This is a genomic window from Pseudoalteromonas ruthenica (assembly GCF_008808095.1).
Lineage (GTDB): Bacteria > Pseudomonadota > Gammaproteobacteria > Enterobacterales > Alteromonadaceae > Pseudoalteromonas > Pseudoalteromonas ruthenica.
Window position 1 is genome coordinate 978,610 of record NZ_CP023396.1, and the last position, 115,343, is coordinate 1,093,952.

The window sequence follows — 115,343 nt, forward strand, 5'->3', positions numbered from 1 at the left end:
ATCACTACCAAAAAATATACCTACACTTGCCATGAATAAATAACCTTTTATGTATCTATAGCCAATCGTTCTTGCAAAATGGTTTCAATCAACGCACTACGGCTAATATTCTGCGCATCTGCCATATCATTTAATGCTTGATACAGCTCTGATGAAACTTTAAATTCGACGCGTTTCAAGCCCCGCGCTTTATCGCGCTTGAGCTGGTTACGCTTATTTACTTTCAGTTGTAACTCCCGAGGGAGCGGGTTAGTTTTTGGACGACCCGGGCGTCGCTCATACTCGAATAAATCGAGCGTGGTTCTATCTAGCTCTGACTTGGCCATGGTTAACCCACACCTGCTCCTTGCCAGAAGACTTGAATAAGCCCTTTGGCGATAAAGCCGGAACAGCCTAAAAACAACACAAGCCAGACAATATAACGACCAAATTTAGGCACATCGCCTTTTTTAAGTACGTCTTGAATTGCCATGCCGATGAAAAAAAAGATGCCAGCAAGGCCAAAATATAACCCGAGGGTATCGATCTCATTGATTAATTGGTCGACCATTGACTGCTACCTATCTGTAAAACGGCGCGCATTGTAGCACAGAAAAATCCAATAATTTAGGTGATATTGAGGCTTTTAGCCTCCGTTATACTAACCCTAAATTACGCCCATACTATTGATATGGATTAACGTGTTAAAAAATCAACGATGGATTTATTTACTGCTGCCGGTTTTTCAGCGTGTAGCCAATGTCCGGTGCCTTGAATTACTTTTGCTTTGGCATTCGGGAACAGGGTCATGATCTGTTCTTTGTGCTCAGGCAAAATATAGTCTGAGTCGCCACCTTTAACGAACAGTGTATCACACAAACAAGAATCATTTACAACTGGCTGCGATAGGATATTTGCATATTGCTGTTTTAGCACTGGCAAATTAAATTGCCATTCTAGGGAGCCTTTGTCGGTTTTTTTCAAACTTTTAGCCAAAAACTGGCGTACACCCGGTGTGGCTATGTATTCACTCATTAACTCATCCGCTTGCGAACGTGAGCTAACCGATGCACTGGCAACGCCTTCAAGCGCTTGAAAAATGGCGTCATGACGGGAGTGGTAACTCACTGGAGCCACGTCAAGTACAACGAGCTTGCTGACGCGCTCGGGTGCATCTATTGCTACTTGCATAGCCACCTTGCCGCCCATGGAATGACCCACAATGTGCGCTTGCGCGATCTCCAGCTCATCCATCAGCGCAATAATGTCCTCGGCCATAGCGGGGTAGGTCATGGTCTCGCTGTGAAAAGATTGACCGTGATTGCGCACGTCCACGTTAATTACATGAAACTGCTCACTGAGGGCTCTGGCAACGACTTTAAGATTATCTAATGAGCCGAATAAACCATGAATAACAATCACTGTGGGAGCATTTTTCGGCGCCTCAGAGCTGCTTTGATAATTTAGTAACATAAACACGTTATCATCGATGAAAGTAGGTAAATTGTGCCCACTGGGCGCGCGCAATGCAACACTTGGTCAAACACTGCTCAGTTGCTAAGGGCCTACACAGGGCACGCCCCCTAGCTTATTCAGGTAACTTGGGTATAATTCTGCAAAGCATTTGTAAACTTGGCAGTAATGACAGGAATATCATGAAAAAAATAGAAATAGACGACGAGCTATACCAATATATTGCCAGCAATACCCAAAGCATTGGCGAAAGTGCCTCTGAGATTTTGCGTCGTTTATTGAATTTGCAAAGCGCAGCGCCCGTAGCTGCGCCAGCCACTGTAGAAACCGATGTAAGCGATGAGCCCGAGCAGCAGCAAGCGCAGCCCATAGCTGAAGCTGATGATAGCCAAGCCAGCGTGTTCGACATTCTTAATAAAGAAGAACTGGCGATGCAAAAGGGCGTTGTTGGCCGCTTCTTGTTTATTCTTGCAGCGCTGCACCGCACCCATAAAACCACATTCCACCGCGTACTGAATATTAAAGGCCGTGACCGTCGATACTTTGGTAAAAGTAAAGAGGAGTTGCAGGCCAGTGGTAGCAGTCTAAACCCAAAGAATATCGATGACAGTCCTTTTTGGGTAATGACCAACTCTAATACCACCCGTAAGAAAATGATGTTGCATGAAGCGGCGTTAGAGCTGGGTTACACTAAAGAGCAAGCAGAAACTATTCGCGACTATTTATAAGGAATCAGGTATGGCCCTTCACCCCAATGCCGGAAAACTCGCCAAGCAAGCCGATCTTGTTAATGTACCTAAATTAATGAGCGCTTATTATCTCAACGAGCCTGATGTGGAGCAATTTCCAGAGCACCGGGTCGCATTTGGTACTTCCGGTCATCGTGGTTGTTCTTTTAATACGCAATTTAATGAATCTCACATTTTGGCTATTACCCAGGCTATTTGTGATTACCGCAAAAAAGAGAATATTTTCGGGCCACTGTTTTTAGGCAAAGATACGCATGCGTTGTCGGAGTCGGCGTTTAATTCTGCCATTGAGGTATTGGTCGCTAACGAAGTGCAAATCATTACCCAGCAAGACGATGACTTTACGCCCACTCCGGTGATAAGCCATGCGGTAGTGAGCCACAATAAAGCGCACCCACATGAATTGGCTGACGGCATTGTGGTGACGCCCTCACATAATCCACCTCAAGATGGTGGTTTTAAATATAATCCACCCAATGGTGGGCCTGCTGATACCAACGTCACAAAATGGATTGAAGATAGAGCGAATCAGTTACTCATTGAAGATCTGGTGGAAGTGGAGCTTTTCCCCTTTGCTAAGGCCGTGCGCTCTGGTTTTATCAAATACGTGGACTTAATAACCCCATTTGTTGCTGATTTAGCCAATGTCGTTGATATGCACGCGATCGCCAAATCAGGGATCACCATAGGTATCGACCCCCTCGGTGGTTCGGGAATTCATTATTGGCCGCATATTGCCAAGCAATACGGGTTAAACCTCACGGTTGTGAACGACGCGATAGACCCTCGTTTTGCGTTTATGCCACAAGACAAAGATGGCAAAATCCGAATGGATTGCTCATCCCCTTATGCGATGACCAATTTGGTCGCACTAAAAGACCGCTTCGATATTGGCATTGGTAACGACCCAGATTATGACCGCCACGGTATTGTTACCCCAGACGGGTTGATGAATCCCAACCACTTTCTTGCCGTCGCTATTGATTACCTATTGACTCATCGCAGCGCGTGGCCGGGCGATGTGAAAGTCGGTAAAACCCTGGTTTCCAGTGCGATGATTGATAAAGTGGTACAAAGCCACGGTAAAACTTTGTTTGAAGTCCCTGTGGGCTTTAAATGGTTTGTTGACGGTTTGCACAGCAGCGAATTGTGTTTCGGCGGTGAAGAAAGTGCCGGAGCCTCGTATCTACGCTTAGACGGCTCGGTATGGAACACCGATAAAGACGGATTTGTTATGGGGTTACTTGCTGCTGAGATTCTCGCCGTTACTGGTAAAACGCCTTCGCAGTATTACCAGCAACTAGTGGCAAAATTTGGTGAGCCTGTTTACAAGCGCATTGACGCCCCTGCTAATAGTGAGCAAAAAGCGAAACTGAAAGCACTCAGTGCTGAGGCCATTACGGCCACGGAACTGGCCGGAGATGCGATCACAGCCAAGCTGACTCATGCGCCAGGCAATGATGCTCCGATTGGTGGTCTAAAAGTAGTGACTGAAAATGGCTGGTTTGCGGCCAGACCGTCGGGCACCGAAGACATTTACAAGATTTACCTTGAGTCCTTCCAAGGTGAAGAACATTTACAACAATTAGAACAAGCAGCCAAGGCGTTGGTTGATAACGCCATTGCTTAACCCGCTCATATAAGCCAGTCGTTCGACTGGCTTTTTACTGTTTATCTTGATAACGCTGCCGATAGGCGGCGAAGCTCTCACAATAAAGGTGTACTATGTATTTACAGCGTCTGAAAGAGACCGGTGACTTCCTTAGCATAACCCGTGAAAATGAATTCAATCTGCCGCCAGAGCAGTTCACGCTTGATAATGGCACAATTGTAAAGGTCCTTGACACAGGAGTCATTGAATTCACTCCAGCGCAATACGGTGATAAGGATTTTGTTTTCTCCAGTGCCGTGCATGGCAATGAAACTGCGCCTATAGAAATTTGTGATCAACTGATACAAGCCATTATCGCTGAACACATTACTTTAACTCACCGTGTGCTGTTCATTTTTGGTAATCCGAAATCAATTAATATTGGCCAGCGTTTTGTCGATGAAAACCTTAATCGTCTGTTCTGCGGCAAGCACAGCGAGGGTGGGGTAGATAACCCTGAGCGTCAGCGCGCGAAAAAGCTTGAACACTATGTAGAGCAGTTCTTTACCATGGCGGGGCAAGGGCGCTATCGTGCACATTATGACCTGCATACCGCGATTCGCGACTCCAAGAACGAGAAATTTGCGGTGTATCCGTTTTTACATGGTAAACCCCATAAACGCGAACAACTACAGTTTTTGCTTAGTTGTGGTGTACAAACGGTGTTGCTAATGTCTGAACCCGCATCCACCTTCAGTTATTTTTCTTCCCGTCATTTTGATGCAGATGCGTTCACTATTGAATTAGGGAAAGTGCGACCTTTTGGTGACAACGACATGAGCCGTTTCGCTAAAGCCAAAGCCACCCTTGAGGCATTGATCACGCAAGAAACCGTGACTTACCCTGAACTTCATGCGGATGATGTTGAGTTATTTTCGGTTTATCGCACCATTAATCGCCATCATGAAGATTTCAGCTTCACCTTTGCCGACGATGTGCCTAATTTCACTGGCTTCGCCAAAGGTGAATTATTAGGTCATGATGGTGAGCAAGAAATTCGTGCCGAGGTAGAGGGTGAGGCGATTATTTTCCCTAACGCCAAAGTCGCATTGGGGCAACGAGCTTTGCTCACAGTTGTCCCCACAAAACTCACCGATGAGTTCATCTGATCCGACCACTTTGCTCCGTAATATCCATTTATTTCAATATGTTACGGAGCGTACACGGAACTTGCCAAGGCCCCATTCTCAATGATGTGAATATTCGGCTATCATTAGTTGAATATACCTTTACGTTGACGTAAAGTGGCGGCAGCATAATTTAAACTAAGCGCGTGTAGTGGAAGATTTAGACCACTATTTACTAACTGAAAGACTAACTATTGCAAGTTAGTCTTTCAGCAAAGCAACAATAACAACATCTCAACGCTTAGCTTGGTGACAACAACAGAAGGGAAGGTTATGACTAACCCCAATAATGTTTCGTTGAATATTAATCACGAACTAGAATTTATTGATGGCCATGGCCTCGATGTGCCTACTTATCGCGTTCTTAGTGAACAAGGTAGTGTGCTTGAGGGCGCAAAAGAGCCAGAAATTGATAAGCAAACAGCGCTAAAAATATACGATACCATGCGCTTCATTCGTGCCTTAGACGAGCGTATGCAAGCAGCACAACGCCAAGGACGTGTCAGCTTTTATATGCAGTGTTTAGGTGAGGAAGCTGCGGTAACCGCCAGTGCGGCGGCGCTTGATGATAATGATATGATCATGGCGCAGTATCGTGAGCAGGCGGCGCTACGCTACCGAGGTTTTACCCTAGAGCAGTTCATGAATCAGATGTTCTCCAACGAGCAGGACTTGGGTAAAGGCCGCCAAATGCCAATCCATTATGGCTCACGTGAGCTCAACTACATGACCATTTCGTCACCGCTGGGCACGCAAATCCCACAAGCGACTGGGTATGCTTATGGGCAGAAACTGAAGCACGTCAACAAAGACTCCGGCGAGCTCGATAGCACTATTGATAATGTCACCATTTGCTATTTTGGCGAAGGGGCGGCATCAGAGGGTGATTTTCATGCCGGGTTAAATATGGCCGCTGTACATAAAGCGCCAGTGCTGTTTTTTGCTCGTAACAACGGTTATGCGATTTCCACCCCCGCCGATGAGCAGTTTGCCGGCGACGGTATTGCATCGCGTGGTGTGGGTTATGGTATTAAAGCTATCCGTGTAGATGGAGCCGATGCCTTAGCCGTTTATGCGGCGACCAAAAAGGCACGTGAAATTGCCACCGAAACCGGTGAACCTGTGCTAATTGAATCCCTCGCTTACCGTTTAGGGGCGCACTCAACTTCGGATGACCCGAGCGGCTACCGCTCTAAAGATGAAGAAGCGGGCTTTCGTGAAAACTGTCCAGTCGCACGTTTTCGCAATTGGTTGCTGAGTAAAGGCTGGCTTGATGAACAAGAAGACGAGCAAGTTAAAGAGAAAGTGCGTGAGCAAATTCTTGAAGCATTAAAGGCGGCAGAGAAAGTGGCTAAGCCACCGTTGGAAGACCTTATTAGCGACGTGTATGACACGCCCATCCCGAGTCTTGAAAAGCAATACAATGAATTAAAGACTCATATTAAGAAGTACCCCGATGCCTATCCAACAACAGCAGGGAGATTGAAATAATGAAAACAATGAACATGCTTCATGCTATCAACTCGGCGTTGGATATCACCATGGCAGAGCACGACCATGCCTGTATTTTCGGTGAGGATGTTGGCTACTTTGGCGGTGTATTTCGGGCCACGTCCGGATTACAAGAGAAATACGGGAAACACCGGGTATTCAACACGCCGCTAACCGAACAAGGGATTGCGGGATTCGCCAACGGTTTAGCTGCGTTTGGTGCGCCAGCGATTGCTGAAATTCAATTTGCGGATTACATTTTCCCTGCCTTTGACCAAATCGTTAATGAGTCAGCGAAGTTCCGTTACCGCAGCGGTAACGAGTTTAATGTCGGTAATCTTACCATCCGTACACCTTATGGTGGTGGCATTGCCGGAGGTTTATACCACTCGCAATCGCCTGAAGCGTATTTTGCTCACACCCCGGGGTTAAAGATTGTAGTACCGCGTAACCCATACCAAGCCAAAGGCTTACTGCGCGCTGCCATCAAAGATGACAACCCAGTGCTGTTCTTCGAACCAAAGCGTCTCTATCGGGCCTCTACAGGCGAAGTGCCTGAGGAAGATTACACCATTGAGCTGGGCAAAGCCGAAGTGGTGCAAGAAGGTAAAGACGTGACTGTATTGGCCTGGGGTGCACAGATGGAAATCATTGCAGCAGCGGCTGAGAAAGCTAAAGAGCAGGGGATCAGTGTGGAGCTGATAGACTTGCGCAGCATCCTTCCTTGGGACGTCGATACCGTTGCTGAGTCTGTGAAAAAGACAGGTCGACTCGTGGTGAGTCATGAAGCGCCTATTACTAACGGTTTTGGCGCCGAGATTGTGGCGACCATCCAGCAACAATGCTTCCTTTACTTGGAATCACCCATCACGCGTGTGTGTGGCTTGGATACACCGTATCCATTAGCACTAGAAAAAGAATATATTCCAGATGCGCTGAAGGTATTCGAAGCCATTAAAAACGCGGTTGAGTTTTAAGGGGATAATCATGGCAAAAGATTTTATTTTACCAGATATTGGTGAAGGCATTGTTGAATGTGAAGTGGTTGAATGGTTGGTGGCAGTCGGTGACGAAGTCAAAGAAGATCAACCCATTTGCGATGTCATGACTGACAAAGCCCTAGTGCAAATCCCAGCGGTACATGATGGCGTGATCACTGAGCTTTATTATGCCAAAGGAGATATTGCTAAAGTGCATCAACCATTGTTTGCAATGGATGTAAACGGCGAGCAAGAAGACAGCTCCAAGGCGCACAGCACCGAACAAGAGCCTGAAGTAAAGCAAGCGAGTGCAACGTCTAACAGCGCGGGTACTCAGCGCGAGGACTTTATCTTGCCTGATATTGGCGAGGGCATTGTCGAGTGTGAAATAGTTGAATGGTTGGTCAGCGAAGGCGATACCATTAAAGAAGACCAAGCGGTATGTGATGTGATGACCGATAAGGCGTTGGTACAAATCCCTGCTAAGTACGACGGTCAAGTGGTGAAGCTCTATTATCAAAAGGGTGATATTGCTAAGGTGCACAGCCCGCTATTCCAAATGGAAATTGCCGGTTCGACAAACGCCGAGCAACGTAGCGAGAGCACTGACTCGGCAGCGCAATCACAGCACAATGAAGCAGCGTCAGAGGCCAATACTGACACCTCTGTTGCCCAAGGAAAAGCATTAGCATCACCTGCTGTGCGTCGCCGTGCGCGTGAGCATGATATTGACATCAGCAAAGTTCCTGGCAGCGGTAAAAATGGCCGTGTATACAAAGAAGACATTGAACGCTTCTTGGCATCTGGTGACACAGCGCAAAGTGCTTCGCAGCAAGGGCCGAGCAACACTACATCGAGTAACGCCAATCAACAAAGTGGCGGGTCTCGTGTAGAGCCAATTAAAGGCATGAAAGCGGCCATGGCGAAGCAGATGTCGGCGTCGGTTTCCACTATTCCGCACTTTACATACAGTGACGAAATCGACCTTACGGACTTAATCGCATTGCGCGGAACGCTCAAAGAGCAGTATAAGCAGCAAGGCGTGAAGTTAACTATGATGCCATTTTTCATCAAGGCGCTATCACTGGCGATGCAAGAATTCCCGGTGCTAAACGCGCAAGTCAATGATGAGTGTACCGAGTTAACTTATTTCGATGACCACAATATTGGCATGGCCGTTGACTCTAAACTTGGATTGCTGGTACCCAATGTAAAACAAGTGCAGAGCAAATCGATTGTTGATGTCGCTAACGAAGTAACTCGCCTTACTGACAGTGCCCGAGAAGGGCGTGTAGCGCCAGCCGATTTGAAATCAGGGACTATCTCTATTTCTAACATCGGTGCTATTGGCGGCACGACGGCCACACCGATTATCAATAAGCCTGAAGTAGCCATTGTTGCCCTTGGTAAAGTACAGCAATTGCCGCGTTTTAACGAAGCCGGTGATGTTGAAGCGCGTGCAATAATGCAGGTCAGTTGGTCAGGGGATCACCGTGTAATTGATGGCGGCACCATCGCCCGCTTTAATAATCTATGGAAAGATTTCCTAGAGCAGCCAAGTAAAATGCTGATGGCAATGCGCTAACTGGTCCAATTAGCTGAACAAAAACTGAAAAAACTAGCTCCGGCTAGTTTTTTTTATAGCCATTTTCCTCTATTATTATCCTAACTTTTGCGCTGCAAAGGTGGCTTGCTCTGACGTACATCGCTCAGGACAAAGGAATTTCAAAATAACTAATAGGAAAATAGTGATGAACTATTATATTGAAGCGTTTCAACGCTTTGCTGATTTTAAAGGCCGTATCCGTCGTAAAGCTTACTGGATGTTCTTTTTATTCAACTTCATCTTTAGCATCGTTACTGCGGTGATTGATGGCGTTTTAGGCACGGCTTTTATCGGTTCAATCTACTCGTTAGTGCTACTTGTTCCAAGTTTAGCTGCGGGTGCTCGTCGCTTACACGATACTGGCCGTTCTGGTTGGTGGCAACTACTTTACCTTATTCCAATTATCGGTTTTATCGTAGTTATTATCTTCCTTGCGCAAGACAGCCAAGAAGGTGACAACGATTGGGGTGCAAACCCTAAAGAAGGTGATATCGAAGGCGCCACTGCCTAATCGATAACGAGATATAAAGAGCCGGTTTAGTACCGGCTTTTTTTATGTCCACTGGTTTATAAAATACCAGCCATAGCCTAAAACGAGCGCCGGTATCAAGGTATAGACTGTAGCAATAAATGCGGCCTTGGGTGACAGGGCGATGGCAGGGAATAAGGCATCCCCATCATTTGAGATGGCATTGGCCAACAAGGCACTGAATGGGAGCCCACCTTGAAGGTATAGGCCAGTGACAACAATCTGCGGGCCACAACCAGGAATTAAACCAATCAGCGCAGCGATTAAGGGTGTCCATAGTGCATACTGATTAAACCACACCGCTAAATCAAGCCCTGCGAGGGTGCTGACAAGTTCAAACGTAACAAACGCAGCCACCACCCATACAGTAATAAAGTGGGTATCTTGTATGGCCTTAAGAGTTGCAGATTCTGGCTCGGGCGGACAGTCTTCACAGGCAATAGATTGATAATTACCCTCATTTTTGGTGAGCGCCCACACCAGCATCGACGCCACCGCTAAAAAACTACCGCCATACAGCACCATGGTATCGGCACCTTGGAATAGGGTTGCCGGCTCGATATTAAACGCCAAAACGAGGGCAACAAGTAATAGCAATGGTAATGCCCATATCCATATTTGCTTTGTCGCCATCAATAGCGGGCTTGCAGGTTTGCCTTGCAATACATCGGGGTCTGGTTTTTTATGGTGAAACTCGATATCGGCATGTATTTTATTAACTAGCGTGCCCATTAACGTGCCCGCCACCAGGCTAATAGCAAGGACTAACAGGGCATCAAAAGGACTGGCTGCCAAGAGCAAAAAGGCAGCATCCCCCATTGTGGCGCTTAACACCGCAACAACGGCACCGAAACTGACTTGCCCCCGGGTAAATTGGGTTACGACAATAATGGCGCCACCACAGCCAGGCAATGCGCCTAAGAACGCCGCGAATAACACTTCAAATTTAGGGTAACGCTGAGAAAACTGGCCTAATTCCAGTAAAGGATAACGCTTTATCAGCAGGTAGTAGAGCAGTAGGGTAGCAGCGACAAAGACACTGACCTGAAAGAACGCATCACTGAGCGCCGTTAACGTCAGTTCGCGGGTGCTAGGTAAGGCCAACAGTAGCGCCAAACCAAGAGGGAAAAATAACCGTTTATTAATGACTTTCATCCAATTGGTTGTAAGAACACAGGGTGAGAGAGTCGATACGGGCATAATGTGTAACCTAGATCATAAACTAGGTTACACTATAGTTTAATCTAAATGATAATTAAACCTATTTAGATCTTTGGAATTCCGCGTCTGCATACCACTGCGGCCATTCGCTTTGCTGTGAGATGTCATAGCCCACTTTATAGAACAGCTGCAAATCCTGTACTGCACCGGATAAATCCCATTCATCGCGGTAGCGATCGCAAGGCTGGTGATAACAGCCGCGCAACACTAGGCCCATACGTTTACGGTACTTAGCCGTTTGCGCATCTGCAGGCTCACTGCCACCCCCGGCGTACATCGCTGGCACACCCATGTTGGCAAAGGCAAAGTGATCAGAGCGATAATACCCACCTGAGCTTGGTTTAGGGTCACCAGACACACTGCGTTGCTGCATTTTAGCGGCTTCGCTTAGCATATCATCAAGTTCAGACTTACCCATGCCCACAACGCTGATGTCTTTAACCTTACCGAGTAGGTTCAAGCTGTCCATATTGATATTGGCAACGGTTTTATCGATATCGATAACCGGGTTAGCAGCGTAGTATTTTGCCCCTAACAGACCTTGCTCTTCAGCAGTAACGGCTAAAAACGTCATCGAACGGTCTGGGTTTTTGGGCAATGTGGCAAAGGCTTCAGCGACTTCAATCATACCGCCAGTGCCGGTGGCATTATCATGTGCGCCATTATAAATCTGGTCGCCCTTACGATTCTTATCGGTTCCTAAGTGATCCCAGTGCGCGGAGTAGATAACGTGCTCATCAGGTTTCGTGCTGCCCGGTAGCGTGGCGATAAAGTTATAGGAAATCGATTTTTTGATTTCGCTGTTTACTTCAACGCTGGCAGTTAAATCGCCCATATCAACATGGTAAGCACCTTCGCTTGCGCGTTGCTTAGCTTGGTCAAAATCCAGACCGGCTTTTGCGAATAGCTCTTTGGCTACATCCACAGTCACCCAGCCTTCAACCGCTACGCGGTCCATATTGTTGTTATCTTTTTGGAAGCCAAACTGTGGGCCGCTCCACGAGTTTTCGACCACCGACCACGGGTAAGATGCAGGTGCGGTCTCGTGCACAATAATAGCACCAGCAGCGCCTTGGCGGCTTGCTTCTTCGTATTTATATGTCCAGCGGCCATAGTAGGTCATGGCATCGCCGGTGAACAACTCCGGATCTTTGGTCGCAAACCCTGGGTCGTTAACTAGCATCACCACGGTCTTGCCTTTTACATCAAGGCCTTCATAGTCGTTCCAGTCATATTCTGGGGCATTCACACCATAGCCAACAAATACCAGCTCAGAATCGTTGATGGCTTCTTTAGCACTAATACGGCTGGTCCCCATGACCATGTCTTTTTTATATTGGTAGTCTTTACCACCAATATTAAGGGTCATATTGGGGTCCGCTTCAATCGACACCAGCGGCACTTCTTGTAAGAAGCTATCACCATTGCCGGGCTTAAAGCCTAGGGCCGTAAATTGTTCGGTGAGATAAGCCAGCGTAAGCTCTTCGCCTTTGGTTGACGGAGCACGTCCGCCAAACTCATCGGAAGCCAGTGTTTTAACGTGCTGCGCGAGTTGTTCAGCGTTGATGCTGTTCCAGCCCGCCATAACGTCTTGTTCAGTAATTTGTGTGCTCGCACAGCCAGCAAGGATGCCGCCGGCAAGTAAAGTCAGTGGGAAATAGCGTTTCATATTTATTCATTTCATTGCTATAAGACGACAGCCAGTATAAGGATAGCGATGAAATTACACCAGTTTTTGCGCTAAACTAGGCAAAATTTACGGTTAAAATAAGCAGTAATGAAACGTTTTACCCCCTATCCACAGTGGCGCACTGATTGTTTACAAGGTGGTGCATTCGCCCACCTCAACGCCCTGTTTGCTTTAGAGCAATATCGCGACTGGCCGAGTTTAAGTGAGTTAAACCAACATCAATTGGTGAACGCCCAAGGTTTGGCCATAGAATTTATAGCCAATAGCGAGTTTGAACTGGATGGGCGCTATTATGAGCAGTTCATTTATGAAACTGGCAAAGTCCCCACGCGCAGCGAAAACTGGCATGATCTGTTTGGTGCCTATATATGGCGGCTATTTCCTAAAACCAAGGCCTTACTCAATCGCTTACATATTGAGGAAATGGCCCTGCAAACCTGCTCTAGGCGCAGTAAAACCCGCAATGCACTGACCTTGTTTGATGAATGTGCCGTGGTATTAGCGGTGAGTGACCCCAGTTGGATAACCGCCTTTCGCCAACACCAGTGGCAGGAGGTGTTTGTAGAGCGCAAAGAGCAGTGGCAACATAGCATTCGTGCCTATACCTTTGGCCATGCCAATTATGAAATGCTGACACAGCCGTTTATTGGCTTAACGGGGAAAGCGTTATTTATCGACGTTGACGCTGATATATTTTGTAAAGATTTAAGTGCCCAATACCGCTACCTCGATGCGCGCCTATATGAGATGATAGCCGAGCAAAATGTGTTGGCTGATAACTCGCAGCTATCCCCGCTTCCCTTGCTCGGGGTGCCGGGATGGTATGACGATAATGTCGACCCAAATTTTTATGCCAATACGGACTACTTTCGACCAAAACGAAGGAACACAAAATAATGATAAGAGTGAATGGGCTACAGAAAAAGTTCAAACTCACCAAAGACCATAAGAAAAACGTCAAAGAGTCGCAGCAAGATCCACGTGAAGACAAAGACTTTTTCCATTCGGTTCGCGATGTCAGCTTTCATTGCAATCAAGGTGAAGTACTGGGATTACTTGGGCCTAATGGCGCCGGTAAAACCACCACGCTACGAATGCTATCAACCGCATTAAAACCCGACTCAGGAAGCATTGAAGTCAATGGCGTGGACGCGGTTAAAAAGCCCTTAGCGGGGCGCAAAGCCATTGGTTTTCTCTCGGGGTCAACAGGCTTATATGGGCGCTTAACAGCGAAAGAAAATGTTGAGTACTTCGCCAAACTCCATGGTCTGAGAGGTTCGGCGCTCGCTGAGCGTTGTGAAGAGCTGTTTACCTTATTGGATATGCACAGCTTTTTAGATAAACGAGCCGATAACCTGTCTACCGGAATGAAGCAAAAAACCAATATCGCCAGAGCCGTGGTACATAAGCCCGATGTGGTGATATTGGATGAGCCCACCACAGGCTTAGATATTATGACCACGCAAACGGTGATTAACTTTATTAAAGGCCTTAAAGAGCAGGGCACACCGGTTATTTTCTCAACCCATCATCTCGATGAGGTTGCGTTATTGTGTGACCGCGTCAGTGTCATTGACTTAGGGGTCACTTGCTTTGACGGCACCTTAGCGCAGTTTAGCGAGCAAGGGCGCGCGACAGCCCTGAACGACGCGTTTATGAACATTCTTGAGGATCATCGCCATGTATGAAGTATTTTTAAAGGAAATAAAAGAGCTGTTACGCGATAGAAAAACGCTGATGTTCGTGGTTGCGCTGCCGCTGCTTATTTTTCCGATAATTTTTGCGCTTATTGGCTTTTTAGCATCGCAGGCCGCGCTTGAGGCCAAGCAGGAAGTGCACACATATGCCATCGTTAATGCCCAATATGCAGAGCCTTTCGCGAAGGAAGTCTTTTTTCATAAAAGCTTTAAAGAGCTTGAACAAAAGCATTCATACCAGAGCATTGAAGACTTAAAAGCGGCGGTGGAAGCCGGGACCATCGATGTCGGTATTTATATTCCACAGGATGCGCAAGGGTCGCTGGATAACGGTGAGCAAAGCACCTGGCAAGTTATATTTAATGATGCGCAAACCATCAACTTCTTATTTACCAACTTGAAAGAAGTGGCGGACAAATACGCGCAGCAACTACAAAGTGCCAAGCTTATTGAGCTTGGGGTCAGTGAAGATGCCCAGGCGGCGTTGCTACAGCCCATTGAGCTTGAGAAGGTCAATACCGCCGATCAGCGCGAGAATCTCGGTGAAAAAATCGGTGCCTATATCCCTTATCTGCTGCTACCTTTAGTGCTGACGGGCGCTATGTATCCAGCCATTGACTTAGGGGCCGGTGAAAAAGAACGTGGTACTCTGGAAACCCTGTTATTGACGCCTCTATCACGTACTCAAGTGGTGCTCGGTAAATTCTTAACGGTATTTTGCAGTGGCATTACCAGTGCCATGGTCACAGTGCTCAGTTTTGGCTTATGGATCACCCTAGCTGGGCAATTTATTGAGCTTGATATGCTTAAAGAAGCCTTTGGTACGGTAATGGTGACCGACTTATTATTGATTTTGTTGCTATTAATTCCGGTTGCCGCGATTTTTGGCTCTTTAGCGCTGACCATTTCTATTTATGCGCGCAGCTTTAAAGAAGCACAAAACTACATGTCGCCGCTGTCATTTTTAGTGTTCATCCCTATCATTGTCGCCATCATGCCGAATATGGAATTGACCGCTAAAACAGCACTGATCCCTATCACTAATATTTGCCTGGCTATCAAAGAGATCATTAAAGGCACAGTTGATTTGGGCTTAGTGGGACTTATCTTTGCAGCCACCGTGGTGCTTGCTGGGGCGTTACTGGCATTTTGTACCTACTGGTTTAATAAAGAGGATGTGTTGTTTCGCTAAATTAGGTAATTTGGTTAACTAATTGTTACCCGATGTAATATCTATATAAGGCGTTCCTTCTATACTCAGCACTACGCTAAATGGTATAGAAGGAACCGTCATGAATCTTACCCAACCGCTCATCTTGGCGACTAGCATCGCGCTGGTGCTTAGTGGCTGTAACAATGCGACCCCAGTGGCTGATGAAATACAAAGCGGTGATCCGCTGTTTTGCAAGGCCAGTCAGCAATGGGTTACCAACCCCAGTAACCCACCGGCAGAAATACCGGGGGATGGTGAGAACCTATGCCAGTTTTATCAATTTTCTTGGCAGTGGTTTATCAATCTAATGGCAGCGCCACAATCGACACGCAATTTCCTTGATTCCGGCCAATATCCCGTGTTTTTGGGGACTGAACAAAACTCCTGTGCAACAAACACCGTTGCGTCAAAGCTCTTTATTCGCACGCAGAAAGACAGCCACACTAGCAGCAGTGATTTCACTTTGCCTAGCGGCACCAACCAGGCGCTCAACGGCGCAGTTATTTATGACCAACAAGGTAACATCGTTCTCTACGAGGCTCGCTTTAATAAAGGCATGTGTAATGTTGCATCAACCTCGACAACGCTGCCAGCTGGCACAACGGAGATAAAGTCGTCTTGGCGCAAGATCAGCGAACAAGAGAAAAACGACTATGTGTGGATCCAATCTGATACTAACGCCAACGGCAAGCTTGAGAGTGACGAGATTTACGGTATGGTGGGTTTTCATTTAGTAAAAAGTACGGCGCTGCACCCAGAGTTTATTTGGGCTACGTTCGAGCACCGTAGCAACGCCCCCGACTGTCAAACTAAGCCACAAACGTCGCAAGGGTGGAGTTTTGCCAGTAGCCAATGCGCAAGCTCCTTACCTAACCCGAAAGCGGGCTGTGACTTCAATAAAACAGCGGATATCTCCGGCAGCACCCCCTTAACTGGCACGCCAACAGAAATTTGCCAAGTCTACGCACAAGGTACACGTGAAGGGGATAATCAAGCGACAAAAAATCGCGCTAATATCACTACCATTAATAAGCAGTTACAAAGCAGCTTTGCCGCCTTGCCTAATAGCAGTGAGCTCCAGGTACTCAGCCAGTACAAGTTAGTTGGGGCATTGTGGGTCAGTGATACCAGTCAATCCAGCAGCCTTGAGAATCAACGAGGCTCTATTCAACTTGCCAATACCACCATGGAGACCAATGCTCAGCAAGGGTTCGGTGAATTGAGTTACAGTGGTAACAGTAACCTGCAACCCGCAGCTAATTGTTTTGCTTGTCACGGCTATAGCGGACCGCAAAGTAATGCGCAAGTTAGTCATATCTTCACCCATATTCACGGTAGCGGCGAAGGAAAATAGTTAAAGGGCTTTTTCAGCCATGCGCCCTTAGCGGCGCTTTACTTGGCAGCCTAGTTTGCTAATATCGTCCATTATTCAAAGGATTGTTTTATCAATGGACGATAATCATGCGCTTATTATTGGTCTGGCTGGCGATGGCAGCCAGCTCTGCTTCAGCCCAGTCACTTACCCTCGTTTATCAAGTAGACAACCGCCACACCGATGAGCGCGGTGAAGCGGTGTTACATATATCCAATTCGGCCATTGCCAACCACTACCGCTTGCCCGATATGCAGTTATCGCAAATCACCCGGGAAGGCGAGGGCCAGTATGTGCTTATTCATAGCCACAAGCAGATCTTGTTTCGCGACTTTCAGCCTTTTTATGAAAATGCCAGTAGCCAACTTAAAGCTATGGCCGAGAGAATGGGCAAGAGTGAGCAGCAGTTATGGAAGATGATGCTCGACCCTAGCAACGACCCCAGTGCCGCCACTTTCTCTCAAATAAATACACAGCAATACCAAGGAGTACGTGATGAGGTTGTGGTATATCGTGTGCAGACTGAGCAATCGCGACTTAGTACCTCCGAGCTTGAGTGGCTCAAAACTCGTTTAGAGCAGCAGATGAGAATTCCCCAGTCAGGGCTGGGATTAATGGCCGACAACGTCGATGAGTTACTGCGTTTATTTACCTATGATCATGATGCGCTTCCAAGTCGCATTGAGGATCTTGATAGCGGCTATGTATTGACACTACAAAAGCAAAAATGGGGGGCTGTAGAGCCGTCGGCCTTTTCTTTGCCCAAAAGGTATCTTAAAAAAGACATCACTGAACAAACTCTCAACGTGATGGAATACTTGCAAAATTTAAACGAGTAGAAAAGCTCAAACCAAATCAAAGCTCGGTCATAAAAAGGAATAAAAATGAGCCAAGGATTACAAATAAAATCGTTGCGGGAGTGGATAGCGACCATTTTAGCTGGCTTCTTTTCACTGTTAGTCGTCCTAGCTATTGTTAGCGGTGATATTGAGTCTGTTGTAATAAACATGCTGTTTGCCTTGTTGCTTGCGGCTTATCAGCGGCGCTTTATACTCGATAACGACGCTCTGCTAATTCGCAGCCAACTAAAGTTATTTGGCATCGGGATAACAACCTTTAGCGTAAAGCGTATTACGCTGTCATCGCTCGATGAGCTTGTGCTCACGTGTGGGCACGCTAAAAACGAGTTAATGCTTACCTTTTCATCTGAGCATAGCACCCAAGTGGAGCGCTTCGACTTTAGAGGCCAAGATGAACTGATCAAGCGTATACTCGCGGACACAGGCATTGATTACACCCTACGTAGTAAGGGGGCAGCGAGTAAAAAGGGGCACAAAGCCGCTGTAGCCAGCAAAGACACTGTGGCTGATATTTTCTATCGCCATACTTCTCCTGGCGAGATACTCTTAAGCCATAGCGTGTCGCGCTTTGCGATGCCACTGCCAAACAGTCAACGTAAGACTGTATATATTGCGGTCGCAATTGGTTTGCTTATAACTATAGGCGTTGTGAGCTCATCCCAAAACTGGATCGCAGGGTGTGTTCTTTTAGCACTGACCTACCTGAGTTATTGGCTGGTTCGAGCCCATTTATGTAATCAGTATTACTTTATCGGCCAATCACCTCAAAGCGATATTGTGGTTGACGAGCAGTATTTACAACTCCCGGCACTGCTGTTTGCAGACAAAAAAGCGCGTAAGGTAGCAAAGGAGCAAGTCCGCTCGATAGAGGCAAGATGGAATTATTACGTAGTAGATAGCTATTCCATTGGTTGGTCTCGACGCAAAATTAAACGCCCACACGTGGTGTCATTAACCTTTATAACCGACGAAGGCCCGACTATTGCAGTGAGCAATATGGCCATCAATGGTCAAGCGCTGTTATTAGCGCTTACCCATAAGAACTACCCGGTATCGCTTGAGCGCTCAACAAAACAGGCACTGCCGATGCTGTTTCATATACGTATTGCCGTTTTATTGGGCGTTGTTGGCATTATCATCTCATCGATGATTCGTTTTCTATAAATAAGGATTGTTATGAAAAAACTAACGTTAATAGTCTTACTGGGGATTATCAGTAGCACCGCATCTTATGCTCAACAAGTGAAAACTGATAACTCACTGAAAGCCACGTTGTTTGGCAGAGGCGATAGTAATCTTGATATCCAACTGGAGAAAGCTAAACAGGGGGATGCACAAGCTATGGCTCGCTCTGGTTGGCTTTTTTCTTTAGGGTTGAAGCCAGATTATGACAAATCGCACTACTGGCTCAATAAAGCTATTGAAAACGGAAACACAACCGCGTTCTATTTTTATGCAAAATTATATGAAGAGGGAAAGTTTGGGGAAAAGAATCCTAAAAAGGCGTTCGATTATTATCAGCAGGGCGCTGACAATGGCAATTTAACCGCTATGTATTTCGTATATGAAGCCTATCGAGATGGCAAAGGTGTTGCCGTGGATGAGCAAAAAGCCGAGGAAGTACTCAATGAGTGCGCCAAAGCGGGTGGAGAACTCTGTACAATTTTAAAAGAAACGAGGGCTAACCTCAAACGTTCCAGAAAACAATCAAACTAAGCAGGGGCTGCCAATTTAGCGCTGTTCGCTCAGTTTCAATGTGCATAAAGTGCATAAGGATAAAAGAAGGAAAGATATAGATGAAAGGACAAGGATTAGGGCTGTTAGTGGGGACTGTGGGGATCTCATTACTGTCATTTGCTGCGGTGAAGCTATTCTTATTTGTTGAACCCCCTGGGTTTATCAACATAGGAATGATGGCCGTGGGCAGTGTACTGTGTTTATCGAGTCTCTTTCTCGTTACGCGTAAATCCCTAAACCTTTAAGCGTTCCGCTTTCTAGATACAGGTATAAAAGGTTTACAGGGAGTCAGCGGCAGCCGTCATGGCTGCCGCTGCAAATAACTAACCTATCAAGTTATACAGAAGTGCAGAGACCGCCAGTACACCTACAAGTAACACAAAGTACGTACTGAGCTTGCCTTTGTAACGTGCAAGGGAAGGGACTTTGTACACTGCAATCATCGGCATAATAAATAAGATCATCGCGATAATTGGACCTGAAATCGCCCCCATCATATCCAAAATACTGGGGTTATAGATGGCGCAAATCCAAATCGCCACAAACATCAAGGCAACACCTAGCTTATCCGCCCCCTGATAACTTAATTTCGAATGCTTAACCGCTAAGCCATTAAAGCTCTCCCGTGCTCCCAAGAAGTGACCAAAAAACGACGAGGTGATGGCAATAAAGGCCACCAAGGGGCCAACATAGGTCAGAAGAGGGTTGTCATAGGTATTAGCAAGATAAGAGAGCACGGAAATATTGGCTTCCTTTGCGGCTTCAAGCTGTTCAGCACTGAGCGCAAAAACACATGAAAATACAAAAAGAAGTACAAAACTTATCAGCATAATTGCAGTGTACTTGAGGATTTTGTCAGACTTTACACGTGCACTTTGGCCATAGTGACGACGTTGTGCATTGGCAAAGCTGGAGATCGCCGCAGCATGACTAAAAGAAAATACAATAACAGGTACGGCCAGCCATAAGTTCTCAATAAACTGCGGTGCTTGGGCGATATCTGTACTGGGGACCTGCCAGTGTGGAATTAAATACAGAGATAAACCAAACAGTACCGCAACTAAAGGGTAAACCAGGATGGCAAAGGCGCGCAGCATTAGCTTTTCGCCTCCGAGCATCACGGCCACCATGGCTGCCACCAATACGCCGGACAGTAGCGCACGAGGTGGCTGTGCAAAGCCCAGTTGATGCACGATAAAGTCATTCACGGTGTTGGTCAGGCCGACTCCGTAAATAAGTAAAATAGGGAAAATAGATAGAAAATACAGCAGTGAGATTAATCTGCCAGCGCCAGCACCGAAGTGTTCTTGCACCACATCAGTGAAGTCACTGTCGTCGTGTTTAGACGATAACACAAAGCGTGCTAAGCCTCGGTGCGCGAGGTAGGTCATTGGGAATGCGGCACAGGCCATAATGATGAGGGGCCAAAAGCCGCCAAGGCCGACATTAATGGGTAAGAATAAAATACCTGCACCGACTGCGGTGCCAAATAAACTTAATACCCAATGGGTATCGTGGCGAGACCACGCCGGTGCTGTGGTGGTGCCTTCACCGCCGAGCACATGTTGAGAGGAACTCATAGATACTACCTTTGAACTGCATAAAAACGTGGCAATCATACAGAATTTGGCAAGGTAATTCATACTTATGCCAAAAATTGTTATAGCAATCCAACTTTGGTCGTACTAATTAGAATAACTAGCTAAATGATGTTCTTTTTTTAGCCAAAGAGTGTGGTGTTGAAATAAAAACGGCCCTATTAAGGGCCGTTGGCAGTCGTGATTTAGTATTAAATCTTTTGTTCTGCAGGTTGTTCGCTTGGGTTCGGTTCAGGAACTTCTGGGGCATTTTGGCCCGCACGCTCCCAATACTTCGCTTTGAAGTTAAACAATACCAAGATAATACCTACACCAATACTGAACAAGGCTATTTGCATGTACAGGCCAGGGATTTCTTGAACGTTTTCTGGGTCAAAGCTACCAGCTAGTAAGCCAGAGATAATATTACCAATGGAGTAGGTAAGAACAAATACGCCCATCATTTGGCCCACATAACGTGCTGGCGACAAGCGGCTTACCGCACTGAGTGCGACTGGGCTTAGGCATAGCTCACCTACTGTATGTAGGAAGTAAGTGGTAATAAGCCAATAAGGAGCGACTTTCAGGCCATCAGCAGCATATTGCGCGGCAAAGAACATGACTAAAAAGCCAGTTGCCATAATGATAAGACCCACGGCACATTTAACGCTGTACGATGGCGTGATCATGCGTTTAGCGAGGTTAATCCACAGTGCTGCAAAAAATGGCGACAATATGATGATGAAAAATGAGTTCGCTGACTGGAACCATGCTGTCGGGATCTCAAAAGAACCCAGCATACGGTCGGTGTAATCGCGAGCGAATAAGTTCAACGATGAACCAGCCTGTTCGAACCCTGACCAAAAACACGCTGAGGCCACACAGACTAAGAATAGTGCCCACATGCGCTGCTTTTCATCGTCTGTCAGCTCACCTAAAAAGTAGATGTAGCCAAAGTAAATGAAAAAGGTGATGGTAAAGACGATGGCTACCGAGCCCGCTAAAGCGACCGGGTCAATGACCAACCAGCCATTGTGTGCCGCGTAAACAGTCAGTGCGACCATCGCAATTGATGCGCCAATGACAGTCCAAGCAAGCGATGCGCCCTTGGTCGACAATGGGTTTGCTGGCTTATCATTGATGCCGCGAATACTACCTTGAGTCAGGCGGTACTGCACTAAACCGATGGCCATGCCCACGGCTGCTGCACCAAAGGCCCAGTGCCAACCGACATTTTCCATAAAGTAGCCACATACACCGTAGCCAATCATAGAGCCGAGGTTGATGCCCATGTAATAAATCGCGTAGCCACTGTCGCGACGCTCATCTTCGGTTTTATACAGCTGACCTACCATGGCACTGATGTTTGGTTTTAATAAACCGGTGCCGGTAGCAACAAATATTAAGCCGATAAAGAACGAACTAGGGTGGGGAATTGCGAGGATAATATGGCCGATCATAATAACGATACCGCCATACCAGACAGTTCGCTGACCGCCTAACAGGCGATCTGAGATCCAACCACCGGGTAAGCCAAGGAAGTAGACTGCACCGGTATAGAGGCCGTAAATTGCCGCAGCAGACGCTACCGTGAAGGCCAAACCTTCCTCTTGCAGCGATGCGGTCATAAACAGCACTAGCATGGCGCGCATGCCGTAGTAACTCATGCGCTCCCACATTTCTGTGAAAAACAGGGTTTGTAACCCTTTGGGATGACCGAAAAAGGCGGTATCCAATTTTGAATCCCCAGCCGCCGAAGTCGGTGGCGTGGGTATCTGCTCATCAGACATAGATTCACTTCCATTATTGTCGTTATAGTGAGCAGTTATTAGTACGTGAAATAAGCTCAATATGCAACCAAATCGCGCCTTACAGAGGCTAGATGGTTAGATTTATAGCAATAGCTGTGAATAAATTAATCAACCTTGGGCGTGTCGTTGAATAATGCCTACAGCCATGTAATGAATTTATGCTGCCTTGCTATTCACTTCGCTTAATGGGTTTGAAGCCATCACATGCTGAGTGTCTGACCAGTGCAAAAGCTCAATACGGCCCTGATGATTCTCTACCAAGGCGCTACAGTTCTCTATCCAGTCGCCATCGTTACAGTAAATAATACCATCACTGACACGTAGCTTGGGTTGGTGAATATGACCACAGACAATGCCGTCATAGCCCCGGCGCTTGGCCTCGTGAATGGCCGCATCTTCAAATGCAGTAATCGCTTGTTGGGCCTTGTGTACACGAGATTTTAACCACGCTGCTAAAGACCAATAGCGGCCACCAAAAAGGCGGCGTACTCGATTATGCCAGCGATTTAAAAACAGCAAAAAGTCATAGGCGGCGTCGCCGATAATACTGATCAGTTTGCTGTAACGCGTTGCAGAATCAAAGTCATCACCGTGCAAGATAACAAAGCGCTTACCATTACCTGTGGTATGCACAAACTGCCGGTGTACTTCCACGCCCATGAGCAGCTCTTTATCATACTTACGAAAGGTCTCATCGTGATTACCTGGTACGTAAATGACCCGTGTGCCTGCTTTTACTTTCTCCTGCAGTGCTTGCAGTACATGGTAGTGACTGGAATGCCAAAAGAACCGCCTTTTCATTGACCATAAATCAATAATATCGCCCACTAAATAAAGTGTATCGCACTGAATATGGGCTAAAAAGTCGAGTAAATAGTCGGCTTTACAATCTTTGCAACCTAAATGAATATCAGAGATAAATACGGCCGGGTAATGGGTGGTGTTACGTTGTTTCATAATGGTGTGACTCGCAGCGTAATAATAGCGAGGCTAGAGCGTAGCGATGACAAAAAAAAGACTAAAAAAAGAACAATCCGTGACAACTATCGGATCTGCTTGTCTAACGGTATGAGCCTGATTATTATTGCGACCTTCAGCCAGCCTTGGTAAGCAAGTGTTGGGAGACAATGAGCCAATATGACAGCAAAGCAATGATTTGTTCGCTTTAACAGGCTTTACGCTTTGCCAAGAACCGGTCATTTTGGCAATGTTTTAGCAGTGCCTCGTCGACCATAAAACTTGGGTGTAACGAGGACAAACGCGTAAAGCGTAATAGGAGAGCAACATGAAGTATCGTTTAGCTGGGCTGTGTATCGTGTTAACAGCTGCGCTTAGCGGTTGCCAAGACGAGCCATTAACGCAACAACTGCCTGTGGATATGAGTAATCCCGCTGCAAAATTCTGTGTTGATCAGGGCGGGCAATACCTTGTTGAGCAACAGCCCCAAGGCAAGAGCAGCTTTTGTGTATTGGATAACGGATCAAAAGTTGACGCGTGGGAGTTTTTCCGCAAATACCAGTAATAAAAAAGCCAGTCTCTCGACTGGCTTTTTTCGTTTATGCTTTAGCAAGCTCGGCAACAATGGCGGCTACCGCACCATCAATATCCAGCAACTGCTTTTCACCTGTACGGCGGTTTTTAAGCTCTACTTGATCATTATCGAGGTTACGCTCACCAATCACTAAGGTCAGTGGCACACCCAGTAGCTCCATATCGTTAAACATGACCCCAGGGCGCTCTTTGCGGTCGTCAAAGAGTACATCAATGCCAGCTTGTTGCAATTCGCTGTAAAAGCGCTCAGCAATATCAGGGATACGATGTGACTTGTGCATATTCATGGGCACGATAGCCAGTTCGTACGGAGCGATATTTTTCGGCCAAATAATGCCGTATTTATCATTGTTTTGCTCGATGGCAGCGGCAACGATACGGGATACACCAATACCGTAACAGCCCATGGTCATGGTCTGGTTTTTACCACTTTCTGCCAATACTCCGGCTTTCATAGCCTCGGAATACTTGGTGCCAAGCTGGAAGATATGACCAACTTCAATCCCTCGTTTAATACTCAAAGTACCGCTACCACAAGGGCTCGGATCGCCATCAACCACGTTACGAATATCCGCAACTTGGTAGTCATTGACGTCGCGGTCCCAGTTGATGCCACTGAAGTGCACATCATCTTCGTTGGCACCGGCGACAAAATCCGCCATCACCGCCGCTGAGCGGTCAACAATAATCGCTGTATTTAAGCCAACAGGGCCTAAAGAGCCAGGACGAGCGCCTACTGCTTTTACAATGTCCGCTTCGCTCGCCATTTCCAGTGGTGCCTGCACGCCTTCAAGCTTCTCTGCTTTGAGTTCGTTGAGCTCATGATCGCCACGCAGTACTAAAGCAACCAGTGGGCGTTGCTCTTGCTCGTCTGCTTCGCCGTAAACAAATAAAGTTTTCACACCACGGTGCGGCTTAACGCCGTAATGCTCTTTAAGTTCAGCAATGGTTTTTGCTTTCGGGGTATCGAACTTTTGCAATTCTTTGCTGGGCTCAGGACGGGCTTCGCTCGGGGCTTTTGCCTCTGCCTTTTCGATATTTGCGGCATAATCACTGCCATCACTGAAGGCGATAGCATCTTCACCGGATTCGGCCAATACGTGGAATTCATGAGACAAATTACCACCAATGGAACCGGTGTCTGCAAGAACTGGGCGGTAATCTAAGCCTAAACGGTCGAAAATATTGCAATATGCTTGGTGTAGCTTTTCATACGTTTGCGCTAAACACTCGTCACTTAGGTGGAACGAGTAAGCGTCTTTCATGACGAACTCGCGCGAGCGCATGATGCCAAAACGAGGACGAATTTCATCGCGCACTTTGGTCTGTACTTGGTATAAGGTGATTGGCAGCTGTTTGTAGCTACTAATTTCTTTACGTACGCAATCAGTGATCACTTCTTCGTGGGTAGGTCCTAACGCAAAAGGGCGTTTATGACGGTCTTCAATACGCAAAAGCTCAGGACCATATTGTTCCCAGCGGCCCGACTCCTGCCACAACTCAGCAGGTTGAATGATGGGCATGAGCATCTCAATGGCGCCAGCCTTATTCATTTCCTCACGAACAATGTTTTCAACTTTTTTCAGCACCTTAACGCCGGAAGGCAGCCAAGTGTATAGGCCGGAGGCGAGTTTGCGGATCATGCCCGCACGAAGCATGAGCTGGTGGCTCACCACCTCGGCATCTGAGGGCGTCTCTTTCAGGGTCGCAAGTAAATACTGACTGGTACGCATGAATATTCCGTTTTTTATTTAATGATTAATAGGTAAGAGCGCTAGTTTAGCAGCGCTCGGGCGCAGGGCAAAGCGCTAAAGCGGGCAAATTTCGAGAACATGATTGTGCTCACCGTCTACTTGCCAGCGAATATTAAAATCATACAAGGTCATGCCGTAGTGCTGCACCCCAGCCAGACTCTTTTTATACGCTGGCCGTGGGTCTTGCTGAAGCACTTGAGTGATAAATTGCTCAAGCACTAAAGCAGGGTCGCTGTTGTCGATAACACTTTGTGCTTGTTCAGAAAAACTGACACTCATCTGGGTGTGCGGCCGGGTATCGGCAAAGCCAGCACTGGCATCCATCATGGCATCGGAATAAGGCAGATAGGGCTTGATATCAATAATCGGGGTGCCATCGAGTAAGTCGATTCCCCCTAAACGAAGACTAAGCTGCCCGTGTTGGTAATTCACACCGAGCAATTCGACTGCGCTCATGCCAATGGCGTTGGGACGGAATGTCGCTCGCGTAGCGAACACACCTTTGCGAGCGTTTCCGCCTAAGCGAGGAGGGCGAACTAACGGTGAATAGCCTTTATCAGCCGTTTCATGAAAACGAAACAACAGCCATAGGTGGCTAAACTCCTCAATACCACGCACAAACTCCTCTCTGTTAAATTCATCGGTAAAGATAAGATCAGCGCGCGCCGCGCTAACTAGGCGAGGTTGTCGCGGGATAGCAAACTTTTGTTTATACGGAGAGCGAATATGGCCAATGGCGGTGATTTGATACTGGGACGACACAATGTTTTACACAGCGAATTAAGGTGAGCGCAGTGTAGTCATGGCACCGGGTAAAAACAAGGGGCACAGGGCCCCTTGTACAAGTAGGGAAAGTGCTGGGCTAATTAGAATAGGTATTCAACCGATACAGACGCAACGTCCATTTCGGGGTCAATTTGTTCGTCTAGTTCATAACGCTCGTACTCAAGGTTGAAGCGTACTTGCTCTGTCATCGCAAACTGTACGCCGGCGCCGTAAAATACATCGCCACCATCGGCCTGCGTGGTGGCAATGGTTAGGTCATCAAGTTGCGCACGTAGGTCTGCATCCCATTCTAGCCAACCGGCGGTTGCGTAAACTTTGAAACGCTCACTAACAGGCAGAGCGAGTTTGGTTGATAGCGAAACACCATCTAGTTCTGCTTGTTGGTCGATATCAGACACTTCATCAAAATTGTGATAGCCGAGCTCGAAACTCCAATAATCATTGAGCTGTGTGCCCACGTAAGCTTCAAGCATACCGGCATCGTCATCAAATTCAGTATCTAGGTCATCATTGTCGAACTCAAATGAGTATTGGCCGTAACCGATACCGGTGTAGAAACGAGGGTTCACTTCACTGCTTGGTTCATAACTTGAAGGGGCCGCCATCGCTGTGGTTGTCGTTAAAGCCATAGCTAAAGCGCAAAGGGAAAAGCGAGCAGTTTTATTAGTGTGTTTCATCTTGATTCTCCATTTTGTTAGTTCATGCCTAACAAAGCAGAGGCCATGCCAAGAGTCTTAAAACAACTAAAATTAGGTGTTTTATTAATATATAATTCAGTTAGTTACAGAAAAGCGCAGGGTTGTTTACAAAGCCTTAAGGAGTGTAACGCGCGGCTGTTTTGTATGGACCTGAAAAAGGTGTAAAATTTTCCGGTAAATGTCAAAATTACACCCTGAATGGAACCTAACTAATTGATTAATAGTCGATTAACAGGTCTTCTGTAAAAGTGTTTCAGTTTCGATGGCTATCTCTTTCATTTTAATCGCATACGCCTCTAGGCGCTTCTGCTCTTCTGTTTTTGCCTTAAAGCATGGCACCTCTACTGGGTAGCCGGCTTGGTCCATAGCGACAAAGCTGATCACGCAGTGGTTAGTCTCGACCATGTGTTGCGTCTTGGGGTCGCCACAGCGTACTTGTATAAATATTTGCATACTGGTTTTACCGGTATGCGCAATAGAGGCGTTAACTTCAACTAATTGACCCACTAACACTGGCCGGCGAAATTTTACTCCCGCCACAGATACCGTGACACAGTAATGACCGCTCCAACCTGCGGCACAGGCATAGCCAGCTTGATCTATCCATTTCATGACGACTCCGCCGTGGACCTTACCACCGAAATTGACATCGGTAGGCTCGGCTAAAAATCGAAAAGTAACCGTATCTTGACTCATAGAGCTCCCCAAATATGCTCGACCTGTTACAGCAAGTGTAGTGTATATAAATAAAAAAGGGGCTTACGCCCCAGTTGCAACTTAGGATAAAGTACTTAATAACAACTACATATTAGGGTAGTTAGGACCACCCGCTCCCTCTGGGGTGACCCAGGTGATGTTTTGGCTAGGATCTTTGATATCACAGGTTTTACAGTGCACACAGTTTTGCGCATTGATCACAAACTTTGCCTCACCTTCACTGTCATCCACTTCGTAAACCCCAGCTGGGCAGTAGCGCTGTGCTGGTTCATCAAAGCGTGGCAAATTAACCGTAATAGGTATCGCAGCATCCTTTAATTGTAAGTGACACGGCTGAGACTCTTCGTGATTGGTATTAGACAAAAAGACCGATGAGAGTTTGTCAAAACTAAGCTCACCATCTGGCTTTGGGTAGTCAATTTTCGGTGCTTGTGAGCTGCTCAGTAGGGTCGCGTAATCAGGGGTGTTGTCTTTAAAGGTAAAAGGCAGCTTTCCTGCGAATAGGTTTTGGTCCAGCGTGTTGTACGCGCCCCCGAAGAACTTACCCAATTTATGCATCGCCGGCCCAAAATTGCGTGAGCGGTAAAGCTCATCATACACCCAAGAAGATTCAAAACGCTGCGCAAAGTCCGCCAAATCAGTGTGTTGATCACCGGCTTTTATTGCCTCAAAAATACTTTCGGCTGCCAACATACCGGATTTCATTGCGGTGTGATTGCCTTTGATTTTGGCAAAATTCAGCGTACCTGCGTCACAGCCCACGAGTAGGCCGCCTGGGAAGTGCATTTTCGGTAGCGAATGTAACCCGCCTTTGGCTATAGCACGCGCGCCGTAGGCTAAGCGTTTACCGCCTTTGAGCACATCAGCGAATACAGGATGATGTTTCATTCGCTGAAATTCATCAAAAGGACTTAAGTGCGGGTTGGTGTAGTTAAGGTCGACAATGAGGCCCACCACCACTTGATTATCCTCGCAGTGGTACATAAATGCGCCGCCATTGGTATCTCCACTAAGCGGCCACCCAGTGCCATGAACCACTTTTCCTTGTTGATGTTGCTGTGCATCTACTTGCCAGATTTCTTTAAAACCAAGACCGTAGTGTTGCACAGAGCGGTCTTTATCAAGGGCAAATTGATTGATCAATTGTTTGCCCAAGTGGCCACGGCAGCCCTCTGCGAAAATGGTGTATTTTGCTCTGAGCTCCATCCCCGGCATAAACCCAGGCTTTTCATTGCCCTCTTTATCGCGACCCATATCACCGGTAATGATGCCTTTGACGCTGTCGTCTTCAATAAGTAGTTCGTGCGCGGAAAAACCAGGGAAAATTTCGACTCCTAATTGTTCTGCTTGCTCGGCTAAAAAACGACAAACGTTGCCCATAGAGACGATATAGTTGCCATTATTATGAAATGTTTTGGGCACCATAAAGTGGGGCAGGGATTTAGCTTTTTGCTCATCACTGAACCATAAAATTTCGTCTTCGGTGACTTGGGTATGCAGTGGCGCGCCTAACTCCTGCCAATTAGGGAGTAGCTCATCGAGTGCGCGAGTTTCGAAAACGGCACCGGAGAGCACATGAGCACCTACTTCAGAGCCTTTTTCAACCACGCAAATCATCAATTCTTGTTGTTGTTCTTGTGCTAATTGCGCGAGCTTAATGGCGCTAGCAAGGCCGCTGGGCCCTGCACCGACGATGACCACGTCAAATTCCATGGTTTCGCGTTCTACCATAATGATCCCCTGCTTTATATGACGGTATAAGGTGTTACGAAATGCAAATTAATCGTTACACAAAAGGTTATTGTCCAAGGTTATTTTAGGTTGACGTTTACGTCAACAGGAAGTAGTCTGATTTCATCAAATAAATAAGTTTACGTTAACGTCAGGTGTGGGCGTGTCAGTAGTAACCGCGCAGGTTATAGCCGCTTTAGAACGTCCACTCGCGTGTCAACAGGAGCAAATATGAAAGTATTAGTGCCCATCAAACGTGTCATCGACTACAACGTCAAAGTACGCGTAAAGGCAGATAACAGCGATGTCGATTTGGCGAATGTGAAAATGGCGATGAACCCATTTTGCGAAATCGCCATAGAAGAAGCTATTCGCCTAAAAGAATCAGGTAAGGCAACGGAAGTGATTGCTGTGACTATTGGTGATAAGTCATCGCAAGAGCAGTTGCGCACTGCACTGGCACTGGGCGCCGACAGCGCCATTCACATCGAAAGTGATGAGAAGCTAGACTCACTGCATGTGGCAAAACTACTCGACAAGTTAATTGATGAGCAGCAACCCGATCTGGTTATCTTAGGGAAGCAAAGTATCGATTCGGACAATAACCAGACTGGGCAAATGCTGGCTGCGCTGCGCGGATGGGGGCAGGGTACATTTGCCTCAAAAGTGGATATTAACGATGGCAAAGTGAACGTGACGCGTGAAGTTGATGGTGGTTTACAAACTGTAGCGCTCACGCTTCCTGCGATTGTCACGACTGATTTGCGTCTCAACGAGCCCCGTTATGCATCATTGCCTAACATTATGAAAGCAAAACGCAAACCTTTAGATGTGAAAAGTGCTGCGGATATGGGCGTCGACCTTGCTGCACGAATGCAGTTGGTGAGCGTGGAAGAGCCAGCTCAGCGTCAAGGTGGTGAAATCGTTGAAGACGTTGAAACCTTAGTGAACAAGTTAAAAAATGAAGCAAAGGTGGTGTCATGAAAGCATTAGTGGTAGCTGAGCACGAGTACGGTGAACTAAAGCCTGAAACCGCGAAAACATTAAGCGCGGCGCACAAAGTAGGCGCTGATATTGATGTGTTGCTGGTTGGTGAGAACCTTAATGACGCGGCTGAACAGGCTAGTAAGCTCAGCGGTGTAAGCCGTGTGTTGGTCGCTGATAGCAGTGATTATGCACACCAACTAGCTGAAAACACCGCTGATTTAATTGTGAGCCTAGCGGGTGATTATAGCCATCTATTTGCCAGTGCGACGACCACCGGTAAAAACATTATGCCACGGGTTGCAGCGCTATTAGATAAAGCGCAAGTATCGGACATTATTGATGTTATCGACGCTGATACGTTCAAACGCCCGATTTATGCTGGTAACGCCATTGCGACGGTGAAGTCACTTGAGTCTGTGCACGTTATTACTGTGCGTGCCAGTGCCTTTGATGCAGTGAGCAGCGACGGCAGTGCTAGCATCGAAAAGATTGACAATAGCATGGCCTCAACGAACAGTGAGTTTGTCTCTAAAGAGCAAACTGAGTCTGAACGCCCTGAATTAACCGCTGCTGATGTGGTTATTTCCGGCGGCCGAGGTATGCAAAATGGTGAAAACTTCAAACTGTTAGAAGGTATTGCCGATAAGCTCGGTGCGGCTATTGGCGCATCACGCGCTGCGGTAGACGCGGGCTTTGTGCCGAACGATATGCAAGTAGGGCAAACCGGCAAAATTGTCGCTCCTGATTTGTACATAGCCGTGGGTATCAGTGGTGCCATCCAGCATTTGGCAGGTATGAAAGACTCAAAGGTTATTGTAGCTATCAACAAAGACCCAGAAGCACCGATTTTCCAAGTGGCTGACTATGGGTTAGTGGCTGATTTATTCGATGTTCTACCTGAGTTAGAAGCCAAGCTTTAAAGCGCAACTAGTTTACAAAAAGCCCGCGACTGTTTTTGTGTTGTGGGCTTTTTTGTAGGTAATGTTGTTTCAAGAGCTTAGGCGCAAATAAAAACCCGCTACGTGAGCGGGTTTTTGATGTCTATAGCGTGCGCCGTTATTAGTAAGTAGCGCTGCCTTTAGTGCGTGGGAAGGCAATCACGTCACGGACATTGCCCATACCGGTCACGTAAGCGACTAAACGTTCAAAACCTAAACCAAAGCCTGAGTGAGGCACCGTGCCGTAGCGGCGTAAGTCGCGATACCAGCTATAGTCTTCTTTGTTTAAGCCCATTTCCTCTAAACGAGCATCAAGCACATCTAAACGTTCTTCACGCTGAGAGCCACCGATGATCTCGCCAATGCCTGGGGCAACGACATCCATCGCTGCCACCGTCTTGCCGTCTTCGTTCTGGCGCATGTAGAAGGCTTTGATATCGCGCGGGTAGTTTTTGATAACTACAGGCGCTTTGAAGTGCTCTTCAGCCAGATAACGCTCATGTTCAGACTGTAAATCCACGCCCCACTCAACAGCGTATTCAAACTGCTTACCGCACGCCTTAAGAATCTCGATAGCGTCGGTGTAATCAACCTGCGCAAAGTCCTTGCTGACGAATTCTTCAAGACGACTGATGGCCGTTTTCTCGATACGTTGTGCGAAGAACTCCATGTCATCACGACGCTCTTCCAATACCGCAGCAAAGACATACTTAAGCATGTCCTCGGCAAGTTTGGCGATGTCGTTCAAATCGGCAAAAGCCACTTCCGGCTCGACCATCCAGAACTCTGCAAGGTGGCGCGAGGTGTTAGAGTTTTCAGCACGGAAGGTTGGGCCAAAGGTGTAGATCTTTGACATTGCGCTGGCATAGGTTTCACCGTTGAGCTGGCCTGATACCGTTAAAAATGCTTCTTTACCGAAAAAGTCTTCGCTGTAGTCGATATCGCCCTTATCAGTGCGTGGTAGGTTCTGCATATCCAATGTCGACACTCGGAACATTTCACCAGCACCTTCGCAGTCACTGGCGGTAATGATGGGAGTGCTGATCCACATGTAGCCACGCTCATGGAAAAAGCGGTGGATAGCCTGCGATAAGCAGTTACGAACACGGGTAACCGCGCCAATCACATTAGTGCGTGGGCGCAGGTGGGCGTGCTCACGTAGGTACTCAATACTATGGCGCTTTGCTGCCATAGGGTAAGTGTCAGGGTTTTCTACCCAGCCAATTACTTCAACGCTGTCCGCTTGAATTTCAAAGGCCTGACCTTTACCGGCTGACGCTACGAGCTTACCGGTTACGCTTACCGAGCAGCCGGCCGTTAAACGCGTTACTTCATCATAATTATTGAGCGAATTAGGCACTACAGCTTGGATAGGATCAAAACTCGAACCGTCATGAACGGCTAGAAACGAAATACCTGCTTTAGAATCGCGACGTGTGCGCACCCAACCTTTAATGTTGACCTGGGTGTCCACGGCAACGGCGCCTTTTAATAGCTCGGCGATTGCTGTATGGCTCATTTTCACTCCAATGATTACTATTGCCTACTGTGCTGCACCTTGGCAGCAGCAGTATTATGATGAAAGTTAAGAGGCCTATCTTAACCGTGATTTAGGGAGAAAAAAACTGCCAATTGCCTCAATCAGGGCAGAAATACGTAAAAGCGTAGAAAATATCACCTAAACTAATCATATATAACTTATTATCGAGACGCTTTAGCATGTTGAGGGGAGATAAACCGGGCCCTTTTCGATTAGTCGCTTGGTGTGCAGGTGTAGGCTGGGTGCTTTTTGTTGTGGTATTAGTATTGATTCACTACGCTCGCCCTGATGTAGATTACGGCATATTACGTTATTTCGACGTGCCCATTCGCGAGCATTGGCTCTTAAAACCGAAAAATAGCGCCTTAATCATGCTAATGCTGTGTGGTCTTTGCTGCGTTTGTGGCATTATAAGGGCAAGAAATATAAATAAAATGATGCATCTGGCTGCACTTTCGCTTATTGCTTTAGCGTTTTTGTGTGTCAGCTTTACCCTTGCAATCTTAAGTTAAAACGCAGTGAGTAGTTAATGAAACAAGCTTTTATCCTACGCGGCTTGCCAGGTAGTGGTAAAACCCACTATGCGCAGAGCCTTGCCGACGACCTCGTTGCCGGCGATGCTAGCCAATACTTTATTTGCAGTACCGACGATTTCTTCGTGCAAGATGGCCACTATCAATTTGATAAGCACAAGTTACCTGAATATCACAATCTTAATTTAGCCCGTTATATTAAAGCGCTCGCGGAGGGCATTCCGTTAGTGATTGTTGATAACACCAATATCAAAAAATGGGAATTTATCGCCTACATTGAAGCTGCGCATGCGCTCGGTTATCAAGTCAAAGAGGTGATCGTTGGCGAGGTAAAAGACAAAGCAATGCAACACCTTTATGCTCAGCGCAACACCCACAAAGTAGCACTGCGGACGATAGCGAAAATGGCCTATCAATTTGAGTGGTAATTGACCATATCAAGGAGCATTCATGAGTAACAAGCAAGTAGAGCATGACACCCAAAAACCTAAACTAGCGCACGAGCTCCACCAAGAACTTCCGGTTGATCATCCCGATGCGTTTTTTCGCATGCTACACAAAGTGATTCGCTTTGCTATTTGTGTTTTAGCCCTGTGTATGGTGGCAGTTATACTCTGGGGGGTCGGTGATGTTATGTACATTATCTACGAGCGATTAATGCAGCCACCTTACTTTTTACTAGATGTCAATGACATCTTTTATACCTTTGGTGGCTTTATGGCTGTGTTGATAGCGGTGGAAATATTTATCAACATTAGGATGTATCTAGGCAGCAACGTGTTTCCTGTCAAGCTTGTCGTCGCGACTGCTTTGATGGCTATCGCTCGTAAAGTGATCATCCTTGATTTTGATACCCTCACCCCGCTTTACCTGATAGGTATCGCCGCCACAACTTTAGCGCTGGGGATAACCTACTGGCTTTTGGGCAAAGCGCCCAATGATGATTATGACCATTAGATGGACATTGATAAAAAAACCGCCTCAAGGGCGGCTTTTTTTATTACATGGCGTTGTATTCGTCTTCCCAGAAGAACTTTTCTTCGCCAAATGCCGGCTTTAAGTCATTAAGCCATGTAGCATTCTCGTCATACTTGGTAAAGAAAGGACGCTGCACCCAATCTGGGTTGCGAGCTTGAATAAAGCGCAGTACGAAGACCTTTTCACCGGCAATCTCGCTGACACCAGATACTTCTACCTTTCCTGGACCTGCACTCATAGACGGGCCGCGCACGGTACGACTGACGCCGGATACCTGTTTATAAGCCTCGCGGAAGGTTTCCCAAGTTTTATACAGGGGCAATTCAAAGTAACGCTTGGCCCCGGTATCACGTTCAATAAACATGTAGTACGGGATCATCCCTAGCTGCGTTTGCTCTTTCCACATTTCCGCCCACATATTAGGGTCGGTATTAATGTTATTAAGGAGTGGTGCTTGAGTACGGATTTGCGCGCCGGTTTTACGCAATAGGGCAATCGCTTCGCGTGTGGCGGCGGTGCGCAGCTCTTGCTTATGGTTGATGTGAGCCATAATAGAAACGTGCTTGCCTGCATCCACGAGCTCTTTAATTAAGGCGAGCAAGTCTTGCGCATCAGGATCGGTTAAATAACGGAATGGCCAGAAAGTCAGTGACTTGGTGCCGATACGGATGGTGCGAATATGGTCAAATTCGGGATCTTTAAGCTTTTCAAGATAGCCACGAAGTTTAACGGTACGCATCACCATTGGGTCGCCGCCGGTTACGAGTAGATCGGTAACCTCTTTGTGCTCACGCAGATAGTTATGCAATAAGTCCGCATCGTTGTTATTGAATCGTGTCGCTTTACCAACAAACTGCGCCCAGCGGAAGCAGAAAGTACAGTAAGAGTGACAATATTGTCCTTGTGCTGGAAAGAATAACACGGTTTCTTTGTATTTGTGTTGAATGCCTTCAACGCGCTCACCATCGAGCTCGGGCACATTCTTTTCCATTTGCCCGGCAGGGTGCGGGTTCAGCTTGTTACGGATCTGTTGTGCCAGTTCCATTACCTGTTCAGCGGTTGGGTCCGTTCTATGCAGCGCAGCCATTTGCTCGTACGACTCGTCATCTAACATACCACGCTGAGGGAACGTAAGTTGGAATACCGGATCATTGGGAACTTTATCCCAATCAATCAATTCTTCAATTACAAAGTTATTTACGCGGAATGGGAATACACTGGCCACGACCTTCATCTCAAAGCGCATATGCTCTGGTAGTTGGTGTAGGGCTTCAATTTTATCAATTTGACGGTGTTGATACACGGTAAACCTAGGCGGGACAAAGGTTTCCGCTGGCTGTATTTGAACGGTTTGCTGCATATATTTTCACTTGCTAGTTGAAAAGGTTGGTACTCTAACAAAAAGGTCAAGCCAATTCCTAGTCCTAAGTGCGAATATAATTGCGCTGTAACACGCAAAGAGCGGCCTTTGGCGCGCCCAAGCAGGTATAAAATTGCTACGCAGTGAAACTAATTGTTCAGCGAAAAGTAAGTTAACTCTTTGAGCTGGTTATAAACTGTGGTGACTCCCAGCTCAAAGAGGCAACAGTCACCACCTCATTAGTAGTGACCCTGAGCAATAGCATCGTATATTGCCGTGGCTAAGCGCTGAATGTCGTTTTCGCTGCTAACAAAAGGCGGCATAAGATAAATCAATTTACCAAAGGGGCGGATCCACACTCCTTGGCTGACAAAAAACCGCTGTATCTTGGCGACATCCACAGCACTATTGAGCTCAACTACACCAATGGCGCCAAGGCGGCGTACATCAACCACGGCGGCTAATTCGCGGCAGCGCTCTAAGGCACCAAGCCAATGATGAATATCGTTTATTTGCCCTTGCCAATTATTATCGAGCAACAATTCGAGACTTTTGTTGGCCACGGCGCAGGCCAGCGGGTTACCCATAAAGGTGGGGCCATGCATCAAAACGCCTGCTTCGCCTTCGCAAATACCGCGTGCTACATGACTCGTGGTCAGTGTCGCGGCTAAGGTCATATAGCCACCGGTAAGTGCTTTCCCCACACACATAATGTCTGGAGCTATATCGGCATGTTCAACAGCGAACAAGGTACCGGTGCGGCCAAAGCCAGTGGCAATTTCGTCGCAAATAAGCAATATCTCATAGCGGTCGCACAACTGGCGCACGGTTTTTAAATAGTCGGGATGATAAAAGTTCATACCGCCGGCATTTTGGACAATCGGCTCAATGATAAAAGCCGCCACTTCATGATGATGTTTATCAAAGTATTGCTCTAGGGTGTGCGCCTCTTCAGGGTCGAAGCGTTCATTAAAACGGCTACGGGGTGGCGGCACAAAGATTTGTTCGGGTAAAAATCCGCGATACATACTGTGCATTGAGTTGACCGGGTCGCACACACTCATAGCGGCAAAGGTATCGCCGTGATAGCCCTTTTGCGGGGTCATAAGTTTATGCTTTTGTTTATGGCCTTGGCTATACCAATATTGCACTGCCATTTTTATCGCCACTTCCACACTTACTGAGCCGCCATCGGCAAGAAACACCTTGTCGAGCGCTTTGGGGGTCATCGCCACTAACTTTTTACACAGTTCAACTGCTGGCGCGTGAGTGATACCGCCAAACATAACATGGCTCATATTGTTGCTTTGGCTTTGCAGCGCTTCATTTAACTGGGGGTGATTGTAGCCGTGCAGGGCACTCCACCATGATGCCATACCATCAATTAAGGCTTCGCCACTTTGTAGATAAATGCGGGTTCCCTCAGCATGGGTAACGGGATAATTGGGAAGAGGGTTGAGCATTGATGTGTAGGGGTGCCAAATGTGCTCACGATCAAACTCAGTGTCGATATGTGTATAATTATTGCTCATAGGTAAACTTCAAATGTCATTGCAGCGTTGACAATACTAAGGCAACTCGTAGACTGATACAAAATTAAATTCTACCGTCGATAATAAAGAGAACTCTATGGAACAGGCCGAAATCCGTCATAACTGGACGCACGAACAAGTTAAAGCCCTTTTTGACATGCCATTTAATGATTTGCTGTTCAAAGCGGCAAGCATTCACCGTCAACACTTTAACCCCAACGAAGTGCAAATTTCGACTTTATTATCGATTAAAACCGGCGCCTGCCCAGAAGATTGTAAATATTGCCCTCAGTCAGGGCACTATAAAACCGACCTCGAGCGTGAGCGCTTGATGGAAGTAGAAAAAGTGGTGGAGCAGGCCAGGGCCGCCAAGTCAAAAGGTGCGACCCGTTTTTGCATGGGTGCAGCATGGTCAGACCCTAAAGACCGCGATATGCCCTACATTGAGCGCATGGTCCGAGAAGTAAAAGAGCTGGGTTTAGAAACCTGCATGACACTGGGCAAGCTTGATAACGATAAAGCCAAGCAGCTGCGCGGGGCGGGGTTAGACTACTATAACCATAACCTTGATACTTCACCTGAATACTATGAGCAGATTATCACGACGCGCACTTACCAAGACCGTTTAGACACACTGGATCATGTGCGTGATGCCGGCATGAAGGTATGCTCCGGTGGCATTATCGGTATGGGAGAGCAGGCTTCTGATCGCTACGGCCTACTGATCCAGCTGGCTAACTTGCCTAAGCAACCGGAAAGTGTGCCGATTAATATGCTGGTTAAGGTCAAGGGCACGCCTTTAGAAAACGTCGATGATTTAGACCAGTTCGAATTCATTCGCACTATTGCTGTGGCGCGTATCATGATGCCGAAAAGCTACGTGCGTTTATCAGCAGGGCGCACGGCAATGAATGAGCAGATGCAAAGCATGTGTTTCTTTGCCGGAGCAAATTCCATCTTCTATGGTGATAAACTGCTGACCACCGACAACCCTGAAGCCGATGCCGATATGAACCTTATTCGCAAACTGGGGATGCGCCCAGAGCAGGCTCAGGATTACTCAGACGAGGCCTATGAAGCGTCATTGAGCTCAGCTATCGCTGATAAGAAAACCTCAGAGCTGTTTTACGAAGCACCCTAATGGCGTTTGAATACATTGATAATGTGCTCGAGGGTGCCAAAGAGCAGCACTTACTGCGCCAGCGCGTGGTAGTCGATGACATTTGTGCGCGCACCTTGGCCGTGGATGGTCGACGCTATTTAAATTTTGCGTCCAATGACTATCTTGCTTTAGGCGATCGGCCGCTGCCGCCATTGAAAGGGCGCAGTGGCGGGCACAGTTCGCCGTTGGTTACTGGTTACAGTCGTGAGCAAGCAGAGCTGGAGCAACGTTTTTGTGCACTTTATGGCTTTGAGTCAGCGCTGCTGTTTGCCAGCGGTTTCAGTGCTAATGCCAGTGTGCTGAAAGCCTTGTTTGCTCAAGCCCGGGAAGGCTTGATTGTGCAAGACAAACTGAATCATGCCAGTTTAGTCGATGGCGGCCTTGCGGCAAACGCACAGATGCAGCGCTTTAATCACAATAATATGGCGCATCTGGATGCGCGCTTGGGTAAATCCAAAGCCCACCATAAACTGGTAGTAAGCGAGGGCGTGTTCTCGATGGATGGGGACTGCGCGCCGCTTGAACAGCTACGCAGTCAGTGTGAGAAGCACCGGGCCTGGTTAATGCTTGATGATGCCCATGGGTTTGGGGTGCTCGGTGGAGGCAAAGGCAGCGCTGCGGTGCTTAAGCCTGATATTTTAGTGCTCACCTTTGGTAAAGCGCTGGCTGCCAACGGGGCTATCGTACTAGCTAGCAACAAAGTCATCGATTTGCTGCTGCAAAGTAATCGCGATTACACCTATTCCACGGCACTGTCCGCTTTGCAATGTGAGGTGATTGACGAGCGACTGACGCAGTTGTTGGCGGCCGACGCCGAGCGCCAACATTTATCTGCACTGATTGATTACTTTAAAAGCCAATGTGCGGCGGCTCATTTAGCACTGATGCCCTCAGATACACCGATACAGCCGTTGATCGTCGGCGATAGTGAATCAGCGTTGATGATGCAAAATCAACTTCGTGAAAAAGGCATATGGCTTAGTGCCATACGACCGCCCACTGTGGCCCACAATACTGCGCGTTTGCGTATCACCTTAACGGCGGCTCATACTGAGCAAGATATCGACACCTTAGTCAGCGCCTTGGAGCAATGCCGATGAGTGCGGCATTAAAACTTACTACCCAGCGGCAATTCTCCAAAGCGGCAACGAATTATCAGCAGCATGCGCGAGTGCAAGCCGCGAGCAGTACTGTTTTGTTAGACCACATTGGCGCCAGACATTTGGGTGTATGTTTAGACTTAGGCGCGGGTCCCGGCGTGAATAGCCATGCGCTCAGTGTCAGGGCACAGCAGTTAGTGTCCCTTGATTTATCAGAATCCATGCTACAGTGTGCACGAACCTTAGGTGGCGATGACAATCAGGTAGTGTGCGCAGATATGGACATGCTACCAATACACAGTGCAGCGATAGACACTGTCTTTAGTAACTTTGCGATGCAATGGTCTGCTGATTTAGCTGCCTTACTTTGCGAGTTACACCGTATTTTAACGGCGAATGGGCGGGCATATATTGCCGTGGTGAGCGAGGGTTCCCTTGAGGAAGTGAAAGCTGCTTTTGCCATGGCAGGGGTGCCAGCCATTAACCAATTTATACGTGTTGGCGATTTGATCATAGCGGCTAAGCAAGCTGGGTTTAAGGTGCAATGGCAGCATCAAGCAAGGCTATTTGATCGCTTTGACAGTGCTAAACAGGCGTTAAAAAGTTTATCGGCTATTGGTGCCAATAGCTGTGAGCATGGCCACCGTCACTTATCGAAAAATCAGTATATGCAGATTCTCAACCATTTACAGGGATCGCAGCCGGGCGTGGAGTTAAGCTACAACGTCGCATTTTTGGAGCTCATTAAATGAAACAATTTTTTGTTACCGCAACCGATACCGATGCAGGTAAAACCCATGTCACCAGCTTGCTACTGAAACTCGCTGTACAGCATAAAAAGAAGGCGGCCGGGTTTAAGCCCATCGCCGCTGGTGCTGAGGAGGCGTTTGGCCGACTGGTCAATACCGATGCACTGACACTCATCGAAAGCGGCAACACCAATGTGCTCTATGAGCAAGTAAATCCGTTTATTTTTGCGCCACCGATTGCACCTCATATTGCCGCTGCGCAGCAAGGTGAACATATTAGCGTTAGCAAGGTACGCAGCGCGTACGACGAGTTTAAAAGTTGCGGTGCCGATATTCTCATTACCGAAGGCGCCGGAGGTTGGCTATTACCCATTAATGACACGGAGCTGTTAAGTGATTGGGTGCTTGCTGAGCAGCTGCCAGTCATTTTAGTGGTGGGTATGAAACTCGGTTGCCTCAACCATGCATTGTTAACGATGGAAGTGCTGGCGCATCAAGGTGTACACGTCGCTGGGTGGATAGCCAACCAAGTGGATCCACAGATGCAGGAATACGATGCCAATTTAGCCACCTTGAAAGCAAGGCTGCCAGCCCCATTTCTCGGAGAAAGCCCTTATACCGAGCACACACCAAAGCTAAAAATCCACCGCGCTCTTATGGAGCTATTCGAGTTAGGTTAAGGTTACAGTTGCTTACAAATCCGTTTGCCGAAATAACTTGATACCGTAAACATCTGCCTATATATATTGAGCATAACGCGTCGATAGGGTGACGCTATCCATTATGGATCACTCGATGATCCCTAATGAATAATCTTACCCGTTGGAGAAATGTAGTATGAAACGTGTTGTGCTCTTTTTATTGACCAACCTTGCCGTTATGTTAGTGCTAGGTGTGGTGTTATCTATCGTATTCTCGGTGCTGGGGATATCAAGTCGCAGTATGGGGGGGATCCTCATCATCGCCGCTGTGTTTGGTTTTGGTGGCTCCTTTATCTCATTGTTGATGTCTAAGTGGATAGCTAAACGCTCTACTGGCGCATATGTTATTGAGCAGCCGCGCTCCGGTACCGAGCAGTGGCTGGTAAACACGGTTGCCGAGCAAGCGCGTCAACGTGGTATCAACATGCCAGAGGTCGCTATTTACGACAGCCCAGAAATCAATGCTTTTGCTACTGGACCATCGAAAAACAACGCGTTAGTCGCGGTAAGCAGTGGCTTGCTTCACAACATGAGCCAAGAAGAAGCCGAAGCGGTTCTCGCTCATGAAGTCTCTCATGTGGCCAATGGCGACATGGTGACATTGACGTTGATTCAAGGAGTCGTGAATACCTTTGTTATCTTCTTTGCTAAGGTATTGGCTGGTATCGTTGATAATTTCCTCAATGGCGATGAGGAGCAAAGTGGGCCAAGCTGGACTTATTTTATCTTCGACATGGTGTTTCAGGTGTTATTTGGCATACTCGCTTCCGTGGTCGTTGCTTACTTCAGCCGCAAACGTGAATTTGCCGCAGACAGAGGCGCAGCCGAGTTAGTGGGCGCACATAAAATGCGTGCTGCACTAGAGCGCTTGAAAGGCAACCATGAGTCACAGCTAGAAGGCTCAATGATGGCCTTTGGTATCGCACCAGGGCGCTCTATTGGTGAGCTATTTGCTTCACACCCGCCATTGGATGCGCGAATTCATGCACTGTCAACACAAAGCTAACGGCTGTTGTGGAACTAAAAAAAGCGCACTTAAGAGTGCGCTTTTTTGTTTTCAGTTAAGCAATTACGCGCTTTGTTGCTGGCGTTGCTGTTGGTTGGGGATCAACTCCTCAACCACCTCTTTGGCGCTTAGGGTGTAGCGCACGCCATCAAACATCACCGAGACGAACTCCTCAATGCCAGTGATCCCTGTTAACGTCCAGCCTTCGCCGCGTTTAGGGCAGTACACCGTGGTAGTAGGAGGAACCATAATAAAATCATCAGCCATGAGTGTTTTTAACTTCTAGTGCTTGCTCTTGAGCATAGTTTAAGGCAATAATTCGCTAACTCAAGCCCGATATACTCTTACTGCTATGAATCGCTGCCCATCTCGCGGGCTTAGTTTACGTCCCATAGGCCACAAAGATGCGCCGGCAATGTTTGCTATTCTCTCGCAGCCTTTGGTTTTTCGCTTTAATGATTATTTACCACCGAAAACTAAAACTGAGGTGCGTAGTATGATTCAAGCGGACATCGAACTACTTCTAAAAGGGCAAGGCGTGCGCTTTGCTATCATTCACCAGCACCAGGTCATTGGTAGCTGCGGCTTATATAATATCGCCCAAGGTTGCGCGGAGCTCGGCTTTGAACTTCATCCTCAGCATTGGGGTAAAGGTTATATGCAAGCAGCAATAGCTTTGCTATTAGCCGAATACGGCCGCTATATTGATAAGCCGCTGACGCGTATCCAAGCACGAGTGATGGTCGAAAATCACCGCAGTATCAATACGCTTACCCGTGCAGGCTTCAAACCAAGTAGCGCGCAACTCTATAGTTTAGCGTTACCGGCCTGTGCACTCGATGTTGCCGAGCAACTCAATCAAGCAAGTTAATCCTGATTAGAGTAGGGCGAGCTTGGCACTTAAGCGACGCACCATAGCATTAGCGTTAGGGGCTGGCTGATTTAACCCCTCTATCAAAGTCATAAAGTAACAGTCCATCATGGCTGCGGCGCGCACCTCGTCATACTGGGGAGCCGATGCAAATAACAACGCTTTAAATTGCTGTATTTGTTCATCGAAAAACTGTCCTTGCCAAATCAAACTCTGTAGTAGGGTCTTACTGAATTCCACATGCTGCAAATAAAACGCATACAGGTGCGTGGCATAGTGGCGCATTTTCAGTTTTGGCTGCTGATGGTCGTCACTGCGTTGGGCATCAGCGATGACGTTATCAATCTGCGCAATCATTAACACCTTGAGCAACTCATCTTTATTCGCAAAATGGCTAAACAAGGTGCCATTTGCTATCCCTGCTGCCTTGGCAATATCACGTGTTGACGTGCTCTCAAACCCTTTGGCAATAAACAGCTCCCACGCGGTTTGGCAGATCCGTGTTCGTGTTTGCAGTTTTTTAGGCGTCAATTGGTTACTCAAAACAAACCCTTTTGCTTGATATTGAGCGCGCTCAATTATTATAATGAGCATGCTCATTTTTATAAGTTGATGGAAAACTACAATGGAATCAGTCGTTAATATAGTATCACGGATAATCGGTTATGTGTTATTTGTGCCCTTTATATGCTTTTACAGCTATGTTTTAGGACCGGTGCTAAAGGCGGTGCTCATCCCCGGAGGGGTGGTGGTTTTGGCATTGATAATAGGGCCTGCTAAGGCATGGCGAGTTTGGAAAGCAGCGAATGGATAACTTTGTTCATTGCCTCTAGCAACAAAACTTAGCCATGCTTTTTATCGGGCTTTTTAGTATAATGCGCGACAATTTTTGCGGTGAAAGAGAATCACTGCGGCGCTAACCCCCCTTGATGCTTGGTCATCATACGGCGTAATTTACATTTATATCGTTCATACTGAGGAGTGGCAATGAAAGTAGGAATTATTATGGGCTCAAAGTCAGACTGGCCCACCATGCAACATGCGGCGGACATGCTGGATAAATTCGGTGTCGAGTATGAAACCAAAGTGGTTTCTGCGCATCGCACTCCTCAACTTTTAGCTGATTATGCCAGCTCAGCTGCTGAGCGTGGTGTTAAAGTGATCATCGCCGGTGCTGGCGGGGCTGCGCATTTACCGGGTATGGCGGCCGCTTTTACCTCGCTACCGGTATTGGGCGTGCCAGTAAAATCGAAAGCGCTCAATGGTGTTGACTCGTTATTATCAATCTGCCAAATGCCAAAAGGTGTGGCGGTAGGTACTTTAGCTATTGGTGATGCCGGTGCCGCTAATGCGGGACTGTTGGCAGCGCAAATCTTGGGCTGTCAGCAACCAGAGCTACTGGCGAAAATTGACCAATTTCGTGCCGAGCAGACAGAGACTGTTTTAGCTAACCCTAACCCAGCTGAATAAGCGAGTTGTATATGCAAATGTTAGTTCTGGGCGCGGGCCAACTAGCGCGTATGATGGCGCTTGTGGCAGCGCCGCTGGATATCCATATTCGTGCTTATGACGTGGCTAGCAAACAAGTGGTGCACCCGGTAACCGGTGAGCACTATACGCAAACGTTAGAGCAAGCAATCGCCAGTAGCGACCGTATTACTGCTGAGTTTGAGCATATTCCCAGCGATGTGCTTGCGGCCTGTGAGCAAAGCGGCAAATTCTTCCCCGGTAAAAAAGCCATTGAATGCGGCGGCGATCGCGCCAAAGAGAAGGCGCTGCTCGATAATGCTGGCGTACCGAGTGCTCCGTATATTTTAGTGAATGAACGTACTCACCTTGAGCAAGCGGTGAATGAACTGGGTTTACCTTTGGTGATCAAAACTTGTCAGGCTGGGTACGACGGCAAAGGCCAATGGCGCTTAAAAAGCATCGACCAGACTGATGAAATCTGGCAAGAAATGCAGGCATTTTTAGATAAAGATGCGTCGCATCGCATTATTTGTGAAAAGATGATTGCGTTTGACCGTGAAGTTTCAGTGATAGGTGCGCGCGATGCACAGGGGAATGTAAAAGTATACCCGGTCACCGAAAATGAACACACTGACGGGGTGTTGACGCTGTCGGTAGCAGGCATCGTCAGCCAAGATATGCAATCTCAGGCGGTTGATGCCTACAGCAAAATAGCCAATGCGCTGGATTATGTTGGCGTACTTGCTATCGAGTTTTTCGATGTTGACGGTGAATTGCTAGTCAATGAGATTGCGCCGCGTGTTCACAACTCGGGTCATTGGACACAGCAAGGCGCTTATTGTTGCCAGTTCGAGAACCATGTGCGTGCTGTTGCCGGTTTGCCTTTGGGCTGTACTTATCTATTGCAGCCGAGTGCGATGATTAACGTTTTGGGTCAGCCAGCAATCCCGGCAGAGGTATTGGCCACCACTGGCGTTCGCAGTCACTGGTATGGTAAAGCGGTAAAACCAGGGCGAAAAATGGGTCATATCAATGTCAGTGCTAATACCTTGCATGAGCTTGGGGAGCGTCTCGGTGAATTGCATGAGCACCTCAGCGAGCAGGATTATCCTGGTATTGAAGCACGAGCCCATCAGTTAATTCTCAACTAGTACCTGTGGTTGCGCAGTACCGCTAGCAACCAACAAGACTATTTAAGCGAATAAACCGAGCCTTGAAGCTCGGTTTTTTCATCCCAAACGCTGACACAATGTCATTAACAGCTGCTAGTATGGCGTTTTCATTTTGCTTATATAAGAGAAAACCCTAAATGACCTTGTGCAAACGTTTTGGCCTTATTGGCTCCTTGTGTCTGCTCGTTGCGGCCTGTGCGCAACTTCATTCGTCTGTGCCAACAACGCTGCGTATCGCGACCTTTAACGTTAGTATGGATGGCTCGAACTACGTTACTAATCCCAGTGAGCTAAGTGAATCGCCTTTACCTGCCTTGCTAGCCCAAGGGCAACACCCACAAATTCACAATATCGCGCATATTATTCAACGGGTGCGTCCTGATGTGATATTACTCAATGAATTCGACTATAACGAGGATTGGCGCGAACAAGTCGATGCTTTTCAACGCCACTATCTAGGCAAGGATCATGGCAGTGTAAAAGCCATTCACTACCCCTACAGCTATAGTGCGCCCGTTAATACCGGTGTTGCCAGCGACTACGACTTTGACGGCAATGGTGAGCTCTCTGGCAATGGCGGGGATGCTTATGGCTTTGGTTTCTACCCTGGTCAATACGGCATGGTGATCTTAAGCCGCTATCCCATTGACCATGAGCGCGTGCGCACGTTTGCACAATTGAAATGGGCGCAACAACCGCAGGCGCAGATGCCCATGCTTGATGGCAATGCTTTTTATGATAACCGTACATGGCAAGCTGCGCGCTTAAGCTCTAAGTCATTCTGGGATGTGCCTATCAGCGTTGATGGTAAACGTGTGCATCTGTTGGCATCTCATCCTACACCACCGGTGTTCGATGGTCCGGAAGATAGAAACGGTCTGCGTAATAAAGCTGAGATTAAACTAATCGCCGATTATTTAGATAATCAAAGCGATTATTTGGTGGATGACCAAGGCCGCCAAGGAGGCCTCAATGACAACAGCCGATTTGTTATCTTGGGAGATTTAAACGCTGCACCGCAAGGCGATAAAGCGCGTCCTGAGGCCATTAATCAAGTGTTAGCTCATGATAAAGTGGATGCCAGTATGGTGCCCGAGAGCACCGGAGGAGCAGGAGTGGATGAGCAAGCTTATGCGCGTTATTACACCGCAAGCTGGCGTGCTAGAGCTGATTATGTGTTGCCATCAAAGTTCGGTTTTGAGCCAATCTCGGCAGGTGTATATTGGCCGACGGAGCAAGACCCGGCACAATATAAATTAATTAATGATAGAAAAGCTTCGTCAGATCATCGTCTTGTGTGGATGGACCTAAAATTAATAAAAAAACAGTGAACCATTTAGCCGCTTAGTACTCTATATATATGTGAAGCAGGTCCCGTACTTGTTTCGTTATTGCTAGCGCAGAGTTTTGGTCAGCATCCCTTGCTGACCTTTTTTTTGTCTAAGTAAACTGCCGTTGGTCTTAAAACACTGTCTTTGCTTGTAAGTTTTTGCTTAAATCAGGGCACCGTGTATTTAGTTGAAGACAATCATGTTCCATAAATCAGTACTGGCGGCGACCATTGCTTCCAGTTTTATCCTCAGCGGCTGTCAAAGCACCGCACAACAAAGCAACACGCAGGTAGAAACGAATCAAACTTCCGCCCCAAGCCAAGTGGAGACACCGGCAAAACCAGGTTCAGTGGCTATTACCTTAGAACAAGCCATGGCTGATCCGGACTGGATAGGTAACCAGCCAGAAGGCGCGTTCTGGCACAGCGATTCAAACACCGTTGTTTATCAGCAAAAACAACAAGGTAATCAACTACGCGACACCTACACACAGGCCGTTGGCGCAGACAGTGCAACCAAAGTAACGCTGGCGCAGCTACACACGTTGGGCGATGACAAGGCCGTATACAGTCAAGATAACCGCTTACAAGCCTATGTATTTAAAGGGGATGTATTTGTTCGTGATACCTCTGCCAACACCTTAGTGCAAATCACCAAAACCTCGGCATTTGAATCTGCGCCGCAGTTTTTAAATGATAACAGCCTAGTATATCGCCGTGGCAACGTGTTTATGCATGTAGACTTAGGCACCGGGCTGCACAGTGAGTTAGCCAACCTTAAGCTTGAAGATGAGCCAATCAAGGTTAATGAGCCGAAAAGCTACATTGCTAAGGAACAACATAAGCTTATTGACTATGTTGCACTGCAGCTAAAGAACCAAAAAGATGCTCTCGAGCGCGACCAGCAGTTAGCGAATGAAAATAGCGCGGTAGTCGATGCCACCATTTACCTAGGCGATAAAAAGCGTTTAGTGGATGCCCAGCTCTCTCCCGATGGCAGTAAGCTTATCGTTGCGCTAACCGATGACAGAAGCTGGCGCGCAGACACCGACATCATGCCTAATTACATTACCCAAGATGCAGGGGTAGAATCGGTACCAGCCCGTCGCCGGGTTGCGGATGCCAAGCCACAGGGCACAGAATTGGTGTATATCGACTTGCCAAGCAAAGCAAAAACGACGCTGACCTATAATACCTTGCCCGGTTGGAATGAAGATGTGCTTGCCGAGGTGAAGCGTGAAAACTATGCCCGCCAAGGCAAAGAGTATGAAAGCGAAACTAAGCGCCGTGAAATCAATTTAATGATGGATTGGGGCTGGGGTCAAAGTGCCATTCAATGGAACCGCAGTGGCTCACAAGTTGCTGTTATGCTTGAGGCTTGGGATAACAAAGACCGCTGGATAGCGACCGTTGACTTTAAAGGTAAAAAGTTAGTGAACCAACACCGTTTACATGACGATGCTTGGATTAACTACACCTTCAATGATTTCGGTTGGTTAAACACCAGCGACACTTTGTATTTCTTGTCAGAGCAGTCCGGTTATAGCCACATCTACACAAAGCCGTTAACAGGTAAAGCAACCCAGCGTACCAAGGGTCAATTTGAGGTTTCCGATCTGACCTTGAGCGAAAATGACCAATATCTGTACTACAAAGCGAATAAAAAGCACCCAGGTATTTACGAGGTGTATCGCTTAAACCTGGATAGCGGCAACAGCGAGGCGCTAACCAGCCTTGATGGCATGACTGACTATAGTTTGAGTCCTGATGAGCAAAAACTGCTGTTACAGCACTCAAAAATCATGCACCCGCCGGAGCTTTATGTCATGGATGCGGCACCGGGGGCTAAGGTTACGCAGCTAACTCACACCGTATCAGAGCAATTCAAAGCGACTAAGCTGGTGGCTCCGAAAGTGGTTGCCGTACCGTCGAGCCATGGTGAGCAACCGGTGTATGCGAAAGTGTATTATCCCAGCGATTACCAAAGCGATGAAAGCGGTAATACCCGCAAGGCGGTTATTTTCAACCACGGCGCCGGTTATTTGCAAAACTCACACTTTGGCTGGTCCGGTTACTTCCGCGAGTTTATGTTCCACTCGTTGCTTGCCAGCGAAGGCTATGTGGTTATGGATATGGACTACCGCGCCTCGAAAGGGTATGGCCGCGATTGGCGTACTGCCATTTATCGACAAATGGGAACGCCAGAGACGCAAGACTTGGTTGATGGGGTAAAATGGATGCAGGCTAACGCCAATGTTGATGTTGAGCGGGTCGGTACTTACGGCGGCTCATACGGTGGCTTTATGACCTTTATGGCGCTGTTCACCGAGCCTGAACTATTCCAAGCCGGAGCGGCACTGCGCCCTGTGAGCGATTGGGCACATTATAACGCCCCGTATACCTCTAATATTCTCAATCACCCAGATGTTGACCCTATTGCCTACGAGCGTAGCTCGCCTATCTACTTCGCTGAAGGGTTAGAGAAGCCGCTATTGATCAATGCGCCGATGGTTGATGACAATGTGTTCTTCCAAGATGTTGTGCGCTTAGTGCAGCGCTTGATTGAACTGGAGAAAGAGGACTTTGAAACGGCTATCTTCCCAGTTGAACCGCACGGATTTGTGCAGCCTTCAAGTTGGCTAGATGAATACCGCCGCATTTATAAGCTGTTTGAAGAGAACCTTTAATCGCTAACGAAAAACCCGAGCTAAGCCTCGGGTTTTTTTATGCCTCGCCACTCTAGTAGCGCTAAGCCCAAGCCACACAACAGCCCAAATAGATGAGCCTCAATAGCCACGCGGGAGTCAATCAATGCCTCAACGTCACTACTGGCGCCAACAATTTGCTCGTAAGCCACCTTGGCTATTACGCCTACGATAATTAAATACCCGGTTTTTTCACCGCTGCGAATATCTTTCACCGCACCATAGGCAATCAAGCCGTGCAATGAACCACTTAAGCCGACATATAAAGAGATGTTCGGGCTAAAGCCGTATAAACAGAGGCCAACCCCAAAAGACAAGAGCAGCAAATAAAGCCAATACTTACGCACACTAAAAAAATGGCCATGGAGCGACCATAGCACTAGAGCACCTGCCATGTTCATGCCTAAATGCGGCCAATTGCTGTGTAAAAAGTGCCCTGTTAGCAAGCGATACCACTGGCCCTCAGCGATGGCGGGGCGCTGAAAAGACAATGGCCCAGCGGCATCAATTACCATAAGCAGTGTACACAGTGCGATCAGTGGCCAGACAGACAGCATTGCGCGGTGCGAAAAGAGGGTTTTAAACACAGTCATAACTTAACAGTGGTCGTTATTTTTTGCCTATTGTGCCCCTTTGCCTTTAAGATGCCAATTAATTAACCACGACAATAACACTCAGCGCTATGTTACGAACTTATACCCAGATAGCAGCGGCTCTCTCGTTGCTTATTAGCTCTGGCTGCACAGCCACCACGACCACCAATAAACAGGTGCTCGCCGATAGAGAGCCTGAGGCCACCACGGCGGTGGTGACAAAACAACAAGTGAGCGGTGAGCATTACATGGTTGCCGCTGCCAATCCCTATGCGGTGCGCGCCGGGGAAGCGATTTTAGCTGAAGGGGGCAGCGCCATAGACGCAGCCATTGCTGTGCAATTGGTACTAACATTGGTCGAGCCGCAATCGTCCGGTATTGGCGGTGGGGCCTTTATTTTGCACTATGATGCAAAGCAGCGCCGACTCACCACCTATGATGGCCGCGAGCAAGCTCCTAGCAAAGCGACACCGGAGTTATTTGTTGACGGCAATGGCGAGGCCGTACGCTGGATTGATGCAGTGGTTGGCGGGCGCTCAGTGGGGGCTCCTGGGGTCTTGAAGGCGCTGGCCAAAGCCCATGAACGTGATGGCAAATTACCTTGGTCTCGTTTATTTGAGGAGGCCATTACTTTAGCCGAACAAGGGTTTAAGGTGTCACCGCGATTACATAAGCTTTTAGCGCGACGTATTAACCCTGGAGTGGAGAAAATGCCTGCGGCGCGGGCGTATTTCTTTCCCGGTGGAACGCCTTTGGCCATTGGCACCGTTAAGCAAAACCCCGCCTTGGCATCGCTTTATAAACGCTTGGCCAGCGAGGGAGTGGATGCCTTTTATCATGGTGACAATGCCAAAGCCATTGCTAAAGCAGTACAAACAAGTCCCATCGCCCCAGGTTTACTCACTGAGCAAGACATTAACAACTATGTCGCCAAAGAGCGTGCCCCGGTGTGTGTAGGCTATCATCAATACCGAGTGTGCTCAATGGCACCGCCTAGCAGCGGTGGCATGGCGGTTTTGCAAATCTTGAAACTGCTGGAGGATAAAAACCTCAGCCAATATGCGGTTAATAGCCCCAAAGCGCTGCATTACTTCACCCAAGCGTCGCGCTTAGCCTTCGCTGATCGCGAGGTCTATATGGCCGACCCCGACTACCAACCCGTGCCGACGCAAGCGCTACTCGATAATAGCTACCTTGAAAAACGTGCCTTATTGATGCTTGAGCATGATGCTAAAAAGCAAGCTGGGCACCCGGGCGTGGGGATTGCCTATGGTAAGGACGATGCCTTTGAGCTGCCCAATACCAGCCACATTTCCATTGTTGATAATCAAGGCAACGCCGTGTCGATGACCACCTCCATTGAAATGGCGTTTGGCTCTACCGTGATGGTCAATGGCTATCTGCTCAATAACCAGCTCACCGATTTTGCGCTATCGCCGAAGCGTGATGGCAAATATGTATTAAATCGCGTTGAAGGCGGTAAGCGCCCGCGCAGCTCTATGGCCCCCGTGATGGTATTTAATGAAGATGGTTCTTTACGTTTAGTGATTGGCTCGCCCGGCGGCAGCCGTATCATTAATTACGTGGCCCATGCATTGGTCGGGGTGTTGGATTGGCAGCTGAGCGCCCAGCAAGCGATCAATCTGCCCCGTATTACTAATCGTAACCATATCACTACCTTAGAGCAGGGCACTGAGCTGGTGGAGCTAAAAACGCAGCTCGAGCAATGGGGCCATAAAGTGCGTATTGGCGACCTTAACTCTGGCATTCATGCAGTCGAGGTGAAAGGCGGTAAGCTCTATGGCAGTGCCGATCCACGCCGAGAGGGAATCGCTCTCGGAAAATAAAGGTAATCAAACAGCAGGTATTTGAATGCCTGCTGTTTGTTAACAAAGATTCATTGGTGTGTATCAAAAATGATAATGCGCCAATCAGCGATAAATCAATGGTCTGATAAGCCCAAATGGGTTTGCAATTTGCGCGCTAAGGGCAATAATATCAGGCAATCTCCTTCTGTGCTAAGTAGGCAATATGACAGACAAATCCAACGATAAAACCAATACACACACCGATCCCAATTACTTGTACATTCCTTACGCTGGTCCGACCTTATTAGAAACGCCACTACTAAATAAAGGCAGCGCATTTTCTCAGCGTGAGCGTGAGAGCTTCAACTTGGCAGGCTTACTGCCGCCGCGTTTTGAGACCATTGAAGAGCAAGTAGAGCGCTGTTACCAACAGTACTCTAGCTTCCAAGATAACCTTAATAAGCATATCTACTTGCGCGCCATCCAAGACAATAACGAAACGCTTTACTATCGTTTGGTGCGAGACCACATTGAAGAGATGATGCCGATTATTTACACGCCAACGGTGGGTGATGCGTGTGAGCAGTTCTCAGATATTTATCGTAGCTCGCGCGGTTTGTTTATCTCCTATGAAGACCGCCACAATATTGATGATATTTTGCGTAATGCTACCAAAGGCAAGGTGAAGGTTATCGTTGTTACCGATGGTGAACGTATCCTTGGCCTAGGCGATCAGGGCATTGGTGGCATGGGTATCCCCATTGGTAAGTTATCGCTATACACCGCGTGCGGTGGTATCAGCCCGGCCTACACGCTGCCGGTGATGCTGGATGTTGGCACTAATAACGAGAAACTACTGAACGACCCAATGTACATGGGCGCACGTCACCCACGTATTGGCCAGCAAGAGTATGACGAATTTTTAGAGTTGTTCATCAAAGCGGTGAAGCGCCGTTGGCCCAATGTTATGCTGCAATTTGAAGACTTTGCTCAGCCTAACGCGATGCCACTGCTGAAACGCTATCGCGACGAAATTTGTAGCTTTAATGATGATATTCAAGGCACTGCCGCTGTCACTGTGGGCACCTTGCTGGCCGCGTGTCGAGTGAAGGGCACCCGTTTAAGCGACCAAAAGGTAGTGTTTGTTGGGGCTGGCTCCGCAGGATGTGGCATCGCCGAGCAGGTGATCAGCCAAATGGTCTCTGAAGGGATCAGTGAAGAGCAAGCGCGCAGTCAAATCTTTATGGTTGATCGTTTTGGCCTATTGAGCGAGGGCATGCAAGGCCTGCGTGACTTCCAACAAGCGTTGGTACAATCCAATGAAGCGCTCTCGCAGTGGCAGTATAGCGGTGATTATGCCTCTTTACTTGATGTTATGCATTGTGCTGAGCCAGGCATTATTATCGGCGTATCTGGGCAGCCAGGGCTATTCACCGAGCAGGTGATCCGCGCAATGGCATCAAGCCACGAAAACCCGATTATCTTCCCGCTTTCAAACCCGTCCAAACAGGTTGAAGCGCATCCGAGTGATGTGTTGGCGTGGACACAAGGGCGTGCCATCATCGCCACAGGTAGTCCATTTGGCAGCGTGGAATATGATGGCCAGCAGTATGTTATTCCGCAGTGTAATAACAGTTATATCTTCCCTGGCATTGGCCTTGGTGCAATTACCATTAAAGCTAAGCGCATTACCGATGAAATGTTGATGGCGGCCAGTGAAACCTTAGCGTCGAGCTCACCCCTTGCCAATGATGGTAAAGGGAGCCTACTGCCGCCACTGACTGAGATTGAATCGCTATCTAAACGTATCGCCTTTGCTGTGGCTAAAGTCGCCATCGCCCAAGGTGAAGCGTTGGAATTTAGCGATGAGGATATTATCAAGGCCATCGATAATAATTATTGGCACCCTGAGTATCGTAACTACAAGCGAGTCAGCATCTAGCCTTCGCGAATATGAGCAAACGCCGTGCAACTGCACGGCGTTTTGCGTTGAAGGAAAGGTTAAGCAAGACCAATCACAGTGCCTTTTTAGTTGTCTTTATTAATAATGGCGTTAGATAAGTATGCAACCGCTGTGGATAAGGCTGCGTTGCAAAGGAGTAAAACGAATTTTGAATTGGCAGCAGCTAGTTGATAATCGCCAACGATTCTTTTGGGTGTTACAGATAGCCGGTTGGATAGGTTATGCCCTGGTGAATTACATTGGTTCCAAAGTATTTGAGATGCGCGACATCTATGTCTTTGTGATCTTGCTTAATGCCTATGCGGGCTGCTTAATGACGGTGCCGCTGCGTTACTTGTATCGCCGGGTGTGGAATGCCAAGCCGTGGCTGCTCGTGTTGGTGGTGTTCACCGCTTCCTACGCCACAGGGACCTTGTGGTCGGTGGTACAAAAATTTAATTTGTGGGAAATTTATCGCCATGGTTACCGCCCTGATGAGTGGTTTTATTACTTTCAACAGGGCCTTGATGCGGTCTATATCATCCTTTGTTGGAGTGGTTTGTACTTTGGCATTAAATATTACCAGTTGCTCCAAGGGGAGCGACAAAAAGCGCTGAAAGCCAATACCATGGCTCATGAGGCGCAATTAAAAATGTTGCGCTATCAGCTTAATCCGCATTTTTTGTTTAATACCCTTAATGCGATATCGACGCTGATTTTAGTGGAAGAGAATAAAGACGCCAACAAGATGGTGTCACGGTTAAGCGATTTTTTACGCTATACGCTCAATACCGATCCGATAAAGAAAGTGCCACTCGAGCAAGAGATCCATGCGTTGAGTCTGTATTTGGAAATCGAGCGAGTACGTTTTGATGACCGCCTAGCGGTGGACATGCAAGTCAGTGACGAAGCAAGCCATGCCTTGGTCCCGAGCTTGATTTTGCAACCGTTAATTGAAAACTCATTGAAATATGCCATTGCGCAGATGACACAAGGCGGGGTGATCAGTATTAAAGCCCAAGTGTTTGCCAACGAGCTGTTACTGGAAGTGAGCGATAATGGCCCTGGCGCTGAGCTTAAAGATGGCCAATTGGTCAACGCCACCGGTGTCGGTGTGGCCAATACTAAAGATCGACTAAAGACACTTTACGAGAACAATTATTCATTTGTATTATCAGGGAATACGCCCACCGGTCTGACGGTAAACATACGTATCCCCTATGAAAAGGCTGTAGCAGAATGAATACCATAAAAACCCTCATCGTGGATGATGAATCGCTGGCCCGTAAAGGGTTGGCTATACGATTAGCTGATATTGAATGCATTGAGCTGGTACAGCAATGCGCTCAAGGGCAAGAGGCCGTCGATATTTGTCGCAGCGAGCCTATCGACTTGGTTTTTTTGGATATTCAGATGCCAGGTATGAATGGCTTTGAGGTCGCGGATGCGTTAGCGCAACTGCCAGACTCACAACAACCTTTGGTGGTGTTTGTCACTGCCTTCGACCGTTACGCCGTTCAAGCTTTTGAAGTCCATGCTTTGGACTATGTACTCAAACCCGTAGATGACAACAGACTAAAACAGGCGGTGGAGAAAGTGCAATCACATCTAAAAACACAACAAGACAACACCCATAAGAAAAAGCTAGCGAGTTTTGTGGCCGGGATCACAGGCAATAATTGCGAGGAAATTCTCAAGAAACTAGCCTCGGGTGACTCATTAGAAACTAAGCGCTACCCAGAGTCGCTGGCGGTGAAAGAGCAGGGCGAGATCATCCGTGTGCCTACCAATACCATCCAATGGGTTGATGCGGCAGGGGACTACATGTGCCTGCACTGTGGTGATGGGCAAACCCATATTCTACGTAAAACTATGAAAGAGCTTGAGCAAGAACTCGACCCTGGGTTGTTTGTTCGTGTGCACCGCAGCGCCATTGTTAATTCAAAGCAAATCAACAAGCTGGTCACGCAAGTCAGTGGTGAATACCTGCTGGTGCTCACCAACGGACAGGAGCTTAAAGTCAGTCGCAGCTATCGAGATAAAGTCAAAGCGGCGCTGGCCAATTAACGGCGAAAGCGTTTTAAGCGGGCGACAAAATCACGATTACGCTGTTGTGTGTCGCTGGTGTGCTCAAAAGCCAAAGTTTTCAGCTGATTATTAACGACACCGACCATGACACCATCAGCGCCAGCATTAAGGTGCTCGATGGCGCTGCAGCCTAACTGCGTTGCTAATATGCGATCGCCTGCCACAGGGGCGCCGCCACGCTGTACATAGCCCAAAATGGCACTGCGGCTTTCAACGCCGCTGTGCTCGGTCAGCTGGGCCGCTAATTGTTCGGCGCTAATAGATAGCGAGTGCTCCGCCATGACCAGCACGTAGCTATGACCGGCATCATTATTAATATTCGCTTTCACTTGCTCATACAGTTTTTGTAAAAACTGTGGCTCGTCATCAATCAGTTCCTTACAAATTATTTGCTCCGCGCCACTGGCAAGGCCCGCTTCCATGGCAATGATGCCGCAATCTCGACCCATTACCTCGACAACAAAAGTACGTTCAAACGCTTGCGCGGTATCACGAATTTTATCGATACACCCCAATGCGGTATCTATTGCGGTGTGAAAGCCGATGGTTTCATCGCTGCCATTAATATCGTTATCAATGGTACCGGGGATCCCAATAATTTGCCCTGACCAGTGCTCTGCAAGTGCCTGAGCACCCTTAAAGCTGCCATCTCCGCCAATGACGACCAAGGCATCGATATGGCACTTACGCAGGCTATTGGCAGCTTGTAACAAACCATCTGTGTGGTGCATTTGCGGGCAGCGGGCCGATTTTAAAATAGTGCCACTTCGGTGGATGATATCGGTTACGCTGGCTGCGTTGAGTTCAGTGAAGTGTTCATTGATAAGGCCGTTGTAGCCACTAAAAAAGCCGAAGACCTGATGTTGATGAGATAGCGCGCTGAGCGTAACAGCGCGAATTGCAGCATTCATACCGGGGGCATCACCGCCGGAAGTGAGTACTGCAATTCGTTTTGAATGAGACATAAGTTGCTGCTTCAGATAGAAAACTTATGTCTACTATTTACCCTACAGTGACAATTTTCAAGGTATTTGTGGCACCGATGGTTTCCATTAAGTCACCATGGGTGAGGATCACGGTATCGCCTTTTTGCAATTCGCCAAGCTCTACTAAGGTATTCATTGCTTCACTAACAATACATTCTTTGGTGAAGTTAGTAGAGTCAAAACGCACTGGATATACGCCGCGATACAGCGCGGTCTGACCCAGTGTTTTGCCATGGCGTGAAAGTGAATAAATAGGCAGACCCGAAGAGATGCGTGACATCAGCTTAGAGGTGTTGCCTGATTCAGTGAGCGCGACAATGGCTTTCACTGTACCCAGGTGGTTAGCCGCATACATAGCAGATAGTGCGATGGTTTCTGCATTATCGGCAAACATGCTATCAAGGCGGTGCTTAGAAATGTGCGTTTCTTTTTGTGACTCAGCACCTAGGCAAACACGGGCCATGGTGGCAACTGTTTGCTCAGGGTAATCCCCTGCGGCTGTTTCAGCAGAGAGCATGACCGCATCGGTGCCATCAAGCACGGCGTTAGCAACGTCCATGACTTCAGCACGCGTGGGCATGGGGTTATCAATCATTGACTCCATCATCTGTGTTGCGGTGATCACCACACGGTTCAATGAACGAGCTCGGCTGATAATGGTTTTTTGTTTACCCACTAACTCCGCATCACCGATTTCAACGCCTAAATCTCCGCGCGCGACCATCACTGCGTCTGATGCGAGGATAATGTCGTCTATGGCTTCAACCGTCTCTACCGCTTCTGCACGTTCGATTTTCGCTAGCAATTGAGCATCTGAACCGGCCTTTTCTGCTAATGAACGCACATAGCGCATATCATCGCCAGAGCGGGGGAAAGACACGGCGATATAATCGACGCCAATTTTAGTCGCGGTGATAAGATCTTCTTTATCTTTATCAGTAAATGCAGGGGCAGTCAGGCCACCACCGAGGCGATTGATGCCTTTGTTGTTAGACAATACGCCGCCGACTTTCACGCTGCAGTGTACTTTTTGTCCTTCAACACGCTCTACGGTCAGTTGGATTAAACCGTCGTTAAGTAACAACAAGTCGCCAGCTTTAACGTCTTGAGGTAATTCTTTATAGTCGATCCCCACGCCATTAACATCACCCTCACCTGGGGCAAGCGCTGCATCAAGGATAAAGGGGGCGCCAGGGGCGAGGTTCACTTTCCCTTCTTTAAAGGTGCTTACGCGGATTTTCGGGCCTTGTAAGTCAGCGAGGATGGCAACATGAGTGCCTAGGCGCTGAGCGATCTCACGCACGGCTTCAGCGCGCGCTTGGTGGTCACTGGCCACCCCATGAGAGAAGTTTAAGCGCACGACATTGGCGCCAGCGCGGATGATTTTTTCTAAGTTATTATCTCTGTCCGTGGCAGGGCCAAGGGTGGCCACAATTTTCGTACGTCTTGGCATGCATTTCTCCTGTAGGCATTATTGCTTATAGCATGTTAGAGCAGGGAAGGACGCTCCGCCAGCTCTAATTCCTATTATTCGTTAACAAGATTTCAGCATTATGACACCGGTGTCAGATTCAGTCAATTAAGCTTACCCGCAAACTTTATCCATGTACCTTGCGTTAATTTGATATAATTCAGCGCCGGGGATTGAATGGGGCATCGTATGCCCTATAATGCCCGCCGTATTTACGTTGAATTACCCAGTCGTACGTTTTACCGAGGAGGAAACTGGATGCAAGTTGCATTAGTAGGTCTTGGGGTGATGGGCAAAAATCTCGCCCTGAACTTAATCGAAAAAGGGCTCACCCTAGTAGCCTATGATACCAACCCCGATGCCGGGGAAGAATTGTTAAGCTGCGCCAAATCACAAGGAATGGCCGAGCGCTTGCACATTGTTTCAGACCTTCACGACATGGTGCGTCGTTTAGAAACGCCGCGCTCTATCCTTTTGTTGGTACCGGCAGGCGAGCTGGTTGACAAAGTCTGCCACGACTTGGTCGATGCCGGTGTCAGTAAAGATGATATCATCATCGATTGCGGTAACAGTAATTATAAAGACGGCATTGCCCGCAAATTGAAATTCCAAAACAAATTTGAGTTTGCCACGATGGGGATTTCCGGTGGTGCAGAAGGCGCACGCCATGGTCCGGCAATGATGGCGAGCGGCTCCGAAGGAGGCTGGGAGCGCATTGAACCTTGGTTTGAGAAAGTAGCTGCCAGTTACAACGGCGACTCGTGTTTTGCCCGCGTTGGCCAATCCGCCAGTGGCCATTTTGTGAAAATGGTGCACAATGGCATCGAGTATGCCCTTATGCAGCTTATTGCTGAGACTTACCAGCTATTGCGCTTGGGCGCTGGCAAAACACCACAGCAAATTGCCGAGATTTTCGATACTTGGGCCGAGGGCGAGCTCAATAGCTATTTACTCTCTATTTCTAGCCATATCCTCAAGTTAGCAACCAAGGACGATACACCGCTGGTCGATTTAATCGATAACAAGGTGGGCGCCAAGGGCACCGGCTTATGGACGGCACAAAATGCCTTGGAGCTTGGTATTGCCGTGCCATCACTTGTTGCTGCGGTGCAGGCACGTCACTTAACTAATACAGGTGATACCCACGCGGCTAAAGAAATGACCTATGCAGCAAAGCAAACGGACAGTATCGATATTGATATTGACCAGTTGCAGCAAGCGTTTCATTTAGCGAGCCTGCTTTGCTACCGACAAGGCTTGGCACTGATCAAAGGCGCGTCACGAAACCATCAATGAAAAGTTGATTTAAACAAAACACTGCAAACTTGGCGCGCAGGGTGCATTATTCGTGCAGATTATCTAGACCAAATTGCTCAGGGTGTTGAGTTTATTGATACCTTAGATGAGCAGGCGAAGGCGCTTCGTAGTGTGACTGGTGCGGCCGTGACCACTGGTTTGGCATTCCCGGTACTGTGTGCAACACAAAACTACTTAGCAACGCTAAGCACTCCAAGTAATGGTCATCTAGTGCAAGCGCAGCGTGACTACTTTGGTGAGCATGGTATTAAAACCCACACTGGTGAGTTATGTCATCTAACTGATCTGGTCGATATTGACGCTAAAGTACGCTAATTAATTAGCTGCTTTTTCAATCAAAAGAGCCCTGTCCATACAGGGCTTTATTGTATATGCTAAAAACACATTCCAAGTTTCTTTTTTGAGGACTTTAAAGTGTTACGCATTCTCTGTTTGGCACTGTTGAGTGTAGGTATTATTGGCTGCACTCAGCCTCAACAACCCGCAAATAAACTCGCAAATGCCGATACCCTATACTTTGGCGGCCCGATTCTAACGATGGCCGGTGATGCTCCCCAGTATGTTGAGGCGCTTGCAACCAAAGATGGTCGGATCCTACTTACCGGTCAACTTAATAAAGCAAATGATCATGTTGGCGAGCAGACTAAACAAGTGAACTTACAAGGGCAGGCGCTATTGCCTGGGTTTATCGATGCCCACAGTCACCTTTTCAATGCTGGTTTAGCACAGTTGAGTGCTGATTTACTCCCAGGGCCTGACGGCCAAGTAAATTCTATTGAGTCGTTGCTGAGCACCTTAACGCAATGGCACCAGCGTCAACCTATGTTAGCGAAAAAGCTCGGCTGGATCGTTGGCATGGGGTATGACGACTCACAACTGGCGCAGCGCCGGCACCCAACAGCCACAGAGCTCGACACAGTCTCCAGCGAACTACCTATTTTGATTATGCATCAGTCCGGGCATTTGGGGGTTATGAATACCAAAGCCTTGGAAATGGTGGGTTACTTACCACAGGCCCCACACATTGATGGCGGCGTAATACGTATTGATGAACTTTCCAATCAAGCGAATGGGGTGCTTGAGGAAATGGCTCTTTTTCAGCCATTGTTTAGTGTTTTTTCGGCCATTGATAAGCAATTACAAGATGAAATCGCGAGCGCAGGGCTTGCCCTTTACATGGCCAATGGTTATACCACTGCTCAAGAAGGTCGTGCAGATAAAAGCACCAGTATGTATTGGTTAGCACGGGCGCAAAAGCAGTCTTTGCCGATTGATGTGGCTATCTACCCTGATCTTGAGCAGGAATATGATTTTATGCTTGAACAAGGCGCTAGCAAAGATTACCAAGGCGGGGCACGAATAGCAGGCGTCAAATTGAGTTTTGATGGCTCGCCTCAAGGGAAAACAGCCTGGCTCAGTAAACCTTATCTTCATCCGCCAGCAGGGCATAACTCAGAGTATCGTGGCTACCCAGCCATTGCCGATGATAAGGCTCGCTCTAAGCTCGTGGCACAGGCCTATGCCAACAACTGGCAACTGATTGTTCATACCAATGGCGACGCCGCAGCAGACGCCTTATTGCGAGATATAGAAAGCGCAGCGACAAGATTTGAGCAGGCAGGTCGCAGGACGGTGATGATCCACGCGCAAACTGTTCGTGAAGATCAGCTTAAACGTATGAAACAGTTAGCAGTGATCCCGTCTTTTTTCTCTATGCATACCTTCTATTGGGGAGATTGGCACCGAGATGAAGTATTAGGACTGGAGCGTGCTGAGAATATTTCTCCCACAGGGTGGGCGCAAAAACACGCCATGCGCTTTACCCAACATCATGATGCACCTGTGGTAAAGCCCAACCCATTACGCGTGTTATCGACAACTGTTAATCGCAAGACACGCTCTGGCAAAGTGTTGGGGGCGCACCATCAAGTGAGCCCTTATATCGCTTTGAAATCTATGACAGAGTGGGTGTCCACTTCCCCGTTAATGACACAGTTCTAAATTAGAATCTTCCAGTTTTGCTCGGTAAGCAGCCGGTGGCAGGTTTCCGAGACTTTCATGGGTTCTTTCTTCGTTATAATCCAATCGCCAGAACCAAGCCATATCTCGCACTTGGCTGAGATTCTCAAACAAGTAGGCATCAAGAAACTCTCTGCGGAATGAACCGTTAAAGCGTTCAACAAAGCCATTTTGCTGCGGCTTGCCAGGCTGGATATACATCAGCTCAATGTGATTGGCCTCGCACCAATCAGTCAGGGTGGCCGATATTAACTCTGGGCCATTATCTACGCGCAGCTGATTCGGTAATCCGCGCTCAGCCTTAAGCTGCTCTAACACGCGTACGACACGGCTAGCGGGCAACGAGGTATCCACTTCAATTGCAAGGCACTCTCGCGTTCCTTCGTCCACCACATTTAACGTTCTGAATCGTTTACCGCAATACAATGTGTCATGCATAAAATCGAGCGCCCATTGGTGATTGGCTTGCTCCTGCACTTCTAAGGGCTGAACAATTCGCTTGGGTAGCACACGTTTCGTTCTTCGTTTTAGGTTCAGCCCCATCTGGCAATACACGCGATAAACGCGCTTATGGTTGAAGGGAAAGCCTTTGAAGCGCATTCGGCCAAAACACTTCCAGAAGCCTGCTCGTGGCGACTTCTCAAGCTCGGCATTGATAGCATCAATGACAGCAGCATCTGCTTTACGCCAGTCTCGTTCAGGGCGATAAAAGGTCGAACGGCCAATGCCAACAAACAGACAAGCCCTTACGATACTTAGCCCCGCACCAACCATTACGCTGACGCATTCTCGTTTATCCGCTGTCACCAACCCTTTTTTGCGAAAAGCTCCTTAATCGCATGATTTTCCAAACTAACATCTGCAAACATCTTTTTAAGCTTGGCATTTTCCTCTTCAAGCTCCTTCAACCGTTTGACGTCAGAGGCTTCCATCCCACCGTATTTGGACTTCCAGTTGTAATAGGTTGCACTACTGATACCGTGCTGACGGCACACTTCCTCAACCTTCCTACCCGCATCGACTTCTTTTAATACTGCGATGATCTGAGATTCTGTATAGCGTGATTTTTTCATAGTCGTCTCCTGCATTAATCATTACAGAAAACTCTAATTATGTCTGTCTCAGTTTATGGGAAGTGGACATGGGCGGCTTGGCAGTACTTTGAAGAGCCAAATAAAGGGACGTTAGAGGTAGGGAAGTTAGCTGATTTCGTTATTCTTGATAAAGACCCGCTGCGCGTTGAGGCGGAGCAACTTGAGCAATTAGAGGTTCAGCAAACCATAAAAGCAGACCAAGTGGTTTATGATGTGAATCACGCCCTGTGATGGTGCTTTTGCAAAGCGAGTTGTTGCAGGCTGCGGCTTATCTTATTGCGCTAGTGAACTATGCGTGCAGATAGATACCACTAGCAATAAAAGGCACAGTCGCTGCTGTGCCTAAATATCACTTAGCGACTCAACTCTCCGCGCAAGTTATCTTGCATTAAATGGCGAATACTTTGCGGGCTTGCGTTTTTGCTTAGCAAGTAGTGTAACTTACTGAGGCAAGCCTCTAGGGTCATATCATAGCCACTGATCACACCGACGTTTAGCAGTGCATTGCCCGTAGCGTAGCCGCCCATATTAACTTGCCCTTGTAAGCACTGGGTAAGGTTTACGACGATAATGCCACGTTCGTTCGCATTTGCTAAAAGCTCCAGAAACTCGTGGTTTTGAGGCGCATTACCGACACCAAAACTCAGTAAGATGAGCGCTTTAATATCGTCATTAATAATAGAGCTGACCACATCGGCGCTGATCCCGGGGTATAAGTGCAGCACGGCAATAGCTTGAGGGGTGATGCGCGAGACTTGTAAATCGTTGTCGATATAGGGGCTTAGCTGGCCTTCTAGCAGCCGAATGTTAATCCCTGCTTTTGCCAGCGGCGGCAAATTTGGAGAGTTAAACGCATTGAACCCATCGGCGTGAATTTTGGTGGCGCGATTGCCTCTGAATAGCTGATTATTAAAAAACAGGCTGACTTCTGCAATGGGGTAGTTAGCTGCTAAATACATCGCATTTAGGAGGTTAACTTGGCCATCTGAGCGCAGCTGTGATAACGGAATTTGCGAGCCGGTAATAATGACTGGTTTGGTCAGGTTTTCAAACATAAACGATAAGGCAGACGCGGTGTAGGCCATGGTATCGGTGCCATGAAGTACCACAAAACCATCGTAGTCGTGGTACTTGGCTTTAATATCATCGGCTATCATCTGCCAATGCGCCGGTGACATATCAGAAGAATCGATCAGCGGGCAGTATTCTTCAATGTCAAACAGCGGCATCTCGTCGCGATTAAATTCAGCACTGTTTTTCACCGTCTCGGTTAAAAATCCCGCCGCTGGCACATAGCCTTGACTGGATTTTTTCATACCTATGGTACCGCCTGTATAAGCGATATAAATGCGTTTACGTTTCATAAAAAAAGCCCGATGAAATTCATCGGGCTAGTATATCATTACAGGTTTTAAGCGCTAGTTAGAAACACGACATACCAAGCACTTAGCGTAGATGCCATCAGGGTCATTGTAGTTTTGTAAACTCTGAACCTGCTGCTCAACCTGTTTTAGTAAGCTGTTGACCTGCATGGTCGCACCAAGGTTTGCGTTTGCCGGGGTTTGCTTATCAATTAGCGTGCTAACCATGGACGAGCTCAATAAGCTATTTAACAGTTGCTCACGCGGCGTCAGCTGTTGCTCAATGAGTTTAACGTCATACTGCTTGAGGCTGGCCATTTCAGCGGCAGCGCTGATGGCTGCGTCTTTATCACCAAGTTTGTCCACTAACCCGAGCTCTTTTGCTTGAGTTGCAATCCACACACGGCCTTGGGCGATATCATCCACCTCAGCAGGGCTCATATTGCGAGACTGTGCAACCACATTCAAAAAGCGCTCGTAGGCATTCTCAACACTCATTTGGATCGCTTGTGCCATCTTATCTTTTAGACCCAACAGAATGGATGAGCCTTTCAGTTCGGTCGTCCCCACACCATCAGAATATACTCCCAACTCGGCAGCACTGTCTTCAAATGTCATGATTGTGCCAAACACGCCGATTGAACCAGTGATGGTGCTTGGAGCAGCCCATATCTCATTGGCTGCAGAAGCAATCCAATAACCGCCCGAAGCTGCCACTGAGCCCATAGAGGCAACCACAGGTTTGCCTGCTTCTTTAAGAGCGATGACTTCGCGACGAATGACTTCTGAGGCAAACATGCTGCCGCCACCGGAATCAATGCGTAATACTACGGCTTTTACCAAGTCGTCTTCACGGGCTTCACGAAGGAGGGCTGCTGTGCTGTCTCCCCCGATTTCGCCAGCGCGTCGCTCACCATCAACAATGGTTCCTTTAGCAACAATAACCGCCACCTTTTCCGTGATTGGGTTTTCGAATGGCATGGGCGATTTAAACGAGGCTAAATAGTCGTTAAAGCCAATTTGTAAAAAGTTTTTACCTTCGTCGTCGTAACCGACTAGGTCGACCATCTGTTGACGAATTTGTTGATTATTTTTAAGTGCATCCACCCAACCAAAACGCTGTGCATACTCACCGCTGTTCCCGTCTACTTGCGAAAGCTTGCGTAAATAGTCGTCAAGGGTTTCATCAAAGTTGCTGGCATCGAAGCCACGTAGGGCGGTGATTTCATCTTTATACTGCTGCCACAATTCACCAAGCCACTCTTTATTCGCTTCTTTTGCAGCGGGGGACATGTCGTTACGAATCAAAGGTTCAACCGCAGACTTAAAGGTACCGACGCGGAAAACGTGTTGCGTCACTTTAAGCTTATCGAGTGCTTCTTTGAAATACACTGGGTAAACACCAAAACCATCGATTGAAACGCCGCCATAAGGATGTAAATTTACTTCGTCAGCATGCGCTGCCAAGTAATATTGACTTTGGGTGTAATAATAGCCAGTAGCAATAACCGGTTTGCCCTGCGCTTTGAAAGCGTCAATGGCATCGGCAACAGCATTGAGTTTATTAATGTGCGCGCCACCCATCTGCTGTAAATCGAGCAGCATAGCGGTGATACGATCATCTTTAGCAGCGTTATTGATCACATCAACAACGTCATCAACTAAAATTTCAGCCGGTTCATCTTGGCCCCCAAACGGTCCAGCAAATACTGCATCGAGAGGGTCAACATAGCGTTTCTGCTCAACTAAATAGCCATTTAGGTTAAGTGTCAGCACGGCACCGTCAGGGACGATAATCTCGCCTTCATCGCTTGCAATAGACGCTATAATAGCGATAACAAGCACTATAAAAAGAATGTTGACCAAAAGTTGGCGCGAGAAGTTAATTCCATGCCAAGTGGCCTTTACTGCTTTTTTAATCAAAATCAGATCCTTACTTTATCCATTTTGGGGGCGTACGGGATAGAATCCCATATTAGCCTAAAGGGTTGAAAAGTTTAAACAGAAAAAAGTAACGAAGTGTTTATATTGGCGAATACTGTATCGCTAGTGCTTGCTCAATGTGGCAAAGATCGCTACCCTGAAACAGGTATGACCAGATAATAGTAAAGGGGTAACACCATGCTAGAACAACCACTAAAATTGATGCATGGAGAATTAAGAAACCGGCTCGTGATGGGCTCTATGCACACCGGTTTAGAAGAGGGTTGGCATAATCGCAAACGCCTCGCTGCATTCTACGAAGAACGCGCGAAGGGAGGCGTGGGCCTCATCGTCACCGGCGGTTATAGTCCAAATATTCGCGGAAAGCTTACGCCTATTTCGTCCTCCTTTAACAGTGTATTTGATGTAGTAAAGCATAAAAAATACACCCAAGCCGTGCACAAACACGGTGGCAAGATTTGTTTGCAACTGCTTCACGCCGGACGGTATGCCTACCACCCATTTAGCTGCGCGCCAAGCGCTATTCAGGCGCCTATTTCGCCTTACACGCCGAAGGCTATGTCGGTGGGGATGATAAAAAGCACCGTTAAAGACTTTGCCAAAAGCGCCAAGCTAGCGCAAAAAGCCGGTTATGATGGCGTCGAAATCATGGGCTCGGAAGGCTATTTAATAAACGAGTTTATGGCACCGCATACCAATAAGCGCACCGACGAATATGGCGGTAGCAATGAAAACCGTATGCGTTTAGCTAAGGAAATCGTCTCAGCCGTGCGCGCTGCTGTCAGTGATGACTTTATGATTGTATTTCGCCTGTCGGTGATGGATTTAATTCCTGATGGTTCGACAGCCGAAGAGGTTACTGCTCAGGCCAAAGCGCTGGATGCGGCGGGTGTTGATATTTTCAACACCGGCATTGGCTGGCACGAGGCGCGCGTGCCAACAATTGCTTCTATGGTGCCGCCAGGGGCCTTTAGAGAAGCTTCAGAGCGCCTTAAACAAGCAACAGATAAGCCCGTTATTGCCGTCAACCGTATCAACACGCCGGAAATAGCCAATAGCATTTTAAACCAAGGTCAAGCCGACATGATATCCATGGCTCGGCCACTGCTTGCTGACCCAGAGCTCTTTAATAAATATGCGCAACAACGCAGCGAACAAATCAATATTTGCATAGGGTGTAACCAAGGCTGTCTGGATCACGTGTTTAAAGGGCAACGAGCCACTTGCTTAGTGAACCCACTGGCCGCATTCGAGCTTGACTACGCCATCACAAAAGCCACAAAAGCGAAAAAGGTATTGGTTGTTGGTGCTGGACCTGCGGGACTCGCAGCAAGTATTTATTTACGCCAACGTGGCCATAATGTCACCTTAATCGAAAAATCCAATGATTTAGGCGGTCAGTTCAATCTCGCTATGCGTATCCCGGGTAAAGAAGATTTTCAATTAGCACTCAAATACTTCAGTGAAGAGGTGGTGCGTCAAGGCGTTGATTTACAAACCAATACGGCATATGAGCCGGCCATGCTTAACGAATACGATGATGTGGTATTCGCCTGTGGGGTGTCGCCTCGTGAAGCGGATATTGAATGCGCCGATGGTAAACGAATCTATCGTTATGACGAGGTTATTCGCGGTGACGTGACGCTCACCGACCGCATCGCTATTTTAGGTGCAGGTGGGATAGGTTTTGATATGGTTGCGTTTTTAACCGAGCAACATCACCAAAGCGTTGAGCATTTCAAAGCCCAGTGGGGCATTGAGCAACCCATTGAACTGCATAAAAGCGATAGAAAGATTTATATGCTTAAGCGCAGTGCAGGGCGTTTCGGTAAAGGGTTAGGGAAAACTACGGGTTGGATCCACCGTAAAGTGGCAAAGATGCACGACGTGGAGCAAATTGGTGAATGTCAGTACGAGCGTTTTGATAACGAGGGATTACACATTCGTGTAAATGGCGAAGCAAAAGTGCTGAATGTTGATACTGTGATAGGTTGCATTGGGCAAACTGCCAATGATGCCCAATTTAAGCAAGTTGATCAGCAACATAGTGCTCAAGTCCATGTCATAGGTGGTGCTAAGCTGGCAGCAGAAATTGACGCTAAGCGGGCAATTAAAGAAGCCTTACTAGTAGCGAGAGAAATTTAATAGTGCCTAGCAAAGCAAAAGCTAACTGCTGTCAATAATATGAAATAACTTCCGGCACCCGGCGGTCTGTGTGCTATATCAATATTAGTTAACTCAGACCCAAGGTGCCCTATGCTCACCACCGTTACCGGTGTTTACCGTTCCCTGCTATCACAACTCAGCTTTCTCGATGGGTTACCATCGTTGTGTATGCGCTTAATTCTTGCCCCTGTGATGATCATTGCGGGCTTTAATAAACTCAACCTTGCTAATAGCGACCTTGCGTGGTCGCAACGATTACTCGCCGATGCCAATGTCATTGCTTGGTTCGGCAATAGCGACTGGGGCTTAGGCCTACCATTTGCTGAGGTACTTGCTTTTTTAGCCGGGTGGACCGAGTTTTTAGGTGGATGGCTCATCCTTGTTGGCTTGTTTACACGCTTAGTGAGTATCCCTTTAATGTTTACCATGGTTGTGGCCGCTACAACCGTGCATTGGCATAATGGCTGGTTTGCAATTACGCCAACTAACCCAGATACCAGTGCCGCGAAAGTGCTTGAGTGGGCAGGGGTTCCAGGAGCGCAGCAGAGTCTGGAGAACTCCATACAAGCTAAGCAGCGGCTCGATATTATGAAGCAGCTGATTGCCGAAAATGGCCGCCCTGAGTATTTATATGAAACCGGCAATATCGTCATTCTTAATAACGGTATTGAGTTTGCGAGTATCTATTTTGCCATGTTGTTAGCGCTATTTTTCTATGGTGGTGGTCGTTTTGTCAGCCTCGATTATTACTTGCGTCCAGCACCTCGTGAATAACGCCAGGTGCTAGCCACTCATTCTCAGGAGCTACAACTCTATGGCCCGTTTGGGCCATTTTTATCATCGCTTGAATATGGTACTCTTTTGTTAATTATTCACATTCTCATATATAGCCATGAATGCAAAAGAGCTTTTATTAAATCGTCAATCTGATAGCCAGCTTTCTTTTCCCGGGCCTAATGCTCAACAACTTGAACTTATTCAACAAGCGGCACTGAGAGTACCAGATCATGGCCACCTTGCGCCGTGGAAATTCGTCGTTTTACAAGAACGCCAGCGCGAAAAGCTAGGTGATATTTTCTTACAGGCGGCGCAAAAAGAAGACATGGGCGAGCGAGTGATTGAGCGTGCAGCCTCATTGCCTGAGCGAGCTCCAATGGTGATCGTCTGTATCATGAAGTACATTGAACACGATAAAGTGCCGTGGGTCGAGCAAGTGGCCAGTGCTAGCTGCGCGACATTTGCGATGCAACAAGCGGCATTTGCTCAAGGTTTATCGGGTATTTGGCGAACGGGTGCATTTGCAAAATCAGCCACAGTTAAACAGGCTTTAAAGCTCACTGATGACGATGAAATTGTCGGCTTCCTTTATCTGGGAACGCCCACCGTGGATTGTCCTAAGAAGCGTCGCCACCAAGTCGCTGATTTTTTTACCGACTCGCTGTGAACTATTTTAATAAGTTAGTGTCAAACGCCCTGTGCGGGCAACGAGCGTTGTATTGTGCCCGCAGCTACGAATGAGTCATCTTTCATTAACCTTTTATTTGTTATTGTGTGTCGAATTTCGCCAAATTAACGGGAAAATAATCTAAATGCTCGGTTTTTTATCATGATTATTTTTGTTAGGCTAAGTTTTGAGCAGACCCTAATAAATAATAAGAAGAAGATGTATTGCTATGGGTAATCTATTTTTAAGAGAGAAAGAACGCTGGGGCTTATGGACTTTCTGGGGTGTCGTTGGGGCGTTATTGACGACCTATGTGGCGATGCTAACCAAAGCGCCTCTTTACATCACCTTGAGCGCCATGGCCGTAGTCGTGTTTATTGCCATTTGGATGCTTTACACTAAACGTTTTGGCTTTTTACGAGCACTTAAGGTCTCCGCTTATATTTTGTGTTTCAGTGCATTACCGGCTTTGTGTTTGCTCATCGTTCCTGCCAGTAAGAATCAACGGCCAGAGCTTATTACCCAAAGTGTGATTTTTGCACTGTTGGCGCTTATAGGCTGTGTTATTTGTGCGCTGATCGCCAAGCGCCCTCGGCAATATTACTAAATTGATTTAAAACGCTTTACAGCGCCAGCAAAAGTCATTAATATGCGCGCCAATTCGGAGAGATGGCAGAGCGGTTGAATGCACCGGTCTTGAAAACCGGCATGGGTTAATAGCCCATCTAGGGTTCGAATCCCTATCTCTCCGCCACCTCATTCCCAAAACCGCCTTATTGGCGGTTTTTTTCGTTTTGCTTCCCGTTATAATGGCGGCTATTAACCTATTAGGATTTACTCGCTCATGCATAATGTAATGCGTATTGTTGCTTGGGGCATTGTGGCATTTTTATATGCACAGGGCTTAGATGTGGTGTTAACTCTCGTTCGCGATGCCGAGCTAAACTGGATTATGACGTTAACTGCCATCGCCGGTTTCAACCTGCTTACCGCCCATTTAATCACAAAATACGATAACACCTTGGCTATTTTAAGCGCACTGATCATAAGCTGTTTGGGCATCATCGTATTTGGGGTCATGATCCAGCCATTATTCGTTGGGCTCCCTTATTGGCTATGGGTATTTAGCATTGTGTCTTTGCTGCTTTTCGTTTGGTTAATGCCTTGGATCAGCGCAAAAGTGGCCAATAGTTCGGCAAATGAGCGCTCATCGTCTTAGATTTTCTAGCCAGCACTGACGTGCGTTTTTCAGTGTGTTACCCTGTGCAGGCATTTATAGAAACAAAAGATGAACAACTTTATGTCTGATAAATTTAATACCGACGCGGAAAAGGCAAGCTACGGCATTGGCCTACAAATGGGTGAGCAACTAAAAGCAACCCCTTTCGAAGGAATGAACGTAAATTCCGTGTTTGAAGGAATGAAGGATGCCTTTACCGGTGAAAGCTTCCAAGTAGAAATCCCTGAAATCCAGGCAGCGTTTGAAAAAATTAACGCTGAGATTCAGCAACGCCGCGAAGAAGAAGCAAAAGTATTGGCCGCAGAAGGCGAAGCTTTTCTAGCTGACAACGCTAAGCGTGCAGAAGTAACAGTGACTGAATCGGGTCTACAGTACGAAGTAATCGAACAGGGCGAAGGTGACAAGCCTAGCGCTGATGCGACCGTTCGCACTCATTACCACGGTGCACTTATTAACGGTACTGTATTTGATAGCTCTTACGAGCGCGGAGAGCCTGCAGAGTTCCCAGTAGGTGGTGTTATTAAAGGTTGGACCGAGGCGTTACAAATGATGCCTACAGGTTCAAAGTGGCGCTTGTATGTGCCGCATGACCTTGCTTACGGTGAGCGCGGTGCAGGTGCAGCTATTGCTCCTTATTCAACACTTATTTTCGATATCGAGCTTATCGATATCCTGTAAGTGTTATACGCATAAAAAAACCGCCAACTGGCGGTTTTTTTATGGCTTAAATTTAGCTGTCATGGTCAGAGTTTCGAGCTTGCCATGCTTTTTTAACACCGCGACACCACAAAAAATCAACTACTATAAAGCTAATAAGCGCGGCGACTGTGCCACACACCAGCGAACCTACTAAAAACGCAGGCCCAATGGTTGTGAGGCTGTCACTCAGCCACTGCCAACTTGCTTCAAAGTAAAAGGCTTGCTCTTGATGTCCTAAAATCCACGTACCGACCAAATAAGAAAAATAGAAAATCGGCGGCATAGTCAAAGGGTTGGTGATCCACACTAGGGCGATGGACAAAGGCAGGTTGACCCGCAGAGGTATTGCCACAGCAGCCGCTAAAATCATCTGGAAGGGAACCGGAATGAATGCGAAAAATAGGCCTACGGAAAAGGCACCTCGCGCCGATCGTCTGTTTAAATGCCACAGATTAGCGTCATGTAAAAATCGCCCAAATATGCGTAGCGACTTTTGCTGTTTAATCTTATTGTGATCGGGTAAAAACCGTTGAATGGTTTTCTTCGCCATGGGATAGGGCCCTGTACATCTATTGCGGTGTGCAGTGGATTCGCGTTCGGGTGTATTTTGTCACTTTTCACCCCGTCACTGCCAGTACTTTTTATCATAATACCTATAATGGCAATAATCAGGGTGTATTGTGGTGTATTTTTAGGCTTTATTCGCGGTGTGGTCTTCGCCATTGGCTATACCCTGGTTTACCACCAACTTATATTTACTTGGCAAGGGCCACCACTGAATGGTGCATACGTTGAGGTACATGGTACAGTGCAACAAACACGGGTATTGGGGGCAACTCAATTTGTCACCTTACGCCTCAATGATGTGGCTGATTACGCTGTTCCTTTTTATCAAAACCATTTACTCAGTGTAGCGGTGCATGCCAATCAGCCTGTCGCAATGGGTGCTAAGCTGAGCGCTGATATGCGCGTTAAATCGAAACGCTGGCGTGTTAACTACGATGTGCTCGATAGGCGAATTTATGGGTTTTTACATGGGTTCAGTTTCACGGGAAGCTCAGCTAAAAACATAACGATTACTAACGCACCGCCGTCGATAAGGCAGCATTACATGGCTTGGTTGAAAGCGCAGTTGCAACCGCTTGAGTTAAAAGGCGTATACTTAGCACTACTGAGCGCAGAACGCAGTGATATAGAGCCCAAGCACAATCAGTTCTTCAAACACAGCGGTATTATCCATTTATTAGCCATTTCCGGATTGCATATCTCTTTGCTGTACGGGTTGTGCTTTATAGGTATTAAGTGCGGGCTTTGGTGTGTAGCGCATGGGTTGCGCTCAGGACAATGGCAACAGGCCCTTACAAACCGATTAGTGGCAGGTGTGGCGCTTTTGATATCTGGTATATTTGTGCTGTTATGCGCGCTGCCTATCAGTGCTCAACGAGCTTGGCTAATGTTAGCCGTTTTTGTTTGGCTGTATTTTTCACGACAACACTATTCGTTGTCGCGATGCTTGCTTATCGCCTTGGCCTGCGTGTTGTTAGCGAATCCCTTCGCGTTACTTAATATCGGGCTTTGGTTTTCTTTTTTAGCTGTGGCGGCCATTGTTATTGCTTTGGTGCAGTCGCAACGATGGCACTGGCTTAGTCGTTATATGTTCATTCAGCTATGGTTGTTTATTGCCTTAGCGCCATTGAGTGCAGCGACGTTCGGTGGATTTTCATGGGCCAGTGCCCCAGTGAATCTGGTTGCCGTGCCTTTTGTCAGCTTTATTTTATTGCCTTTACTGATTGTCGTGGTATTAACAGGGTTCAGTGAACCAATGCTGTGGCTATTACGTCAATTAGACTTGGCGCTATCCTCGACGTTAGAAGGGGTGATAGAGCTTGGCCCAGTACTTTGGTTTTCCACCGGTGAGCTTGATATCACAGTGGTTATGATTTATTACCTTGTGGTTATGGCCATGCTGATAAAACCCAGTTTATGGCCTGTGTGTTATGCAGGGGGATTGTTTGTTGGCTATTGTGCACAGCAATGGGTTTATCAACCCAGATGGCAACTTGATGTGCTTGATGTCGGCCATGGGCTAAGCATAGTGATCAGCCGCCAGGGCAAAGCCGTGGTATATGATCTCGGACCTAGTTATTTCTCGCGCTACTCGATAGTTAAAAATACCTTGCTACCTATCATTAACGCGCGAGACTTGCAGGTCGAGCATACCATTATTTCACACAGCGATAATGATCATGCTGGCGGGTTAGAGCACTGGCTACAAGCAGGGTATGGGCACACCTTGAAACCCTTTCATAATGGTAATCCAGGTATCTGTAGAATGAGCGAATTGAGCTGGCATGGCTTGACTGTTCGCTCTATTTGGCCACACAGCAATCAGCAAAATGACAATGCTAATTCTTGTGTGGTGCATATCAGTGATGGCAAATACAATGTGCTACTAAGCGGTGATATCACCGAGCGAGAAGAGCAGCAGCTGTTAACGCAAGATAAGATAAGGCCAGTGGATGTCTTGGTCAGTGCCCACCATGGCAGTGACAGCTCTTCTAGTGCCGCGTTTATTAAACAAGCCAAGCCTAAGGTGGTGATTCACTCAAGTGGCGCCCGTCGTAATTGGCAGATGCCACACCCCGAGGTGTTCGCACGTTTTGCAGCGCATAATGCTGAGCAATACCAAACTAAATTGCAAGGTGGTATTCGGGTGCAATTTTATGACACCGAAATGCAGATAAAAACAGCAAAAGCAGACAAAAGCTATTGGTTTATCAGTGATTGAGTTTTGTTTTTGCTTTGCTAAAGCTACAATACCCGCTATTGCGTTGATTCGAGAGTATTATGCAGCAAAGCGCCTCCCAAAGTTATAAGCGACTGCTTGGTTATGTAAAAACTTATAAAGCCGCCGCCATTGTCGCCATTATTGGCATGCTAGGGTATTCAGCAATGGATGCCACCTTTGTGTGGCTAATGCAGCCATTTATCGATGAAGGTTTAACTGAGCGTAACAGCGCTGTTTTGACTTGGGCTCCTTTTGTTGTGATTGCGTTGGTATTAGGGCGCGGCGCATTTAACTTTGTGTCCAGTTACTGTTTAGCCTATGTGGGTTCGCAAGTGGTGCGCTCATTGCGCCAAGACTTGTTCCAACACATGCTCAATCTACCGGTGAGTTTTCATGATAAGCACTCCAATGGTGAGCTTATCTCAAAGATCACCTTTGATACCGAGCAGGTGCAGCAGGCTATTACCAAAGCCTTGTTGGTGCTGGTGCGCGAAGGGGCGTATGTGGCGTTTCTATTGGTGGTGATGTTTGCCGCCAGTTGGAAGCTGTCGCTGGTGTTTTTAGTGATCACGCCGATTGTTGCCATCATCGTGACTGTGGTGTCTAAGCGTTTTCGCCGTATTTCCAAAAATATTCAAAATGCCATGGGTGATGTTACCCGTTGCTCAGAGCAGATGCTCTCAGGGCACAAAGTGATCCATGGTTTTAATGGCCAGCAGCAGGAAACCGAACGCTTTGCCCATGTCAACAATATTAACCGTCTGCAGCGGGTGAAAATGGATGCCACCAAAGCGCTGAGCGTATCGGTCATTCAAATTCTTGCTGCCTCATCTATGGCGGTGATCTTAGTGCTTATCTCCATGCCCAGCATGCTTAACTCAATTACCTCAGGAACCTTTGTCAGCCTGATCTCGTCGATGATGCTGATGCTACGCCCACTGAAACAGCTATCGAACGTAAACAGCGAGCTGCAACGTGGTATCGCCGCTGCGCAAAGTATCTTCACCGTGCTTGATACCGAACAGGAAAAAGACACCGGCACGCAAGTACTAGAAAAAGCCAAAGGGCATATTCAAATTACCGACTTGACCTTCCATTACCCCGATGTCGCAGAGCCGGTATTAAAGTCATTGTCACTGGATATTACTCCCGGGCAAAATATCGCCCTGGTCGGGCGTTCGGGCTCGGGTAAGTCGACGCTGTCGAATTTATTACCCCGTTACTATGACGTCGAGCCGGCATCGGCGATTAAACTCGATGGTATTGCCACCAATGAGCTGACTCTGGCGAGCCTGCGTCAACAGTTTGCTATTGTCTCGCAACAGGTGGTGCTCTTTAACGATACTATCGCTAACAATATTATGTATGGCTTGGCACAACCGCTGAGCGAACAAGCCCTTATCGAAGTAGCCAAAAAAGCACATGTGTGGGAGTTTGTTAAAGACTTGCCGCAAGGCTTAAATACCATGATTGGTGAAGACGGTGTCATGCTCTCTGGGGGTCAGCGCCAGCGTATTGCCATTGCCAGGGCTCTGGTTAAAGATGCACCGATACTGATCCTCGATGAGGCCACCTCAGCGCTTGATACCGAGTCGGAAAAGTTAATCCAGCAAGCGCTTGAGTCGCTGATGAAAGATAAAACCGCGATTATTATCGCCCACCGTTTGTCGACCATAGAGCAAGTAGATTGCATATATGTGCTCGACCATGGACAAATTATTGAACAGGGCACCCATGGCGAACTGTTAAATGCCAACGGTACCTACGCGGCGCTGGCAAAAATGCAGCAAGGCGAGGGGCAATGAGTCGCGCCGATAACGGCATCGGCGCTGCGATAGAGCGCTCTTGGTTTCGCCGAGTGAGCCTGATTACGTTGCTGTTATTGCCGTTAACGGCCTTATACTGGCTGATTAGTCATGCTCGTCGCCTAGGCTATCGTTTGGGCCTATTCGCGACTTATCGGGCGCCAGTACCGGTGATTGTCGTGGGCAATATCAGTGTGGGTGGTAACGGTAAAACGCCCATGACACTCTATCTGGCCGAGCTGCTGCAGCAACGCGGTAAGCGCGTCGGTATTATTTCCCGTGGCTATGGCAGCCAACCCCCAGAGACGCCCTTTGTGGTCACAGCGGACACCGAGCCCCATCAAGGCGGCGATGAGCCGGTGCTACTGGCCAAACGCAGCGGATGTGCGGTGGTGATTGGCGGCGATCGCAAGGCCAGCATAGAAAAGCTGCTGGCGCTACAAAGTGTCGATGTCATTCTCAGCGATGATGGCCTGCAGCATTATGCGCTAGAGCGCGATATCGAATTATGTATAGTCGATGCCGCGCGGCGCTTTGGCAATGGCTTACTGCTCCCCGCAGGGCCGTTGCGCGAGGGGCAAGGGCGGCTAAAATCTGTCGATTTGGTGATCTACAATGGTGAGCAAGCAGGACAAGCCAGTTATCAGTTAGCCTCATCCGGGCTTTATGGGGTTGCCGATGAGCAGCCGCTATCGCCCCCTTTTGCAAAGGGCGTCGCCATCAGTGCTATTGGCAATCCGGAGCGCTTTGAGCAGAGCCTGCAAGCAATTGGCGTGGCAATTAGTGAAGCCGTGCATTATCGCGACCATCATCATTATCAAGCATCGGATTTAACCCAGTTTGGCGAACAGGCTGTCTATATGACAGAGAAAGATGCGGTAAAATGTCGTACTTTCGCCCACGGGCAGTGTTATTATTTACGCGTAGATGCCAAGGCCAATCAGGTTTTGGAAACTCAATTAACTACTATTTTAAAACGTAAAGGGGTGCTGTAAATGGCGTTCGATACTAAGCTCTTAGAAATTATTGCCTGCCCAGTTTGTAAGGGAAAGTTGCGCTACGATAAAGAAAACCAAGAACTCATTAGTACTGCTGCGAAACTGGCTTACCCAATTCGTGATGACATTCCGGTACTGTTGGAAAACGAAGCGCGAGAGTTGAGCAGTGACGAGGTTGAGCAGTGGAATTCGTAGTTATTATTCCCGCACGCTATGCCTCTACACGCTTACCAGGCAAACCGCTGGCTGATATAGCCGGCAAGCCAATGATTCAGCACGTCTATGAGCGTGCGGTGTTATCTGGCGCGACGGCGGTTTATGTGGCCACCGATCACGTTGATGTGGCGACCGTGTGCGAGGGCTTCGGTGCCCCCGTGGTGATGACCCGGGAAGACCACCAATCCGGCACAGAGCGTTTAGCCGAAGTCGTAGCTAAGCTAGCGTTAGATGACGATACGCTGGTGGTTAATGTGCAAGGCGATGAGCCGCTACTAGCGCCAGAAAATGTCGCCCAAGTGGCGCAATTGCTCAGTGGTAACGACGCCCCGATGGCCACCCTGTCGACGGCGATTACAGACCGCGAAGAGGCGCTCAATCCCAATGCAGTGAAGGTGGTGAGTAATACTGCACAGCAAGCACTTTATTTTTCCCGCGCGCCGATCCCTTATCATCGCGATGCGTTACTAACAAAAAGCTGCGAGTTAGACGTTCGCCACATGCAACGCCATATCGGTATCTATGCCTATCGCGCAGGTTTTATTAATGAGTATATCGGCTTGGCGCCATCGCCTTTAGAACAACTGGAGTCGCTGGAGCAATTACGTGTGCTTTATCATGGCTTCACCATTAACGTGGCCGAAGCCAAACAGGTGCCCGCTGCGGGAGTCGATACCGAAGAAGACCTAGCGCGAGTGATAAGCGCACTTCAATGAGTACCCTCACAGTCATCAGTGATGACAGCGACTTCACCGTTGTATATAAACCGGCGGGGATGGATTTTCATTCGCAGGATAACGAGCCGGGGCTGGTGGCCATAGCCCAGCAGCAATTGGACACTAAGTTCTACCCCGTACATCGCCTTGATAAGGTGACCTCAGGTCTAGTGCTGCTGCCAAAAAGCAGTGCGGCGGCGGCGACATTCACGGCGATGTTCAGTGCCCACGAGGTCGATAAGTTTTATATGGCGCTCTGCACGGCAAAACCGAAAAAGAAGCAGGGGTGGATCAAAGGTGATATGGGCAAAGCCCGGCGCGGCGCTTTTAAGCTACTTAAAACCCAGGAAAACCCCGCTATTACCCGATTTTATAGCTACTCCCTGGCACCGGGACTAAGGGGCATGGTGTTAAAGCCTTACAGTGGCAAAACACATCAGCTCCGTGTCGCCATGAAGTCATTATCGGCACCGATTTTGGGCGATACCCTGTATGGCGCCGAGGCCAGCGATCGCACCTATTTACATGCGTACGCGCTGCGTTTTCAATATCGCGACCAGCATTATTGCTTTTGTGCGCCGATGCAAGAAGGACAGCATGCAGCGCAGTTAAATACACTTTTAAGCTTTTGTGACAACCAACCTTGGCAGTTAAATTGGTAGAGACAATGACACAAGATGATTATCAACTTCGCTTCGGTGGTATCAGCCGCCTTTACGGACAACAGCAAACCCAATGGCTGCAGCAGGCGCATTTCTGTGTCATCGGCATTGGCGGGGTCGGCAGTTGGGTAGCCGAGGCGCTGGCGCGTACCGGAGTAGGGCAGCTCACCCTTATCGACCTCGATGATATATGCGTTACCAACAGTAACCGGCAAATTCATGCGCATTCGCAATCGGTGGGCGAAGCCAAAGTAGAGGCCATGAAAGCGCGTTGTCAGCTTATCAACCCACAGATCACCGTGCATGTGATAGATGATTTCATCACCTTGGATAATATCCGCGAGCACATTCAGGGCTTTGACTACGTCATCGATGCCATTGATGCGGTAAAGGAAAAGGCGGCTTTGATTGCCCATTGCAAACGCAATAAGTTACCTATTATCACCACCGGCGGCGCGGGAGGGCAAACTGACCCAAGTGAGATAAAATTTGGCGATGTCGCCAAAACCACCCACGATCCGTTATTGGCCAAGGTTCGCTATTTACTGCGCAAACAATATAACTTTAGCAACAATCCGAAGCGTAAATTTGATGTCGATTGTGTGTATTCCACCGAGCAGTTGGTCTATCCCGATGGCCATGGGCAGGTATGTCGAGCTAAGCAAGGGGCCGATTCAACGATGAATATGGACTGTGCCAATGGCTTTGGCTCGGCAACCATGGTGACCGGCAGCTTTGGCTTTTTCGCAGCGGCCAAAGCAGTGCGCAAATACTTAAATAAGCGCCAACGTCTGAATGAGCAAAGCCAGGGTTAACAGTGGCTTTTGGCAAATTGGTTAATCGCGCTGACAATGGCGCGAATGCCATTACCGCGCGAGGGGCTAAGGTGGCGCATCAACCCTAACTCCTCGAACTCTTGCTCGGCGTCAAGGGCCGCTGCTTGTTGCGGGGTTTTACCGTTGTACATCATGAGAATCAACGCCAGTAATCCTTTAACAATGCGAGTGTCGGAGTCGGCCACCACAACCAGCTTATCTTCTTGGGGAGTGAAGTCGATATACAACCAGACATTACTTTCACAACCGGAAACCTTAGCTTCATCGACCTTGAGCTCATTGGCAAGGACTGGCAGGCTTTTTCCCAACAGCATCAACTCACGATAACGTTGTTGCCAGCCGTGAAGGGCTTGAAAAGCCTGTTTTAGCTCAGGGTAATTGCTATAACTCATGGTGCCATCATCTCCAAGGTATTGCGTAGCGCACTGATAAAGTGGTCGATTTCTGCAAAGGTATTGTAAAACGCCAAGCTGACTCTCACCGTACCATTCACCCCTAACGCATGCATTAACGGCTGCGCGCAGTGGTGGCCATGGCGCAGGGCAATGCCTTCCATATCGAGTAAGGTGGCAATGTCATAGGGGTGCTCAGATTGTACATAAAAGCTGACGGTGCCGACATTCTGCTGCATGTCGCCAAGCAAGGACACCGAGTCAATGTCGCTCAGTTGCGCCACTAAATACTGCATTAAGCTACGCTCGTAGGCAGCTAGGGCGGCGCTATCGAGGTTATTTAAATACTCAATGGCGGCAGCAAAGCCAAGCACCGCACTGATATTCGGTGTGCCGGTTTCAAACTTACTCGGGGGCGGGTTAAATTCGGTATGCTCGATACGTACTTTAGCGACCATTTCGCCGCCGGTTTGAAAAACATCGAGCTGCTGAAGACAACTAAAGCGCCCGAACAGTCCGCCAAGGCCGGTAGGGCCAAGACATTTATGCGCCGAAAACACGAAAAAGTCGCAGCCCAAGTCGGCCATTTGTGGGCGCAAATGCAGCAGCGACTGGGCACCATCAACCAAGGTCCAAGCACCTTGTTGCTTGGCCTGACTGAGTAGTGTTTTAACGGGGTTAATGTTGCCAAGAGCATTAGAAACATGGGCCAGGGCAAATACCTTGGGTCGATACTGGGCAATCATTTGCTCCGCTTGAGCGATATCGAGTAGGCCTGCGGGGGTGACCGGTACGGCCATCAATGTTGCACCGGTGCGCTTCGCTAGCTGTTGCCAAGGCACGATGTTGGCGTGGTGCTCAAGTTCGGTTATTAAAATCACGTCTTTGGGTTGTAGCTGCGCCGTCAGCCCATAGGCAACCAAGTTAATAGCCTCGGTGGCCCCTTTGGTCCATACCAGTTCGTTATGTTGACAGCCGATAAATTCGGCCACTTGCTGGCGTGCGTGCTCATAACGGCTGGTTGCTTGCTGACTTAATTGGTGTGCGCCGCGATGCACGTTGGCGTTTTCTTGGCTGTAAAAGCGCGTCAAGGTGTCAATCACACAGCGTGGTTTGTGCGCCGTTGCGGCCGAATCAAAATAAACACGTTCGGTGTCACCATGTTGAGTCAGGGCAGGGAAATCTTGGCGTATTGCGTCTATATCAAACATGGTTAGTAAAGCTGGCTGTACAAATGCCGCCATTGTAGAGAACTAGGCTGAAATGGCAATAAAAAAGGCCGCTTGGGAGCGACCTTTTTCAACTCTAAAACGCGTTGCTTAGCGCTTGTCTTGAGCGACGTAATCGCGCTTCGTTGCGCCTTTGTATAGCTGACGTGGACGGCTGATCTTGTGACCAGGCTGAGACAGCATTTCATCCCAGTGCGAGATCCAACCGACAGTACGCGACATAGCGAAAATAACGGTGAACATGCTGGTTGGGATACCGATCGCCTTAAGAATGATACCAGAGTAGAAGTCTACGTTCGGGTATAGTTTCTTCTCAACGAAGTAAGGGTCTTCAAGAGCAATTTGCTCTAGGCGCATAGCAACATCTAGAAGTGGATCTTCGATGTTTAGCTCTTTCAATACTTCGTGGCAGGTGTCACGCATTACCGTGGCACGTGGGTCGAAGTTTTTGTAAACGCGGTGACCGAAGCCCATTAGGCGGAACGGGTCGTTCTTGTCTTTCGCTTTAGCGATGTATTCGTCAATGCGATCCACTGAGCCAATCTCTTGTAGCATGTTCAAACATGCTTCGTTAGCACCACCGTGCGCAGGGCCCCATAGTGATGCGATACCCGCTGCGATACATGCATAAGGGTTAGCACCAGATGAACCAGCAATACGTACTGTTGAAGTTGATGCGTTTTGCTCGTGGTCAGCGTGCAACATGAAGATACGATCCATGGCTTTAGCAAGCACAGGATTTACTTGATAATCTTCAGAAGGCACTGAGAACATCATGTGTAAGAAGTTCTCTGCGTAGCTCAGGTCGTTACGTGGGTAAACGAATGGTTGACCAATGGTGTACTTGTACGCCATCGCTGCGATAGTCGGCAGCTTCGCAACTAAGCGAGTGGCACTGCGCTTACGCTGCGCTGGGTCTGAGATGTCTAAGTCTTGGTGATAGAAAGAAGACATGGCACCAACCACACCACATAGCATCGCCATTGGGTGAGCATCAACGCGGAAACCTTGGAAGAAGGCCGCCACTTTCTCGTGCACCATAGTGCTTAAGGTGATTGACTTAGAGAATTCTTCAAGCTCTGCTTCTGACGGTAGCTCGCCGTTAAGCAGTAAGTAGCAAAGTTCGACGTAGTTAGATTGTTCAGCAAGCTGATCAATGGGGTAACCACGGTGTAGCAATACGCCTTTACCACCATCGATGTAGGTGATAGATGAGTCACAAGAGCCAGTCGACATGAACCCTGGGTCGTAGGTGAAGTAGCCGTGTGCGCCTAAGGTACGGACGTCGATAACGTCTTGACCCGCAGTACCTTCGTAAATGGGAAGTTCAATCGGGTCTTGTCCATCAATATGGACAGTGGCTTTCTTATCTGCCATCTAATTATCTCCTATAAGAATAACAAGCTAAAGCTGTTATGCGTGATACTAATGTTAAGCAAATTCCGATCATTCTAACGTACAAGAGGGGTAGAAAGTCAATTTTAATGCATTTGTGTATAATAAATATTCTGCAAAGATTAAATATTATACCAATGGCTAATTCGCAAACCTCCGTGACTAAACAAGAATTGTAATATCCGCTGCAGACTTATATACTGTCAGGGGTTCAATACCGTAACGTCTTTGAGTAAACCGTTTATGACAAACACGTGAAATTTCGCTTTAAAATTGAACAAATAAAGTGATCTTTTTTCGCGTCTGTGGGTTTATTTATGTGAGCGCATTTATGCAGTGATTGCATAAATGGTTATAACAACAATGTAGATGGCTCTATTTATCAATGTGAGCAAGATGGGCAAGTAACTGTGAAAAAGCAAAGACCTGTAAATCTCGATCTAACGACCATCTCTATGCCAGCAACGGCCAAAGCATCAATTCTGCACCGCGTCACCGGTGTCGCAATGTTCTTTGCCTTGACCTTTGTTATCTGGGCATGGGCTGTGTCACTGTCTTCTCCGGAAGGATTTGAATTTGTCAAAAGCCTGTTAACCGGGTTTGTTGCCAAATTTATCGCCTGGGGTACCCTCACCGTTCTCTCGTATCACTTCATCGCAGGTGTGCGCCACTTAATCCAAGACTTGGGTCCGTGGAAAGAATTAGATTCAGGCAATGCAACCGCTAAAATCGGCTTTGTGTTGTGGGTGATTGTTGCCGTATTGGCGGGAGTTTGGCTATGGTCTTAAATCAAGCATCTTTAAAGCGTGATGGTGTTCAGGATTTCGTATCACTACGAGCGACGGCACTTATCATCAGCTCTTATGCACTATTTATTATTGGTTATCTGCTATGCACTCCAGCATTAACCTATGAAGCATGGTCGGGGTTATTCGGTAACTTCGCGATGAAGGTATACACCCTAATCGCCCTTGCGTGCATTATGGTGCACGCACGCATCGGCCTATGGCAGGTGCTGACCGACTATGTAAAGAACGCCAAACTACGCGCGTTTCTTGGCTTCGTATTAAACCTTATGGCCCTATCGTACGTAGTAGTTGGCCTGTTTGTTCTATGGGGTGTTTAAGTGAAATATTCAGTTCGCGAATTTGACGCAGTAGTGGTTGGCGCTGGCGGTGCAGGTATGCGCGCAGCGTTAGCAATCACTGAATCAGGCAAGTCTTGTGCGCTTATTTCCAAGGTTTTCCCAACCCGCTCACACACCGTGTCGGCTCAGGGTGGTATTACCGTAGCACTAGGTAACTCGCACGAGGATAACTGGGAATGGCACATGTACGATACCGTTAAGGGCTCCGATTATATCGGTGACCAAGACGCCATCGAGTACATGTGTAAAACTGGCCCAGAGGCAATCACCGAGCTTGAAAACATGGGCTTGCCATTCTCACGTTTTGAGAACGGCCGCGTATACCAGCGCCCATTCGGTGGTCAGTCGAAAAACTTCGGCGGCGAGCAAGCAGCGCGTACAGCGGCTGCAGCGGACCGTACCGGTCACGCCTTGCTGCACTGCTTATATCAGCAAAACGTAAAGAACAAAACCAATGTATATTCTGAGTGGTATGCACTGGACCTTGTTAAAAACGACGACGGCGCGGTAGTGGGTTGTACAGCTATCGACATCGAGTCTGGTGAAGTGGTTTACTTCAAATCGAAAGTGGTTGTGCTTGCCACCGGTGGTGCAGGGCGTATTTATGCCTCGACCACTAACGCGCACATCAACACGGGTGACGGCGTGGGTATGGCCACACGTGCTGGCGTAGCCATGCAAGACATGGAAATGTGGCAGTTCCACCCAACCGGGATCGCCGGTGCCGGAACCCTGGTAACTGAAGGTTGCCGTGGTGAAGGGGGTTATCTTCTGAACAAAGATGGCGAGCGCTTCATGGAGCGTTATGCGCCTAATGCCAAAGACTTAGCGTCACGTGACGTAGTTGCCCGTTCAATGATGACCGAAATCCGCGAAGGTCGTGGTTGTGAAGGTCCATGGGGCCCGCACATTAAACTGAAACTGGATCACCTTGGTGAGGAAACGCTAAATCTACGTCTACCTGGCGTATGTGACCTAGCTAAAACCTTTGCCCACGTTGACCCAGCGAAAGAGCCAATTCCAGTTATTCCAACCTGTCACTACATGATGGGTGGTGTACCAACTAATGTAAATGGCCAAGTGCTAAGCGTTGATGCCCAAGGCAACGACACGCTTGTTGAAGGTCTATTCGCAGTCGGTGAAATCGCTTGTGTATCTGTACATGGTGCAAACCGCCTAGGTGGTAACTCACTACTTGATTTGGTTGTATTTGGTCGTGCAGCAGGTAACTACCTAGGTGTGTACTTGAACGATTACCAAGCGCAACGTGATGCTTCAAGCGACAACATTGAAGGTGCATTGGCACGTTTCAACCGTTGGGAAACATCAAAAGAAGGCCAGGGCGAAGACCCAGTGCAAATCAAAAAAGACCTACAGCAATGTATGCAGCTTAACTTCTCGGTATTCCGTGAAGGTGATTCAATGGCAACGGGTCTTAAAGAGCTTAAAGAAATTCGCGAGCGTCTACAGCATGCCCGCTTGGACGACAAATCAAGCGAGTTCAACACTCAACGTATCGAGTGTTTAGAGCTTGATAACCTAATGGAAACTGCTTACTCAACAGCGGTTGCTGCGAATTTCCGTACTGAGAGCCGTGGTGCGCACTCGCGCTTCGACTACCCGGACCGTGATGACGAAAATTGGCTGTGCCACAGTGTTTACAACCCTGAGACAGAAGAAATGTCTAAGCGTGATGTAAACTATGCACCTAAGCTTCGTGAAGCGTTCCCACCTAAAGCTCGTACTTACTAGGAGAGATGACGATGGCAACTTTAGAATTATCTGTTTATCGTTACAATCCAGACGTGGATGATGCGCCATTCATGAAAGACTACACCCTTGAGGTGGAAGAAGGTCGTGACATGATGGTGCTTGACGCACTGCTGATGTTAAAAGAGCAAGATCCAAGCCTGGCATTTCGTCGTTCCTGCCGTGAAGGGGTATGTGGCTCCGATGGTGTGAACATGAATGGTAAAAATGGCCTTGCCTGTATTACGCCAATTTCTGCTTTGCAGACAAACGGCAAGGGCAAGGTAGTGATTCGTCCACTACCGGGTCTACCGGTTATTCGTGACCTTGTAATCGACATGTCGCAATTCTACACTCAGTACGAGAAAGTGAAGCCGTATCTCATTAATGATACGCCTCCAGCGGGTGAGCGTTTGCAGTCGATTGAAGATCGTGAAAAGCTAGATGGACTATACGAATGTATTCTTTGTGCATGTTGTTCAACATCATGCCCAAGTTTCTGGTGGAATCCAGATAAATTTATCGGCCCGGCCGGCCTATTACACGCTTACCGCTTCTTAGCGGATAGCCGAGATACCGCCACCGATGAGCGCTTGGCAGATTTAGACGATGCATTCAGCGTATTCCGTTGTCACAATATCATGAACTGTGTCAATGTATGTCCGAAAGGTTTGAATCCGACCAAAGCGATTGGGCAAATCAAATCAATGCTTCTTAATCGTTCCGTTTAAGGGCATAATAGAACTAAGAATGGCTGGACGTCTGTCTGGCCATTCTTCGATCACTTACTTGAGTTTTAAGTAAGTCAGACAATGTAAATTCTGCGCTAGATAAAAGGGCTTATAAATGCACGATGGTGTGATGAAGGCATGGCTAGAGTCTTCTCATCTGTACGGCGGTAACGTTGCCTATGTTGAGGAGCTTTATGAAGCATATCTTGATGATGTGACTTCAGTGCCAGAAGAATGGCGTGAAGTGTTCGAGCAACTTCCCAAAGTGGAAGGGGTGGATGTAGAAACTAAGCATTCACAAGTAAGAGCTGAATTCGCCAAGCTGGCAAAAAATAAACATCGCGAAGTAGTTGTTGCAGAAGGTGGTCAGGGTGACCCCAAACAGATTAAAGTATTGCAACTGATAAATGCTTTTCGATTCCGTGGTCACCAAAACGCGAATCTTGACCCACTCGGGATTTGGAAACGTGAACGCGTTCGCGATTTGGAGTTAGACTTCCACGGTCTTTCTGAAGACGATTTTGACACTGAGTTTTATGTAGGTTCGTTTGCCGCCGGCGGCGAAATGATGAAACTGGGTGACTTATACAAAGCATTGAAGGCAACCTATTGTGGTTCCATTGGTGCCGAGTACATGCACATCACATCTACCGAAGAAAAACGTTGGCTACAGCAACGCTTAGAATCGGTTCAAGCACGCCCTCAATTCGATAGCAAAACCAAGCAGCGCATTCTTAAAGGCTTGATTGCGGCCGATGGTCTTGAAAAATACCTAGGCTCGAAATTCCCAGGTGCCAAACGCTTCTCATTGGAAGGTGGTGACGCCTTAGTGCCAATGCTTAAAGAGCTGATTCACCGCGCTGGTGAAAGTGGCCAACAAGAAGCAGTTATTGGTATGGCCCACCGTGGTCGTCTCAATGTGCTAGTAAATGTGCTAGGTAAAAACCCATCGGCGCTGTTCGATGAGTTTGCTGGTAAGCACGATGACACGCTGGGCTCTGGTGACGTGAAATACCACATGGGTTACTCATCAGACTTCGCCACCGAAGGTGGCAGCGTACACATGGCCTTGGCATTTAACCCCTCACACCTAGAGATTGTTAATCCAGTGGTGATGGGCTCGGTACGCGCTCGTCTTGACCGTTTAGAATGTGAAAGTGGTTCAAAAGCACTGCCTATCACCATCCACGGTGACTCGGCCATCGCCGGTCAGGGTTGTGTGCAAGAAACCTTCAATATGTCGCAAACTAATGCCTTTAAAGTAGGCGGCAGTGTGCGCATCGTGGTTAACAACCAAGTCGGTTTTACTACCTCCAAACAAGACGATACACGCTCTACTGACTACTGTACCGACATCGCGAAAATGGTGCAGTCACCGATTTTCCACGTTAACTCCGACGACCCTGAAGCGGTTGCCTTAGTGACGCAAATTGCACTTGATTTCCGTAATCAGTTCAAACGCGACGTGGTTATTGATTTAGTGTGTTACCGCCGTCATGGACACAACGAAGCGGATGAGCCAAGCGCCACGCAACCGTTGATGTACAAAAAGATCAAAAAGCACCCAGTGCCGCGCCAAATCTATGCTGACCAGCTGGTAAGCGAAGGTGTCTTGAGTGAAAAAGAGATCAAGAAACTTGCTGATGATTACCGCAACGGCCTAGACGAAGGCAACTGCGTGGTTGAAGAAATCGAGCCAGAAACTAAGCACTCTTCTGATTGGTCGAAATTCGTCGGTCACGATTGGGATACCGAGTATGAAACTCATATTCCTGTTGAAAAGCTTAAAGAGCTTGGCGAGAAGGTGGCTTCTTACCCAGAAGAGCACCAAGCACAATCACGGGTTAAAAAGATTTACGACGACCGCAAAGCGATGGCCGCCGGCGAGAAAAAACTCGACTGGGGTATGGCTGAGACCCTTGCATATGCCACTATGGTTGAGCAGGGCACAGACATTCGTCTAACCGGCCAAGATTCAGGCCGTGGTACCTTCTTCCACCGTCATGCTGTGGTGCATAATCAAGAAGATGCATCCACCTATTTACCGCTGCAACACATCAAAGAAGACCAGGGTAAATTTGAAGTGTACGACTCGGTGCTTTCAGAAGAAGCCGTGCTTGCATTTGAATATGGTTACGCCACCGCCGAGCCAACATCACTGGTGATGTGGGAAGCGCAGTTTGGTGATTTCGCCAATGGTGCGCAGGTGGTATTTGACCAATTCCTAAGCTCAGGCGAACAAAAATGGGGTCGTTTATGCGGCTTAACCTGTTTGCTACCTCATGGCTATGAAGGTCAAGGCCCAGAGCACAGCTCAGCCCGCCTAGAGCGTTTCTTGCAGCTATGTGCAGACCACAACATGCAAGTGTGTGTGCCGTCAACGCCAGCGCAGGTTTACGCTATGTTGCGTCGTCAATCAGTGCGCCCACTGCGTCGTCCACTGATTGTTATGACCCCGAAATCATTGTTGCGTCACCCGTTAGCCGTTTCTACGCTAGAAGAGTTATCTGAAGGCGTATTCCACAATATGATCGACGAAATCGATGATATTGATGCTAAAAACGTTGAGCGCGTGGTGTTCTGTAGCGGTAAAGTTTACTACGAGCTGCTGCAAGAGCGTCGTAAGCAAGAGCTGGATAACATTGCCATCGTGCGTGTTGAGCAGCTTTACCCATTCCCGCATCAGGAAATGGCTGACATTATCGAACGCTACAGCCATGTGAAAGATTTCGTATGGTGTCAGGAAGAGCCACAAAACCAGGGTGCATGGTACTGCTCGCAGCACCACTTCTGGCAGGCAATTCCGCAAGGTGCAAACCTAACTTATGCAGGACGTAACGCGTCCGCGTCACCGGCATGTGGTTACATGTCAGTACATACTAAAGAACAACAAGCGTTAGTCGCTGACGCGCTTACCATTAAAAAATAAGGGATAAGAGATGACCACAGAAATCAAGGTTCCTGTTCTTCCTGAGTCAGTTGCAGACGCCACCGTTGCAACTTGGCATGTCAGTGTTGGCGACAAAGTAAGTCGTGACCAGAACCTCGTAGACATCGAAACCGATAAAGTCGTACTTGAAGTAGCGGCGCCGGCAGACGGTGTGATCAGCGAGATTAAAGAGCAAGAAGGCGCAACGGTGCTTGCTGAGCAAGTGCTAGCCATTGTTGGCGATGCCGACGATGCGCCTGCTGCTGATGAGAACAGCAGCGACGATAACGCTAAAAGTGAAGAAAAAGCTGATTCAGCACCAGCAAAAGACAGCGGTGCTTCAGAAGGTAAAGAAGTGGATATTAAAGTACCTGTACTTCCTGAATCTGTTGCCGATGCCACCATCGCAACATGGCATGTACAACCCGGTGAAGCGGTAAGCCGCGACCAGAACTTGGTTGATATCGAAACTGACAAAGTTGTACTTGAAGTGGTAGCCCCGGACGACGGCGTCATGGGCGAGCACGTTCACGGTGAAGGCGATACGGTCACAGCCGAGCAAGTTATCGGTAAAGTGAAAGTAGGCGCTAAAGCTGCTGGCGGTAGCAAAGAAGAGTCTGCTCCGGCTGCCGAGCAAAGTGGTGATGACAGTGCCAGTGATGCATTGACTCCTTCAGTACGCCGCCTCATTGCTGAAAAAGGCCTAGATGCGTCAAAAATCAAAGGTTCAGGCAAAAACGGTCGTGTTACTAAAGAAGACGTAGACAAGTTCCTCAAGCAAGCGCCGGCTAAGCAAGAAAGCAAAGCCGATGATGCTCAGTCAGCGCCTGTGGGTAACCGCACGCAAAAACGTGTTCCTATGACACGTCTTCGTAAGACCATCGCTAACCGCCTACTTGAAGCGAAAAACTCAACGGCGATGTTGACCACCTTTAACGAAGTGAACATGAAGCCAATCATGGACCTTCGTAAGCAATACAAAGACGCCTTTGAAGAGCGCCATGGCATCCGTTTAGGCTTCATGTCGTTCTATGTTAAAGCGGTAGTAGAAGCGCTTAAACGCTTCCCAGATGTGAACGCATCAATCGATGGCGACGACATCGTTTATCATAACTACTTCGATATCAGCATTGCGGTATCAACACCGCGTGGCTTGGTAACGCCAGTACTACGCGATTGTGACAAGCTGTCGGTTGCAGAAATCGAAGCCGGTATTCGTGAGCTAGCGCTTAAAGGCCGTGATGGTAAGCTAACGGTTGAAGACATGACCGGTGGTAACTTCACTATCACCAACGGTGGTGTATTTGGCTCACTATTATCAACGCCAATCATCAACTTGCCACAGTCTTCAATCTTGGGTATGCACAAAATCCAAGAGCGTCCTATGGCGGTGAATGGCAAAGTTGAGATTCTACCTATGATGTATTTGGCCCTGTCTTATGACCACCGCCAAATCGATGGTAAAGAGTCTGTTGGCTTCTTAGTGACCATTAAAGAGATGTTAGAAGATCCAACACGTCTTCTACTTGATGTATAAATATCGAGAATGAATAAAAATTAAGCTGTGGCCCGCGCCGCAGCTTTTTTTTGCCGCCTTTAGTCCCACTAGGGTTTTCAAGCATAGCCATGGGATCTATACTAGGTGCGCAATTTGGGATGGTTGGGTAAATTGCATATTTATTCAGCTCTTTTAGTACAAAAAATTGGATAAAGCATCATGAATTTGCATGAGTATCAGGCAAAACAACTTTTTGCCGAATATGGTTTACCAGTTTCTGAAGGTTACGCATGTGACACACCTCAAGAAGCTGCTGAAGCTGCTGATAAAATCGGCGGTGATAAATGGGTTGTTAAATGTCAGGTTCACGCCGGTGGCCGTGGTAAAGCGGGCGGTGTAAAACTTGCTGACAGCAAACAAGAAATCAAAGAGTTTGCACAGAACTGGCTAGGTAAAAACCTAGTAACTTTCCAAACTGACGAAAATGGTCAGCCTGTTGCAAAGATCCTTGTTGAAAGCTGCACTGACATTGCAAACGAACTCTACCTTGGTGCTGTTGTCGACCGCGCTTCACGTAAAGTTGTTTTCATGGCGTCTACCGAAGGCGGTGTTGAAATCGAAACTGTTGCTGAAGAAACGCCAGAGCTTATCCACAAAGCTGAGATCGACCCACTTGTAGGTCCTCAGGCTTACCAAGGCCGTGAGCTTGCTTTCAAACTTGGCTTGAACCCAACTCAACTTAAGCAGTTCGTTAAGATCTTCATGGGTCTTGGCAACATGTTTATCGATCACGATTTCGCGCTACTTGAAATCAACCCACTGGTTATCACTGACGAAGGCAACCTACACTGCTTAGACGGTAAAATCGGTGTTGATGGCAACGCACTATATCGTCAGCCTAAAATCCGCGCGATGCACGATCCTTCGCAAGAAGACGAGCGTGAAGCACACGCAGCACAGTGGGAACTAAACTACGTAGCGCTAGACGGTACTGTAGGCTGCATGGTAAATGGTGCGGGTCTTGCGATGGGTACTATGGACATCGTTAACCTACACGGCGGCAAGCCAGCTAACTTCCTAGATGTGGGCGGCGGTGCAACTAAAGAGCGCGTTGCTGAAGCATTTAAGATCATCCTTTCTGATGACAATGTTAAAGCAGTACTTGTTAACATCTTCGGCGGTATCGTACGTTGTGACATGATCGCAGAAGGTATTATCGGTGCGGTTAAAGAAGTTGGCGTAAACGTACCTGTAGTTGTACGTCTTGAAGGTACTAACGCTGAACTAGGCCGTGACGTTCTTGCTAACTCAGGTCTAGACATCATTGCTGCAGAATCTCTAACAGACGCAGCTGAAAAAGTTGTTGCTGCTGCGGAGGGCAAATAATGTCTGTACTAATTAATAAAGACACTAAGGTAATCTGCCAAGGTTTCACTGGTGGTCAGGGTACGTTCCACTCTGAGCAAGCAATCGAATACGGTACGCAGATGGTTGGTGGTGTATCACCAGGTAAAGGTGGTCAAACGCACCTAGGTCTGCCGGTATTTAACACTGTACGTGACGCTGTTGAAGAAACAGGCGCAACGGCTTCTGTTATCTACGTACCAGCGCCTTTCTGTAAAGATGCAATCCTAGAAGCGATCGATGCGGGCATCGAGCTAATCGTTTGTATCACTGAAGGTATCCCAACGCTAGACATGGTTGACGTTAAAGTTAAGCTTGATGAAACTGGCGTGCGTATGATTGGTCCTAACTGCCCAGGTGTAATCACTCCGGGTGAGTCTAAGATTGGTATCATGCCTGGTCATATCCACAAGCCTGGTAAAGTGGGCATCGTATCACGTTCTGGTACTTTGACTTATGAAGCCGTTAAGCAAACAACTGACGCTGGCTTTGGTCAATCTTCATGTGTTGGTATCGGTGGTGACCCAATTCCTGGTACTAACTTCATCGACGTACTAGAGATGTTCGAAAAAGATCCGCAAACCGAAGCTATCGTAATGATCGGTGAGATCGGCGGTACAGCTGAAGAAGAAGCGGCTGCGTACATCAAAGACAACGTCACTAAGCCCGTTGTTTCATACATTGCCGGTGTAACTGCACCTCCAGGCAAACGTATGGGTCACGCTGGTGCGATTATCGCAGGCGGTAAAGGTACTGCTGACGAGAAATTTGCAGCCTTAGAAGCGGCGGGCGTACAAACTGTACGTTCACTTGCTGAAATTGGCAACGCACTAAAAGAGAAAACCGGTTGGTAAGCTCTGCTAGTGAGTGACATAAAAACCCGCCTTGAGCGGGTTTTTTTATGGCTGCACAGATGCTCAGTTGCAAGCGAGTAGGGGAAATGCCAACGGGAGCGAGCAGCGGTTCTGCGCTTTCTTTTTTTGCCATGCACTGTATTACCCCAGAGTGTGTTATGATGGCAGCGTGATCAGTAAAGAGCATACCTTGAGGCGCCATTGCGCTGACGCTCTTTACGCCTGTGTAGCAAGTCGCTACGCCTTTTTAATTTTTTGGTGATGCAATCGGGTTTAAGCTTGTTTCGCCATGTATACCGAGTTTATATGACCGAACAGCAAGTACCATCAGCGAACAACACCATCAAAACCGAAGACACCATCCAATTCAGTGACTTAAAACTACAACCTAAACTACTTCAAGCGATTGAACGCCAAGGCTACCAGCATCCTTCACCAATACAGGCGCAAGGCATTCCTGCGGTGTTATCCGGCCACGATGTCATGGCCGCAGCGCAAACCGGCACCGGTAAAACGGCGGGTTTTACCTTGCCGATGCTAGAAATATTAAGTAAAGGGCAGCGTGCTCGCGGTAATAACGTGCGTGCTTTAGTGCTTGCTCCTACCCGTGAGCTGGCCGCTCAGGTCGGCGCCAGTGTCGCTACGTATGGTAAAGAGTTAGCGCTGAGCTATTGCGTGGCCTTTGGCGGCGTTAAAATTAACCCGCAAATGATGCAACTGCGTCGCGGGGCCGATATCCTCGTGGCCACGCCCGGACGGTTAATGGATTTGTATCAGCAAAATGCCATTAAATTTGAGCAACTAGAAATGCTGGTGCTTGATGAAGCTGACCGCATGTTAGATATGGGCTTTATCCACGATATTCGCCGCATTATTAAGTTATTGCCGCCGAAACGACAAAACCTCCTGTACTCGGCGACCTTCTCGGACGAGATCCGTGAATTGGCGAAAACCATCGTCCACCAGCCGCTAGAGATTTCTGTGGTGCCTGCCAATACCACGGCAAAAACCATAGAGCAGTGGGTTTACCCAGTGGATAAATCGCGTAAAACAGCGCTGCTAAGTCATTTAATTAAAGAAAATGATTGGCAGCAGGTGTTGGTGTTTAGCCGCACCAAGCATGGCGCGAATCGCATTGCCACTAATTTGGAAAAGCGTGGCATTCACTCTGCCGCGATTCATGGCAACAAGAGCCAAGGCGCCAGAACCAAAGCGTTGGCCGGATTTAAAGACGGCAGTATTAAAGTTCTGGTGGCCACCGATATCGCCGCGCGCGGCATTGATATTGACCAGCTTCCTTGTGTGATCAACTTTGACTTGCCTAATGTTGCCGAAGACTATGTTCACCGTATCGGACGAACCGGTCGGGCAGGGGCCTCAGGATTGGCTATCTCATTTGTCACAGCGGACGAGGCAAAAGACTTAAACGGCATTGAAAACCTAATTCAAGAGTTATTGCCACGGCAAACTATCGCGGGCTTTGAGCCCACGAATGAGGTGGCACCAAGCACATTGCGGGCGCCGAAAAAGCCTAAAAAACCCAAAAAGCCGAAAGCAGCCAAAGCTGATCAGCCAGGCAACACTGCTAAGCAAGCAGTGAAAAAGAAGCCTTCGCACGCGAAAAAAGCGGCGAGTGCGCCGCAGCAGGGTAAAGCGCCGCAGCAAGGTAAAGAGCAGGGCGGTGCTAATAAACCCAAAGGGCGCGATGGCGACTCATCCCAAGCGAAAGGCCCGGCAAGAAGAAATAACCGCTGGAGAACACGGCGCGCCAAAACCGGCAGCAGCTAGGTTCTAGCACTTATCTAAAAAAAGCGAGCCCCTTAGAGGCTCGCTTTTTTGGTTGTATTGCCAAGGCTAGTGTTGGCTAGCTTGAAAGGTAGCGCCGCAAATAAACGGCAAAAATTAGTTGGCTAAAATTTGTGAGGTACGAACAAAGCCAACTGATTTTTGTCCGCCCTTTTTAATTTGCCTTGTTATAAGCACATACACCAGTATAAAAATACTCTTGTTCATTTTTTTCCCAATACCGGTCACCATTTAACTCTGGAATTTTGTTTTCGGATGGAGTCGCCGTTAATTCACAAGCTAACTTTATTGGTTTAGACGCATCTATTTTATTGTTGTCCAGATAATCTCTAACTCCTACAAGCCCCAAATACACTTTATTATCGTGATAGATAAGTAGGCGTGATTCAATTCGCCTTACCTGCATCCCAATTAAGCCAGAGTATGTATTTAAAGGTATTGAAAAATAGCCGTTAATATCTGTCTTATATTTCTCGACTTCAGCATGTAAGTGAGGAGACCAACCAGAGAAATCCCGTGTTGATAGATTTTCAACCACCACATTTTCTAAAGGCTTGCCATTTAAAGTGACAACTCCCTTTATGGATGGAAAATAATGCAGAGTTGAATAGGCACAACCATTCAAAAATAGTAAAAAGATAAACGAGAGGTATAGATGTTTCACTGAATCCCTTGTGCTTATAACGCCCTAGGTGTCCCAGCCCAGCTTTCTGGGCGAGTTGACTTGCTTGTTAACTGCCTTTTTAGCTATTCCATGCCAAAGTCCAACCTAGAGAGGTTATAGACTGGTTGCCTAAACGGATTCGTTTTTGCAGGAATGAATTTTCTTTTCTGTAAACTTTCAACAACAAGCTCATCAAACAACCCTTTATGGTTTGTTTCCTCAATCGTCACCTCATAAACATTGCCATTTGAGTCAATGAGATAAGAGACAATAACATATACATGCTTCTGGCTCATGACCCTGAGTTGAGCCCTGTTATAATAGTTATCTGCCTGATCATCTTGAGACACCCAGTATTGGCTAATATTTCCAGTAGCAGAAATCGGCTTAGAATTAAGAACAGGCTCCTTCGGTATAGAAGAACACGCCCCAACAACCAGACTAACTAAAACCAAAACGAGCAACCTTTGCATAAATCTCCCTCTAGGTAGTAACGCCCGCGTAATAGGCGCGAGTTTGCGAGCGTCCTAATTGACGCGTTTGTTAGAGTTTAACTAAGCCTTCTCAGCCTAACTCGAAGACTATCCATGCCACGACGAGTGAGTTCGCCCTCATCATCAATAATGCCAGTAATAGCCAAATCATTTAGCGCCTCAGGATGGATATCGTCTTTGATATTAGAGAAAATTTCTCTCAGCATTCTCATAGAGACCCCGTCTTCTAACCCCGGTGGTATTTCAGATTGAATTTTATCTACCAGATACCCTAACGCCTTGCGTTTAATATCAGGAGGAAATGAGATGGCCTCATGACTAATGACGTTTTTTTGCATACGTCTGAGATCACTTTTCGCGGAGTCCAACTCTTTACTAGTTCTTTCCATTTGCCGGAATAACTCTTGTTTTTCATTTTCAGCCAGTTGCGCTCTTTTGGCTAAGTTCTCAAGAAGCTCATTTTGTTCTTTCTTCTTTTTTTCAATCTCTTCTTTCTCTGCCTCTATTTCCTCCTTCGCTTTATTAGCATCAAAGGGGATTTGATCAAACCTGTCTCTGATACCCGCGTAGCCTTCGTCAATATGCTTAAGTTTTTCCCCAAAACCAGCCTCGATACGCCCAAGTATTTCAGATATTTCTTTGGTGAATTTATATGAATTATCATAGAAGCGGTTACTGGTATCTGTAGCTTTAAAATAAAATGCTATTGATAACGCAATAGCAAAAAAGGATACAAAGATAGATAGCAAGTCAGTAAACGTAAATTCTTTTATTGATATAGTTATTTCAGAGTCAAATAATTTCCATGTAACTACTGCAATAAGGCACAAGATCACTATATCTCTAGTATTTCGTAACGTCAGAATTGACGTCACGTCTTTTTCTTTTTGGTCTTGCACAGTTTTCTCCTTAAACTCTAACGCCCCAATCAGGGGCTTTTAATAAGTTGGCTAAAATAGCGAACGCAGTGAGGGAAGCCAACTGTTAAAAGTCCCTGCCTGCATTGGCTTGTTATGTGCTTTTACACTTTTTCTGATTTAGTCTCATTTATCGGTAGGGTTATAACTTTATCGGGAGAATTTAACTCAGGAAATGTTTTAGCGGTATAATCAGCTATCTGAATTGCTCCCGCAACAGTTGAAACAATCAAGGCGGTTTTAGCCATAAATGTCCAAAAGTTGCCTTTAACTTCATCTGTATCTTTGCCTTCGATGATTTCCTTAGATAGAACAGCTTTACCAAAAGTAGCTTCGACTATATCAACAATCTCTGCAGAGCCAGTAATTTTATATTCTTCAACAGAAACAATTATTTTACGTAATTGAGCTGTAAAATATTGTTTAATATTGTCGGGTAAATCTGAATTGATAATTTCTTCTAGAAGATCTCTAGCATTATCGTAAATGTTATCTAATTCAGATTTTGGTAAAACAGGCTGTGGACTATTGGTTGAGAGCATCCCCGATGTCATGTGTAAATAATCCAATACTGGTTAATTTATATGCTTTATAAACTCATTCCAACTTGAGCACAAATTACAATTAGAAAAAGCATTATCTAGATACTTAGTCCATGACATATACCTAGATACATCTACGTTATCAAGTTTACTTAGCTCTATGGAAATATTGTCAACCAATGAAAATACTTTCCCAATTCTACCTATTAATACGAATGAGTTACTATCTTCAACGCCAAGGATTTTAGCCCAGACTTTTTTGCAATTTTCATTAGCGTTGGCTTCTTTACCTTCTATTAAAATATTAAGAAGCCTACCCGCTGAATTATTTACTTCCATTTTTCACCATATTTTGAATTTTTACACCGATGTAAGATATGCACATAACGCCCAAATAAGGGGCCGTAACGTAGTTGGCTATTTTGTGCTATAAAAGCACAAAATAAGCGACGCAGTGGAGGTCCCAGCAGCGATAGCTGCGACTTGATTTGTTTGTTACATGTTGTTGTCATTTACGAGCTTCCATACCCCTTCCATGATAATTCCAGAAGCATTGTCTGGGTGTATATCTTCTTCCCCCACTTGTTCGGCACATGAAAGACGAATGGGTGATTGCTCTGCCCACAGGCCATAACCGTTGCGAATTCCCATTCCCCATGAAAAATGAAACATTACCAAATCCTCTCTTTTAGTTTCCTTCAGAGTTTTAAGGCTGTCTTCATCAAGTTCGCTAGCAATTGCTTCAATCGCTCCCTGGCATGTTGTAGGAAGCACTTCACTTTCTTCAGCAACCTGAGCTTCTTTCGCTGATTCCTTAACTTGGCCAGCGCAAGCAAAAATAAACATCGAAAGACAAAAAATTAGTAGTATTCTCATGTCGATTCCTAAACATGTAACAATTTAATATCGAGCGATTGGGTCGTTTTTCTGCCGCAATCATTCTCGTTTTTGTCCTTAGACCAGTAATAGCAAATTTAAGAAGTACTTACCAGCATTGAAGTTAGGCGATATTGATCTAACCGTGGATACGACAAAACGACCCAATGGGTCGTTTTCCTGACTATAGGAGAAACCCAAGGAATATGGTGTATAAATAGTTATTTCCGTGGGGTGAAAGAGGGCATACCGCCCATGGCATATAACTCGTTTAACCCCATGAACGATATAGTTCGTTTCTAGATGGCAGTTATACAAGTTAAATATCGATTTGCATCTGAACCCCTGATTCACGAACGAAGTCTTCATCATGGCTAACGAGAATAAAGCCCCCAGGGTATTGATTGAGCGCTTGGGCCAGCATAAGTTTTGAATCAAGGTCGAGATGGTTATCAGGTTCATCGAGCAGTAAAAAAGGGTGCGCGGCCTGGTGACTAACAATAAGCATCGCTAACTTCATCTTCTCACCGCCGCTAAGTATGTGACCAAGACGAAACACATTGTCACGACGAAAGCCAACGCCTGCTAGCAATGTTCTGGCATCACTCTCCTTAAGGCCACGGCAAAGTGTTACAAGGTTATCGAGTAGTGATAAATCCCCTTGAATAACCCCAAAATGTTGGTCAAGGTAATATAACGGGGTATTGAGTTGCAGCTCGCCTTGCTGGAGAGAAATTTCATCCAATAGCGTTTTCAGGAGCGTTGATTTGCCACTGCCGTTTTTACCTGCCAGATAAATCTTATCATGAGCGTATGCTTGAAATGAGATAGGGTGGGTGCGACCAAACGGCAAGACGCCTTGATGCATCGAGATGACTTTACGTGAGCGAGTTGGGGTGTGCGCTAAATAGAGTTTTTGGTGTTTCTGTGACTCTTTGTGTGCCTTGAGTGAGCGCTCTGTATTGTGCAAATGCGCTCGACGAAGTTGCTCATTTTTAATTCGATTAGCTGCCTGTGCCGTTGCTTTGTCTTTCTTAGCATCAAGCAACACTTTGGGCTGACTGCCATTCTTTCGTAACTGGGTACCTTGAGCCGCTCTTTGCTCTGCCTTTTCACGGTTTTTCTGCGTTTGTACTTGTAACTGCTTTTTTTGTTTATCAACGCTTGCCAATTTTCGTTCATGCGCTTGTAACTCGGCCCTTTTTTGTTCGGCGTACAGAGTATAGTTGCCGCCAAATACCTGTAACCCAAGCTCTGACAGCTGCCAAATTTCGTCCATTTCATGCAGTAACTTTCGCTCATGACTTACAAGTAAAATTGCCCCTTTGAAGGCGCGCATAGACTGAATTAACCAGTGCGTTGCCTGCACATCAAGGTGATTGGATGGCTCATCAAGTATGAGTAATTCAACATTGCTTGCAAACAACTGCCAAAGCTTTAAACGGGCGAATTGCCCACCACTGAGTTGAGCGCACGGAAAATCTACATCTGTTGGTAAGCCTTGCTCTTTTAATTGCTGAGTGAGTTTAAAGGGCAAGTCCCATTGTTCCTTTATTGTATCAAACCAATGCTGTGAACAATCACCCGCCTCAACCTGCTTTATCGCTTCAAGCACCTGATCTTTACCCAGGAACTGAGCAATAGTCAGTTCGCAAGATAATGACTGGGGTGGCTGCTGATGATACATCGCCACTGATTGAGGCAAAGCAACAGCCCCACTTGATGGTTGCTGTTCACCTCTTAAAATTGACGCGAGTATTGATTTTCCAACACCGTTACGCCCAACTAAGCCAACACGCTTGTTAGACAGTGAAAATGACAGTTGCTGAAAGAGAAAATCGCCGTTATCCAATTGATAACTTATATTGTAAGCCTGTAGTAATGGCATAAAGTGCCTCCTGTATGAAAGGGGCAACAGTCGCAGCTAGCTATCTTTTAGAGGTGATTAATACCACTATACGCTTCTGCCAATGGGCAAAATACACAATGCGCTTGTACAGACATATCGGAATGTGAGCTACGCCTACTAACCCTGTAAATCCAAAAAGAAAATAAGAAATGGATGACAGGTTTAGTTGTTCATGTTGGCGCAATCTCCTTAGAAGTGATAAATCAAGGTTACAGTATCCTTTCCGGCCTGGTCAAGATGTCTCCTACTGGCAAAACTATGATGCGCACCAACTCTGGTTTGGGGGAGGTGCGCACTACCAGAATGCTCAAAAGGCTAACCGCTTAAGCATTACACGCGAGTGTACTGCCGCGAATAGTTAATTATCTTCGCACTTTTGGTACATGGCGCTTTAGTTGGTTTGTATTTACTCCACGGATTTATTTTGAACTTCGCTGAGGTGCTACAAGCGAACGTTGAGAACAAGCACATTGCACGACCTGACATCATCACATGTTACTGCTGCTGTTGTTTAATAAATGCTTTCATTAAACGGGAGCGAATCGTGGATAAGGCAAAAGGATGGGTATCAAATCGCTCTGATACCCATACTAGGAGTGCTTAAGTTTGGCTAACTTGGTCAAAGGTTGGCATGATGCTTTGTGTGGCCTGTTTTTGCTGCTGATGTTTCGACATTTTAAAGAAAGTAACAGCAAACATAGCGGCGACGATATCAACCATATAGCTTGAGTAAAAGAGCGCATTCCCGTCACTTAGTGCAAGTTTCATCAACGTTGATAACACCATTAATGCACACAAACTCGCGAGTAAATAAAGGCCAACCGTCGTTGCCTTTTGCACAGGTTTTAAGATGCTATACATCACAAAAGCAAAAAACGCGGCGTAGTAACTGTATAGACTGGCGTAGTTTGCGTTAACAACAAATGTAGCTAGCCATTTAGCTGCAACTAACGTGAAGGCAACGGCAATCATCGACCCTAAACAGACACCAATAGTGAGTTTTGCCATAAACAACGTACTGCGTTTGTTGGGATCTTTTTTGAAGCGCTTATCTATCCATAATAAATTGCCTGAATAGAACAAGAATGCCCCAAGTAAGCCCATTATAAAGTAACCCCAGCGCCCCCATTCTCCACCATAGGTGCCAAAGTGGAGTGAGAAAATACTGGCCACCATGTTACCCCACACTGCACCTTCGCCTTGTGGGTAGCTTGAGTTAACGACCTCTAAGGTGTACGGGTTCATAAATAAATAGTCAGTATCTGGGCCGCGCACAACCGCATTATTGTTACTCATCATAAACACCGCAGAGGGCGAAGCGGAATTTAAATTACTGTAGCGAATGTGGATAGGCTCATAGCCAGGCGCATAGCTTTTAGCTGCAAGCACTTGCTCGTCGATACTAGGTAAGTTTTTAGTGTGAAAACTTTGCGCAGCGGGAGTAGGGCGCTGAAACAGCGGTTTATCATCATAAAATTGCGCTAAGCCACCATAAATAAAGTCATGAAATGCAAACACCACCACAGTGAAGGCTATAACTAAATGAAACGGTAAACTGGCAATCCCCACCAGGTTATGGCTGTCGAGCCAAAACCGGCTTGGCCCTTTTTCTTTACGCAATGCAAAAAAGGTTTTGACTAGTGTTGGTAGTAAAATAATGACCCCAGAGACCAAAGCTAAAAAATACAACACACTGGCAATACCTAGAATATAAACCCCTGATTGGTCATGGCCAATTTCACCAATAAAGCCTGCTGTGCGATGTAAGTAATCAATTAAATCGCCAAGTTCGTTTTCAGTTTGCGTGCTAACGTTTAATGTGCCATCAGCATTGAGGTGGGCATAGTTGAGCTGTTTATCAAGCTCCATGCCACGGGCACTGCCTCTGATATACCAAGAAAGAGGCGCGTCTTGGGTATGTAAGTCTAGGTTAAAGCCTTTAGCAAGTTGTTCACCACGCACACTTATTACCGTATCTACCAGTTTTTGATAGTCATAATCAGAACTGGTTACTTTAGGCGCGGTAACCGGTGCAGCCCACCGTTGTATTTCGTGTTTAAACATGGTCAGGCTGCCAGCATAAAAACCAATAAACAGCACTAAGCCAGCAATAATGCCCGTCCATTTATGTACACCTTGATAGGTGCGTAAAATATCCGATCTTACTTTCATAGTGCGTTCCTTAGCATGAAAAATACGCCATAAAGCAGCACAGTTAAGCTGCCAAGGACAAGCCAAGCTTGCTTTGCAGAGTTGAACAAATAGCTAAAACTAAAAATGGTTAGCCAAATAGGGGTGATCATCCACATGTTAAATTGCACTTTATCTCGAGCTTCAATGCCTCCAGGGCCATACCAAGCAAAAAAAGCAATGAATATAAATGACAGTGCCAACCCTAAAAAGGCACCGGCTAGCGTTTTACCTAACCACGTTGGTTGGCGCTTTGATGAGTTTTTCATGAATTACCCTTTGTTTGCAGCAGGCTAATAAAAGGGATCAGCATTAGCATAAGCATCACGCTAAAGATTATGTAGAACACAGCTGCTGTGGCTGATAGCAGCACAAAGGCAAGTGTTAGTGCACACGCTATTAATGCAAACGATAGTAATCGCCAATGTTTTTTTATCGGTTTTTTTAAAAATCGCTGTTGTTTTCTGGTGCAGTAAAAAGTGCTGACAGCGAAAACATTGAGTAAAGTAACGGTGAAAATGAGCATAAAATGAGAGTTAGAATTTATTTTACATCGTATTGTAAATGATAACTAAACTCAATTGCAATATCATTAAGCCTGTGTTAATTTCCTCGCGCTTTTTATCAAGCTCGATTTGTTTAATTCTAATAATCTCTTACGGGGAAAGGACATTGGCTACTGCATTAAAACTCAACACAATAACCAAGGTTATTTTTGCATCGTTACTTGTTGCTCAAGGCTCGGCTTGGGCTGACGACGAGCAAAGCAGTCGAGAATCAATGGACACTATTGTTGTTACCGGTGAAAAAACGGAAAAGTCTCTTAAAGAAACCATGTCGTCGGTGGCGGTTGTTGATAAGGCGCGACTAGAAAACGGCCAGCTTGCGTCTATATCCGAAGCGCTCTCAGAAATGGCAAACGTGGTGGTGTTAACGGGTTCGGTGCCTGATATGCGAGGGGTGTCTGGTAATGGTGGGGCAACCGGTTTTAACTCATTTAGCGGAGGTTCAAAAGCCCGTGTTTCAACGTTAATTGATGGTGTAAGCCAACCCTTTGTTGCTGACTTAACAGGTGATACCGGCCTTTGGGATGTAGAGCAAATTGAGGTTTACCGGGGGCCGCAATCAACTAGCAATGGTCGTAATAGCATCGCAGGTGCGGTGTACATGACAACGAAAGCGCCAACTCAGGATTTTGAAGGGGCAGTGCGCGTAGGTTATCGCAATCAAGATAGCTACCTTGATACTGCCGCAGTGGTATCGGGAGCATTAGTTGAGGATGTATTAGCATTTCGCTTATCAACTCAGTATGTCGATGGCGAAACTTTTTCAAACCCGTCGGTATACGAAACAAACCCAACTGATCGTGAATTAAACAAGTTAAATACCAGCAGTACGCGCGCTAAATTACTTTACACGCCAAGCAAAGACCTAGCCGTGCAGCTGACTTACTCAACTTACAGTGAAGAGGGGAACTCCGGTCGTAAATACTTTGTTGCGGACGAACCATTTGATTATAAGCCCCTATATCAACGTATTGTGGATACAGACTCTGATACTACGCAAGTAAATGTCGATTACAGTATTAATGATGATTTTTCGTTAGACGTATTAGTTGCTTACATGGATTATCAATGGAGCTTTGACGCATACGAGCCTATTGAAAGCGCCGAATCTGACGTATCAATGGATGAGAGCAATATCACCGTCGATACCAAGCTCAACTTTGGGCTAAACAACCACTTTTACTCGGGGTTTATCGGCCTTGCTTACTTTGATCGCGACCAAGAATTTGAAAGTGTGGGGGCAACTAACTACTACGGTGACGATAGCAGTAAATCGACCGCAGTCTATGGCGAAACAAGCTTTAACTTAAGCCAAGAATTAACACTAACAGCGGGCCTTCGTATTGAGCGTGAAGAACAATTACGTAATTTCAATATGGCGTTTCGTGGCGATCAGCTCGTTGAGCAACTTGATAATTCACACACAGTGCGTTTACCAAAGTTAGCGATTCAATATGATGTTAGCGACGAAACGACCTTATTTGCCAGTGCTCGCCGTGGCTATAACGCAGGGGGCGGTGCGCTCGATTTTACCGCTGAAGATTACTACTACTACGACGAAGAAACGGTTAATACCTATGAAATAGGTTCGCGCAGCGTAATAGATAATGGCGACATCAATATTAGCGCTAATGTGTTTTACAACAATTTTAACGGGTATCAAGCATTAAGTTCAGCGCGCAGAATCACGAATGTAGAAGATGCTCATAGCTACGGTTTAGAGGTCGATGCTTACAGTATGCTTGCAGAGCAGTGGCAGCTCCATGGTGGTTTTGGTTTATTAAAAACTAACATTGATGAATCATCAGCCTTTCCAGATGCCGTTGGCAGTGATTTAAACTCTGCACCCGAACTAACGGCGAGTTTAGGTCTTTCACACTGGTTTACCGATAGCCTAAAAGTAAATTTAAGCGCCAACTATGTGGGTGAGTATTATGGTGACTTAACAAACACAGAAGAGCGCATTGCAGGTGATTACACTATTACTCGTTTATCGATGACCTACGACACCGAGCATTGGTTGATCAGTGCCTTCATCAATAACGCCCTAGATGAAGAGGCATATACTTCACAAGAGCCGGCAAGTGGCCGTTACCCACAAGGTTATGCGGCCGTTGTGAACCCGCAAACAGTCGGTGCATCAGTTACTTACCGATTCTAATCTAACAAGATAGCTAGTCGCTGATGAACCAGCGACTAGCTTAATTTAAACCGTTTCAGTAAATTAATCCCGCAATTAAGTAATAGCGCTTTTTCATACACGACATTATTTCTTTGACTTCTGCTGGTGTCATTACGACTGGTAATTTGGGTTGTCTATTGCTTTTCGCAAATTTAAGTCCAACGACAATTCTTCTTTTACTATGTGTTTTTACAAAAACGCTAATGCATTTAATGCGGCCCCATGTGCTCTCTGGGCGACATATTTCATTTTAAAATTAAGGGGTCTGAAAACTCAAACACTTCGTTATCGCCCATAGTAGTGAGATGTCTTCTATTATGAAAATGTATGAAATTAGATATCCAACTAAGGTAAGCGTTAACCGTTCTCAATGAATACTGTCGAGTCAACATGTTGTCTGCGATGTAATTTAAATAAGGCGAGCGAGCTTTCATTCCTTGAAAATACCCGGGTGCTGTATATTTAAACAGTAATTACCCAATCGCTCACATAGTCAGGAAAACGACCCAATCGCGTCCTTTTGTCGCAAGATAAAAACGAGCAATCGCTGTTTTTGATAATGCTGGCAATGAGTTAACTACTCTGTTAAAAATATATCATTAAGAAAAGTGAGCGGTAGCGTAGTAGAAAAACGCGCGATTCGCTCGCTATAAACGTGTTATATTTGCAAATCAGAATCGAGGGTAAGTTTTGAATCAAAGGGAATTGAATGATGCATTAATTCAAGCTGCTGACTGCGACCTCGAATCAGCTAAAGAGTTGCTTGAAGCTGGAGCAAACCCAAATGGAATGCCTCTGATTATGGCAATCCAATGCGGGGCAGAAGGCATTGTTTCCCTTTTCATAAAAGCTGGTGTTGATTTGAATTCTAGTTATTCGGATACAACGCCTCTAATCAGAGCCGTCACTGCTGGCTACCCAAATATAGTAAAGTTGCTTGTTGTTAATGGAGCCAAACCTAGTTTAAAAGATAACAGTGGAAAAACAGCGAAACAAAGGCTAGCTGAATGCTCCATGCCCCGTTTAAATGAACAAAACAAAAAGTTAATTGCTGAGTACCTCGATGGTGCAAAGCAAATATAACAATGCCATGATGGTAATTGGACGCAAAACGCTTGGCTTGCGCTCCTTCGTCGCTAGTTTTAGCCAAGCATTTGCGCGGCCCATATGGCGGCGTTAGGTATACCAATGAGTCTGCTGCCAATGGCTGATGCCGTTTCTGATGAAAAGTATAAAAAAGAAGCAAAGAGTATTATTGCTGAGAGACAGTTGGTTGGGGCAGCCAACAATACCAAATGGAATGAGCTTATTTCTGAGGTTCGTGAATTTTCAGAAAAGCCATGTTATCGAACAAAGGTGGTTAACGGTTACATTTCTGATTGGGATAGCGAATGGTACTATCACTTGCCATTTCCACTGCTGAGTGTTGAGTGGATTGATATTGATTTGTCTGAAAAGGTTCTAAACCTTATTCAACACATCGGCTTTGAATTTGAAGCGACAGATTCATTTGTAAGAGTTTGGGGTTACTTTCCAAAGTGTTACAAAGAATTTGGTGGAAAGTATACCTAACAATCATATGAATGAATGCACGTCTAAAGCTTGGCTGATGCTCGTTCCTCGCTAATTTTAGCCAAGCATTTTCCGCCTCTTAGGCGGGCGTTATGTGCCAAGGATGAATCTATGAAATACGCTGTTTTTTTACTGTCCTTTATATCAATTGGATTGATGGCCAACCCTAGTCCGGCGGATGCTTTTAGCATGGAAACTACTACTTGTTTTGGCACATGCCCTGCTTATAGAGTTGACGTTTTCTCTGATGGAGTAATTGTCTATAGAGGGGATGCCCATACTAAACTAGTGGGTACATATCGGCTTCCCAGCAACCCCGATCTATTCCAAAGAATTCTGCGCCTTCTCGATGAGAACAGCTTTCAAAAATTCCGCGATGATTATGGGTGGGTCGGAGAGGGAGAAGAAAGTCCTTGTAGCGAAGAATGGACAGATCACCCTAGCACAGTTTTATCTTTACAGTTTGCGAGCAATATAAAAACAGTGCATCACTACCATGGCTGTAAAGGTTTCGATCGGGAAGAAGAGCTAGAAGCTTTAGAGAAAACTCTTTTTGAACTCATAGACCTCCGTGACTATGTTGGCACATAACAAACAACTGTAGCCGTTCTCTGGCGCTCACTGGGACAATAACACGCAGGCCCAGTTGCTTCGCTCCCAGTTTAGCCTGCGTGTTATTGCCCCTAAGTTGGGCGTTACATTGCAATAATATATTAAATATGAAGTGTAAATGCCCAAATTGCAATAAGACTATTTTCAATCGAAGATTATCGCATTGTGAATTTTGTAGTTTTGAGTTACCACAAGATCTATTGCTGAGTGATGCCGAAAAAATTAAGCTGGATAAAGAGTATAAGAAAGCTCAATTAAATACATCTAGGCGAAGGTTAAGTAAAGATGTTGGCTATTCGGGGGTGACTGAAGCGAACGAAGTTAGCTTTCTGCTCGGAGTGCCAAGTCTTCGCACTAGAGCACCCAGACAATGTATTAAATGTAGTTTACCTGTTTCAGAGGACTTTGAAGATTGCCCATATTGTTTTGGCAAGAACGAAAGTGAAGTAAACAAAGCAAGGGTAGCTTACCAACAAGAAATGAAATTGGTTCAGGGGCTCGGTAAATACTTTATTATAGCTTTTTTACTAGTCGCTTTGATTATGATTGGTGTATTTGCCGTATAACAAATTAGTTAAACTGTGGGCGTAAAACAACAGGCGTGCGCTCCTTGGTCGCTTATTTTGCCTGCTATTTTTTGCTTTTTATCAAGCATTATGAAAATAAGGATGGAACCCATTGAAAAGAGTATACCTGACGATATTGATTCTCTCTGTAGTAATGGTCTTGGGAGCTTGGAATATAAGTAAATCAAGAACTTTTCAGGTTTTTGGAGAGGTAGTCGCAAAGGCCGAAACGAATGAAAAGGTTATCGCCTTAACATTTGATGATGGTCCTTGGGGGGCGAAATATACCACTCAAGTGTTGAATATCCTCGAAGAGCATGACGTGAAGGGTACGTTCTTCCTCAATGGGTCGGGAATTCAACAAAACAAGCAATCGGCTATAGATCTGGTTAACGCAGGTCATCAGATAGGCAATCATTCGTACAACCATAAAAATATGACGTTAATGGGGCTTGACGAGGTGAGGGATGAAGTCGACTCCACTACAGCCTTAATTCGCCAGATTGGATTCGAGGGTGAAATATACTTTAGGCCTCCGTATGGTAAAAAGCTTTTTGCTTTGCCCTATTATTTGAATTCGGAAGGAATAAAAACAATCACATGGAACGTTGAGCCTGAAACCTATCCTAAAGTTGCAGGAAGTTCTGCGTCTATCGCAGAGTATGTTGTTAACTCTTCTACTCCAGGTTCAATTATTCTTTTACACGTTTTGGGGTCTAAAAACAAAGAGTCGCGAGACGCTATAGGGCCAATAATTAAGGGGCTGAGAGCAAAGGGCTACAAATTTGTTACGGTCTCACAGTTGCTAGGGAAAAATGCATAGCAAACGCAAGCAGCCGACTCGCTGCGCTCCCGGCTGTTGCGGGCGTTAGCCACAGGACTTACCCAACTATTTAAGGAAGGATGAAATCAGAAGCGATATAAATAGTGAGGAGAAAAATCAAGGGAAGGTATTCAAATCTTTCCCATGATTTTCGCTCTACCAGCATTAAGCCTATGTTATTCCTCAATTAACGACCAATCATTGGGGAGCCTTTTGGGTGCAAATGGCTTTTCCCTTGGTAGGTGCATTAACGTTTGGAATTGGTTTCTTTGCTCTTCGCTTCAAATCATGGTCTAGGCGATTAACAAAGTCCACTAACAGGCTGTCATTCTCTTATCATCGCTTAACCGTGAGTATGACTCTTATTATTTAACGTTAGGCTTAAAAACTTTAATCTCAAAAATTAAGTTATCATCCTCTTCGGGCAAATAAGATATTTTAACTCTATTCCCCTCTTTTATTACTTTTGAATCATGCGCTCTGTTGGCGAAGAACATGCCGCTAGTGCCAAAATCATTATAATCAAAACTAACCTTTCCAACTTTAAAGCTCTCACTTCGACTGCTAGAGCTACTAATATCTAACTCTTTTATTATACCTTCAACATAAACCAACTCTCCAGATTCAATTCTTCCAGTTCTTTCCATTCTTTTATAATAAGCATGAATGTTAGCAGCCAAATAAAACAAAGCTAACGAAAACAGTAATCTAAAATCCATTAAATTAGAAAGCTTTAGCTTATCCTCGTATAACCTTCTAAGAAAGAAAAAAGAGAAGATTAAAGATAAGGTAATCGCGATCTTGATATAGAAGTCCCAGCCTATAGTTGGAATTTTAGATTGATAATAAATCTCAAACATTATTGCTCTCTATCTAATCTTGGTTGTACATGCATATGAACCATGCCTGCTCCGTTTCCCATACCTAAATCAAGCCAGAAAAACGTGAGCGCCTGCACACTAAGAACTATGCGGCTTGTTTTTACTCGATTACTAAATTTTTATAAGGACATTACAAAAAGCATTGTTGCTATGTGAGATAGGGATGACGTACATATATGTTATTCATATGGCTGTTTACTCACCTAGCCTTTAAGGTTAGGTGGTGAAAAAGTCCACTAGCGGAGCACTTACCGAACTATAGCGTTTATATAACTCAGTGAAACCACAATCCAGGCAGCTAATGGTTACATATTTACCGGTTTCATAATCTAGAATACTTTCTAAGCGGTCAGCAGCATAGAGTTGACCAGCTTCATATCCTTTGCACTTACACTTGGGGCATTGGTAATCACCACCTTGTTTTTCAGCGATAATTTTTTTAATTAAATTGAAGCTTCCCGGGAATCTGTCCTTATCGATAGAGATCTAGACTTCAAATAATATTTCATCATTTTTAATTAGCGGAGCTGCCAGCAGAGACATTGCTTAGCTTGTTGAGCTTTGCAATTTCCTGCCGGCAGCTACTTTGTTCTCCTACAGGTCTTTCAATTTAACGTAGATTTCCATTTCTACGTAGCCATCAACTCTTGCATCATTCAGATAACGCTCCAACATTGGAAAGTTGTCGGGTTCGACCCCGCTATTTGGCAGCCAGTCAGAATAAATACCTAGCTGGGCCTGAATCGTTTCCTCTGGACTGCCCTTAAAATAGGCGACGGCATACTTACCTTTTGGAATTTCAGATGGCGAAAATGGCGGCTTTATACTCACGTTTTCGCCAACCACTATAGAGGCGCTGTAGCGGCACCTATCCTCGGGAGTGACTGTTGGGTTATCAAACGCGAAGGCAAAGCGCTGTTGTTCGTCCGCTTTTATGCCATTATTCGTTGCCCATTCAATTATTTTATCCCATGCGTTATATATAGACTCAGGCTCATAGCCTCGTTGTGAGGCTAAAGTACATACGCGCTGGGTATCAAGGTCTTTGATCTCAACATTCATATTTATATCCTTCGATTTAGTTTTAATCATCACTTCATTTGTGATGTGCGCAGGATATAAATCGCGAGGATGGAAATCTTTTCCATATTTGCTAAAGATTTTTCCAATCTTGCTATTTTTAACTTTCTCTGGGTTTCGTATTTGTGATGGCGTGAAGCCAAAGTGAAGCTTAACGGCTTTTGCGAAGTTGGCACTTGATGAAAAACCACAGGCTAAGGCTATTTCGGTGACTGTTAACTGGTCTTTAAAGATTAATAAATTCGCAGCTCGCTCAAGTCTTCGCCGAGCGATGTAATCGTTGACGGTTTCACCGATAACCCCGGTAAAAATACGATGAAAGTGATAAGGCGAGAAATGGCTAACCTTTGCCACATCAGCAAGGGAAATTTTTTCCGTTAAATGAGTTTCAATGTATTGGATTACTCTCTCAATGCGCTTTTTATATTCTCTGTCCATAGAAACCTGATTTAAAATATGGCTACTGTGATATTTCCTGCCACAGTATTAAAGGTGAAGCGGGGCAGTGAGCTTACCACCTGCTAGTGGCTTAGCACAGCAGGCAGCAAGGCGGGTATAAAGCGCGGTTAGGCTTTTTTCACAAACTTAGCGGTGACCATCATTTCACCTACGCCATCGACCTTACAGTCGAGCTCATGGTCTTTACTGTCTTGAATGCGGCGGATCACGGCTTTGGTGCCGATTTTCATGACCATTGAGCTGCCTTTTACTTTCAAGTCTTTGGCAAGGGTCACCTTGTCGCCTTCATTTAATACCGTACCGTTGGCGTCTTTGGCTGTGATCGCTTCTTCTTCTTCGATTTGATTGGGGTCCCATTCATAGGCGCATTCAGGGCAAATCAATTGGTTTTGGTCTTGATACACGTATTGTGAATCACATTTTGGGCAAGGAGGAAGAGACATACTATTTAACTACTGAGATTGACAATAGCGCCAATGATAAAGGCTGGGACGGGATTTTGCGAGTGCCTTCACACACAAAAAAGCCCCAAACAAGTTGGGGCTTAGTATATTACCTTAGCTTTAGTCTAAGTAAGTGACTTCACCTAGGTTCAAGCTTTCGATTTGCTCTTTGATTTTAGCAACATCGCCAACAATCACCCATGTAAGCTGCTTGGGCTTAATAAGTGACTGTGCCTGCTTAGCGATAGCCTGCGTGTCTGGCTGTTGCACTAGCTGCGGGTATTTTTCTAAATAGCTTACGTCGCGGCCATTGTCGTAGGCATCAGCCAGGGCATTAAGCAGAGAACGTTTCTTCTCATAGCGACCTGGCAGTTTCGCTATTTTATTGGCAACCACTTTGTCCAGCTCTTCTTGAGTAGCTGGTTGCTCGCCAATATAGCCGTTAAGCTCTTTCAGAATTTCCTGCATTGACTCTTTGGTCTTATCGGTTTGCACTGGGGCAAACACAAAGAACGTACTTTGTGCGTCGGTATCCATTAAAATAGTCCGAGCACCGTAAGACCACCCCTTGTCTTCACGTAAATTCATATTCATACGTGAGGTGAAACTGCCGCCGATGATGGTGTTCATCATATCCAAGGTCACTTCTTGCTGGGCGTCAGTGTCGTTGGCATCTGGTCCCAGCAACCCAGAAATAATCAATGACTGCGGCGAGTCTGGTTTATCAAGTACAAAGACCCGCGCTTGCTCGGCATTATCCACCGTCGGAATATCTAAACTAGGCGCCGCTTGTTGTGGTGCCTGCCAGCTTGCTAAGGCTTGTTCAAGGCTTTGCTTCAATTGCGCTTGGTCAATATCGCCGACAACCACTAAGCGCGCAAGATCAGGGCGCATCCATTTCTCGGTGTAGGCGAGCAAATCATCACGGCTAATTGCCGCTACTGATTCTTCGTTACCGGTACCGGTCAGCGGTTTACCGTAAGGGTGGCTGGCGCCGTATAGCAGGGGCGGTAATACGCGTAGGGCATTGCTCATAGGCCGTGCCTTTTCTTGCTTGATTTGCTGCAAAATTAGTGTGCGCACGCGCTCAATGTCGCTGTCATTAAAGCTGGGGTTTTGCAGTACTTCAGAAAACAGCGCTAAGCTTTGTTGCCAGTTAATAGCCATGGCCGACATCGACAGCGAGGTCTTATCAAGGCTTGCACTGGTGTCGATCGATGCGCCAAGTTTTTCGAGCTCTTCAGCAAGGGCCAAGGCCGATAACTCACCGGCGCCCTCATCAAGCATATTGGCGGTGAAATTGGCCACGCCTGGCTTGTTATTATCGTCACTGGCGGTACCGGCAGATATATCTAAGCGCATATTAATCACCGGTGTGTCGCTGCGCTGAGATAACACCACTTCAAGGCCATTACTTAGGGTAAACGTATTCACCTCGGGCAAGTCAAGACTCGGGACGTCACCTGCACCCGGTACTCCAGTGGAACGATCAACGCCTTGTTCGTTGGCGCTAAGCTCGGCAAATGGGTGCACGGTCAACACAAAGTCGCCACTGCTTAGCCAGCGCTCGGCGGCGCCTTGTACATCGCTGGTTGTGGTGTTGCTGGTAATTTCAAACGCGCGTTTATAGTAGCCTGGGTCGTTGTGATACACGGCACCGGAGGCAAGTACATCAGATTTACCGCCAAAGCCGCCCACGCCTTCTACTTGTTTTACCCACTCAGCGGCGTTAGAGAACTTAATACGGTTAAGTTCATCAGTGGTTGGGCCCTTAGCAATGATGTTAGCAATTTCTTCATCGATGATGGCTTCGATTTTTTCAATATTTGACTTATCAAGGGCATCAACACCAATGATCAGCTGACCCGCTAAGGTGCGCAGGTAGTTAAAGCTAAATACGTTAGATGCTAATTGCTCATCGTACACCAAGCGTTGATACAAACGCGAATTCTTACCACCGGCTAACACGTCACTTAGCAGGTTTAAATACTCGCCATCGGTGGTGCCTTTTTCTGCGGTGTTCCACACCTTCACTATACGCGAAGCAGGTACGCGGTCTTTGATCACCATGCGCGATTGCTCATCACGCTTGGCTATCCACTTTTCCAGTTTGGCTACCGGTTTACCCGGTTTAATATCGCCAAAGTATTTGTTGGCCTTTTTCTTCGCAGTCTCAACATCAATATCACCGGCTAGCACTAACACAGCGTTATTGGGGCCGTAGTAGTCTTTAAACCACTGATGCACATCGTCTAACGATGCCGCATTCAAGTCTTCCATCGAGCCGATGACTGACCATGAATAAGGGTGGCCCTGTGGGAAAGTGTATTTCCACACGTTATTCCACATGGTGCCATAAGGCTGAGCTTCACCTTGGCGTTTTTCATTTTGTACTACGCCGCGTTGCTCATCGAGCTTGTCTTGAGTGATGGCGCCTAGCAAGTGGCCCATACGGTCAGACTCCATCCACAATGCCATATCAAGGGCAGGGGTCGGCACGTTTTGGAAATAATTGGTTCTATCTGAGTTAGTGGTACCATTTTGCTCGGTGGCACCCGCGCGCTCGAATGGTCCGAAATACTCGTCGTCGTAGTTTTCCGTGCCATTAAACATTAAGTGCTCGAATAAGTGCGCAAAGCCGGTTTTACCCACCTGTTCGTTTTTAGCGCCTACGTCATACCACACGTTCACCGCCACAATTGGCGCTTTACGGTCGGTGTGCACGACCACGGTGAGGCCATTGTCCAGGGTGAACGTTTGATAATCGATATTAACGAATGGCAGCGCTGGCGCTGCAGTTTGTTCCGCCTGTTGGGTTGCGGAGGTATTCGTTTGCGACGCAGTGCTTGCGCAGCCGCTGAGGGATAACATCACGGCGACACTAATCGCGCTTAAAGACATCTTATTCATGGTAGTCCTTGTTATTCTATTTATGAGTCCAGTAGTAACTTAGCATGATTTTGTAACCAGCGGCATCATCGACGCGAGCACTGGAGAGTTACAAATGTAAGAAAATATGTTTAGTTATTTAAAGTATAAAAAAAACCCCTCAAATGAGGGGTTTTGGGTAACACAGTGCCAACTAGCACTGGGAATGAGGATGGTA

Annotated in this window: 108 protein-coding genes, 1 tRNA gene and 1 pseudogene (1 of these 110 running past the window's edge); 66 read left to right on the forward strand and 44 right to left on the reverse strand. The window is 47.0% G+C overall.

The annotated features are described in order from the left end of the window. The 4 genes from fldA to PRUTH_RS04660 form a co-directional block, all read right to left on the reverse strand. On the reverse strand, nt 1-33 hold the start of the coding sequence (gene fldA / locus PRUTH_RS04645) for a flavodoxin FldA (protein ID WP_022946543.1). It extends 495 nt beyond the left edge of the window; the window shows 33 of its 528 coding nt (coding positions 1-33); it begins with the start codon at nt 31-33; its stop codon lies beyond the left edge, outside the window. Between the two features lie 14 nt (nt 34-47). Further along, nucleotides 48-326, reverse strand: coding sequence for a LexA regulated protein (gene ybfE / locus PRUTH_RS04650; RefSeq protein ID WP_022946544.1), 279 nt, complete (start codon nt 324-326; stop codon nt 48-50). 2 nt (nt 327-328) lie between these two features. Further along, on the reverse strand, nt 329-550 hold the full coding sequence (locus tag PRUTH_RS04655) for a DUF2788 domain-containing protein (protein WP_022946545.1): 222 nt from the start codon (nt 548-550) through the stop codon (nt 329-331). Between the two features lie 125 nt (nt 551-675). After that, nucleotides 676-1,452 carry an alpha/beta fold hydrolase gene (locus tag PRUTH_RS04660; RefSeq protein ID WP_151172658.1) on the reverse strand — a complete coding sequence of 259 codons (777 nt, stop codon included), beginning with the start codon at nt 1,450-1,452 and terminating at the stop codon, nt 676-678. Nucleotides 1,453-1,634: 182 nt separating this feature from the next. Here PRUTH_RS04660 and seqA point away from each other — a divergent pair, with 182 nt between their 5' ends. The 7 genes from seqA to PRUTH_RS04695 all read left to right on the forward strand — a co-directional run bounded on the left by seqA (nt 1,635) and on the right by PRUTH_RS04695 (nt 9,567). After that, nucleotides 1,635-2,180 carry a replication initiation negative regulator SeqA gene (seqA, locus tag PRUTH_RS04665; protein ID WP_053910513.1) on the forward strand — a complete coding sequence of 182 codons (546 nt, stop codon included), beginning with the start codon at nt 1,635-1,637 and terminating at the stop codon, nt 2,178-2,180. 10 nt (nt 2,181-2,190) lie between these two features. Further along, the gene (gene pgm, locus PRUTH_RS04670) at nt 2,191-3,831 is read left to right on the forward strand and encodes a phosphoglucomutase (alpha-D-glucose-1,6-bisphosphate-dependent) (RefSeq protein WP_151172660.1); all 1,641 of its coding nucleotides are present in this window, start codon (nt 2,191-2,193) and stop codon (nt 3,829-3,831) included. A 95-nt stretch (nt 3,832-3,926) separates the two neighbouring features. Then, nucleotides 3,927-4,961 carry a succinylglutamate desuccinylase gene (gene astE, locus PRUTH_RS04675; RefSeq protein WP_022946549.1) on the forward strand — a complete coding sequence of 345 codons (1,035 nt, stop codon included), beginning with the start codon at nt 3,927-3,929 and terminating at the stop codon, nt 4,959-4,961. A gap of 291 nt (nt 4,962-5,252) precedes the next feature. Further along, a complete protein-coding gene (locus tag PRUTH_RS04680; RefSeq protein ID WP_022946550.1) occupies nt 5,253-6,470 on the forward strand; it encodes a thiamine pyrophosphate-dependent dehydrogenase E1 component subunit alpha in 1,218 nt (405 codons plus the stop codon). Beyond that, nucleotides 6,470-7,447 carry an alpha-ketoacid dehydrogenase subunit beta gene (locus PRUTH_RS04685; RefSeq protein WP_022946551.1) on the forward strand — a complete coding sequence of 326 codons (978 nt, stop codon included), beginning with the start codon at nt 6,470-6,472 and terminating at the stop codon, nt 7,445-7,447. Before PRUTH_RS04680 ends, PRUTH_RS04685 begins: the two co-directional genes overlap by 1 nt. Before the next feature lie 10 nt (nt 7,448-7,457). Continuing rightward, nucleotides 7,458-9,035 carry a dihydrolipoyllysine-residue acetyltransferase gene (locus PRUTH_RS04690; protein ID WP_151172661.1) on the forward strand — a complete coding sequence of 526 codons (1,578 nt, stop codon included), beginning with the start codon at nt 7,458-7,460 and terminating at the stop codon, nt 9,033-9,035. Nucleotides 9,036-9,201: 166 nt separating this feature from the next. Next, nucleotides 9,202-9,567, forward strand: coding sequence for a DUF805 domain-containing protein (locus tag PRUTH_RS04695; protein WP_022946553.1), 366 nt, complete (start codon nt 9,202-9,204; stop codon nt 9,565-9,567). Nucleotides 9,568-9,609: 42 nt separating this feature from the next. Here PRUTH_RS04695 and PRUTH_RS04700 read toward each other — a convergent pair whose 3' ends face one another. Continuing rightward, nucleotides 9,610-10,785: a putative manganese transporter gene (locus PRUTH_RS04700; RefSeq protein WP_151172663.1), complete on the reverse strand. Its 1,176-nt coding sequence runs from the start codon at nt 10,783-10,785 to the stop codon at nt 9,610-9,612. 61 nt (nt 10,786-10,846) lie between these two features. Beyond that, nucleotides 10,847-12,475, reverse strand: a complete 1,629-nt coding sequence (locus tag PRUTH_RS04705) for a M28 family metallopeptidase (protein ID WP_151172665.1) — start codon at nt 12,473-12,475, stop codon at nt 10,847-10,849. Nucleotides 12,476-12,583: 108 nt separating this feature from the next. Here PRUTH_RS04705 and PRUTH_RS04710 point away from each other — a divergent pair, with 108 nt between their 5' ends. The 8 genes from PRUTH_RS04710 to PRUTH_RS04745 all read left to right on the forward strand — a co-directional run bounded on the left by PRUTH_RS04710 (nt 12,584) and on the right by PRUTH_RS04745 (nt 19,620). Then, a complete protein-coding gene (locus PRUTH_RS04710; RefSeq protein WP_138590459.1) occupies nt 12,584-13,393 on the forward strand; it encodes a DUF3025 domain-containing protein in 810 nt (269 codons plus the stop codon). Further along, the gene (locus PRUTH_RS04715) at nt 13,393-14,184 is read left to right on the forward strand and encodes an ABC transporter ATP-binding protein (RefSeq protein ID WP_045978335.1); all 792 of its coding nucleotides are present in this window, start codon (nt 13,393-13,395) and stop codon (nt 14,182-14,184) included. The genes PRUTH_RS04710 and PRUTH_RS04715 overlap by 1 nt, the downstream gene beginning before the upstream one ends. Further along, nucleotides 14,177-15,385 (forward strand): ABC transporter permease, encoded by a 1,209-nt coding sequence (locus PRUTH_RS04720; RefSeq protein ID WP_045978334.1) that lies wholly within the window; start codon nt 14,177-14,179, stop codon nt 15,383-15,385. The genes PRUTH_RS04715 and PRUTH_RS04720 overlap by 8 nt, the downstream gene beginning before the upstream one ends. A gap of 100 nt (nt 15,386-15,485) precedes the next feature. After that, nucleotides 15,486-16,760: a hypothetical protein gene (locus PRUTH_RS04725; RefSeq protein WP_151172666.1), complete on the forward strand. Its 1,275-nt coding sequence runs from the start codon at nt 15,486-15,488 to the stop codon at nt 16,758-16,760. 107 nt (nt 16,761-16,867) lie between these two features. Continuing rightward, the gene (locus PRUTH_RS04730; RefSeq protein WP_151172668.1) at nt 16,868-17,617 is read left to right on the forward strand and encodes a hypothetical protein; all 750 of its coding nucleotides are present in this window, start codon (nt 16,868-16,870) and stop codon (nt 17,615-17,617) included. Between the two features lie 45 nt (nt 17,618-17,662). Continuing rightward, the gene (locus tag PRUTH_RS04735; protein WP_151172670.1) at nt 17,663-18,802 is read left to right on the forward strand and encodes a hypothetical protein; all 1,140 of its coding nucleotides are present in this window, start codon (nt 17,663-17,665) and stop codon (nt 18,800-18,802) included. A 12-nt stretch (nt 18,803-18,814) separates the two neighbouring features. Then, a complete protein-coding gene (locus PRUTH_RS04740) occupies nt 18,815-19,354 on the forward strand; it encodes a tetratricopeptide repeat protein (RefSeq protein WP_138590469.1) in 540 nt (179 codons plus the stop codon). An 80-nt stretch (nt 19,355-19,434) separates the two neighbouring features. After that, a complete protein-coding gene (locus PRUTH_RS04745; RefSeq protein ID WP_151172671.1) occupies nt 19,435-19,620 on the forward strand; it encodes a hypothetical protein in 186 nt (61 codons plus the stop codon). A gap of 78 nt (nt 19,621-19,698) precedes the next feature. Here the strand turns inward: PRUTH_RS04745 and PRUTH_RS04750 are convergent, their stop codons facing one another. The 3 genes from PRUTH_RS04750 to PRUTH_RS04760 form a co-directional block, all read right to left on the reverse strand. Continuing rightward, entirely contained in the window at nt 19,699-20,955 is a 1,257-nt protein-coding gene (locus tag PRUTH_RS04750) for an SLC5/6 family protein (RefSeq protein WP_151172673.1), read from the reverse strand. A 209-nt stretch (nt 20,956-21,164) separates the two neighbouring features. Next, complete coding sequence (locus PRUTH_RS04755) at nt 21,165-22,742, reverse strand: peptide MFS transporter (RefSeq protein WP_022946566.1); 1,578 nt, start codon at nt 22,740-22,742, stop codon at nt 21,165-21,167. A 177-nt stretch (nt 22,743-22,919) separates the two neighbouring features. Next, complete coding sequence (locus PRUTH_RS04760; protein ID WP_045978327.1) at nt 22,920-23,720, reverse strand: UDP-2,3-diacylglucosamine diphosphatase; 801 nt, start codon at nt 23,718-23,720, stop codon at nt 22,920-22,922. Nucleotides 23,721-24,048: 328 nt separating this feature from the next. On the opposite strand from PRUTH_RS04760, the gene PRUTH_RS04765 reads away from it, so the two are divergent. Beyond that, nucleotides 24,049-24,285, forward strand: coding sequence for a putative hemolysin (locus PRUTH_RS04765; protein ID WP_022946568.1), 237 nt, complete (start codon nt 24,049-24,051; stop codon nt 24,283-24,285). A 34-nt stretch (nt 24,286-24,319) separates the two neighbouring features. On the opposite strand, the gene PRUTH_RS04770 is transcribed toward PRUTH_RS04765, so the two are convergent. The 5 genes from PRUTH_RS04770 to PRUTH_RS04790 all read right to left on the reverse strand — a co-directional run bounded on the left by PRUTH_RS04770 (nt 24,320) and on the right by PRUTH_RS04790 (nt 30,000). Next, nucleotides 24,320-26,047: a proline--tRNA ligase gene (locus PRUTH_RS04770; protein ID WP_151172675.1), complete on the reverse strand. Its 1,728-nt coding sequence runs from the start codon at nt 26,045-26,047 to the stop codon at nt 24,320-24,322. 75 nt (nt 26,048-26,122) lie between these two features. Beyond that, the gene (gene tsaA / locus PRUTH_RS04775) at nt 26,123-26,830 is read right to left on the reverse strand and encodes a tRNA (N6-threonylcarbamoyladenosine(37)-N6)-methyltransferase TrmO (protein WP_138590477.1); all 708 of its coding nucleotides are present in this window, start codon (nt 26,828-26,830) and stop codon (nt 26,123-26,125) included. Nucleotides 26,831-26,934: 104 nt separating this feature from the next. Beyond that, on the reverse strand, nt 26,935-27,531 hold the full coding sequence (locus PRUTH_RS04780; RefSeq protein ID WP_045978324.1) for a porin family protein: 597 nt from the start codon (nt 27,529-27,531) through the stop codon (nt 26,935-26,937). A gap of 249 nt (nt 27,532-27,780) precedes the next feature. Further along, on the reverse strand, nt 27,781-28,248 hold the full coding sequence (locus tag PRUTH_RS04785; protein WP_022946572.1) for an acyl-CoA thioesterase: 468 nt from the start codon (nt 28,246-28,248) through the stop codon (nt 27,781-27,783). Between the two features lie 105 nt (nt 28,249-28,353). Beyond that, the gene (locus PRUTH_RS04790) at nt 28,354-30,000 is read right to left on the reverse strand and encodes an electron transfer flavoprotein-ubiquinone oxidoreductase (protein WP_151172677.1); all 1,647 of its coding nucleotides are present in this window, start codon (nt 29,998-30,000) and stop codon (nt 28,354-28,356) included. Nucleotides 30,001-30,231: 231 nt separating this feature from the next. Here PRUTH_RS04790 and PRUTH_RS04795 point away from each other — a divergent pair, with 231 nt between their 5' ends. Both PRUTH_RS04795 and PRUTH_RS04800 read left to right on the forward strand, forming a co-directional pair. Next, nucleotides 30,232-30,984, forward strand: coding sequence for an electron transfer flavoprotein subunit beta/FixA family protein (locus PRUTH_RS04795; protein ID WP_151172678.1), 753 nt, complete (start codon nt 30,232-30,234; stop codon nt 30,982-30,984). After that, nucleotides 30,981-31,907 (forward strand): electron transfer flavoprotein subunit alpha/FixB family protein, encoded by a 927-nt coding sequence (locus tag PRUTH_RS04800; RefSeq protein WP_045978322.1) that lies wholly within the window; start codon nt 30,981-30,983, stop codon nt 31,905-31,907. Before PRUTH_RS04795 ends, PRUTH_RS04800 begins: the two co-directional genes overlap by 4 nt. 139 nt (nt 31,908-32,046) lie before the next feature. Here the strand turns inward: PRUTH_RS04800 and asnS are convergent, their stop codons facing one another. Continuing rightward, nucleotides 32,047-33,444, reverse strand: a complete 1,398-nt coding sequence (asnS, locus tag PRUTH_RS04805) for an asparagine--tRNA ligase (RefSeq protein WP_151172680.1) — start codon at nt 33,442-33,444, stop codon at nt 32,047-32,049. 550 nt (nt 33,445-33,994) lie between these two features. On the opposite strand from asnS, the gene PRUTH_RS04810 reads away from it, so the two are divergent. Both PRUTH_RS04810 and PRUTH_RS04815 read left to right on the forward strand, forming a co-directional pair. Beyond that, the gene (locus PRUTH_RS04810; RefSeq protein WP_022946577.1) at nt 33,995-34,426 is read left to right on the forward strand and encodes an ATP-binding protein; all 432 of its coding nucleotides are present in this window, start codon (nt 33,995-33,997) and stop codon (nt 34,424-34,426) included. Nucleotides 34,427-34,448: 22 nt separating this feature from the next. After that, nucleotides 34,449-34,955, forward strand: a complete 507-nt coding sequence (locus PRUTH_RS04815; RefSeq protein ID WP_045978320.1) for a phosphate-starvation-inducible PsiE family protein — start codon at nt 34,449-34,451, stop codon at nt 34,953-34,955. A gap of 43 nt (nt 34,956-34,998) precedes the next feature. Here the strand turns inward: PRUTH_RS04815 and PRUTH_RS04820 are convergent, their stop codons facing one another. Both PRUTH_RS04820 and bioA read right to left on the reverse strand, forming a co-directional pair. Further along, nucleotides 34,999-36,336 (reverse strand): KamA family radical SAM protein, encoded by a 1,338-nt coding sequence (locus PRUTH_RS04820; RefSeq protein WP_151172682.1) that lies wholly within the window; start codon nt 36,334-36,336, stop codon nt 34,999-35,001. Nucleotides 36,337-36,575: 239 nt separating this feature from the next. Further along, on the reverse strand, nt 36,576-37,868 hold the full coding sequence (gene bioA, locus PRUTH_RS04825) for an adenosylmethionine--8-amino-7-oxononanoate transaminase (RefSeq protein ID WP_151172684.1): 1,293 nt from the start codon (nt 37,866-37,868) through the stop codon (nt 36,576-36,578). A gap of 97 nt (nt 37,869-37,965) precedes the next feature. Here bioA and bioB point away from each other — a divergent pair, with 97 nt between their 5' ends. From bioB to htpX, 5 genes are all read left to right on the forward strand, one after another. Next, complete coding sequence (gene bioB / locus PRUTH_RS04830) at nt 37,966-39,009, forward strand: biotin synthase BioB (protein ID WP_053910476.1); 1,044 nt, start codon at nt 37,966-37,968, stop codon at nt 39,007-39,009. Continuing rightward, nucleotides 39,009-40,130, forward strand: a complete 1,122-nt coding sequence (locus PRUTH_RS04835) for an aminotransferase class I/II-fold pyridoxal phosphate-dependent enzyme (protein ID WP_151172685.1) — start codon at nt 39,009-39,011, stop codon at nt 40,128-40,130. Before bioB ends, PRUTH_RS04835 begins: the two co-directional genes overlap by 1 nt. After that, nucleotides 40,127-40,882, forward strand: coding sequence for a methyltransferase domain-containing protein (locus tag PRUTH_RS04840; protein ID WP_170268881.1), 756 nt, complete (start codon nt 40,127-40,129; stop codon nt 40,880-40,882). The genes PRUTH_RS04835 and PRUTH_RS04840 overlap by 4 nt, the downstream gene beginning before the upstream one ends. Continuing rightward, the gene (gene bioD, locus PRUTH_RS04845) at nt 40,879-41,559 is read left to right on the forward strand and encodes a dethiobiotin synthase (RefSeq protein WP_151172688.1); all 681 of its coding nucleotides are present in this window, start codon (nt 40,879-40,881) and stop codon (nt 41,557-41,559) included. The genes PRUTH_RS04840 and bioD overlap by 4 nt, the downstream gene beginning before the upstream one ends. 157 nt (nt 41,560-41,716) lie before the next feature. After that, complete coding sequence (htpX, locus tag PRUTH_RS04850; protein ID WP_022946584.1) at nt 41,717-42,586, forward strand: protease HtpX; 870 nt, start codon at nt 41,717-41,719, stop codon at nt 42,584-42,586. Nucleotides 42,587-42,649: 63 nt separating this feature from the next. Here htpX and PRUTH_RS04855 read toward each other — a convergent pair whose 3' ends face one another. Further along, nucleotides 42,650-42,853, reverse strand: a complete 204-nt coding sequence (locus tag PRUTH_RS04855; protein WP_022946585.1) for a hypothetical protein — start codon at nt 42,851-42,853, stop codon at nt 42,650-42,652. Nucleotides 42,854-42,938: 85 nt separating this feature from the next. Between PRUTH_RS04855 and PRUTH_RS04860 the strand changes: the two genes are divergently transcribed. Beyond that, on the forward strand, nt 42,939-43,457 hold the full coding sequence (locus PRUTH_RS04860) for a GNAT family N-acetyltransferase (protein ID WP_151172690.1): 519 nt from the start codon (nt 42,939-42,941) through the stop codon (nt 43,455-43,457). A gap of 6 nt (nt 43,458-43,463) precedes the next feature. On the opposite strand, the gene PRUTH_RS04865 is transcribed toward PRUTH_RS04860, so the two are convergent. Next, on the reverse strand, nt 43,464-44,051 hold the full coding sequence (locus PRUTH_RS04865) for a TetR/AcrR family transcriptional regulator (RefSeq protein WP_151172692.1): 588 nt from the start codon (nt 44,049-44,051) through the stop codon (nt 43,464-43,466). A 393-nt stretch (nt 44,052-44,444) separates the two neighbouring features. Between PRUTH_RS04865 and purE the strand changes: the two genes are divergently transcribed. The 4 genes from purE to PRUTH_RS04890 all read left to right on the forward strand — a co-directional run bounded on the left by purE (nt 44,445) and on the right by PRUTH_RS04890 (nt 50,116). Beyond that, entirely contained in the window at nt 44,445-44,927 is a 483-nt protein-coding gene (gene purE / locus PRUTH_RS04875) for a 5-(carboxyamino)imidazole ribonucleotide mutase (RefSeq protein WP_151172695.1), read from the forward strand. 11 nt (nt 44,928-44,938) lie between these two features. After that, on the forward strand, nt 44,939-46,078 hold the full coding sequence (locus tag PRUTH_RS04880; protein WP_151172697.1) for a 5-(carboxyamino)imidazole ribonucleotide synthase: 1,140 nt from the start codon (nt 44,939-44,941) through the stop codon (nt 46,076-46,078). 158 nt (nt 46,079-46,236) lie between these two features. After that, nucleotides 46,237-47,430 (forward strand): endonuclease/exonuclease/phosphatase family protein, encoded by a 1,194-nt coding sequence (locus tag PRUTH_RS04885; RefSeq protein WP_151172698.1) that lies wholly within the window; start codon nt 46,237-46,239, stop codon nt 47,428-47,430. A gap of 199 nt (nt 47,431-47,629) precedes the next feature. Next, a complete protein-coding gene (locus PRUTH_RS04890) occupies nt 47,630-50,116 on the forward strand; it encodes a S9 family peptidase (RefSeq protein WP_151172700.1) in 2,487 nt (828 codons plus the stop codon). Nucleotides 50,117-50,136: 20 nt separating this feature from the next. Here PRUTH_RS04890 and rrtA read toward each other — a convergent pair whose 3' ends face one another. Next, the gene (gene rrtA, locus PRUTH_RS04895; RefSeq protein ID WP_253946305.1) at nt 50,137-50,727 is read right to left on the reverse strand and encodes a rhombosortase; all 591 of its coding nucleotides are present in this window, start codon (nt 50,725-50,727) and stop codon (nt 50,137-50,139) included. An 89-nt stretch (nt 50,728-50,816) separates the two neighbouring features. Between rrtA and ggt the strand changes: the two genes are divergently transcribed. From ggt to PRUTH_RS04915, 4 genes are all read left to right on the forward strand, one after another. Further along, on the forward strand, nt 50,817-52,574 hold the full coding sequence (gene ggt / locus PRUTH_RS04900) for a gamma-glutamyltransferase (RefSeq protein ID WP_151172702.1): 1,758 nt from the start codon (nt 50,817-50,819) through the stop codon (nt 52,572-52,574). A gap of 184 nt (nt 52,575-52,758) precedes the next feature. Then, nucleotides 52,759-54,477 carry an NAD-dependent malic enzyme gene (locus PRUTH_RS04905; RefSeq protein ID WP_151172704.1) on the forward strand — a complete coding sequence of 573 codons (1,719 nt, stop codon included), beginning with the start codon at nt 52,759-52,761 and terminating at the stop codon, nt 54,475-54,477. 169 nt (nt 54,478-54,646) lie between these two features. Next, the gene (locus PRUTH_RS04910) at nt 54,647-55,720 is read left to right on the forward strand and encodes a sensor histidine kinase (RefSeq protein WP_045978310.1); all 1,074 of its coding nucleotides are present in this window, start codon (nt 54,647-54,649) and stop codon (nt 55,718-55,720) included. Continuing rightward, nucleotides 55,717-56,544 carry a LytR/AlgR family response regulator transcription factor gene (locus PRUTH_RS04915; protein WP_022946597.1) on the forward strand — a complete coding sequence of 276 codons (828 nt, stop codon included), beginning with the start codon at nt 55,717-55,719 and terminating at the stop codon, nt 56,542-56,544. The genes PRUTH_RS04910 and PRUTH_RS04915 overlap by 4 nt, the downstream gene beginning before the upstream one ends. Here the strand turns inward: PRUTH_RS04915 and PRUTH_RS04920 are convergent. Both PRUTH_RS04920 and pyk read right to left on the reverse strand, forming a co-directional pair. Next, nucleotides 56,541-57,530: an ATP-dependent 6-phosphofructokinase gene (locus PRUTH_RS04920; RefSeq protein WP_151172706.1), complete on the reverse strand. Its 990-nt coding sequence runs from the start codon at nt 57,528-57,530 to the stop codon at nt 56,541-56,543. The genes PRUTH_RS04915 and PRUTH_RS04920 overlap by 4 nt on opposite strands. Before the next feature lie 37 nt (nt 57,531-57,567). Next, nucleotides 57,568-59,004 (reverse strand): pyruvate kinase, encoded by a 1,437-nt coding sequence (gene pyk / locus PRUTH_RS04925; protein ID WP_022946599.1) that lies wholly within the window; start codon nt 59,002-59,004, stop codon nt 57,568-57,570. A 276-nt stretch (nt 59,005-59,280) separates the two neighbouring features. On the opposite strand from pyk, the pseudogene gnd reads away from it, so the two are divergent. After that, a pseudogene (gnd, locus tag PRUTH_RS04930) lies at nt 59,281-60,654 on the forward strand (NADP-dependent phosphogluconate dehydrogenase). A 99-nt stretch (nt 60,655-60,753) separates the two neighbouring features. Beyond that, on the forward strand, nt 60,754-62,340 hold the full coding sequence (locus PRUTH_RS04935) for an amidohydrolase (RefSeq protein ID WP_151172707.1): 1,587 nt from the start codon (nt 60,754-60,756) through the stop codon (nt 62,338-62,340). Here PRUTH_RS04935 and PRUTH_RS04940 read toward each other — a convergent pair. After that, nucleotides 62,323-63,431 (reverse strand): IS3 family transposase gene (locus PRUTH_RS04940; RefSeq protein ID WP_151172498.1). Its coding sequence is split into 2 segments (ribosomal slippage): nt 62,323-63,182 and nt 63,182-63,431, totalling 1,110 coding nucleotides; the frame shifts between segments, so codons are not numbered across the junction. The two genes, PRUTH_RS04935 and PRUTH_RS04940, sit on opposite strands and share 18 nt — an antisense overlap. A gap of 39 nt (nt 63,432-63,470) precedes the next feature. Here PRUTH_RS04940 and PRUTH_RS04945 point away from each other — a divergent pair. Next, nucleotides 63,471-63,683 carry an amidohydrolase family protein gene (locus PRUTH_RS04945; RefSeq protein WP_151172709.1) on the forward strand — a complete coding sequence of 71 codons (213 nt, stop codon included), beginning with the start codon at nt 63,471-63,473 and terminating at the stop codon, nt 63,681-63,683. 122 nt (nt 63,684-63,805) lie between these two features. Here PRUTH_RS04945 and ansA read toward each other — a convergent pair whose 3' ends face one another. Together ansA and sppA are read right to left on the reverse strand one after the other, a co-directional pair. After that, complete coding sequence (ansA, locus tag PRUTH_RS04950; RefSeq protein ID WP_151172711.1) at nt 63,806-64,816, reverse strand: asparaginase; 1,011 nt, start codon at nt 64,814-64,816, stop codon at nt 63,806-63,808. A gap of 54 nt (nt 64,817-64,870) precedes the next feature. Further along, on the reverse strand, nt 64,871-66,736 hold the full coding sequence (gene sppA / locus PRUTH_RS04955) for a signal peptide peptidase SppA (protein WP_151172713.1): 1,866 nt from the start codon (nt 66,734-66,736) through the stop codon (nt 64,871-64,873). Nucleotides 66,737-66,934: 198 nt separating this feature from the next. On the opposite strand from sppA, the gene PRUTH_RS04960 reads away from it, so the two are divergent. The 7 genes from PRUTH_RS04960 (at nt 66,935) to bamJ (ending at nt 72,285) form a co-directional block, all read left to right on the forward strand. Next, nucleotides 66,935-68,902, forward strand: a complete 1,968-nt coding sequence (locus PRUTH_RS04960) for an NADPH-dependent 2,4-dienoyl-CoA reductase (protein WP_151172715.1) — start codon at nt 66,935-66,937, stop codon at nt 68,900-68,902. 111 nt (nt 68,903-69,013) lie between these two features. Then, nucleotides 69,014-69,697 (forward strand): HvfX family Cu-binding RiPP maturation protein, encoded by a 684-nt coding sequence (locus PRUTH_RS04965; protein ID WP_045978305.1) that lies wholly within the window; start codon nt 69,014-69,016, stop codon nt 69,695-69,697. A gap of 118 nt (nt 69,698-69,815) precedes the next feature. After that, on the forward strand, nt 69,816-70,367 hold the full coding sequence (locus PRUTH_RS04970; RefSeq protein ID WP_022946606.1) for an NAD(P)H nitroreductase: 552 nt from the start codon (nt 69,816-69,818) through the stop codon (nt 70,365-70,367). 229 nt (nt 70,368-70,596) lie between these two features. Further along, nucleotides 70,597-70,974, forward strand: coding sequence for a hypothetical protein (locus tag PRUTH_RS04975; protein ID WP_022946607.1), 378 nt, complete (start codon nt 70,597-70,599; stop codon nt 70,972-70,974). Between the two features lie 56 nt (nt 70,975-71,030). Then, a tRNA-Ser gene (locus PRUTH_RS04980) sits at nt 71,031-71,121 on the forward strand. Nucleotides 71,122-71,211: 90 nt separating this feature from the next. After that, on the forward strand, nt 71,212-71,586 hold the full coding sequence (locus PRUTH_RS04985) for a hypothetical protein (protein WP_022946608.1): 375 nt from the start codon (nt 71,212-71,214) through the stop codon (nt 71,584-71,586). A gap of 81 nt (nt 71,587-71,667) precedes the next feature. Beyond that, nucleotides 71,668-72,285: a BamJ family beta-barrel-assembly machinery protein gene (gene bamJ, locus PRUTH_RS04990; RefSeq protein ID WP_026111357.1), complete on the forward strand. Its 618-nt coding sequence runs from the start codon at nt 71,668-71,670 to the stop codon at nt 72,283-72,285. A 52-nt stretch (nt 72,286-72,337) separates the two neighbouring features. Here bamJ and PRUTH_RS04995 read toward each other — a convergent pair whose 3' ends face one another. Next, nucleotides 72,338-72,856 carry a DUF2062 domain-containing protein gene (locus tag PRUTH_RS04995; RefSeq protein ID WP_053910494.1) on the reverse strand — a complete coding sequence of 173 codons (519 nt, stop codon included), beginning with the start codon at nt 72,854-72,856 and terminating at the stop codon, nt 72,338-72,340. Nucleotides 72,857-72,964: 108 nt separating this feature from the next. Here PRUTH_RS04995 and PRUTH_RS05000 point away from each other — a divergent pair, with 108 nt between their 5' ends. Genes PRUTH_RS05000 through tcdA form a run of 7 tightly spaced genes read left to right on the forward strand, consistent with a single transcriptional unit; the run spans nt 72,965 to nt 80,306 of the window. Then, nucleotides 72,965-75,094 carry a DNA internalization-related competence protein ComEC/Rec2 gene (locus PRUTH_RS05000; protein ID WP_151172717.1) on the forward strand — a complete coding sequence of 710 codons (2,130 nt, stop codon included), beginning with the start codon at nt 72,965-72,967 and terminating at the stop codon, nt 75,092-75,094. 59 nt (nt 75,095-75,153) lie between these two features. Then, entirely contained in the window at nt 75,154-76,899 is a 1,746-nt protein-coding gene (gene msbA / locus PRUTH_RS05005; RefSeq protein ID WP_130147840.1) for a lipid A export permease/ATP-binding protein MsbA, read from the forward strand. After that, nucleotides 76,896-77,894 carry a tetraacyldisaccharide 4'-kinase gene (gene lpxK, locus PRUTH_RS05010; RefSeq protein WP_179954353.1) on the forward strand — a complete coding sequence of 333 codons (999 nt, stop codon included), beginning with the start codon at nt 76,896-76,898 and terminating at the stop codon, nt 77,892-77,894. The genes msbA and lpxK overlap by 4 nt, the downstream gene beginning before the upstream one ends. Then, nucleotides 77,895-78,092 carry a Trm112 family protein gene (locus PRUTH_RS05015; RefSeq protein WP_022944513.1) on the forward strand — a complete coding sequence of 66 codons (198 nt, stop codon included), beginning with the start codon at nt 77,895-77,897 and terminating at the stop codon, nt 78,090-78,092. Continuing rightward, on the forward strand, nt 78,080-78,829 hold the full coding sequence (gene kdsB / locus PRUTH_RS05020; RefSeq protein ID WP_151172719.1) for a 3-deoxy-manno-octulosonate cytidylyltransferase: 750 nt from the start codon (nt 78,080-78,082) through the stop codon (nt 78,827-78,829). The genes PRUTH_RS05015 and kdsB overlap by 13 nt, the downstream gene beginning before the upstream one ends. Beyond that, nucleotides 78,826-79,491: a TIGR01621 family pseudouridine synthase gene (locus tag PRUTH_RS05025; protein WP_151172721.1), complete on the forward strand. Its 666-nt coding sequence runs from the start codon at nt 78,826-78,828 to the stop codon at nt 79,489-79,491. Before kdsB ends, PRUTH_RS05025 begins: the two co-directional genes overlap by 4 nt. A gap of 5 nt (nt 79,492-79,496) precedes the next feature. Further along, complete coding sequence (tcdA, locus tag PRUTH_RS05030) at nt 79,497-80,306, forward strand: tRNA cyclic N6-threonylcarbamoyladenosine(37) synthase TcdA (RefSeq protein ID WP_151172722.1); 810 nt, start codon at nt 79,497-79,499, stop codon at nt 80,304-80,306. On the opposite strand, the gene PRUTH_RS05035 is transcribed toward tcdA, so the two are convergent. The 3 genes from PRUTH_RS05035 to PRUTH_RS05045 all read right to left on the reverse strand — a co-directional run bounded on the left by PRUTH_RS05035 (nt 80,303) and on the right by PRUTH_RS05045 (nt 83,325). After that, nucleotides 80,303-80,719, reverse strand: coding sequence for a SufE family protein (locus PRUTH_RS05035; RefSeq protein WP_138588116.1), 417 nt, complete (start codon nt 80,717-80,719; stop codon nt 80,303-80,305). The two genes, tcdA and PRUTH_RS05035, sit on opposite strands and share 4 nt — an antisense overlap. Continuing rightward, nucleotides 80,716-81,963, reverse strand: coding sequence for an aminotransferase class V-fold PLP-dependent enzyme (locus PRUTH_RS05040; RefSeq protein WP_257221040.1), 1,248 nt, complete (start codon nt 81,961-81,963; stop codon nt 80,716-80,718). The genes PRUTH_RS05035 and PRUTH_RS05040 overlap by 4 nt, the downstream gene beginning before the upstream one ends. Before the next feature lie 75 nt (nt 81,964-82,038). After that, the gene (locus PRUTH_RS05045; RefSeq protein WP_045978838.1) at nt 82,039-83,325 is read right to left on the reverse strand and encodes a citrate synthase; all 1,287 of its coding nucleotides are present in this window, start codon (nt 83,323-83,325) and stop codon (nt 82,039-82,041) included. Between the two features lie 428 nt (nt 83,326-83,753). On the opposite strand from PRUTH_RS05045, the gene sdhC reads away from it, so the two are divergent. The 9 genes from sdhC to PRUTH_RS05090 all read left to right on the forward strand — a co-directional run bounded on the left by sdhC (nt 83,754) and on the right by PRUTH_RS05090 (nt 95,443). Then, nucleotides 83,754-84,131 (forward strand): succinate dehydrogenase, cytochrome b556 subunit, encoded by a 378-nt coding sequence (sdhC, locus tag PRUTH_RS05050; RefSeq protein ID WP_051034453.1) that lies wholly within the window; start codon nt 83,754-83,756, stop codon nt 84,129-84,131. Beyond that, the gene (gene sdhD, locus PRUTH_RS05055; protein ID WP_022944506.1) at nt 84,122-84,469 is read left to right on the forward strand and encodes a succinate dehydrogenase, hydrophobic membrane anchor protein; all 348 of its coding nucleotides are present in this window, start codon (nt 84,122-84,124) and stop codon (nt 84,467-84,469) included. Before sdhC ends, sdhD begins: the two co-directional genes overlap by 10 nt. Then, nucleotides 84,470-86,242 (forward strand): succinate dehydrogenase flavoprotein subunit, encoded by a 1,773-nt coding sequence (gene sdhA, locus PRUTH_RS05060; protein ID WP_045978836.1) that lies wholly within the window; start codon nt 84,470-84,472, stop codon nt 86,240-86,242. Between the two features lie 11 nt (nt 86,243-86,253). Next, complete coding sequence (locus PRUTH_RS05065) at nt 86,254-86,970, forward strand: succinate dehydrogenase iron-sulfur subunit (RefSeq protein WP_022946093.1); 717 nt, start codon at nt 86,254-86,256, stop codon at nt 86,968-86,970. Between the two features lie 115 nt (nt 86,971-87,085). Continuing rightward, nucleotides 87,086-89,899 (forward strand): 2-oxoglutarate dehydrogenase E1 component, encoded by a 2,814-nt coding sequence (locus tag PRUTH_RS05070; protein ID WP_151172724.1) that lies wholly within the window; start codon nt 87,086-87,088, stop codon nt 89,897-89,899. 10 nt (nt 89,900-89,909) lie between these two features. Further along, entirely contained in the window at nt 89,910-91,436 is a 1,527-nt protein-coding gene (odhB, locus tag PRUTH_RS05075; protein WP_045978834.1) for a 2-oxoglutarate dehydrogenase complex dihydrolipoyllysine-residue succinyltransferase, read from the forward strand. 180 nt (nt 91,437-91,616) lie between these two features. Further along, nucleotides 91,617-92,783, forward strand: coding sequence for an ADP-forming succinate--CoA ligase subunit beta (gene sucC / locus PRUTH_RS05080; RefSeq protein WP_022946096.1), 1,167 nt, complete (start codon nt 91,617-91,619; stop codon nt 92,781-92,783). Further along, the gene (sucD, locus tag PRUTH_RS05085; RefSeq protein WP_045978833.1) at nt 92,783-93,655 is read left to right on the forward strand and encodes a succinate--CoA ligase subunit alpha; all 873 of its coding nucleotides are present in this window, start codon (nt 92,783-92,785) and stop codon (nt 93,653-93,655) included. The genes sucC and sucD overlap by 1 nt, the downstream gene beginning before the upstream one ends. Nucleotides 93,656-94,015: 360 nt before the next feature. Beyond that, nucleotides 94,016-95,443, forward strand: coding sequence for a DEAD/DEAH box helicase (locus PRUTH_RS05090; protein WP_151173702.1), 1,428 nt, complete (start codon nt 94,016-94,018; stop codon nt 95,441-95,443). A gap of 172 nt (nt 95,444-95,615) precedes the next feature. Here the strand turns inward: PRUTH_RS05090 and PRUTH_RS05095 are convergent, their stop codons facing one another. The 9 genes from PRUTH_RS05095 to PRUTH_RS05135 form a co-directional block, all read right to left on the reverse strand. Then, nucleotides 95,616-96,125 (reverse strand): DUF6795 domain-containing protein, encoded by a 510-nt coding sequence (locus PRUTH_RS05095; protein WP_151172726.1) that lies wholly within the window; start codon nt 96,123-96,125, stop codon nt 95,616-95,618. Nucleotides 96,126-96,208: 83 nt separating this feature from the next. Then, nucleotides 96,209-96,598, reverse strand: a complete 390-nt coding sequence (locus PRUTH_RS05100) for an energy transducer TonB (RefSeq protein ID WP_151172728.1) — start codon at nt 96,596-96,598, stop codon at nt 96,209-96,211. A 77-nt stretch (nt 96,599-96,675) separates the two neighbouring features. Further along, nucleotides 96,676-97,518, reverse strand: a complete 843-nt coding sequence (locus tag PRUTH_RS05105) for a hypothetical protein (protein ID WP_151172730.1) — start codon at nt 97,516-97,518, stop codon at nt 96,676-96,678. A 122-nt stretch (nt 97,519-97,640) separates the two neighbouring features. After that, complete coding sequence (locus PRUTH_RS05110) at nt 97,641-98,090, reverse strand: hypothetical protein (RefSeq protein WP_151172732.1); 450 nt, start codon at nt 98,088-98,090, stop codon at nt 97,641-97,643. A 21-nt stretch (nt 98,091-98,111) separates the two neighbouring features. Next, entirely contained in the window at nt 98,112-98,417 is a 306-nt protein-coding gene (locus PRUTH_RS05115; protein WP_151172734.1) for a hypothetical protein, read from the reverse strand. A 156-nt stretch (nt 98,418-98,573) separates the two neighbouring features. Beyond that, on the reverse strand, nt 98,574-98,954 hold the full coding sequence (locus tag PRUTH_RS05120) for a DUF6794 domain-containing protein (protein WP_151172736.1): 381 nt from the start codon (nt 98,952-98,954) through the stop codon (nt 98,574-98,576). Nucleotides 98,955-99,273: 319 nt separating this feature from the next. Continuing rightward, nucleotides 99,274-100,842, reverse strand: coding sequence for an ATP-binding cassette domain-containing protein (locus tag PRUTH_RS05125; protein ID WP_151172738.1), 1,569 nt, complete (start codon nt 100,840-100,842; stop codon nt 99,274-99,276). Between the two features lie 621 nt (nt 100,843-101,463). Beyond that, nucleotides 101,464-103,035 carry a PepSY-associated TM helix domain-containing protein gene (locus PRUTH_RS05130; RefSeq protein WP_151172740.1) on the reverse strand — a complete coding sequence of 524 codons (1,572 nt, stop codon included), beginning with the start codon at nt 103,033-103,035 and terminating at the stop codon, nt 101,464-101,466. Next, a complete protein-coding gene (locus tag PRUTH_RS05135; protein WP_130147858.1) occupies nt 103,032-103,322 on the reverse strand; it encodes a hypothetical protein in 291 nt (96 codons plus the stop codon). The genes PRUTH_RS05130 and PRUTH_RS05135 overlap by 4 nt, the downstream gene beginning before the upstream one ends. A 403-nt stretch (nt 103,323-103,725) precedes the next feature. On the opposite strand from PRUTH_RS05135, the gene PRUTH_RS05140 reads away from it, so the two are divergent. Further along, nucleotides 103,726-105,780, forward strand: coding sequence for a TonB-dependent receptor (locus tag PRUTH_RS05140; protein WP_151172742.1), 2,055 nt, complete (start codon nt 103,726-103,728; stop codon nt 105,778-105,780). Between the two features lie 266 nt (nt 105,781-106,046). Here PRUTH_RS05140 and PRUTH_RS19285 read toward each other — a convergent pair whose 3' ends face one another. After that, on the reverse strand, nt 106,047-106,235 hold the full coding sequence (locus tag PRUTH_RS19285; protein WP_306669448.1) for a phage integrase N-terminal SAM-like domain-containing protein: 189 nt from the start codon (nt 106,233-106,235) through the stop codon (nt 106,047-106,049). Between the two features lie 271 nt (nt 106,236-106,506). Between PRUTH_RS19285 and PRUTH_RS05150 the strand changes: the two genes are divergently transcribed. From PRUTH_RS05150 to PRUTH_RS05170, 5 genes are all read left to right on the forward strand, one after another. Next, nucleotides 106,507-106,884, forward strand: a complete 378-nt coding sequence (locus PRUTH_RS05150; protein WP_170268887.1) for an ankyrin repeat domain-containing protein — start codon at nt 106,507-106,509, stop codon at nt 106,882-106,884. Between the two features lie 84 nt (nt 106,885-106,968). Beyond that, entirely contained in the window at nt 106,969-107,373 is a 405-nt protein-coding gene (locus tag PRUTH_RS05155; RefSeq protein ID WP_238319638.1) for a DUF6678 family protein, read from the forward strand. Between the two features lie 111 nt (nt 107,374-107,484). Further along, on the forward strand, nt 107,485-107,964 hold the full coding sequence (locus tag PRUTH_RS05160) for a DUF6438 domain-containing protein (protein ID WP_045978822.1): 480 nt from the start codon (nt 107,485-107,487) through the stop codon (nt 107,962-107,964). A 221-nt stretch (nt 107,965-108,185) separates the two neighbouring features. After that, nucleotides 108,186-108,551 (forward strand): hypothetical protein, encoded by a 366-nt coding sequence (locus PRUTH_RS05165; RefSeq protein ID WP_151172744.1) that lies wholly within the window; start codon nt 108,186-108,188, stop codon nt 108,549-108,551. 112 nt (nt 108,552-108,663) lie between these two features. Continuing rightward, entirely contained in the window at nt 108,664-109,374 is a 711-nt protein-coding gene (locus tag PRUTH_RS05170; RefSeq protein ID WP_170268889.1) for a polysaccharide deacetylase family protein, read from the forward strand. Nucleotides 109,375-109,739: 365 nt separating this feature from the next. Here the strand turns inward: PRUTH_RS05170 and PRUTH_RS05175 are convergent, their stop codons facing one another. The 5 genes from PRUTH_RS05175 to PRUTH_RS05195 all read right to left on the reverse strand — a co-directional run bounded on the left by PRUTH_RS05175 (nt 109,740) and on the right by PRUTH_RS05195 (nt 115,147). Further along, nucleotides 109,740-110,234 (reverse strand): hypothetical protein, encoded by a 495-nt coding sequence (locus tag PRUTH_RS05175; RefSeq protein WP_151172746.1) that lies wholly within the window; start codon nt 110,232-110,234, stop codon nt 109,740-109,742. A gap of 237 nt (nt 110,235-110,471) precedes the next feature. Then, nucleotides 110,472-110,741, reverse strand: coding sequence for a zinc ribbon domain-containing protein (locus tag PRUTH_RS19385; protein ID WP_218939697.1), 270 nt, complete (start codon nt 110,739-110,741; stop codon nt 110,472-110,474). A 108-nt stretch (nt 110,742-110,849) separates the two neighbouring features. Beyond that, nucleotides 110,850-111,773 carry an AraC family transcriptional regulator gene (locus tag PRUTH_RS05185; RefSeq protein WP_151172747.1) on the reverse strand — a complete coding sequence of 308 codons (924 nt, stop codon included), beginning with the start codon at nt 111,771-111,773 and terminating at the stop codon, nt 110,850-110,852. Nucleotides 111,774-111,901: 128 nt separating this feature from the next. Further along, nucleotides 111,902-112,237: a zinc ribbon domain-containing protein YjdM gene (locus tag PRUTH_RS05190; protein WP_151172749.1), complete on the reverse strand. Its 336-nt coding sequence runs from the start codon at nt 112,235-112,237 to the stop codon at nt 111,902-111,904. Between the two features lie 120 nt (nt 112,238-112,357). Beyond that, a complete protein-coding gene (locus tag PRUTH_RS05195) occupies nt 112,358-115,147 on the reverse strand; it encodes a M16 family metallopeptidase (RefSeq protein ID WP_151172750.1) in 2,790 nt (929 codons plus the stop codon). Nucleotides 115,148-115,343: the final 196 nt, after the last annotated feature.

Excerpts from the sequence above, each read along its gene's own strand:
- ybfE (WP_022946544.1), bottom strand. The coding sequence starts at position 326 with ATGGCCAAGTCAGAGCTAGATAGAACCACGCTCGATTTATTCGAGTAT.
- PRUTH_RS04655 (WP_022946545.1), bottom strand. The coding sequence starts at position 550 with ATGGTCGACCAATTAATCAATGAGATCGATACCCTCGGGTTATATTTT.
- PRUTH_RS04660 (WP_151172658.1), bottom strand. The coding sequence starts at position 1,452 with ATGTTACTAAATTATCAAAGCAGCTCTGAGGCGCCGAAAAATGCTCCC.
- seqA (WP_053910513.1), top strand. The coding sequence starts at position 1,635 with ATGAAAAAAATAGAAATAGACGACGAGCTATACCAATATATTGCCAGC.
- pgm (WP_151172660.1), top strand. The coding sequence starts at position 2,191 with ATGGCCCTTCACCCCAATGCCGGAAAACTCGCCAAGCAAGCCGATCTT.
- astE (WP_022946549.1), top strand. The coding sequence starts at position 3,927 with ATGTATTTACAGCGTCTGAAAGAGACCGGTGACTTCCTTAGCATAACC.
- PRUTH_RS04680 (WP_022946550.1), top strand. The coding sequence starts at position 5,253 with ATGACTAACCCCAATAATGTTTCGTTGAATATTAATCACGAACTAGAA.
- PRUTH_RS04685 (WP_022946551.1), top strand. The coding sequence starts at position 6,470 with ATGAAAACAATGAACATGCTTCATGCTATCAACTCGGCGTTGGATATC.
- PRUTH_RS04690 (WP_151172661.1), top strand. The coding sequence starts at position 7,458 with ATGGCAAAAGATTTTATTTTACCAGATATTGGTGAAGGCATTGTTGAA.
- PRUTH_RS04695 (WP_022946553.1), top strand. The coding sequence starts at position 9,202 with ATGAACTATTATATTGAAGCGTTTCAACGCTTTGCTGATTTTAAAGGC.
- PRUTH_RS04700 (WP_151172663.1), bottom strand. The coding sequence starts at position 10,785 with ATGCCCGTATCGACTCTCTCACCCTGTGTTCTTACAACCAATTGGATG.
- PRUTH_RS04705 (WP_151172665.1), bottom strand. The coding sequence starts at position 12,475 with ATGAAACGCTATTTCCCACTGACTTTACTTGCCGGCGGCATCCTTGCT.
- PRUTH_RS04710 (WP_138590459.1), top strand. The coding sequence starts at position 12,584 with ATGAAACGTTTTACCCCCTATCCACAGTGGCGCACTGATTGTTTACAA.
- PRUTH_RS04715 (WP_045978335.1), top strand. The coding sequence starts at position 13,393 with ATGATAAGAGTGAATGGGCTACAGAAAAAGTTCAAACTCACCAAAGAC.
- PRUTH_RS04720 (WP_045978334.1), top strand. The coding sequence starts at position 14,177 with ATGTATGAAGTATTTTTAAAGGAAATAAAAGAGCTGTTACGCGATAGA.
- PRUTH_RS04725 (WP_151172666.1), top strand. The coding sequence starts at position 15,486 with ATGAATCTTACCCAACCGCTCATCTTGGCGACTAGCATCGCGCTGGTG.
- PRUTH_RS04730 (WP_151172668.1), top strand. The coding sequence starts at position 16,868 with ATGCGCTTATTATTGGTCTGGCTGGCGATGGCAGCCAGCTCTGCTTCA.
- PRUTH_RS04735 (WP_151172670.1), top strand. The coding sequence starts at position 17,663 with ATGAGCCAAGGATTACAAATAAAATCGTTGCGGGAGTGGATAGCGACC.
- PRUTH_RS04740 (WP_138590469.1), top strand. The coding sequence starts at position 18,815 with ATGAAAAAACTAACGTTAATAGTCTTACTGGGGATTATCAGTAGCACC.
- PRUTH_RS04745 (WP_151172671.1), top strand. The coding sequence starts at position 19,435 with ATGAAAGGACAAGGATTAGGGCTGTTAGTGGGGACTGTGGGGATCTCA.
- PRUTH_RS04750 (WP_151172673.1), bottom strand. The coding sequence starts at position 20,955 with ATGAGTTCCTCTCAACATGTGCTCGGCGGTGAAGGCACCACCACAGCA.
- PRUTH_RS04755 (WP_022946566.1), bottom strand. The coding sequence starts at position 22,742 with ATGTCTGATGAGCAGATACCCACGCCACCGACTTCGGCGGCTGGGGAT.
- PRUTH_RS04760 (WP_045978327.1), bottom strand. The coding sequence starts at position 23,720 with ATGAAACAACGTAACACCACCCATTACCCGGCCGTATTTATCTCTGAT.
- PRUTH_RS04765 (WP_022946568.1), top strand. The coding sequence starts at position 24,049 with ATGAAGTATCGTTTAGCTGGGCTGTGTATCGTGTTAACAGCTGCGCTT.
- PRUTH_RS04770 (WP_151172675.1), bottom strand. The coding sequence starts at position 26,047 with ATGCGTACCAGTCAGTATTTACTTGCGACCCTGAAAGAGACGCCCTCA.
- PRUTH_RS04780 (WP_045978324.1), bottom strand. The coding sequence starts at position 27,531 with ATGAAACACACTAATAAAACTGCTCGCTTTTCCCTTTGCGCTTTAGCT.
- PRUTH_RS04785 (WP_022946572.1), bottom strand. The coding sequence starts at position 28,248 with ATGAGTCAAGATACGGTTACTTTTCGATTTTTAGCCGAGCCTACCGAT.
- PRUTH_RS04790 (WP_151172677.1), bottom strand. The coding sequence starts at position 30,000 with ATGGTAGAACGCGAAACCATGGAATTTGACGTGGTCATCGTCGGTGCA.
- PRUTH_RS04795 (WP_151172678.1), top strand. The coding sequence starts at position 30,232 with ATGAAAGTATTAGTGCCCATCAAACGTGTCATCGACTACAACGTCAAA.
- PRUTH_RS04800 (WP_045978322.1), top strand. The coding sequence starts at position 30,981 with ATGAAAGCATTAGTGGTAGCTGAGCACGAGTACGGTGAACTAAAGCCT.
- asnS (WP_151172680.1), bottom strand. The coding sequence starts at position 33,444 with ATGAGCCATACAGCAATCGCCGAGCTATTAAAAGGCGCCGTTGCCGTG.
- PRUTH_RS04810 (WP_022946577.1), top strand. The coding sequence starts at position 33,995 with ATGAAACAAGCTTTTATCCTACGCGGCTTGCCAGGTAGTGGTAAAACC.
- PRUTH_RS04815 (WP_045978320.1), top strand. The coding sequence starts at position 34,449 with ATGAGTAACAAGCAAGTAGAGCATGACACCCAAAAACCTAAACTAGCG.
- PRUTH_RS04820 (WP_151172682.1), bottom strand. The coding sequence starts at position 36,336 with ATGCAGCAAACCGTTCAAATACAGCCAGCGGAAACCTTTGTCCCGCCT.
- bioA (WP_151172684.1), bottom strand. The coding sequence starts at position 37,868 with ATGAGCAATAATTATACACATATCGACACTGAGTTTGATCGTGAGCAC.
- bioB (WP_053910476.1), top strand. The coding sequence starts at position 37,966 with ATGGAACAGGCCGAAATCCGTCATAACTGGACGCACGAACAAGTTAAA.
- PRUTH_RS04835 (WP_151172685.1), top strand. The coding sequence starts at position 39,009 with ATGGCGTTTGAATACATTGATAATGTGCTCGAGGGTGCCAAAGAGCAG.
- PRUTH_RS04840 (WP_170268881.1), top strand. The coding sequence starts at position 40,127 with ATGAGTGCGGCATTAAAACTTACTACCCAGCGGCAATTCTCCAAAGCG.
- bioD (WP_151172688.1), top strand. The coding sequence starts at position 40,879 with ATGAAACAATTTTTTGTTACCGCAACCGATACCGATGCAGGTAAAACC.
- htpX (WP_022946584.1), top strand. The coding sequence starts at position 41,717 with ATGAAACGTGTTGTGCTCTTTTTATTGACCAACCTTGCCGTTATGTTA.
- PRUTH_RS04855 (WP_022946585.1), bottom strand. The coding sequence starts at position 42,853 with ATGGCTGATGATTTTATTATGGTTCCTCCTACTACCACGGTGTACTGC.
- PRUTH_RS04860 (WP_151172690.1), top strand. The coding sequence starts at position 42,939 with ATGAATCGCTGCCCATCTCGCGGGCTTAGTTTACGTCCCATAGGCCAC.
- PRUTH_RS04865 (WP_151172692.1), bottom strand. The coding sequence starts at position 44,051 with ATGCTCATTATAATAATTGAGCGCGCTCAATATCAAGCAAAAGGGTTT.
- purE (WP_151172695.1), top strand. The coding sequence starts at position 44,445 with ATGAAAGTAGGAATTATTATGGGCTCAAAGTCAGACTGGCCCACCATG.
- PRUTH_RS04880 (WP_151172697.1), top strand. The coding sequence starts at position 44,939 with ATGCAAATGTTAGTTCTGGGCGCGGGCCAACTAGCGCGTATGATGGCG.
- PRUTH_RS04885 (WP_151172698.1), top strand. The coding sequence starts at position 46,237 with ATGACCTTGTGCAAACGTTTTGGCCTTATTGGCTCCTTGTGTCTGCTC.
- PRUTH_RS04890 (WP_151172700.1), top strand. The coding sequence starts at position 47,630 with ATGTTCCATAAATCAGTACTGGCGGCGACCATTGCTTCCAGTTTTATC.
- rrtA (WP_253946305.1), bottom strand. The coding sequence starts at position 50,727 with ATGACTGTGTTTAAAACCCTCTTTTCGCACCGCGCAATGCTGTCTGTC.
- ggt (WP_151172702.1), top strand. The coding sequence starts at position 50,817 with ATGTTACGAACTTATACCCAGATAGCAGCGGCTCTCTCGTTGCTTATT.
- PRUTH_RS04905 (WP_151172704.1), top strand. The coding sequence starts at position 52,759 with ATGACAGACAAATCCAACGATAAAACCAATACACACACCGATCCCAAT.
- PRUTH_RS04915 (WP_022946597.1), top strand. The coding sequence starts at position 55,717 with ATGAATACCATAAAAACCCTCATCGTGGATGATGAATCGCTGGCCCGT.
- PRUTH_RS04920 (WP_151172706.1), bottom strand. The coding sequence starts at position 57,530 with ATGTCTCATTCAAAACGAATTGCAGTACTCACTTCCGGCGGTGATGCC.
- pyk (WP_022946599.1), bottom strand. The coding sequence starts at position 59,004 with ATGCCAAGACGTACGAAAATTGTGGCCACCCTTGGCCCTGCCACGGAC.
- PRUTH_RS04945 (WP_151172709.1), top strand. The coding sequence starts at position 63,471 with ATGTCTGTCTCAGTTTATGGGAAGTGGACATGGGCGGCTTGGCAGTAC.
- ansA (WP_151172711.1), bottom strand. The coding sequence starts at position 64,816 with ATGAAACGTAAACGCATTTATATCGCTTATACAGGCGGTACCATAGGT.
- PRUTH_RS04960 (WP_151172715.1), top strand. The coding sequence starts at position 66,935 with ATGCTAGAACAACCACTAAAATTGATGCATGGAGAATTAAGAAACCGG.
- PRUTH_RS04965 (WP_045978305.1), top strand. The coding sequence starts at position 69,014 with ATGCTCACCACCGTTACCGGTGTTTACCGTTCCCTGCTATCACAACTC.
- PRUTH_RS04970 (WP_022946606.1), top strand. The coding sequence starts at position 69,816 with ATGAATGCAAAAGAGCTTTTATTAAATCGTCAATCTGATAGCCAGCTT.
- PRUTH_RS04975 (WP_022946607.1), top strand. The coding sequence starts at position 70,597 with ATGGGTAATCTATTTTTAAGAGAGAAAGAACGCTGGGGCTTATGGACT.
- PRUTH_RS04985 (WP_022946608.1), top strand. The coding sequence starts at position 71,212 with ATGCATAATGTAATGCGTATTGTTGCTTGGGGCATTGTGGCATTTTTA.
- bamJ (WP_026111357.1), top strand. The coding sequence starts at position 71,668 with ATGTCTGATAAATTTAATACCGACGCGGAAAAGGCAAGCTACGGCATT.
- PRUTH_RS04995 (WP_053910494.1), bottom strand. The coding sequence starts at position 72,856 with ATGGCGAAGAAAACCATTCAACGGTTTTTACCCGATCACAATAAGATT.
- PRUTH_RS05000 (WP_151172717.1), top strand. The coding sequence starts at position 72,965 with ATGGCAATAATCAGGGTGTATTGTGGTGTATTTTTAGGCTTTATTCGC.
- msbA (WP_130147840.1), top strand. The coding sequence starts at position 75,154 with ATGCAGCAAAGCGCCTCCCAAAGTTATAAGCGACTGCTTGGTTATGTA.
- lpxK (WP_179954353.1), top strand. The coding sequence starts at position 76,896 with ATGAGTCGCGCCGATAACGGCATCGGCGCTGCGATAGAGCGCTCTTGG.
- PRUTH_RS05015 (WP_022944513.1), top strand. The coding sequence starts at position 77,895 with ATGGCGTTCGATACTAAGCTCTTAGAAATTATTGCCTGCCCAGTTTGT.
- PRUTH_RS05025 (WP_151172721.1), top strand. The coding sequence starts at position 78,826 with ATGAGTACCCTCACAGTCATCAGTGATGACAGCGACTTCACCGTTGTA.
- tcdA (WP_151172722.1), top strand. The coding sequence starts at position 79,497 with ATGACACAAGATGATTATCAACTTCGCTTCGGTGGTATCAGCCGCCTT.
- PRUTH_RS05035 (WP_138588116.1), bottom strand. The coding sequence starts at position 80,719 with ATGAGTTATAGCAATTACCCTGAGCTAAAACAGGCTTTTCAAGCCCTT.
- PRUTH_RS05040 (WP_257221040.1), bottom strand. The coding sequence starts at position 81,963 with ATGGCGGCATTTGTACAGCCAGCTTTACTAACCATGTTTGATATAGAC.
- PRUTH_RS05045 (WP_045978838.1), bottom strand. The coding sequence starts at position 83,325 with ATGGCAGATAAGAAAGCCACTGTCCATATTGATGGACAAGACCCGATT.
- sdhD (WP_022944506.1), top strand. The coding sequence starts at position 84,122 with ATGGTCTTAAATCAAGCATCTTTAAAGCGTGATGGTGTTCAGGATTTC.
- PRUTH_RS05065 (WP_022946093.1), top strand. The coding sequence starts at position 86,254 with ATGGCAACTTTAGAATTATCTGTTTATCGTTACAATCCAGACGTGGAT.
- PRUTH_RS05070 (WP_151172724.1), top strand. The coding sequence starts at position 87,086 with ATGCACGATGGTGTGATGAAGGCATGGCTAGAGTCTTCTCATCTGTAC.
- odhB (WP_045978834.1), top strand. The coding sequence starts at position 89,910 with ATGACCACAGAAATCAAGGTTCCTGTTCTTCCTGAGTCAGTTGCAGAC.
- sucC (WP_022946096.1), top strand. The coding sequence starts at position 91,617 with ATGAATTTGCATGAGTATCAGGCAAAACAACTTTTTGCCGAATATGGT.
- sucD (WP_045978833.1), top strand. The coding sequence starts at position 92,783 with ATGTCTGTACTAATTAATAAAGACACTAAGGTAATCTGCCAAGGTTTC.
- PRUTH_RS05100 (WP_151172728.1), bottom strand. The coding sequence starts at position 96,598 with ATGCAAAGGTTGCTCGTTTTGGTTTTAGTTAGTCTGGTTGTTGGGGCG.
- PRUTH_RS05110 (WP_151172732.1), bottom strand. The coding sequence starts at position 98,090 with ATGACATCGGGGATGCTCTCAACCAATAGTCCACAGCCTGTTTTACCA.
- PRUTH_RS05115 (WP_151172734.1), bottom strand. The coding sequence starts at position 98,417 with ATGGAAGTAAATAATTCAGCGGGTAGGCTTCTTAATATTTTAATAGAA.
- PRUTH_RS05120 (WP_151172736.1), bottom strand. The coding sequence starts at position 98,954 with ATGAGAATACTACTAATTTTTTGTCTTTCGATGTTTATTTTTGCTTGC.
- PRUTH_RS05125 (WP_151172738.1), bottom strand. The coding sequence starts at position 100,842 with ATGCCATTACTACAGGCTTACAATATAAGTTATCAATTGGATAACGGC.
- PRUTH_RS05130 (WP_151172740.1), bottom strand. The coding sequence starts at position 103,035 with ATGAAAGTAAGATCGGATATTTTACGCACCTATCAAGGTGTACATAAA.
- PRUTH_RS05135 (WP_130147858.1), bottom strand. The coding sequence starts at position 103,322 with ATGAAAAACTCATCAAAGCGCCAACCAACGTGGTTAGGTAAAACGCTA.
- PRUTH_RS19285 (WP_306669448.1), bottom strand. The coding sequence starts at position 106,235 with ATGAAAGCTCGCTCGCCTTATTTAAATTACATCGCAGACAACATGTTG.
- PRUTH_RS05155 (WP_238319638.1), top strand. The coding sequence starts at position 106,969 with ATGGCGGCGTTAGGTATACCAATGAGTCTGCTGCCAATGGCTGATGCC.
- PRUTH_RS05160 (WP_045978822.1), top strand. The coding sequence starts at position 107,485 with ATGAAATACGCTGTTTTTTTACTGTCCTTTATATCAATTGGATTGATG.
- PRUTH_RS05175 (WP_151172746.1), bottom strand. The coding sequence starts at position 110,234 with ATGTTTGAGATTTATTATCAATCTAAAATTCCAACTATAGGCTGGGAC.
- PRUTH_RS05185 (WP_151172747.1), bottom strand. The coding sequence starts at position 111,773 with ATGGACAGAGAATATAAAAAGCGCATTGAGAGAGTAATCCAATACATT.
- PRUTH_RS05190 (WP_151172749.1), bottom strand. The coding sequence starts at position 112,237 with ATGTCTCTTCCTCCTTGCCCAAAATGTGATTCACAATACGTGTATCAA.
- PRUTH_RS05195 (WP_151172750.1), bottom strand. The coding sequence starts at position 115,147 with ATGAATAAGATGTCTTTAAGCGCGATTAGTGTCGCCGTGATGTTATCC.